Annotated in this window: 104 protein-coding genes and 5 tRNA genes (1 of these 109 running past the window's edge); 22 read left to right on the top strand and 87 right to left on the bottom strand. The window is 47.7% G+C overall.

Annotated features, from left to right (window positions below; all coding sequences use genetic code 11):
- Positions 1–191: 191 nt before the first annotated feature.
- From HMPREF9442_RS09890 to HMPREF9442_RS09900, 3 genes are all read right to left on the bottom strand, one after another.
- Positions 192–5,624 (bottom strand): alginate lyase family protein, encoded by a 5,433-nt coding sequence (locus HMPREF9442_RS09890; RefSeq protein WP_008628131.1) that lies wholly within the window; start codon positions 5,622–5,624, stop codon positions 192–194.
- 95 nt (positions 5,625–5,719) lie between these two features.
- Positions 5,720–5,899: a hypothetical protein gene (locus HMPREF9442_RS09895; protein WP_008628132.1), complete on the bottom strand. Its 180-nt coding sequence runs from the start codon at positions 5,897–5,899 to the stop codon at positions 5,720–5,722.
- A 30-nt stretch (positions 5,900–5,929) separates the two neighbouring features.
- Complete coding sequence (locus tag HMPREF9442_RS09900) at positions 5,930–8,845, bottom strand: LamG-like jellyroll fold domain-containing protein (RefSeq protein ID WP_008628133.1); 2,916 nt, start codon at positions 8,843–8,845, stop codon at positions 5,930–5,932.
- A gap of 296 nt (positions 8,846–9,141) precedes the next feature.
- Between HMPREF9442_RS09900 and HMPREF9442_RS09905 the strand changes: the two genes are divergently transcribed.
- Together HMPREF9442_RS09905 and HMPREF9442_RS09910 are read left to right on the top strand one after the other, a co-directional pair.
- Positions 9,142–9,666, top strand: coding sequence for a septal ring lytic transglycosylase RlpA family protein (locus HMPREF9442_RS09905; protein ID WP_008628136.1), 525 nt, complete (start codon positions 9,142–9,144; stop codon positions 9,664–9,666).
- Between the two features lie 21 nt (positions 9,667–9,687).
- Complete coding sequence (locus HMPREF9442_RS09910) at positions 9,688–10,974, top strand: O-acetylhomoserine aminocarboxypropyltransferase/cysteine synthase family protein (protein WP_008628137.1); 1,287 nt, start codon at positions 9,688–9,690, stop codon at positions 10,972–10,974.
- 127 nt (positions 10,975–11,101) lie between these two features.
- Here HMPREF9442_RS09910 and HMPREF9442_RS09915 read toward each other — a convergent pair whose 3' ends face one another.
- From HMPREF9442_RS09915 to HMPREF9442_RS10115, 42 genes are all read right to left on the bottom strand, one after another.
- The gene (locus HMPREF9442_RS09915; RefSeq protein ID WP_008628138.1) at positions 11,102–12,748 is read right to left on the bottom strand and encodes a TlpA family protein disulfide reductase; all 1,647 of its coding nucleotides are present in this window, start codon (positions 12,746–12,748) and stop codon (positions 11,102–11,104) included.
- A gap of 70 nt (positions 12,749–12,818) precedes the next feature.
- Positions 12,819–13,514, bottom strand: a complete 696-nt coding sequence (locus HMPREF9442_RS09920; RefSeq protein ID WP_147639907.1) for a hypothetical protein — start codon at positions 13,512–13,514, stop codon at positions 12,819–12,821.
- Between the two features lie 27 nt (positions 13,515–13,541).
- On the bottom strand, positions 13,542–15,506 hold the full coding sequence (locus HMPREF9442_RS09925) for a TlpA family protein disulfide reductase (protein WP_253271088.1): 1,965 nt from the start codon (positions 15,504–15,506) through the stop codon (positions 13,542–13,544).
- A gap of 38 nt (positions 15,507–15,544) precedes the next feature.
- A complete protein-coding gene (locus HMPREF9442_RS09930) occupies positions 15,545–18,796 on the bottom strand; it encodes a DUF6055 domain-containing protein (RefSeq protein ID WP_008628141.1) in 3,252 nt (1,083 codons plus the stop codon).
- A 368-nt stretch (positions 18,797–19,164) separates the two neighbouring features.
- Positions 19,165–19,659, bottom strand: a complete 495-nt coding sequence (gene rplQ / locus HMPREF9442_RS09935) for a 50S ribosomal protein L17 (RefSeq protein ID WP_040602938.1) — start codon at positions 19,657–19,659, stop codon at positions 19,165–19,167.
- A gap of 6 nt (positions 19,660–19,665) precedes the next feature.
- Positions 19,666–20,658 carry a DNA-directed RNA polymerase subunit alpha gene (locus HMPREF9442_RS09940; RefSeq protein WP_008628144.1) on the bottom strand — a complete coding sequence of 331 codons (993 nt, stop codon included), beginning with the start codon at positions 20,656–20,658 and terminating at the stop codon, positions 19,666–19,668.
- 11 nt (positions 20,659–20,669) lie between these two features.
- Positions 20,670–21,275 carry a 30S ribosomal protein S4 gene (gene rpsD, locus HMPREF9442_RS09945; RefSeq protein ID WP_008623094.1) on the bottom strand — a complete coding sequence of 202 codons (606 nt, stop codon included), beginning with the start codon at positions 21,273–21,275 and terminating at the stop codon, positions 20,670–20,672.
- Between the two features lie 123 nt (positions 21,276–21,398).
- Positions 21,399–21,788 (bottom strand): 30S ribosomal protein S11, encoded by a 390-nt coding sequence (rpsK, locus tag HMPREF9442_RS09950; RefSeq protein ID WP_008623097.1) that lies wholly within the window; start codon positions 21,786–21,788, stop codon positions 21,399–21,401.
- A 9-nt stretch (positions 21,789–21,797) separates the two neighbouring features.
- Positions 21,798–22,178 (bottom strand): 30S ribosomal protein S13, encoded by a 381-nt coding sequence (gene rpsM / locus HMPREF9442_RS09955; protein ID WP_008628145.1) that lies wholly within the window; start codon positions 22,176–22,178, stop codon positions 21,798–21,800.
- A 32-nt stretch (positions 22,179–22,210) separates the two neighbouring features.
- Positions 22,211–22,327 (bottom strand): type B 50S ribosomal protein L36, encoded by a 117-nt coding sequence (ykgO, locus tag HMPREF9442_RS15865; protein ID WP_008623101.1) that lies wholly within the window; start codon positions 22,325–22,327, stop codon positions 22,211–22,213.
- Between the two features lie 12 nt (positions 22,328–22,339).
- Positions 22,340–22,558: a translation initiation factor IF-1 gene (gene infA, locus HMPREF9442_RS09960; RefSeq protein WP_008623102.1), complete on the bottom strand. Its 219-nt coding sequence runs from the start codon at positions 22,556–22,558 to the stop codon at positions 22,340–22,342.
- Positions 22,559–22,560: 2 nt separating this feature from the next.
- On the bottom strand, positions 22,561–23,355 hold the full coding sequence (map, locus tag HMPREF9442_RS09965; RefSeq protein WP_008628147.1) for a type I methionyl aminopeptidase: 795 nt from the start codon (positions 23,353–23,355) through the stop codon (positions 22,561–22,563).
- Between the two features lie 12 nt (positions 23,356–23,367).
- The gene (gene secY / locus HMPREF9442_RS09970; protein ID WP_008623106.1) at positions 23,368–24,711 is read right to left on the bottom strand and encodes a preprotein translocase subunit SecY; all 1,344 of its coding nucleotides are present in this window, start codon (positions 24,709–24,711) and stop codon (positions 23,368–23,370) included.
- 4 nt (positions 24,712–24,715) lie between these two features.
- On the bottom strand, positions 24,716–25,162 hold the full coding sequence (gene rplO / locus HMPREF9442_RS09975) for a 50S ribosomal protein L15 (RefSeq protein ID WP_008628149.1): 447 nt from the start codon (positions 25,160–25,162) through the stop codon (positions 24,716–24,718).
- A gap of 25 nt (positions 25,163–25,187) precedes the next feature.
- A complete protein-coding gene (rpmD, locus tag HMPREF9442_RS09980; protein WP_008623109.1) occupies positions 25,188–25,364 on the bottom strand; it encodes a 50S ribosomal protein L30 in 177 nt (58 codons plus the stop codon).
- Positions 25,365–25,374: 10 nt separating this feature from the next.
- Entirely contained in the window at positions 25,375–25,887 is a 513-nt protein-coding gene (gene rpsE / locus HMPREF9442_RS09985) for a 30S ribosomal protein S5 (RefSeq protein WP_008628151.1), read from the bottom strand.
- A gap of 6 nt (positions 25,888–25,893) precedes the next feature.
- Positions 25,894–26,235, bottom strand: coding sequence for a 50S ribosomal protein L18 (gene rplR / locus HMPREF9442_RS09990; protein WP_008628152.1), 342 nt, complete (start codon positions 26,233–26,235; stop codon positions 25,894–25,896).
- An 18-nt stretch (positions 26,236–26,253) separates the two neighbouring features.
- On the bottom strand, positions 26,254–26,826 hold the full coding sequence (gene rplF / locus HMPREF9442_RS09995; protein WP_008628153.1) for a 50S ribosomal protein L6: 573 nt from the start codon (positions 26,824–26,826) through the stop codon (positions 26,254–26,256).
- 14 nt (positions 26,827–26,840) lie between these two features.
- On the bottom strand, positions 26,841–27,236 hold the full coding sequence (rpsH, locus tag HMPREF9442_RS10000) for a 30S ribosomal protein S8 (protein WP_008628155.1): 396 nt from the start codon (positions 27,234–27,236) through the stop codon (positions 26,841–26,843).
- A 52-nt stretch (positions 27,237–27,288) separates the two neighbouring features.
- Complete coding sequence (gene rpsN / locus HMPREF9442_RS10005; protein WP_008623118.1) at positions 27,289–27,588, bottom strand: 30S ribosomal protein S14; 300 nt, start codon at positions 27,586–27,588, stop codon at positions 27,289–27,291.
- A gap of 6 nt (positions 27,589–27,594) precedes the next feature.
- Positions 27,595–28,152, bottom strand: coding sequence for a 50S ribosomal protein L5 (gene rplE, locus HMPREF9442_RS10010; RefSeq protein ID WP_008628156.1), 558 nt, complete (start codon positions 28,150–28,152; stop codon positions 27,595–27,597).
- Positions 28,152–28,472, bottom strand: a complete 321-nt coding sequence (gene rplX / locus HMPREF9442_RS10015) for a 50S ribosomal protein L24 (protein ID WP_008623121.1) — start codon at positions 28,470–28,472, stop codon at positions 28,152–28,154. The genes rplE and rplX overlap by 1 nt, the downstream gene beginning before the upstream one ends.
- A gap of 17 nt (positions 28,473–28,489) precedes the next feature.
- Positions 28,490–28,855 (bottom strand): 50S ribosomal protein L14, encoded by a 366-nt coding sequence (rplN, locus tag HMPREF9442_RS10020; RefSeq protein WP_008628164.1) that lies wholly within the window; start codon positions 28,853–28,855, stop codon positions 28,490–28,492.
- Between the two features lie 2 nt (positions 28,856–28,857).
- Positions 28,858–29,115, bottom strand: a complete 258-nt coding sequence (gene rpsQ / locus HMPREF9442_RS10025; protein WP_008628166.1) for a 30S ribosomal protein S17 — start codon at positions 29,113–29,115, stop codon at positions 28,858–28,860.
- Positions 29,116–29,128: 13 nt separating this feature from the next.
- Positions 29,129–29,323, bottom strand: coding sequence for a 50S ribosomal protein L29 (gene rpmC / locus HMPREF9442_RS10030; protein WP_008623124.1), 195 nt, complete (start codon positions 29,321–29,323; stop codon positions 29,129–29,131).
- Between the two features lie 2 nt (positions 29,324–29,325).
- On the bottom strand, positions 29,326–29,751 hold the full coding sequence (gene rplP / locus HMPREF9442_RS10035; protein WP_008623125.1) for a 50S ribosomal protein L16: 426 nt from the start codon (positions 29,749–29,751) through the stop codon (positions 29,326–29,328).
- An 18-nt stretch (positions 29,752–29,769) separates the two neighbouring features.
- Complete coding sequence (gene rpsC, locus HMPREF9442_RS10040; RefSeq protein WP_008623126.1) at positions 29,770–30,492, bottom strand: 30S ribosomal protein S3; 723 nt, start codon at positions 30,490–30,492, stop codon at positions 29,770–29,772.
- Between the two features lie 11 nt (positions 30,493–30,503).
- Positions 30,504–30,902 carry a 50S ribosomal protein L22 gene (gene rplV, locus HMPREF9442_RS10045; protein WP_008623129.1) on the bottom strand — a complete coding sequence of 133 codons (399 nt, stop codon included), beginning with the start codon at positions 30,900–30,902 and terminating at the stop codon, positions 30,504–30,506.
- Between the two features lie 38 nt (positions 30,903–30,940).
- On the bottom strand, positions 30,941–31,210 hold the full coding sequence (rpsS, locus tag HMPREF9442_RS10050; protein WP_008623131.1) for a 30S ribosomal protein S19: 270 nt from the start codon (positions 31,208–31,210) through the stop codon (positions 30,941–30,943).
- 20 nt (positions 31,211–31,230) lie between these two features.
- Positions 31,231–32,058, bottom strand: coding sequence for a 50S ribosomal protein L2 (gene rplB / locus HMPREF9442_RS10055; RefSeq protein ID WP_008628169.1), 828 nt, complete (start codon positions 32,056–32,058; stop codon positions 31,231–31,233).
- A gap of 7 nt (positions 32,059–32,065) precedes the next feature.
- On the bottom strand, positions 32,066–32,356 hold the full coding sequence (gene rplW, locus HMPREF9442_RS10060; RefSeq protein ID WP_008623135.1) for a 50S ribosomal protein L23: 291 nt from the start codon (positions 32,354–32,356) through the stop codon (positions 32,066–32,068).
- A gap of 16 nt (positions 32,357–32,372) precedes the next feature.
- On the bottom strand, positions 32,373–33,002 hold the full coding sequence (gene rplD, locus HMPREF9442_RS10065) for a 50S ribosomal protein L4 (RefSeq protein WP_008628171.1): 630 nt from the start codon (positions 33,000–33,002) through the stop codon (positions 32,373–32,375).
- Positions 33,002–33,619, bottom strand: coding sequence for a 50S ribosomal protein L3 (rplC, locus tag HMPREF9442_RS10070; protein ID WP_008623143.1), 618 nt, complete (start codon positions 33,617–33,619; stop codon positions 33,002–33,004). The genes rplD and rplC overlap by 1 nt, the downstream gene beginning before the upstream one ends.
- A gap of 21 nt (positions 33,620–33,640) precedes the next feature.
- The gene (gene rpsJ / locus HMPREF9442_RS10075; protein ID WP_008623145.1) at positions 33,641–33,946 is read right to left on the bottom strand and encodes a 30S ribosomal protein S10; all 306 of its coding nucleotides are present in this window, start codon (positions 33,944–33,946) and stop codon (positions 33,641–33,643) included.
- A 94-nt stretch (positions 33,947–34,040) separates the two neighbouring features.
- A complete protein-coding gene (gene fusA, locus HMPREF9442_RS10080; RefSeq protein ID WP_008628174.1) occupies positions 34,041–36,158 on the bottom strand; it encodes an elongation factor G in 2,118 nt (705 codons plus the stop codon).
- Between the two features lie 21 nt (positions 36,159–36,179).
- Positions 36,180–36,656 carry a 30S ribosomal protein S7 gene (gene rpsG / locus HMPREF9442_RS10085; protein WP_008628176.1) on the bottom strand — a complete coding sequence of 159 codons (477 nt, stop codon included), beginning with the start codon at positions 36,654–36,656 and terminating at the stop codon, positions 36,180–36,182.
- 126 nt (positions 36,657–36,782) lie between these two features.
- Positions 36,783–37,166 (bottom strand): 30S ribosomal protein S12, encoded by a 384-nt coding sequence (gene rpsL, locus HMPREF9442_RS10090; protein WP_008628177.1) that lies wholly within the window; start codon positions 37,164–37,166, stop codon positions 36,783–36,785.
- Between the two features lie 231 nt (positions 37,167–37,397).
- Positions 37,398–37,721: a DUF3467 domain-containing protein gene (locus HMPREF9442_RS10095; RefSeq protein WP_008623152.1), complete on the bottom strand. Its 324-nt coding sequence runs from the start codon at positions 37,719–37,721 to the stop codon at positions 37,398–37,400.
- A 239-nt stretch (positions 37,722–37,960) separates the two neighbouring features.
- Positions 37,961–38,422, bottom strand: a complete 462-nt coding sequence (locus HMPREF9442_RS10100; RefSeq protein ID WP_008628178.1) for a DUF1573 domain-containing protein — start codon at positions 38,420–38,422, stop codon at positions 37,961–37,963.
- The gene (locus HMPREF9442_RS10105; protein ID WP_008628179.1) at positions 38,419–39,564 is read right to left on the bottom strand and encodes a hypothetical protein; all 1,146 of its coding nucleotides are present in this window, start codon (positions 39,562–39,564) and stop codon (positions 38,419–38,421) included. Before HMPREF9442_RS10105 ends, HMPREF9442_RS10100 begins: the two co-directional genes overlap by 4 nt.
- A 71-nt stretch (positions 39,565–39,635) precedes the next feature.
- Positions 39,636–39,944, bottom strand: a complete 309-nt coding sequence (locus tag HMPREF9442_RS10110) for a hypothetical protein (protein WP_040602940.1) — start codon at positions 39,942–39,944, stop codon at positions 39,636–39,638.
- Between the two features lie 178 nt (positions 39,945–40,122).
- Complete coding sequence (locus HMPREF9442_RS10115) at positions 40,123–42,087, bottom strand: hypothetical protein (protein WP_040602960.1); 1,965 nt, start codon at positions 42,085–42,087, stop codon at positions 40,123–40,125.
- A 388-nt stretch (positions 42,088–42,475) separates the two neighbouring features.
- Between HMPREF9442_RS10115 and HMPREF9442_RS10120 the strand changes: the two genes are divergently transcribed.
- From HMPREF9442_RS10120 to HMPREF9442_RS10140, 5 genes are all read left to right on the top strand, one after another.
- The gene (locus HMPREF9442_RS10120) at positions 42,476–43,384 is read left to right on the top strand and encodes an SPASM domain-containing protein (RefSeq protein WP_008628184.1); all 909 of its coding nucleotides are present in this window, start codon (positions 42,476–42,478) and stop codon (positions 43,382–43,384) included.
- Positions 43,385–43,390: 6 nt separating this feature from the next.
- The gene (locus HMPREF9442_RS10125; protein ID WP_008628186.1) at positions 43,391–44,233 is read left to right on the top strand and encodes a hypothetical protein; all 843 of its coding nucleotides are present in this window, start codon (positions 43,391–43,393) and stop codon (positions 44,231–44,233) included.
- Positions 44,217–44,720, top strand: coding sequence for a PH domain-containing protein (locus HMPREF9442_RS10130; protein WP_008628188.1), 504 nt, complete (start codon positions 44,217–44,219; stop codon positions 44,718–44,720). The genes HMPREF9442_RS10125 and HMPREF9442_RS10130 overlap by 17 nt, the downstream gene beginning before the upstream one ends.
- Positions 44,721–45,885: 1,165 nt before the next feature.
- Positions 45,886–46,416, top strand: coding sequence for a CDC27 family protein (locus HMPREF9442_RS16250; protein WP_147639908.1), 531 nt, complete (start codon positions 45,886–45,888; stop codon positions 46,414–46,416).
- Positions 46,417–46,549: 133 nt separating this feature from the next.
- Positions 46,550–46,870, top strand: a complete 321-nt coding sequence (locus tag HMPREF9442_RS10140; protein WP_008628192.1) for a hypothetical protein — start codon at positions 46,550–46,552, stop codon at positions 46,868–46,870.
- Between the two features lie 153 nt (positions 46,871–47,023).
- Here HMPREF9442_RS10140 and HMPREF9442_RS10145 read toward each other — a convergent pair whose 3' ends face one another.
- The 19 genes from HMPREF9442_RS10145 to HMPREF9442_RS10235 all read right to left on the bottom strand — a co-directional run bounded on the left by HMPREF9442_RS10145 (position 47,024) and on the right by HMPREF9442_RS10235 (position 65,444).
- Complete coding sequence (locus tag HMPREF9442_RS10145) at positions 47,024–49,648, bottom strand: hypothetical protein (RefSeq protein ID WP_147639909.1); 2,625 nt, start codon at positions 49,646–49,648, stop codon at positions 47,024–47,026.
- Positions 49,649–49,867: 219 nt separating this feature from the next.
- Positions 49,868–54,145: a DNA-directed RNA polymerase subunit beta' gene (rpoC, locus tag HMPREF9442_RS10150; protein WP_008628197.1), complete on the bottom strand. Its 4,278-nt coding sequence runs from the start codon at positions 54,143–54,145 to the stop codon at positions 49,868–49,870.
- A 29-nt stretch (positions 54,146–54,174) separates the two neighbouring features.
- Positions 54,175–57,990: a DNA-directed RNA polymerase subunit beta gene (gene rpoB, locus HMPREF9442_RS10155; RefSeq protein ID WP_008623168.1), complete on the bottom strand. Its 3,816-nt coding sequence runs from the start codon at positions 57,988–57,990 to the stop codon at positions 54,175–54,177.
- A gap of 107 nt (positions 57,991–58,097) precedes the next feature.
- Positions 58,098–58,475, bottom strand: coding sequence for a 50S ribosomal protein L7/L12 (rplL, locus tag HMPREF9442_RS10160; RefSeq protein ID WP_008623169.1), 378 nt, complete (start codon positions 58,473–58,475; stop codon positions 58,098–58,100).
- Between the two features lie 38 nt (positions 58,476–58,513).
- Entirely contained in the window at positions 58,514–59,032 is a 519-nt protein-coding gene (rplJ, locus tag HMPREF9442_RS10165) for a 50S ribosomal protein L10 (protein WP_008628198.1), read from the bottom strand.
- 14 nt (positions 59,033–59,046) lie between these two features.
- Positions 59,047–59,745: a 50S ribosomal protein L1 gene (gene rplA, locus HMPREF9442_RS10170; protein ID WP_008628199.1), complete on the bottom strand. Its 699-nt coding sequence runs from the start codon at positions 59,743–59,745 to the stop codon at positions 59,047–59,049.
- 21 nt (positions 59,746–59,766) lie between these two features.
- A complete protein-coding gene (gene rplK, locus HMPREF9442_RS10175; protein WP_008628200.1) occupies positions 59,767–60,204 on the bottom strand; it encodes a 50S ribosomal protein L11 in 438 nt (145 codons plus the stop codon).
- 55 nt (positions 60,205–60,259) lie between these two features.
- Positions 60,260–60,805, bottom strand: a complete 546-nt coding sequence (gene nusG, locus HMPREF9442_RS10180; protein WP_008628201.1) for a transcription termination/antitermination protein NusG — start codon at positions 60,803–60,805, stop codon at positions 60,260–60,262.
- Between the two features lie 8 nt (positions 60,806–60,813).
- Positions 60,814–61,005: a preprotein translocase subunit SecE gene (gene secE, locus HMPREF9442_RS10185; RefSeq protein WP_008623176.1), complete on the bottom strand. Its 192-nt coding sequence runs from the start codon at positions 61,003–61,005 to the stop codon at positions 60,814–60,816.
- A 15-nt stretch (positions 61,006–61,020) separates the two neighbouring features.
- Positions 61,021–61,093 (bottom strand) — tRNA-Trp (locus HMPREF9442_RS10190).
- A 41-nt stretch (positions 61,094–61,134) separates the two neighbouring features.
- Positions 61,135–62,316 (bottom strand): elongation factor Tu, encoded by a 1,182-nt coding sequence (tuf, locus tag HMPREF9442_RS10195; RefSeq protein ID WP_008628203.1) that lies wholly within the window; start codon positions 62,314–62,316, stop codon positions 61,135–61,137.
- 47 nt (positions 62,317–62,363) lie between these two features.
- Positions 62,364–62,435, bottom strand: a tRNA-Thr gene (locus HMPREF9442_RS10200).
- A gap of 10 nt (positions 62,436–62,445) precedes the next feature.
- Positions 62,446–62,518: transfer RNA gene (locus HMPREF9442_RS10205), tRNA-Gly, on the bottom strand.
- 40 nt (positions 62,519–62,558) lie between these two features.
- Positions 62,559–62,641, bottom strand: a tRNA-Tyr gene (locus HMPREF9442_RS10210).
- A gap of 21 nt (positions 62,642–62,662) precedes the next feature.
- Positions 62,663–62,736, bottom strand: a tRNA-Thr gene (locus HMPREF9442_RS10215).
- Between the two features lie 89 nt (positions 62,737–62,825).
- A complete protein-coding gene (gene hpf, locus HMPREF9442_RS10220; RefSeq protein WP_008628206.1) occupies positions 62,826–63,125 on the bottom strand; it encodes a ribosome hibernation-promoting factor, HPF/YfiA family in 300 nt (99 codons plus the stop codon).
- 12 nt (positions 63,126–63,137) lie between these two features.
- Positions 63,138–64,019: a tyrosine recombinase XerC gene (locus tag HMPREF9442_RS10225; protein WP_008628207.1), complete on the bottom strand. Its 882-nt coding sequence runs from the start codon at positions 64,017–64,019 to the stop codon at positions 63,138–63,140.
- Between the two features lie 66 nt (positions 64,020–64,085).
- Complete coding sequence (gene rpsU / locus HMPREF9442_RS10230; protein ID WP_008628208.1) at positions 64,086–64,277, bottom strand: 30S ribosomal protein S21; 192 nt, start codon at positions 64,275–64,277, stop codon at positions 64,086–64,088.
- Positions 64,278–64,451: 174 nt separating this feature from the next.
- Complete coding sequence (locus HMPREF9442_RS10235; RefSeq protein ID WP_008628210.1) at positions 64,452–65,444, bottom strand: malate dehydrogenase; 993 nt, start codon at positions 65,442–65,444, stop codon at positions 64,452–64,454.
- Positions 65,445–65,574: 130 nt separating this feature from the next.
- Between HMPREF9442_RS10235 and HMPREF9442_RS10240 the strand changes: the two genes are divergently transcribed.
- The 5 genes from HMPREF9442_RS10240 (at position 65,575) to HMPREF9442_RS10260 (ending at position 71,684) form a co-directional block, all read left to right on the top strand.
- A complete protein-coding gene (locus tag HMPREF9442_RS10240) occupies positions 65,575–67,407 on the top strand; it encodes an aminopeptidase P family protein (protein ID WP_008628211.1) in 1,833 nt (610 codons plus the stop codon).
- Positions 67,408–67,410: 3 nt separating this feature from the next.
- The gene (locus HMPREF9442_RS10245) at positions 67,411–67,995 is read left to right on the top strand and encodes a gamma carbonic anhydrase family protein (RefSeq protein WP_040602944.1); all 585 of its coding nucleotides are present in this window, start codon (positions 67,411–67,413) and stop codon (positions 67,993–67,995) included.
- 19 nt (positions 67,996–68,014) lie between these two features.
- Complete coding sequence (locus tag HMPREF9442_RS10250; RefSeq protein ID WP_008628213.1) at positions 68,015–68,524, top strand: PH domain-containing protein; 510 nt, start codon at positions 68,015–68,017, stop codon at positions 68,522–68,524.
- A gap of 301 nt (positions 68,525–68,825) precedes the next feature.
- On the top strand, positions 68,826–71,471 hold the full coding sequence (locus HMPREF9442_RS10255) for a hypothetical protein (RefSeq protein WP_040602961.1): 2,646 nt from the start codon (positions 68,826–68,828) through the stop codon (positions 71,469–71,471).
- Positions 71,472–71,498: 27 nt separating this feature from the next.
- Positions 71,499–71,684, top strand: coding sequence for a hypothetical protein (locus HMPREF9442_RS10260; protein WP_008628217.1), 186 nt, complete (start codon positions 71,499–71,501; stop codon positions 71,682–71,684).
- Positions 71,685–71,764: 80 nt separating this feature from the next.
- Here HMPREF9442_RS10260 and HMPREF9442_RS10265 read toward each other — a convergent pair whose 3' ends face one another.
- The 3 genes from HMPREF9442_RS10265 to gltX all read right to left on the bottom strand — a co-directional run bounded on the left by HMPREF9442_RS10265 (position 71,765) and on the right by gltX (position 75,063).
- Complete coding sequence (locus HMPREF9442_RS10265; RefSeq protein ID WP_040602945.1) at positions 71,765–71,974, bottom strand: hypothetical protein; 210 nt, start codon at positions 71,972–71,974, stop codon at positions 71,765–71,767.
- Between the two features lie 354 nt (positions 71,975–72,328).
- Positions 72,329–73,549 (bottom strand): 3-deoxy-D-manno-octulosonic acid transferase, encoded by a 1,221-nt coding sequence (locus HMPREF9442_RS10270; RefSeq protein WP_008628222.1) that lies wholly within the window; start codon positions 73,547–73,549, stop codon positions 72,329–72,331.
- Positions 73,546–75,063: a glutamate--tRNA ligase gene (gltX, locus tag HMPREF9442_RS10275; protein WP_008628223.1), complete on the bottom strand. Its 1,518-nt coding sequence runs from the start codon at positions 75,061–75,063 to the stop codon at positions 73,546–73,548. Before gltX ends, HMPREF9442_RS10270 begins: the two co-directional genes overlap by 4 nt.
- A 97-nt stretch (positions 75,064–75,160) precedes the next feature.
- Here gltX and HMPREF9442_RS10280 point away from each other — a divergent pair, with 97 nt between their 5' ends.
- The gene (locus tag HMPREF9442_RS10280) at positions 75,161–77,224 is read left to right on the top strand and encodes an HD family phosphohydrolase (protein WP_008628224.1); all 2,064 of its coding nucleotides are present in this window, start codon (positions 75,161–75,163) and stop codon (positions 77,222–77,224) included.
- A 10-nt stretch (positions 77,225–77,234) separates the two neighbouring features.
- Here the strand turns inward: HMPREF9442_RS10280 and priA are convergent, their stop codons facing one another.
- The 10 genes from priA to HMPREF9442_RS16775 form a co-directional block, all read right to left on the bottom strand.
- A complete protein-coding gene (gene priA / locus HMPREF9442_RS10285; protein ID WP_008628225.1) occupies positions 77,235–79,712 on the bottom strand; it encodes a replication restart helicase PriA in 2,478 nt (825 codons plus the stop codon).
- Between the two features lie 114 nt (positions 79,713–79,826).
- Positions 79,827–80,465 carry a porin family protein gene (locus HMPREF9442_RS10290; RefSeq protein WP_008628228.1) on the bottom strand — a complete coding sequence of 213 codons (639 nt, stop codon included), beginning with the start codon at positions 80,463–80,465 and terminating at the stop codon, positions 79,827–79,829.
- Between the two features lie 90 nt (positions 80,466–80,555).
- Positions 80,556–81,623, bottom strand: coding sequence for a type IX secretion system ring subunit PorN/GldN (gene porN, locus HMPREF9442_RS10295; RefSeq protein ID WP_443688312.1), 1,068 nt, complete (start codon positions 81,621–81,623; stop codon positions 80,556–80,558).
- A 43-nt stretch (positions 81,624–81,666) separates the two neighbouring features.
- Positions 81,667–83,229, bottom strand: coding sequence for a type IX secretion system motor protein PorM/GldM (gene porM / locus HMPREF9442_RS10300; protein WP_008628232.1), 1,563 nt, complete (start codon positions 83,227–83,229; stop codon positions 81,667–81,669).
- Positions 83,230–83,255: 26 nt separating this feature from the next.
- Positions 83,256–84,191 (bottom strand): type IX secretion system motor protein PorL/GldL, encoded by a 936-nt coding sequence (porL, locus tag HMPREF9442_RS10305; protein ID WP_008628234.1) that lies wholly within the window; start codon positions 84,189–84,191, stop codon positions 83,256–83,258.
- Positions 84,192–84,212: 21 nt separating this feature from the next.
- On the bottom strand, positions 84,213–85,649 hold the full coding sequence (gene porK, locus HMPREF9442_RS10310) for a T9SS ring complex lipoprotein PorK/GldK (protein WP_008628235.1): 1,437 nt from the start codon (positions 85,647–85,649) through the stop codon (positions 84,213–84,215).
- Between the two features lie 2 nt (positions 85,650–85,651).
- On the bottom strand, positions 85,652–86,602 hold the full coding sequence (locus tag HMPREF9442_RS10315) for a PorP/SprF family type IX secretion system membrane protein (RefSeq protein WP_008628237.1): 951 nt from the start codon (positions 86,600–86,602) through the stop codon (positions 85,652–85,654).
- 164 nt (positions 86,603–86,766) lie between these two features.
- Positions 86,767–86,988, bottom strand: a complete 222-nt coding sequence (locus tag HMPREF9442_RS10320) for a DUF2795 domain-containing protein (protein WP_008623219.1) — start codon at positions 86,986–86,988, stop codon at positions 86,767–86,769.
- Positions 86,989–87,057: 69 nt separating this feature from the next.
- Complete coding sequence (locus HMPREF9442_RS10325; RefSeq protein WP_008628239.1) at positions 87,058–87,615, bottom strand: cob(I)yrinic acid a,c-diamide adenosyltransferase; 558 nt, start codon at positions 87,613–87,615, stop codon at positions 87,058–87,060.
- Positions 87,616–87,627: 12 nt separating this feature from the next.
- Positions 87,628–88,233: a hypothetical protein gene (locus tag HMPREF9442_RS16775; RefSeq protein ID WP_232038393.1), complete on the bottom strand. Its 606-nt coding sequence runs from the start codon at positions 88,231–88,233 to the stop codon at positions 87,628–87,630.
- 612 nt (positions 88,234–88,845) lie between these two features.
- Between HMPREF9442_RS16775 and HMPREF9442_RS15885 the strand changes: the two genes are divergently transcribed.
- Both HMPREF9442_RS15885 and HMPREF9442_RS10345 read left to right on the top strand, forming a co-directional pair.
- Positions 88,846–90,852, top strand: a complete 2,007-nt coding sequence (locus HMPREF9442_RS15885) for a DUF4954 family protein (RefSeq protein WP_040602947.1) — start codon at positions 88,846–88,848, stop codon at positions 90,850–90,852.
- Positions 90,853–90,864: 12 nt separating this feature from the next.
- Complete coding sequence (locus HMPREF9442_RS10345; protein ID WP_253271090.1) at positions 90,865–91,950, top strand: DUF6057 family protein; 1,086 nt, start codon at positions 90,865–90,867, stop codon at positions 91,948–91,950.
- A gap of 30 nt (positions 91,951–91,980) precedes the next feature.
- On the opposite strand, the gene HMPREF9442_RS10350 is transcribed toward HMPREF9442_RS10345, so the two are convergent.
- Positions 91,981–94,488, bottom strand: a complete 2,508-nt coding sequence (locus tag HMPREF9442_RS10350) for a glycoside hydrolase family 2 TIM barrel-domain containing protein (RefSeq protein ID WP_008628258.1) — start codon at positions 94,486–94,488, stop codon at positions 91,981–91,983.
- A gap of 30 nt (positions 94,489–94,518) precedes the next feature.
- On the bottom strand, positions 94,519–95,904 hold the full coding sequence (gene glmM, locus HMPREF9442_RS10355; RefSeq protein ID WP_008628260.1) for a phosphoglucosamine mutase: 1,386 nt from the start codon (positions 95,902–95,904) through the stop codon (positions 94,519–94,521).
- A gap of 117 nt (positions 95,905–96,021) precedes the next feature.
- Here glmM and HMPREF9442_RS10360 point away from each other — a divergent pair, with 117 nt between their 5' ends.
- The 4 genes from HMPREF9442_RS10360 (at position 96,022) to HMPREF9442_RS10375 (ending at position 102,380) form a co-directional block, all read left to right on the top strand.
- On the top strand, positions 96,022–98,964 hold the full coding sequence (locus tag HMPREF9442_RS10360) for a hypothetical protein (protein WP_008628262.1): 2,943 nt from the start codon (positions 96,022–96,024) through the stop codon (positions 98,962–98,964).
- Between the two features lie 31 nt (positions 98,965–98,995).
- Positions 98,996–100,363, top strand: a complete 1,368-nt coding sequence (gene nhaA / locus HMPREF9442_RS10365; protein WP_008628265.1) for a Na+/H+ antiporter NhaA — start codon at positions 98,996–98,998, stop codon at positions 100,361–100,363.
- Between the two features lie 141 nt (positions 100,364–100,504).
- Positions 100,505–101,023, top strand: coding sequence for an RNA polymerase sigma factor (locus HMPREF9442_RS10370; RefSeq protein WP_008628267.1), 519 nt, complete (start codon positions 100,505–100,507; stop codon positions 101,021–101,023).
- Positions 101,024–101,051: 28 nt separating this feature from the next.
- The gene (locus tag HMPREF9442_RS10375) at positions 101,052–102,380 is read left to right on the top strand and encodes an anti-sigma factor family protein (protein ID WP_008628269.1); all 1,329 of its coding nucleotides are present in this window, start codon (positions 101,052–101,054) and stop codon (positions 102,378–102,380) included.
- An 84-nt stretch (positions 102,381–102,464) separates the two neighbouring features.
- Here the strand turns inward: HMPREF9442_RS10375 and metG are convergent, their stop codons facing one another.
- From metG to HMPREF9442_RS15890, 3 genes are all read right to left on the bottom strand, one after another.
- The gene (gene metG / locus HMPREF9442_RS10380) at positions 102,465–104,504 is read right to left on the bottom strand and encodes a methionine--tRNA ligase (RefSeq protein ID WP_008628271.1); all 2,040 of its coding nucleotides are present in this window, start codon (positions 104,502–104,504) and stop codon (positions 102,465–102,467) included.
- 181 nt (positions 104,505–104,685) lie between these two features.
- Positions 104,686–105,660, bottom strand: coding sequence for an AraC family transcriptional regulator (locus HMPREF9442_RS10385; protein WP_253271091.1), 975 nt, complete (start codon positions 105,658–105,660; stop codon positions 104,686–104,688).
- Positions 105,657–106,529, bottom strand: coding sequence for a BF3164 family lipoprotein (locus tag HMPREF9442_RS15890; RefSeq protein WP_253271092.1), 873 nt, complete (start codon positions 106,527–106,529; stop codon positions 105,657–105,659). Before HMPREF9442_RS15890 ends, HMPREF9442_RS10385 begins: the two co-directional genes overlap by 4 nt.
- Here HMPREF9442_RS15890 and HMPREF9442_RS16255 point away from each other — a divergent pair.
- Positions 106,476–106,637: a hypothetical protein gene (locus HMPREF9442_RS16255; RefSeq protein WP_157183535.1), complete on the top strand. Its 162-nt coding sequence runs from the start codon at positions 106,476–106,478 to the stop codon at positions 106,635–106,637. The genes HMPREF9442_RS15890 and HMPREF9442_RS16255 overlap by 54 nt on opposite strands.
- A gap of 85 nt (positions 106,638–106,722) precedes the next feature.
- On the opposite strand, the gene HMPREF9442_RS10400 is transcribed toward HMPREF9442_RS16255, so the two are convergent.
- From HMPREF9442_RS10400 to xerD, 5 genes are all read right to left on the bottom strand, one after another.
- Positions 106,723–108,579 carry an alpha-L-fucosidase gene (locus HMPREF9442_RS10400; protein ID WP_253271093.1) on the bottom strand — a complete coding sequence of 619 codons (1,857 nt, stop codon included), beginning with the start codon at positions 108,577–108,579 and terminating at the stop codon, positions 106,723–106,725.
- A gap of 119 nt (positions 108,580–108,698) precedes the next feature.
- Positions 108,699–110,237: a YifB family Mg chelatase-like AAA ATPase gene (locus HMPREF9442_RS10405; RefSeq protein WP_008628281.1), complete on the bottom strand. Its 1,539-nt coding sequence runs from the start codon at positions 110,235–110,237 to the stop codon at positions 108,699–108,701.
- Positions 110,238–110,247: 10 nt separating this feature from the next.
- Positions 110,248–111,261 (bottom strand): TlpA disulfide reductase family protein, encoded by a 1,014-nt coding sequence (locus tag HMPREF9442_RS10410; protein WP_008628283.1) that lies wholly within the window; start codon positions 111,259–111,261, stop codon positions 110,248–110,250.
- A 15-nt stretch (positions 111,262–111,276) separates the two neighbouring features.
- Positions 111,277–112,962 (bottom strand): tetratricopeptide repeat protein, encoded by a 1,686-nt coding sequence (locus HMPREF9442_RS10415; RefSeq protein ID WP_008628285.1) that lies wholly within the window; start codon positions 112,960–112,962, stop codon positions 111,277–111,279.
- 126 nt (positions 112,963–113,088) lie between these two features.
- Positions 113,089–114,042, bottom strand: coding sequence for a site-specific tyrosine recombinase XerD (xerD, locus tag HMPREF9442_RS10420; RefSeq protein WP_008628286.1), 954 nt, complete (start codon positions 114,040–114,042; stop codon positions 113,089–113,091).
- Between the two features lie 49 nt (positions 114,043–114,091).
- Between xerD and aroQ the strand changes: the two genes are divergently transcribed.
- Both aroQ and pyk read left to right on the top strand, forming a co-directional pair.
- The gene (aroQ, locus tag HMPREF9442_RS10425) at positions 114,092–114,523 is read left to right on the top strand and encodes a type II 3-dehydroquinate dehydratase (RefSeq protein WP_008628288.1); all 432 of its coding nucleotides are present in this window, start codon (positions 114,092–114,094) and stop codon (positions 114,521–114,523) included.
- 38 nt (positions 114,524–114,561) lie between these two features.
- Positions 114,562–115,343: the 5' portion of a pyruvate kinase gene (gene pyk / locus HMPREF9442_RS10430; RefSeq protein ID WP_008628293.1), read on the top strand. It continues 679 nt past the right edge of the window; only the first 782 of its 1,461 coding nucleotides appear in the window; its start codon is at positions 114,562–114,564; its stop codon lies off the right edge, out of view.

Below are 115,343 nucleotides of genomic sequence, written 5' to 3' on the forward strand. Positions count from 1 at the left end.
GAACGCGAACAGCACGTTTATATCCCGTATGTGATCATAAATAAAGAGCCATGTACCCTCGAAACCGAGTTTGACATGACTCTTCTACATATTCAGTTATAACATATAACCTTCTCCGGTTTTCATTTCAGTTTGGACATAATCGATTCTTATTCAAATCAAGAAAGAGTCCCCCAAAAAACGAAAAACTTTCACTTCACACACTTCTTCCCGTCCACGACATACACTCCGGAAGGCAACCCCTGCAAGGCAGCATTCCGCTTCACCGCTGACCTGATAAGTTTTCCGTCTGTAGTGTAGACATTGACCTTTGCATCCTCATCTGCTCCTTTCACCAACCGTACCCCCGTCTGTTCACCATCTATATAAAGATTCAAACGCTTCGGGAAAACTCCCTCTAACTCCAAATAGCCTCGGAAAGCTTTAATTTCCGTTCCCGTTTCGGCTTTTGAAAATACGTTCGGTTCATAAGCATATACATTATCTCCGTAGGACGCCACCTTTTGGAAAGTTCCCTGCAAACAAACCGTAACAGCTCCATCTGAAACAACTGCTGCACCAGACGAAACGGCATCTGCATCTATTGTCACTTTCTCATAAGTTTGCACAGAGACCGTCTGAGCCACCTTTACCAGATAAGGTACTCCCGCTACCATGTCGCGCACATTCCCAAAATTCAAGTTACAATCCTCTCCGGCCAGTTCCACGCTTTCCAACGCTTTCACCTCTTCAAAATACTTTCGAACCTGAGCCGAAGACAAATCAAACGGCAAGCAAACCATATTCCACAGCCCCGACAACAAGTTCTGCCGTACTGTCACCGTGCCATACGTCCCGTCCCGCACGTCAAAACGACTATCGTCCTCACTCAACTCCGATACGTCACTGCCATAATACATCAACTTCACATCTGCCAAACCAACCCAATTTGCCGTATTGCCGGCACCGCCCACCAGACCTATTTCAGCCGTACGAGAAGAAACCGCACCTTCCACTGAGAAATAATCCAGCACCGCAGATGTCACGTCAGTCTGCTGCCCGTTCAAATACAGAGCCACATTCATGCCTGCCACATCGGCACTGCTCAATTCCACCTTTCGGAATGCCGCAGCCGTCAATTCATAGTTTCCATTCGGGAGCGAACCCACCGTCTGGTAAATGGGGCGTTTCCCATCCTTCAGTTCATTGCCCGGACCAATCCAGTTTTCATAGAACACACCACCTCCGTATTCCCCATTCTGTGCAGTATTGACCAAGGAACGGAAGTTCACCGTCCCGTCGTTCAACCAGCCGCCGTCCGCATCGCAAGCGGCATTATTCACCTTGAACGTCATGTCAAAAGCAATGCCGTTCAGCGGTTCCGCATCTATCACGTACCTCTGGCGTGCGGACTCTAAATTCTCGCACGCTTTCTGCACAGCCGACACATCTACGGCTTTCTCAGCCTCCGTTGCGGCAGACGCAATGTTGTTCTTGAAAATCGTAAGCGAAGAACTCAATTTAGGGACAGAATTCCCGGCAATCTCCTCTGCCACCATTTTCCGGTTCCGATATACTTCATAATCCACCATGACACTGCGGGCATTCTCTATTTCCTTCATCAAGCCAGACAACGCCCGCCCCAGAGAATCCACTGTAATGGAAGACACGTCTACTGCCACAGCCTCATCCAACAACGTTTCTACAGCTTGCGGCAAAAGTTCGCGGTCGAGTGAGCGAGCCACATCCACCTGTGCCTCCCACGTCTGTCGCAAGTCATCATCTCCTACGCCCAGATACTCCAATACGAAATCATTCATCACACACCACATTCCGGCATTATCGCATACTGCGCCCACGGTCAACTGTCCATCACCCACAAAAACATCTGTATAAATACGCGAAACGGTTGCATCGGCATTCAAGTCCTCTGCATTCTGCCCCAGATGCAATGCCGTATTCGCCCCATCGGCCCGCGTCTTATCCACACTATACACCGAAACCGGTAAACCACCGGTAGTCTTCACATACAACCGGAAGTGCTTATTGGATGTGCCCAAATCGCTTCGCGCCTGCATACTCACCCGGCAGTTTCCTAACGGAAGTCCTGTCAACAATTGATGACAATCAAAAGTGGTATGCCAGAACTCCATCACCCCCTGACTGAACTTAGGATAGTTCGCATCCGATACCGTAAGCGTCCACCCGGTCGTATTCCCAATGTCAAAACCAGCATTTTGTATCCGCGCCGTCAAATCGACCGGATGTGCAACAGACGCATTATCCAAACGGTATTGCTCCATCGCATCCAACAAGGTATGATAAGCCGCCATACGTTCACGTGCCTTACCGGACACCAATAATACACGCCCCTCATCGACCGCCTTTTTCAGAGCACCGCCCTTGTCTTCACCATACGTCAACGTATCTGAAGCCGCCACCGCTTCTTCAAGCAACATGTACGGACTTTGATACTCCAAAGCCACGTCGGCAAACGATACCCACTGACATGCATTATTCAAACCAGATTCCACTCCCACTGTCAAATCTTGGTCAAGTACATCCGTCGCCACTTCCGTCCCACGCAAAACCTTAACCGATGTCACCGGAGACCTGCCGTCATTGGCAAACAATTCTATTACCCCTCCGTCGGCTCCTTTCTGTGCAACCGCCTTGAAGATATAGCGCCCAACAGGCAACCCGGATGCAGACGCATAAATCAAACGCTGTCCGGCCAAGAAATTGCCCGTACAATAACGTTCTATCATGTTCTCTCCCGTAGCATCCCCACGCTGCGCATCCGACCCGTCTATGGCAAACACACGATAATTACCACCTTCAGCATCGGTCATCCAATGCGTACGGTTATCAAACATCACGTCGTTTCCCGAAGGTAACAGACACCCTCCGTCCGGCAAAACCGAACTGACATCCACGGCTTTGCCCACATGGGGTAAATAGACCTTCCAAGCCTTATCCAAATTCCCATAAGCCCTGAAAACCTCATCGGCCGAACCTGCTGCGGCAAAAAGCTCCAATGCTTCTTTCAATGAGGCATCGTCCACTCCCTCCGTCTCCACAAACTTCTTATACCTCTCGTACGCGTCCTTGTAGTCCTCATAATGCACCTGCAACAGGTGTATCTCTCCCAACACGCGTTGATAACGCACGGCCGTCTCTATCCCATCCGAAGCCGATTCTTTCAATCCGAGCAACTGCAGCCAAAGCGCAGGTGTCACCTCATCCTCCCGAATGGCATCCGCCTCTTTTCGCATAGCGGACAAATCAACTGACAAATCCGTCTCCCCAAGGTAAAGCAAACTAAAGTTATCCATGGCAAACCAATTCATACCATTCGCCGAATAAGCATAATTCTGATCGGTCATATTCTTGGCTCCGAAAGTCACCTTGCCCTCTTCGCCGACATAGAACTCTACCGTAAAACGTCCGGCCTCCCCATCCAGTGAAGCCACCGGCGTATTTACCCCGTCGGCATACAAATACACATCTTTTACATAATTACGGGCAGCCTCTCCGCTCTTGCCTTGTTGCGTGGCAATGACAGATGCCCCCAATTCATATTTACCCGGCTTCAAACCTTCAAGGGTCTGGAATATGTTAAAACGTTCCTGTCCCCAACAAGTCCGACCATCCTCCGAAGCCGTACGTTTACGTTCGATATAAGGTTGGCTTAACCCCGAAACTGACGACACACCCTTTTGAAAACCTTCCACGTCCACCGCCCACAGTTCAGGTTTCTCACAATCAGGGTCCGGCAAAGAATGAGTCAACTCATTCTCATTGGGAATAATATGGAAGGATTTCTCTATCACGACTCCCGACTGGTTGGTCAAACGGAATATCAACTCGTGCTCCTGGTCATCCTCTAAAGTATAGGTATAGGAACCTCCCGTGGCCAGCTGCCTGCCGTTCTCATCATACCATATTTCACTTTCTATGTAATTCCAGTTCGCATAAGAAGTGCTCACGGTCAGCGAACGCCCTTTTCCCATCAAGACTTCACTGCCTTCCACCACCTGACCGTTATATACGGCCGTTGAGGACAACGTTCCTTTAATCCCCTCACCGCGTACGGACACGGAAAACATTTGTGTACTCTTTATTCCATGGGTATTCGTGTACGTAAGACGATATATTCCGGAATGTTCAGCCGTGACTTGCCGTTGCTGTCCGGCCGCCCCGTCATCCCATGTCCATTTTCCCGTATTGCTCTCCCCCTCGGGTAAAGTAGCCGACAAGGTCAATACAGCCCCCGGTTCCACATCTCGGATTTCCGCATATTTTCGGGTTTCCGTCTTTCCGGCTATCACAGGAAAAAGAATTGTAGGCACTTGTTCCGCAGTAACCGGCCGGTCACTGTACATCAAGTCGCCGAACCCTGTATGGTCATACCCACCGCTGTTGTTCCCATACGAACCACCGCCACGCTCCATACCGATAATCCCTTTCATCGTCCGGCAAAAGTTCATCGGGATTCCCATCCGGTTCTCGTAATGATTGATGAACAACTGCCAAATAGGGCGCCATTGCCCGCGTCCGGTAGCATTCAATCCCCCCATCCACCAATTCTGTTTATAAGGCAGGTCGTCCGTGCCACTATTGTATGCTGCCACGTATTCTGCCGCACCGGCTACCATCGCCGCACCGGCCTGGCCTGGTATTAGCGTATTCGTCAAATTGCAAAAAGCATTGTCTCCCTGATTGTAAGCCGACTCAAAAGCGTACGACAACAAGCCCAACGCCGCCATGGCATGCCCTTGATCGCGCCCGCTCTCTTGCATTTGGTTCAAATAACCTAAGGGGGCACGCTCATCTTTATGGAACCAAGGTATCAGTCCCCAACCATAGCCACACAAACCCTGTCCGAACGCATCGGGATGAAGGGCCGTCACGCAAAGCGACTCATTGCCCGGACCTTCTTTCAACCAATACATACCGTAATTATATATGTCCGGTAAGTCGCATAATACCCCCAAAGAAACACAGAAAAGCGCATTTCCCAATCCCCAGTTACTATGGTAATGATACCAGTTTTGTTCGCGCTCTACCGTATCATGCCGACGTTCCAAAAAATCTTGTGCCGTAGTAAACCATACATCTATCATGTATTGCTTAAACAATTCAAAATCTTCTTCCGGCCATTTCTTATAATCGCGCATGATTTCGGCAGCATTGATAAACTGGTAACCGATAAATCCGGGAATCAACGAGACATTCGTATTGCCGGCAAGTCCTTTGTTATAGATACGGTAAGCATTCAATACGTCTATGGCCACGTCGCCATAGCCCTCATCTCCCGTAATCTTCCATAACAATGCACATTGATAAGCCCGCGCCGCATTACGGTAAGCATTCATATAATTCTCCTGACCGGATATTCCACGTGAAATATACTCGTTCACGCCCCAGTTATGTCCGTGGTCTCCATTTACGGGAGGAGCCGTACGCAAGGCTTCCAAAGCCTCCAAAGCATGCTCATCCCCTGAGGCCAAGCGAGCACGCACGGCCTCAAAGTCATCCTCCGAGTGTAGCAGGCCAGGGTGGCGGAAAGCTGCCTCTTGGGCATACAACGTGCCTGCCACGAGAGCTACACTAAATAAACACAATAATAATCTTCGTTTCATGACAATAAAACTTTTCTATCCATATATTTTCAGCAAAAAAGAATGCCGCCCTTTCCCAAAAAAGGATACGGCATCCCCTCTATTTCATAAAGGACTTACCAAATATCCCATCCTCCGTTTTTATTCGAATACGCCTCGATGATATCATGTTCAGAGGCGTTACCGCCATAACCGATATTCACGTCACCACCCGCATTCACACTGCAAGCCATCATATCCGAGACTTCCATCTTTACCATCTCCACACGGGGAGACACATACGTTTTCTTTTCCATTGTTTATTAGTTTTTATAAGTTCATACCTTTTATTTGATTACTTTCTTTCCGTCCACGATGTAGATGCCGCGTTCCAAACCACGGAGGGCTTCAGCCTTCTTCACACCGACCTTCACCTTCACGCCACTCAGAGTAAACACATCAACTATCTTTCCGCCATCTTCCGCCGTGTTACCCAACACTTCACCGACACGAGTCACCGATCCGTCTATTTCGATGAGCAAGCGGTTGACACCGGCAACCGGAGATTCCGACTCCACATTGATATAGGCGCGGAAGCCTTTCAGGCTTACCTTGTCTGCTTGGTCGGCCAAATAGAACATATCGTCATTGATAAAGTATGCCCCTTGCGGTACTGTGGTGGCACCGTAGTTTCCGGTCATCGAAACCAAATTCATCGGAAAAGCTTCCGGCTGTTTTGCACTGACCATCACCCCGTCTGCCTTGATTTCCGTCACAGTTCCTACCGGCTTCACCAAATAAGGCACACCGGCTTCCACGGCATCCACCTTGCCGAAATCCAACGTAATATCCTTTCCCGACGCTTGCATTCCACCTAACCGCCTTACCTCACCCAGTTTATTGGCCTCAACCTGTTCGGCAGTCAGGGCAAAAGGCACACAGAAAGTGTTCCACTTTCCGGCCACCAACTTGCGCTGAAGGGTCACATCAGCATACATGTCAGCTTTCACGTCATAAGCCTTGGACTCATCCAAAGCCAAAGCCTCGGCCTTGGGAGCCACTTTATAGAGTTTCATGTCGTTACAGCCTATCCAGTTGGCCAGATTACCCTCTTCCGTCTTCACGCCCAAACGCACTTCCTCTTCCGTACTCTGACAGAAAGAGACCTCACGATAAGCCAATGCTGTAGACTTCACCTCATCTCCTCGTTTCTCCCCAGCATATAAAGCCACCTTGGCTTCACCCGTACCCGGCACATTATTCACCGGCCCCGCAAAGGTAGCCAAACGCATGGTATAAAATCCTGAAGACAAGTTTACCGTTTGATATATAGCCCATAAGCCATCCGGTAATACGCCATCAGCATAACATTCAAAGAAAGCATCCCCACTCGTTTCACCGGCTTGAGCTGCATTATGTTGTGCACGAACTCCCCAACCTGCAACATTCGCATTATCACCGTTCCATCCTTCTACTGCGCTCCAACTTCCGAAACCTGAAACATCCGGATTCTTCAACATAAACGTCATGTCGAACTGTTGTTCACCCATAGGGGTAGCCGATTGTACAAAAACCCGACGAGCATTCTCCAAAGCATTATAAGCCTTTCTCAAATCCTCCTCCTTATCGCACGATGCTTTCCCTGCGTCCGTAATAGCGGTTGCAAATACACTCTTGATTTCATCCGAAGCCTCTGAGTTCTGTTCATACTCCTTACAAGTCTCAACCAATGCAGCAATAGGGCAATCCGTCATATAACAATGGCATACCTCATAAACCTGCTTCAAAGCCAGATATGCTTTTGCCCAACCGTCCACAGTCTGTTCCGGCTCTTTCGCCAAAGCCTCCGCCATACGTTCTTTAAATGTTTCTGGCAAACCGGACACATCCATAGCCTGAGCTTTTTCTTTCATATCATCGTACAACTCTTTCACTTCAATCATTCCGCTTCCGGTTTTTTCCAACCGGAAATTATCAAAGAACAAATAGCAATTTTTATAAGGAGAAAAAAGATTCACTCCGACTTTTAATTTTCCATCAAGAACCAAAACATTGTTAATATAAGTACGCCCAATCTCTTTGTCCTCATCCCAAATTCCAGCAACGTCCTCGTACTTTGCATTTCCATTGTCTGTCCATCCCATGACCTCACGCAATCCAACCTCTTTTCTTCCTGTTGCACCGTCGACATAGAAATTCACACGGCCACCAATTCCGGCTTGTCCTTGAACGGAAACATTATACACCCCATTAGGCAATTCTACTTCTTGCCAAAAATCCACTGCAGAACCATTAGCTTCCCAATATGGCATTCCCTTATCTATACGATTCGGTTCAGCATTCCTCTCCCATCCTTTCAACGCATCGTCAGTATCGCTGAAATCCGGATTTACCATTTTTGAAGTCAAATCTTCTATTTCAGATACCAAACTAGCTTTTTGGCTATCATAGATGTTTTCAACTTCTTCTGCCGTCAACGCCTTGTCATACAGCCCAAGCTTATCAGCCTTGCCCTCGAACGTTCCCGTAAACGTACCTTTTCCCACATAGAAATGAGTGAAATGGTTGGAAATGTTCTCCAATATGCCCGGATATAAAGTAGAAACGTCAGCACTCGAATTAGAAGGACCATATTCCACTTTCTTCCCATCCACATAGAACGTGCAGCCATCCTTTGTAAACACCATTGCAATCATGGCAAACCGACCCACAGGAATGGCATTGGACGAAGATCCACCAGGACCACCATTAAAGTCAATCCACGAACCATCAATCTTAGCTATGTTGTACACCATATAAGTATTGGCCTGGAAGCCTAACATTCCACTCGTATTTTGATCCTCATAACCGTCTGTTCCCAATCCAAATCCCCAAACGGAATTGTCTGCAGTTCCGGTACGATACACCCACAAAGAGATTGTGGCGCCGTTGTCAAGTGTCTTGTCTTTAAAAGGATTTGCGATTTGCACATACCCCATATTTCGATTATCTGAAGCCATAAAGTCCAAACATTGTTCCGTTTCGCTGACCATTGAAAATTCTGGCTTTGTCCCGTTGCCAAAGCTTTTCAGTTCATACCCCTCTGCCGTTTCCGACTGAAAATCATAAAAGGCCAAAGGGACGGGCAGTTCAGCATTTTCATCCATAGGCATAGCCCAAGAATTCTCAACTCTGTTGACATTCCGCACATCAGCCCATGTCATCTGCGCGGTACTAGCCATAGCACTCATCAGTGCCGCTGTGAAAAGCAAATTTTTGTTCATTTCTACATTTTTAATGAATTAAACTTAGGTTAATATCACTTTTTCATTTGTTTTTATACGGCTTACGAACATACACCACCAAGAAGCACAATGGAATCTTTGTTTTTAATTCTTTTAACCCTTATCGTCTAGTACATTAACATTCCACGCCATCTATCAATCGCAAAAAACCGTTCATAAAACACAATAAAACAAAGATTTGTTTGGAGAAATGGACAAAAAGCCTTATTTTGCAGAAATTTTCAGTCAGCCAACTTGTCGGGAAAAAGGGCTGACTCACGAAAACAAGGAAGCGTATGGCATTAAAAAAATTCTTTGCGTGCTGTTTTTGCTTAGTATGTGGAATAACAACTGTTCCGGCTCAAAAGCAACTGACCGGAAAAGCCAGTTATTATTCCGACAAGCTACATGGAAGAAAAATGAGCAACGGCGAAAGATACCACCGCGACAGCATGACCTGCGCACACAAGAAGTACCCTTTCGGTACCCTGCTGAAAGTACGTAACCCCCTAAATGGGAAAGAAGTGGTGGTGAGAGTAACCGACCGCGGCCCTTTCTCGAAACGTTATGTCATCGACCTGTCCAAGGCGGCAGCACGTGAGTTAGGATTCATCCGGAAAGGATTTTGCCAAGTGGAAATCACGCGGATACACCCCAACCGCATCCCGTTCAGGCCGGAAGATGCCGAAGAGATTCCGGAACTGCATTTGGAATACCAAGATATAGTGACCTACCCTGTACCGGCATGGCGACAGGAAATATTAGATGAAAAAAAGCCACAACCGACAAAAATCAAGAAACTTAAAATCGACAAGAAATAGAATTCAATTTGTAAACACAAAATGGAAAAGAAACTCAGAAAAGAGTCTGTTTGCGTACAGGCCGGATGGACACCCAAGAAAGGCGAACCGCGCGTTTTACCTATTTATCAAAGTACTACTTTTAAATATGACAACAGCGAACAGATGGCTCGTTTGTTCGACTTGGAAGACACGGGATATTTCTATACCCGGTTGCAAAACCCCACAAACGATGCCGTGGCTGCCAAGATTGCCGAACTGGAAGGAGGCGTAGGTGCCATGCTGACATCTTCAGGACAAGCGGCCAACTTCTATGCCGTATTCAACATCTGTCAGGCAGGCGACCATTTCGTCACTTCCAATACTATTTATGGAGGAACATACAACCTGTTCGGAGTCACCATGAAAAAGTTAGGCATCGAATGCACATTCGTCGACCCGGAATGGGACGATGAACGCATCGAAGCCGCCTTCCGTCCGAACACCAAATGTTTCTTCGGCGAAACCATCTCCAACCCGGGCGGCCACGTGTTCGACATAGAACGCTTTGCCCGCATGGCCCACAAACACGGTGTACCCTTGATTGTGGACAACACGTTTGCCACGCCCATCAACTGCCGCCCGTTTGAATGGGGGGCAGACATCGTGACCCATTCCACCACCAAATACATGGACGGGCACGCCACATCGGTAGGCGGTGCCATCGTGGACAGCGGGAACTTCGACTGGAATGCCCATGCCGACAAGTTCCCGGGACTCTGCCAACCGGACGAAAGTTACCACGGGCTGACTTATGCCAAGGCTTTCGGCAAGATGGCTTACATCACCAAAGCCACGGCGCAACTCATGCGTGACTTAGGTTCCATCCAAAGCCCCCAAAACGCATTCTTGCTCAACCTCGGACTGGAAACCCTGCACCTGCGCATGCCACAGCATTGCCGCAACGCGCAGGCCGTGGCCGAATACCTCGAAAAGAACGAACGGGTGGCTTGGGTGAACTACTGCGGACTGAAAAGTAACAAATATTATGAATTAGGGCAAAAGTATCTGCCGAACGGGTCGTGCGGTGTCATCGCATTCGGCCTGAAAGGCACGAAAGAAGATGCCATCCGGTTCATGGACAGCTTGAAGATGATTTGCATCGTGACGCATGTGGCCGATGCCCGCACTTGCGTACTGCATCCGGCCAGCCATACGCACCGCCAACTCTCCGACGAACAGTTGCGCGAAGCCGGAGTGGCACCCGACCTCATCCGCCTGTCAGTCGGCATCGAAAATGTAGAAGACATCATCGAAGACATCCAGCAGGCGTTGGACGCATCGAAATAAGTGCCGGTAAACGCAGGATATGGCGAAAGCCAAGGCTTAAAGGTTATCCCTACAAAAACAACCTCCCCCGGTAAACGCAGGCCAATACGTTTCCGGGGGAAAGCTGTTTTTTAAAAGATAAGGTTCCTCAATGCCCTGATTTACCACCCAACTTCTTCCGCAAGATTTCGCGCACCTCGTCGGCCGAAGCCCCGACAGCCAACAGGGTTCCGTCACTGTCGACAAGGAAAGTACCTCCGCCGGAGTTTCCTATACCGTGTAAAGACCATATATTATTGGCATCCTCCACCTCGGCATAACAAGCCCAAGGATAGCCGTCTTTCAGCACAGCCTGATCCATGTCGCTCCGGCACTTCTCGCGGGCTATGCCCACCACCGTGAAGCCCTTGTCCTTGAACTCCTCATAAACGGGTATCATGGATTTGGAATTCGCACGGCACGGGCCGCACCACGAAGCCCACAAGTCCACAAAGGCTATCTTGCCGCGTATCAGACTGGACATACGCAAAGGAAGGCCGTCTCTACCCGTAATTTCATAATCGGGATAAGGCTTTCCTTCGGCCAATGTCCGGGATTGGCGCAAAGTGTTCACGACGGCATGGTAAGGATGTCCCGGCAAATAACCGGCATAGACGGAATCATAAACCGCCCACAACGCTTGTTTCAGGCTGTCCGGATGTTCGAAATTGTCCAACTCGGAACGCAAGAAGGACAGGCCGGACACCGAGGGCTTGCGTGCCGCCTCGCGAAGCCGCCACGACTTCTCTTCTGCACGGCAGACGGCAAGGTAGTCCTCCAAAGCCATCATCCGGGGCGAATAAAGCCTGCGGGACTTTTCCAGACTGTCCAGTTGCTTATAAATCTTGTTTGCCTCTTCCTGCGTCTCTGCCGCCCTCAGGCGTTCATACAAGTCCTTGCCTGCCGGAGTATAACAATCATCCTCACTGTAAAGGGTATCCACTCGGGCATTGTACAGTGCATACTTGGGACTGAATATGCTATCGACCTGATGCTCCACATACAACATGATCCGGTTCTCCGTCCCGTCGGTCTCCACTTTCGGCCTTCCCTTATCTGGAAAAGTAATATGCAGGGTGGCATTCTCCCCCAAGAACTTTGCAGGATAGTAACCTCCATTCAACCAGTCGTGCCACAGATAAACTTCCCAAGCCTCCGCATGGTCTGTGTACAAATCATATTCAAACTTCCCGTTATGCACCGGAATAGAAATAAAAGGCTTTACCCTAGCATCCAACCCGTAGCGGTGCAACACGAGGCGGCTCGCCTCCGTCGGCTTCTCCACCATCCCCGTCAAGCGGCAATGCAACTTGCCTTCACGTTCCTCCTTTAGGTTCACGCCTTTGATGAATCCACCGCCTTTTCCTCTTTCCATGAAGTCGAACGAAGTATCACGGCCATCCAACGGTGGAAAGACCAGACGGAAACTCACATTACCGGAATCGGGCATATACACGTGCTGCCCCAACGCCACCCCCTCGCAACGCCGCAAGGGATAGTCTAGCCCCGTCACAGCACCGCGCAAATGCAGGACGGAATCCAACTGAATCCAAAACCCCTTGCGGTTATAAGCCTCCATATACAAGGTCGTAGTTTCCGGTGTGCACTCCACGCGGCTGATTTCCACCGTCTCCATGTTACGGTCGCCCACTATGGGGTTCTTCACATCGCAAACTTGCGCTTCCTGCGCCCTCAACAGCCCTCCGCCGCACAAGAGGACAATCGCCGACAATAGATAATTCAAATAATGTCTCATCGTTTTTCATTTATTAAAGTTTTCTTATCCCAAGTCCACGTTTCCGTATGGAAATAACGGCAATCCCTATTCAATAAAGCACATGCCGTTCAAGCCACCAATCATTATAGCTTGATAGAAACATGACCCCATGATGGAAGTAGCGGTAGGCAATGGTCATGGGTTCCACCATGTCGGGGTATTCCTTTTCCACTATGCCCCGCAAACGGTAGAAGTCGTCATTAAAGCTGTAGTCATTACCCGCTCCCCCGTCTTCTTCAAAATACAACTTCGACCAATAAAACTGCCAGAACCGCATGATGTCCCCTTTCAACTCACGAGACAATAGCCAAAGCATGATGAAAGGCATGTTTTCCTTTCCATGGGGAGTGTAATACCCACTTTCATGAGAAGAATCACCCATCACCCCATGTAATAGACTGCGCAAGTAATTGGGGCCATCGGCATCATAGTAAGCTCCCCGGACAACAGAAATGAGTTTGGCGCAATATGTGGTGTCGTTAATGGCAGTAAGTCCCCCAAATGCTTCTACATAGTCGTAGATGTTTTCTTCATTACGGTTGCCCACTTCATAATCCATGATGAGATATTCATTCCAATTTCTTGGAAAAGCCCAAAAGAATTCCTCCTGTGCCTTTTGTGTGGTGTCAGACTTCAGCCGGTTATAGGCTTTGTGCAATTCAGCCGTCCGGCAAGTATCCCACTGAGCCATACCGTGCAAGACAAAGCTATTGAACAAGATGAAAAATATTACATACCGTTTCATAGGCTTCATGGTTTAAAAGGTGTTACATCAGGGTTCCAACTGTCGTTTCAAGTCCTCTAAATGCAAACGGAACTGCGCTTCCGGCGCATAGCGCAAACCGCTCCGCACCACATTCCCCATGCGGTCGAGCGTCTCGTAATGCGGAATCCCCAAGAAATTGAACAACTCCATCAGACGGTTAAAGTCGTCGCGACTCACCTGTACCACGTCTTCCCTGGACAGGTGTTCGTCCACATACTTCCGGTAGTTCTCTTCCGGGCCTTCCCCTTCGGTGCTGATAAACAGGAAATCCACATCGGGATGGTTGCGCAAGGCCTCGCGCATCGGCTTGGAACGCTCGATGCCCGAACGGCAAGGCCCACAAAACATTCCCCAAAAATCTATCAGGACATATTTGCCCCGGTACTTCTCCGTGAGGCGGCGCAACAGTTTCCCGCCTTCCGTATCGGGCAGGGCGTAAGTAAGCGTGTTGCGGCGACGTGCCTGTTCGAGCAACCGCCCGGCCTGAACACGCAACACCTCACGGTTCATATATGCCAAGCGGTTTTGGTAAATGCTGTCGTACATGGACGGTGCTTCACTATAATTGCGTCCCAAATCGGAAGACAAGGCACGCAACACCATCAAACGTCCGAGTAGCGAAGGCTCGTCCGCCCCCAATATCGCAGTGTCCACGGCCATCATGACTGCATCCTCTTTGGCCACGCTGTCCGGTTCCATGGAACCAACCAATACAGCAGGGCTGCGCATGACTGAGGAAAACTCATAACGGTTCAGGAATATATCCAAGTCGCGAAGCACCAAAGCGGATACATCATCGCAAGGCATCTCGCGCAGGAAACGGTAGTTGGCCGGGTCACGGTACGGTGCCATTTTCGCCCGTATTTCTTCCCACTTCATTTTTTCATAGTCGATGGCAAAATTTTGGTTCATCTCGTAATCGAACACTGCCATACCATGCGCCAACCGCGTCTGGCACTCCGCCAAGTGACGTTCCCACGGCGTATAACCGAAACGCCAAGCCACGTAATCCACCGCCCGTAACCGCTCGCGCATCCGCCTCATGGCGTTTTCCGTGAAATCTTTAAAACCGAGCGAATCCGAAACAGCGGAAAACTCGTCGTACGGGTAAGCGCAAAGCTCCGAAACCCCGTGCTCCAAAGAACGCTTCCGCCCGAACGGGCCGGAAGGCGCAGAAGCGCAGGACACCGAACCATCCGCCCGCATAACCATCTCCGTGGTCTGTCCCGGCACGGCATAGAAGTTCAACCACTCGCGGAAATCCTTGCCTTCTATCAACAGTGCCCCCTCCACGGGATGCCAAGCCCAGAAACGAAACTCGAACGTGCCATCCTCACGGATATCCACCACAAGGGGAACGCGCTCGCCGGTGGTCGGCTCACAACGGTTATACAGCATGGTGGAATAGCCCTGACTGCGTGAATAGCCCTCGATGCGGCCACGGACACAAGCCGTATCCGCCGTGAAAAACTGCCGCTCCAATTCGGGTGTCATCACGAACGGCTTCCGCTTGCCGGGCACCTTGGGAGCTTTCCCCTCTTCGTGCACGCCGTAGATATTAAACGCCCCTTGCATATTCCCCTCGATAAAATCAAAGAAACGGTTTTTCCGGGGCATAGGCTCAAACACCACCTTGAATTCGCCCTCACCGCTTGGAGGAGTCACATAATGTTCCCCCAACACAATGCCCTCGCCCCGCAAGGCTTTATACTTCCGATTGTCATCCCCCAGAAGCCAGGAATCCTTGGACATTCGAATCCACCAACCCGGCTTGTACCGCTCGTGGAAACTGATAATCGTAGCAGTGTCGGCAAACTCCACCTTCGTAATACGGATAGTGGAAGTGGTACTGCCCACCCACGCCGGACGGGAGAACGTCCGCGCTTTCCGCGCTGTCGCCTTCGGGGAAGCGCAGCACAGCACGGCCAAAAGCAACCATGCCCATAACGTTGTCTTGTGTGTTGTTTTCATTTCGGTATTCATCGTTTAAGTATTTTCTTTTTACGTCTTTACCTTACCACGACTTTCTTCGTCACCAAGTTGCGCCCGTCGGCCGACAACACTTGGACGATATAGAAACCGGGAGACAAGGTGGTCTCTACCGCCGACACCCCACACGGGAAGTCCGCCACGCAGACACCGGAGAGCGCAGCGACGCGCACCTCTGCCGCCACGGGCGACGGCTCCACGCGCAACGTGCGTCCAGATACCGACACGACAGGTACGGACACGTCCATCTCCACTTCGCCTATCCCCGTCTCGTCCGGAAGGTTAGCCGACCCGTAACGGTTCGTATTGCCGAACTTTACCTGATAGGGCCACTGTTCGTCGTTCGCGTCGTTGTCGTCCCACACTTGCCGCCAATATTTCTTCGGGCCTCCGCTCACCACAAAGTAAAGCCGTTTGCAGTCCACCGGACAATCGAAGAATATCGTATCCTTCGGGTTACGGTACACAGACTTTCCCATGTCGCCATACACCCTGCTGCCATCTTTAAGCAACGCTACAAAACCGTAACGCCACTCCGCGTAGGTCGCATTCTTCACACGATAGCCCTCTTGGCGGTTCAGGCCTTCAAAACAAGCGGACACCCTCGTGCCGACCCTCCGGGGCAAATTCAGCCGGATGATGTTATGCCCCGTATTCTCAGGAGCCGCAGCGGGGCTGATGCGCCAATAATTGTCGGCCACCTTGAGCATGGCGGGCAAGGGACGGCCGTCCACTTTCGCGGCCCCGTACTCTTCCAAGGCCGGAATGTCCCAAGTGGCGAAACGGGCTGCACAGTCGTACATTTCGTCATTGAATTCGCTGTCCGTGATGCCCGTAAGACGCATATAAGCCTCGACGGCATCCTCCGGGTTCCGGCTTTGGTTCCAAAGCCGCCCCATGAAGTCCATCCCGTGCTTGTAACACCAGTAATCCTGTATGAAATAATTGTTGTAACGCGGCGATTCGTGCAGGATATGCTTGTGCACGTTTTGCAGGTAACCGTCGAACCATTCGTTGTTGAACTGGTCGGCCGGCATGATTTTATAGGCCTGCCATTGTGCGCACTGCTCCCAGAAAGCGCACCCGTTGCCGTTGCCCGGGGCATACATCCAACCGTTCTGGTTGCCGTTGTCGCAATGCACTTGGTATTGGAAACAGTGGCCTATCTCGTGGTAAAGCGTCTGCCAGTTGCGCGACGGGGCGGCCCAAGGCGTAAGGGTGAGCAAACCGATAAGGTCGTCCACGCCCGAACCGGAAGCTTCCCACGCAGATGGGTCATAACGCAAGCGGATGACCATCTTGTAAGTGTCGGTCTTCGACCTGCCCCGGCGGATGAACTTCAGCGAATCCGTGTAGAAATCGAAGGCGATTTCGGCATTCCTCAGCACCTCGTCTATGTCTATCGTATGGTTGCCGCATGTGAACACGGAAGGATTCTCACCGTATCCTTTTTCCCAGAACAGGATCCAATTCTTCGACTGACGCGTACGCCCGATATAATAAGCATTGTCCGGGTCGTTGACATCTCCCATCAACCACTGGGCCGTATAGACTTTCTTGTCTACCGTCTGCGTGACATCCTGCAAAGCCTGTGCGGCCGATCGGATTTGCTCCTCGGTCTGTTCCGTATTCTCCCAAACCTCCTGTGCGGCTTGGATGGCCGTCTCCATCTTTCCCCGCTTTTCCTCGTCTTCTTCATACCAGTTCTTCACTTGTCCGGCATAGCGGAGCGCGTCGGCCAAAACATCATAGACGGCCGCCGAGGCCTCGATAGCCGTCACGGCTTCGTCCAAGGCGACTTTCGCTTCTGCCATGGCTTTTTCATCCGGATTCTCCGCCGCCGAGGCTTTTTCGGCTGCTTCTATGGCTGCTTCCACCGCCTGGCGGACCGCAGACTGGATATGTTTCGCCTGCAATTCCTTACGGACATCATCGGCATAACGCGACAAATAAGCCGCATAATCTTCCGGGGTGTTCCCGCCGAGATAATACAGGCGGACGTTGTCGAGACAAATCCAGTTGCCCGTAGCGTTTTCGGCTTTAAACCCGATGGTAACTTGTCCGTCCACCACCGTAAAGTAGAGGTCTTTGTGAGCCTTCATCGTATCCACTGGCATATCATAAATCCCGGCATACAAGGTAACGCCCGTCTGCTTCTCTCCGGCATTCACCGTGCTGTTCGTGCCTTTCTGCTGGATATTGCCCACGGCAGCACGCAGGCAGTACTTCCCATCGGGGATGCCTTCCAACGTCTGCCGGATACCCACATCCGGCACTTTGGACCCGATGTTCACCCAACGCTCCAAATAAGTAGTACCGGATTTGCCCGGAAAACTCGTGTTGGTCTGCGCGAGCATCCCATCGTTTTCCCAACCGGTCGTACCGTCCTCAAAATTGGGATTCACGATGCGCGAAGTCATGGTCAGCGGATGTTCCGGCGATGCGTTTTTATATTGGTAAGTCTGCGTGGCCTCCGTCAACCGTTGTGTCGAGGCCAAGATATCCGTAACTGCGGCATGCTCGTCTTCATAGACCGTCTGCGCTTCGTCTATCGCAGCTTTCAATTCTTCGGCATACACACCCGAGCCGTCACCGTAAGCCGCCCGCGCCGCCGAAAGGGCTGTTTCCAAGCCGCCCTTATCCATCTCATCGCAGAGCAAATTCACGTAATCCACCAAAATCTTGGCATGGTTGGCCGACCCTACCCCCTCGTTGGCCGCAAAACCGATGCGTATCTTTCCGGTGGTTTGTGCCGTAAGCGTAAAAATGAGCTCGTCCGTTTTCCACGACTGCACGGGGAAATTTTTCACGTCGGAAACCGTAGCGGTTCCGTTATCCGGCAGCCAGGCCAACAGGCTGTTTCCGGCACCGGACGTACCCACGTTATAATAAGCCGAAGACAAACGGTAAGTTCCTTTAGGAAGGGTCACACTTTGGGAATACACAAGCCGCATGCCCCAACCCGTCGTCAATCCAAGCGCACCGCCTTCCGAGCCTTCGTAGCCTGAAGCCGGCAGCGCGAAACTGTTGTTGAACGTCACCTCCGGATTATAAGCAAACGTACCGGCCACGGTATAAGTGGCCGTGGTTTCGTTCGTCCAACCGTAAACTTCGTTTATGACATCCCCGGAAACATTGCCCGTTTGCCGGGCATCGTAATTGAAATTCGTATCAAAACCGTGGTTTTCCAAGAAGTAAGCGGATATATCCACTTGTGCCCAACCGTGCAGACTCGACGCAAGACACAAACACATGAATAAGTTTCTTTTCATATTATTAGGTATAATGTTTAGTGCCGTAAAGGTACATATTTTAAGCTAATAGCACAAAATCTCAAAAGAAAAAGTTATATCTTAAACGACTCTCAGGCAAATGAAAAATCGTTCTCAGGCAATTGATTTTTCGTTCGCCTGAGAATGATTTTCCGTTCTCAGGTAAATGATTTCAGATACGTAAGAAGCTGATAAACAAAAATATAAAGAAATACAAATTCTTTACAACAACATATTTCCTCTTACGTCCTTTCCTATCTGCAAGAAAACCGGAGGACAAAAATATTCCTCTCGTACAAATTAAAAGAGCAGACATGGAAAAAGCCGCCCGGAATTCCGGACGGCTTTTTCTCTTATAGCAAATCAAATTATTCGGCGCTTGCAGGTGTTTCTGTCGCAGTTTCTGCTGCCGGAGCTTCGGCCGCAGTAACCTCTTCAGCCTTGACTGCAGACTTCTTGGAACGACGCGTACGAGTCTTCTTCGTAGCTTGCTTAGCCATGTTCTCATCATAGTCCACCAATTCGATGAAACACATCGCTGCGTTGTCACCCTGACGGAAACCGGTCTTGATGATACGGGTATAACCACCCGGACGGTCAGCCACCTTCACAGAGATTTCCTTGAACAACTCTGTTACGGCATACTTGTTCTGCAAATAGCTGAAAACGACACGACGAGAATTAGTAGTATCGTCCTTAGACTTTGTAATCAACGGCTCCACGTATTTCTTCAAAGCCTTGGCCTTTGCAAGAGTCGTAGTGATTCTTTTGTGCATGATCAGAGAGATGGCCATATTGGCTAACATCGCTTGTCTGTGGGATGCAGTACGACTCAAATGATTGAATTTTTTATTATGTCTCATTGTTTATTAATCTTTATCTAATTTATACTTAGAAATATCAGTTCCAAACGACAGATTCAGACTCTCTAGCAAATCATCAAGCTCAGTGAGCGATTTCTTACCGAAGTTTCTGAACTTCAACAAGTCGGTCTTGTTAAACTGTACCAAGTCGCCCAACGTTTCCACATCTGCGGCTTTCAGACAGTTCAAGGCACGGACAGAGAGATCCATGTCTACCAACTTGGTCTTCAGAAGTTGACGCATGTGCAACACCTCTTCATCGAACTCTTCATTACCCTCACCATCGGAATTCTCCAATGTAATCTTCTCGTCAGAGAACAACATGAAGTGATAAATCAGGATTTTTGCAGCCTCTTTCAGGGCGTCCTTCGGGTGAATGGAACCATCAGTAGAAATTTCAAGAACGAGTTTCTCGTAGTCAGTCTTCTGCTCTACACGATAGTTTTCAACAGCGTACTTAACATTTCTAATCGGAGTGTAAATTGAATCGATTGGAATCACATTCACATCAGTACAGAAGATACGGTTCTCATCAGCAGGAACGTATCCCCGACCTTTGTTAATGGACAACTCAATCTGCATCGTTGCTTTGGCATCTAAATGGCAAATAACTAATTCAGGGTTTAACACTTCAAATCCAGTCAGATACTTGTTAATATCTCCGGCTTTGAATTCTGTCGTATTCTCTACCGTGATACTCACTTTCTCATTCTCGAATTCTTCTACTATCTTCTTGAACCGTATTTGCTTGAGGTTCAAGATAATGTTGGTAACATCTTCTTTTACTCCGGGAACTGAAGCAAACTCGTGCTCTACCCCCGCAATACGCATGGTATTGATAGCATATCCCTCAAGGGATGAAAGAAGAATACGGCGCAAAGCATTACCAACAGTAATACCGAAACCGGGTTCCAACGGACGAAATTCGAACTTGCCGTATTTGTCATCCGCCTCCAACATTAATACTTTATCAGGTTTTTGAAATGCTAATATCGCCATTATCTTAATTATTATTTAGAGTACAACTCAACAATCAACTGCTCCTTAATGTTCTCTGGAATGTCTGCACGTTCCGGTTTGTGGAGTAACTTGCCGGACTTAGTATTCTCATCCCACTCTATCCAAGGATATTTGCTGTGGTTGAAACCAGCCAAAGCGTTGGCAATAACTTCCAAAGACTTAGATTTCTCGCGAACACCAATAATCTGACCAGGCTTAACAGCGTATGAAGGGATATTCACAACTTCACCGTCGACGATGATGTGCTTATGTCCCACCAACTGACGGGCAGCCGCACGGGTAGGAGCTATCCCCAAACGATAAACGACATTGTCCAAACGACACTCTAAATTCTGCAAAAGAATCTCACCGGTAATACCGCTCGTACGGGCAGCCTTCTCAAACATATTACGGAACTGTTTCTCTAAAACACCGTAAGTATATTTAGCCTTCTGCTTTTCAGCTAACATGACACCATACTCAGAAGTCTTCTTTCTTCTGTTGTTTCCATGTTGACCGGGAGGGAAGTTTCTTTTTGACAACACCTTGTCCGGTCCGAATATAGCTTCACCGAAACGACGAGCAATTCTTGATTTTGGTCCAGTATATCTAGCCATTTTAATTTCTAATTTTTAAAGGTTCTTGCAGGAATCCCAAGTCATTGCAGCCGCGACTACAGAAAGGAAATGAAGCCCTTGAAAATCATTGGAATCCCTACTGTTATTATGGGTTATCTCTTATTAAACTCTTCTTCTCTTAGGAGGACGACAACCGTTGTGTGGCAATGGAGTAACATCAATAATCTCCGTCACTTCAATGCCTGCGCCATGTATGGTACGAATAGCAGACTCACGTCCGTTACCTGGCCCCTTCACATAAGCCTTTACCTTTCTCAAGCCAAGATCGAATGCAACTTTCGCACAATCCTGGGCAGCCATCTGAGCTGCATAGGGAGTGTTCTTCTTCGAACCGCGGAATCCCATCTTACCGGCAGAGGACCATGAAATCACCTGACCCTCGCTGTTTGCTAAAGACACAATGATATTGTTGAATGAGCTATGGACGTGCAACTGTCCCATAGCATCAACTTTCACATTTCTTTTCTTAGCTGCGACTGTTTTTTTTGCCATATCTAATTATTATTTAGTAGCTTTTTTCTTGTTTGCAACTGTCTTCTTCTTACCCTTACGCGTACGAGCATTGTTCTTCGTGCTCTGACCACGAACCGGCAAACCTAAACGGTGGCGAACACCACGATAACAACCAATATCCATCAGTCGCTTGATGTTCAACTGAATTTCAGCACGAAGATCACCTTCTACTTTGTATTCAGCACCAATCACGGCACGTATATTACTAGCCTGCTCGTCAGTCCAGTCTTTTACCTTAATGTCTTTGTCGACACCAGCCTTTGCAAGGATTTTTGCTGAACTACTACGACCTATACCATAAATATAAGTCAAAGCAATTTCACCTCTCTTATTCTGAGGCAAATCTACACCTACAATTCTTATTGCCATATACTTATTTTATTTCTTTTTGCTATAAAATATTAACCCTGACGCATTTTAAACTTAGGGTTTTTTTTGTTAATAACATACAAACGTCCTTTACGACGTACAATCTTGCACTCCGGAGTACGTTTTTTTAAAGATGCTCTTGTTTTCATATTTTTGCTTTTTTATTTATATCTAAATACAATGCGACCTTTAGAAAGATCATAAGGACTCATCTCCACCCGAACCTTATCACCGGGCAGGATTTTTATATAATGCATTCTCATTTTCCCGGAAATATGAGCCGTAATCTCATGCCCATTCTCCAACTCTACTCTAAACATTGCGTTAGAAAGAGCTTCTATAATCACACCATCTTGCTCAATTGCTGACTGTTTCGCCATACTTAATATAATTTTCCTTCTATTCTTTCTATTCCTTCAAACGAAGATAAAATATCAGCCTTCCCATGATGAATGGCTATCGTATGCTCGAAATGTGCCGCACACCTGCCATCACAAGTTTTGATTGTCCAACGGTCTGGCATCATCCCTATTTTGGGAGATCCTAAAGTAATCATGGGCTCGATAGCAATGCACAAACCATTCTTGATTAACGCGCCATTACCTCTTCTGCCGTAATTGGGAACTGCCGGTTCTTCATGCATCTCTTTCCCGATACCATGCCCGACAAACTCTCTGACCACTCCATAGCCATTGGATTCACAATGATTTTGCACGGCATAACCGATATCACCGATTCTCTTTCCGGCCAAAGCTGCCTCGATTCCCAAATAAAGAGATTCTTTCGTTACTTTCAGAAGTCTCTTGACTTCTTCGGAAACTTCCCCCACACAAAAGGTATAACAAGAATCACCATTATATCCGTCCAACAAAGTACCACAATCGACAGAAACAATGTCCCCCTCTTCAAGTGGCCTGTCATTCGGGATACCATGCACCACCTCATCATTGACAGATGTACAAATTGATGCCGGAAACGGACCTCCATAAGGGTTGGGAAAGCCCTTAAAGGTAGGCAACGCTCCATGATCCCTAATGAACTCTTCTGCCAAGGCATCCAACTGTTTTGTTGTTACCCCTGGGCAAATATTCTTGGCAATCTCGGTCAACGTGTCAGCCACTAACAGGTTAGCAGCCCGCATCAACTCTATTTCATCCTCTGTCTTAAGAAATATCATATCAGATAAAACTTAATAAGCAGACATACCTGAACGACCGTGGATTCGACCCGAACTCAACAAGCCATCATAGTGTCTCATCAACAAATGGCTTTCTATCTGCTGCAAAGTATCCAAAACCACACCTACCAAAATAAGCAGGGAGGTCCCTCCGAAAAACTGCGCAAATTCCGCCTTCACATTCAACAATCCGGCAAACGCGGGCATACAAGCTATGATTGCCAAAGCCAACGAACCCGGCAAAGTAATACGTGACATAATCTGGTCTATGTATTCGGCCGTAGCCTTACCCGGCTTAATACCAGGAATAAAACCATTATTACGCTTCATATCCTCCGCCATCTGCGTAGGATTCAACGTGATGGCAGTATAGAAATATGTAAATGCAATGATTAGCAAAGCAAAAATCACATTATACAATACACTCGTATGGTCTACCATCATTTGCATAAAAGGAGTAGCCTGGTCGACAGACGTGAAACCTATCAGCGTAATAGGGATGAACATCAAAGCCTGGGCAAAGATAATAGGCATCACATTCGCTGCAAAAAGCTTCAAAGGAATGTACTGACGGGCACCACCGAATTGTTGGCCACCTACTACACGTTTAGCATATTGAACTGGAATCTTTCTTGTACCTTGCACCAACAATATTGCAGCGCAAACAACAAATAGAAGTATCACAACCTCTACGATAAACATCAAAAGCCCTCCACCACTCAAATTATTCAAACGTGCAACAAATTCCTGACCAAATGCCTCCGGCAGACGAGCAATAATACCAATCATGATGATTAATGACACGCCATTGCCGATTCCCTTGTCTGTAATACGCTCACCCAACCAAAGAATAAACATACTACCAGCTGCCAGAATAATAGTCGAAGTGATCATGAAAGTAGTCCAACTGATAGCAGGACTCAATGCTCCGGCAGACTGCATCTTCAGGTTTGTCAAATATGCAGGAGCTTGCACTAACAGAATAAGTATGGTCAAATAACGCGTGTACTGGTTCATCTTACGCCGGCCGCTCTCACCTTCACGCTGCATCTTCTGAAAAGCAGGAACCGCAATGCCTAACAACTGTATCACAATGGACGCAGAAATATAAGGCATGATTCCCAACGCAAAAATAGATGCGTTAGAAAATGCACCTCCAGAGAACATATTCAGCAAAGACATCAATCCAGCCTCCGTCTGCGTACGCAACGCCGTCAGTTGAGATGGGTCGATTCCCGGCAGGACCACAAACGACCCCAAACGATAGATTGCAATAAACAGAATGGTGATGAGGATCCTTTGTCTAAGATCCTCAATCATCCATATGTTCTTAAAGGTTTCTATTAACTTCTTCATCGAATCAAAGTTTTGTAGCGTTACCACCGGCAGCCTTAATAGCTGCTTCTGCACTCTTAGAGAATGCGTTCGCTTCTACATCAACTTTAGAAGTAAGCTGACCATTACCTAAAATCTTAACCAACTGCTTGGCAGAAGCCAAACCGGCAGCTACGATATCAGCCAAAGTGATTCTCTCCAAATTCTTGGCAGTAGCCAAAGCTTGGATAGCATCAAGGTTTACAGCCTTATACTCCACTCTATTGATGTTCTTGAAACCGAATTTCGGCAAGCGACGCTGCAAAGGCATCTGACCACCTTCGAAACCGATCTTCTTCTTATAACCAGATCTAGCCTTCGCACCCTTGTGACCGCGGGTTGAAGTACCGCCTAAACCGGAACCGGCACCACGTCCTACTCTTTTTCGAGTCTTAACCGAACCACAAGCTGGTTTTAAAGTATTTAATTTCATTTCGTATCAGTTTAATAGTAAATAATTAATCCACGACGATTACCAAATGGTGCAATTTCTGAACCATACCGCGAGTTGAGGGAGTATCTTCTACTTCAACTACCTGATTGATTTTTCTCAATCCCAAAGTATCAAGTGTTCTTTTCTGGTCTTTCGGAGCACCAATTCTACTTTTGATTTGCTTCACTTTTATAGTTGCCATAAAAACCTCCTTATCCTCTAAATACTTTATCCAAATTCACACCACGGTTCTGTGCAACCATCTTGGCATCACGCATTTCAGCCAATGCCAAAATAGTAGCTTTCACCAAATTGTGAGGATTAGACGACCCTTTAGACTTAGCCAGACAGTCCGTTATACCCACGCTATCACACACTGCACGCATGGCACCGCCTGCAACCACACCCGTTCCGGTCGATGCTGGCTTGATGAATACCTCAGCACCACCGAACTTTGCTTCTTGTTCGTGAGGCACAGTACCATTCAAAACGGGAACTTTCACCAAGTTCTTCTTGGCCGCTTCCACGCCTTTGGCAATAGCCGCTGTTACTTCTCCAGCCTTACCAAGTCCCCAACCAATGATACCATTACCATTACCAACTACAACAATGGCAGCGAAAGTAAACGTTCTACCACCCTTAGTTACCTTGGTAACACGATTGATAGCAACCAATCTGTCCTTTAATTCGATATCACTGCTTATCTTTACTCTATTAATTGCCATAATCCTTTAAAATTTAAGTCCACCGTTACGTGCAGCGTCTGCAACTTCTTTCACTCTACCGTGATACAAGTAACCGTTACGATCGAAAACAACAGTAGTAATACCTGCTTCCAAAGCTTTTTTAGCAATCAACTTCCCTACTTTTGCAGCTTGTTCCTTCTTCGGCATCGTTTCCATACCTAAAGAAGAAGCCGCTACTAAAGTAGTTCCGGTCGTATCGTTAATGATCTGAACATAGATTTGCTTGTTACTTCTAAACACTGACATACGCGGACGTTCAGTAGTACCTGAAATCTTATTGCGTACTCTATATTTGATTTTGATTCGTCTTTCTAATTTCGTTATCATAATCTTACTGTTTTAAAATTACTTAGCACCAGCTGACTTACCAGATTTCCTACGAATCTGCTCGCCAACGAACAAAACACCTTTTCCTTTATATGGTTCAGGCTTACGGAAAGAACGAATTTTAGCACAAACTTGTCCCAACAATTGCTTGTCGCAAGACTCCAATATGATAAGAGGATTCTGATTTCTCTCAGATTTTGTCTCTACTTTAATTTCTTTCGGCAACTGAAGGAAGATGTTGTGCGTGTACCCCAACGCAAACTCAATCAAGTTGCCCTGATTGCTAGCACGGAAACCCACACCCACAAGTTCCAACTTCTTCACATAACCTTCTGAAACACCTACAACCATATTATGAACCAAAGAACGATATAGACCGTGGAAGGCTTGCTTCTGCTTCATTTCCACAGAATCATTCTGTTCATCAATAGTAAAAACGATCTCAGAATCAACAATCTCAACTTTGATTGAAGGATGTACAGCCTGACTCATCTCTCCTTTCGGTCCCTTTACGGAAACCACATTATCATCATTCACAGATACTGTAACGCCTGCAGGAATGCTAATCGGTAATTTTCCTATTCTAGACATATTATATCCTCCAATTAATATACATAACAAAGCACCTCACCACCTATCTTCAGGTCAGAAGCTTCCTTATCAGTCATTACACCTTTAGATGTAGATATGATAGCAATACCCAATCCGTTAATTACTCTCGGCATATCTTTATAACCCGTATACTTACGCATACCCGGTGTGGATATACGGATCAACTTCTTAATCGCGTTGACCTTGTTCACTGAATCATACTTCAGTGCTACCTTGATTGTACCTTGAGGACCATCTTCAACGAACTTATAGTTCAAGATATAGCCCTTCTCAAAAAGGATCTTGGTGATTTCCTTTTTCAAATTCGACGCAGGAACCTCAACCACTCTGTGTTTAGCTTGAATGGCATTTCTCAAACGCGTCAAATAATCTGCTATTGGATCAGTCATTTTATATAAGAATTAATTAATCGGGACTCTCCCGACAATATTAAATAATAAATTACCAACTTGACTTTTTTACACCCGGAATCAAACCACTTGAAGCCATTTCACGGAATTGGATACGTGATATTCCGAATTGACGCATATAACCTTTCGGACGTCCCGTCAGCTTGCAACGGTTGTGCAAACGAATAGGATTTGCATTTTTCGGAATCCGCTGCAACTTCTGAGCAGCCTCAAAAGCTTCAACGGGGTCTCCTGTATTCACGATTTTCTTCAAAGCGGCACGCTTCTCGGCATACTTAGCTACCATCTTGGCTCTCTTAACTTCACGAGCCTTCATTGATTCTTTTGCCATATTGTATTAATCGTTTTTAGCATTTTTAAAAGGCAAACCAAACTCTTTGAGCAAGGCATAACCTTCTTCATCAGTCTTAGCAGTAGTTACGAACGTAATGTTCATACCAAGAATTCTATCTATCGAATCGATATTGATTTCCGGGAAGATAATTTGTTCCTGAACACCCAAAGTATAGTTTCCACGACCGTCAAACTTAGTTTCGATACCTTTGAAGTCACGGATACGAGGCAAAGCCACACGAATCAACTTCTCCAAGAACTCATACATTCTTTCACGACGCAATGTCACCATCACACCGATAGGCATCTTTTTACGCAATTTGAAGTTTGCAACGTCTTTCTTTGAAACAGTAGCCACTGCTTTCTGGCCCGTGATTGCCGAAATTTCATTAATAGCCACATCAATGATTTTCTTATCTGCAGTAGCCATACCCAATCCCTGATTGATCACAATCTTCTTGAGCACCGGAATCTGCATAGTAGAAGTATAATTGAACTGTTTCATCAAAGCAGGAGCAATACGCTCTGCATATTCTTTTTTAAGGCTCGCAGTATTTCCCATTACTTAATCTCCTCTCCTGATTTTTTAGCATAACGAACCAACTTGCCGTCAGCATTTAATTTTCTACCAATACGTGTCGGTTTGCCAGTCTTCGGGTCCACAACGTTCAAGTTTGAAATATGAATAGGAGCCTCTTGCTTTACGATGCCTCCCTGAGGATTCTTTGCGCTCGGCTTCTGGCTCTTAGAAACCATATTCAGACCTTCAACGATGGCACGGCGTTTATCCACAAACACCTTCAACACCTTACCAGTCCGACCCTTGTCTTCACCGGCATTCACGTAAACTGTATCGCCTTTTTTAATATGTAACTTACTCATTACTTTATTTCTTAAAATTAAAGTACTTCAGGTGCCAAAGAAACGACTTTCATGTTTGCAGCACGCAACTCACGGGCAACCGGGCCGAAAATACGACTTCCTCTCAATTCACCGGCGTTATTCAAAAGAACGCAAGCGTTATCATCAAAACGGATGTATGAACCGTCAACACGACGGATTTCCTTTTTAGTACGTACAATCAAAGCCTTTGATACTGCACCTTTTTTAATATCACTTGACGGGATGACGCTCTTGACAGAGACAACAATCACATCACCTACAGAAGCATAACGTCTTCTCGTTCCGCCTAAAACGCGGATACAAAGAGCTTCACGAGCACCGCTATTATCTGCAACAACTAATCTAGATTCTGCTTGTATCATAATTACTTAGCTCTTTCTACGATTTCTACAACTCTCCAAGTCTTCGTCTTGCTCAAAGGACGAGTCTCCATAATCAACACTGTATCACCTACGTGACAATCATTTTTCTCGTCATGAGCATGGTATTTTTTCGTCTTGGAAACGAACTTACCATAAATCGGGTGTTTCTCTTTAAACTTAGCAGCCACAACAATGGTCTTATCCATTTTGTCGCTGATTACAACACCTGTTCTTGTCTTTCTTAAATTTCTAGCTTCCATGTGTGGACCATTATTATTTGTTAAGTTCTCTCTGACGCAATACGGTCTTCATACGGGCAATATTACGACGTGCAGCCTTAATCTGTGCAGGATTCTCCAACGGAGAGACAGAATGGTTTAACAGCATCTGAGTATAATTCGCCTCTTCCGTCTGAATACGCTCAGCCAATTCATTGGTCGCTAATTCTCTAATTTCTGCAATCTTCATAATCAAGCGTTTTTATCGTAATCACGTCTAACAATAAACTTAGTTGTAACTGGAAGTTTCTGCGCAGCAAGACGCAAAGCCTCCTTTGCAATCTCATAAGAGACGCCTTCCACCTCAAAAATAATACGTCCCGGAGTAATAGGGAATACATATCCCACAGGATCTCCCTTACCTTTACCCATACGTACATCAGCCGGCTTCTTCGTTACAGGCTTATCTGGGAATATACGAATCCAAATCTGACCTTCACGCTGCATGTAACGGGTCACAGCAATACGGGCAGCCTCTATCTGACGACCGGTAATCCAATGCGTTTCGAGAGACTTAATACCGAACGTTCCGAAAGCCAATTGGTTACCGCGCTGAGCATTACCTTTGCAACGGCCCTTCTGCGGTCTTCTATATTTTGTTCTTTTCGGTTGTAACATAATTCCTAAAATTCAAATTTAACGATTAATGTTCTTCTTCTTACGGAAGTTCTTGCCACCGTTGCCACCACGGCTATTCTCTTTCGTCTGAGCAAAATTCGGAGCCAAATCACGTTTGCCATATACCTCACCGCGGCAAATCCATACCTTAATGCCCAACAAACCGACTTTCGTCAAGGCTTCAGCCTGGCAATAATCTATATCCGCACGGAAAGTGTGCAACGGAGTACGTCCCTCCTTATACATCTCAGAACGCGCCATTTCAGCACCATTCAAACGGCCTGATATCAAGATTTTGATACCTTCAGCGCCACTTCTCATCGTATTGGCAATAGCCATTTTGATAGCACGACGATAAGCAATCTTACCTTCTACCTGACGGGCGATGTTATTAGCCACAATCACGGCGTCAAGCTCAGGCTTCTTTATCTCGAAGATATTGATTTGGATATCCTTATCTGTAATCTTCTTCAATTCTTCCTTCAACTTATCAACTTCCTGTCCACCTTTACCAATGATCAATCCCGGACGTGCAGTGCAAACTGTAATCGTCACGAGTTTCAGCGTACGTTCAATAACGATTCTAGATACGCTAGCCTGAGCCAAACGAGCGTTCAAGTACTTACGAATCTTGCTGTCCTCCAACAAAGAATCACCAAAGTCCTTGCCACCGTACCAGTTAGAATCCCAACCTCTAATAATACCTAATCGGTTGCTTATCGGATTTACTTTCTGTCCCATACTACTTTTAATTAATCATTAGTTTTAGTGCCTACGAACAAAGTCACGTGATTTGAACGTTTGCGAATTCTATAACCTCTACCTTGTGGAGCCGGTCTCATTCTCTTTAACGTAGCGCCACCGTCAACATAAATCTTTGTCACGAACAATTCACCGTCTTCGGCCTTACGTTCGTTCTTTTGTTCCCAGTTTGCAATAGCAGAGCGCAATAACTTCTCTACATCGGCAGAAGCAGCTTTTGAAGAGAACTTCAAAGTACCAAGTGCTCTGTTCACCTCCATGCCGCGAATCATATCCACCACATATCTCATCTTGCGCGGAGAGGAAGGCACATTCTGCAACTTAGCAAAATACTGGGTTTTAAGGGCTTCTTTTCTTTTTTCAGCCGCAATTTTCTTTCTTGCTCCCATTTATATAATTACTTTATTATTTCAAATAATCAACCTGCTTACTTCTTCTTGTTACCAGCATGGCCACCGAACTTACGCGTAGGGGCAAACTCACCCAACTTGTGTCCAACCATATTCTCAGTAACGTAAACAGGAATAAACTTATTTCCGTTGTGAACTGCAATTGTATGACCTACAAAATCAGGAGATATCATTGAAGCTCTGGCCCAAGTCTTTACCACGCTCTTCTTACCGCTCTCATTCATTGCGAGAACTTTCTTTTCGAGCTTTACTTCGATGTATGGACCTTTTTTTAATGAACGACTCATAATTTACTCAGATTTACTTGTTACTTCTTATTACATCTTTCGATAATATACTTGTTGGACTGCTTTTTCGGAGCTCTTGTCTTCAAGCCCTTAGCATACAATCCCTTGCGTGAACGTGGGTGTCCTCCGGACTGACGGCCTTCACCACCACCCATCGGATGGTCATGCGGGTTCATAACCACACCACGGTTATGAGGACGACGACCCAACCAACGAGAACGCCCGGCTTTACCAGAACTTTCCAACGCATGATCTGAGTTACCTACGCTACCGACAGTAGCCTTACAAGCACTAAGAATCTGACGAGTCTCGCCTGAAGGCAACTTGATTACACAATAACGTCCCTCACGAGAGGTCAACTGTGCAAAATTACCGGCAGAGCGAACGAGCAAAGCACCTTGACCGGGACGCAATTCAATATTGTGAATTACGGTACCGACAGGGATGTACTCCAAAGGAAGTGCATTACCAATCTCAGGCGCTGCATCCTTTCCAGACATCAACGTGCTGCCCACCTGCAAGCCGTTAGGAGCAATAATATAACGTTTTTCACCATCTGCGTAAAACAACAAAGCAATACGAGCCGAACGGTTCGGATCGTATTCAATCGTCTTCACTACAGCTGGAACACCGTCTTTCTCTCTCTTGAAATCAATCAAACGGAACTTTCTCTTGTGACCGCCGCCCAAATAGCGCATTGTCATCTTACCGACATTGTTACGACCACCTGTTGAACGTTTGCCATATACAAGAGACTTTTCTGGTACCGATGCAGTAATCTCTTCAAAAGTACCAATAATCTTGTGTCTCTGCCCCGGTGTTGTGGGCTTAAATTTACGTACTGCCATCTTTTATTTAAATATTGCTGTAAAAATCAATAGTTTCGCCTTCCTTCAAAGTCACAATAGCCTTTTTGTAAGCATTTGTACGACCCTGAATAAGACCAGACTTGGTGTAACGGCTCTTGGATTTACCTGCATATCTGCAAGTATTCACCGCTACTACAGTAACATTGTACAAAGCTTCGACTTCTTTCCTAATTTCCAATTTATTAGCCTCAGGACGAACAATGAAGCCGAATTTATTCTGCTTCTCTGTAATTGCGGTCATCTTCTCAGTGACCAACGGTTTAATAATATATCCCATAATGGTTCTCTATTCCTTATTTGGTTAAGATTTCATCGACAACTTTAAGCGAGTTTTCAGTCACAACCATAACGTCCGCGTTCAATACCTTATAAGTATTCAGCGCAGCCGCAGTCATAACATTAACACGTTCGATGTTACGAGCTGACAAATATACGTTTTTATTTGCACCCGGTAAAACGAACAAGGCTTTCTTGCCACCAACTTTAAGATTATTTATAATTTCTATAAATTGCTTAGTCTTCGGAACTTCCATAGTAAAGTCCTCAACCACCACAATTGCATTCTCTTTCGCCTTGTAAGACAGAGCCGACTTACGAGCCAAAACCTTAACCTTCTTATTCAATTTGAAACCGTAATCACGAGGCTTAGGACCGAATACACGACCACCACCTACCAATACGGGAGAGTTGATATCACCGCGACGGGCACCGCCACCACCTTTTTGGCGACCCAACTTACGGGTAGAACCGCTCACTTCACTTCTTTCCTTTGACTTAGCCGTACCCTGACGTTGGTTAGCCAAATATTGCTTTACGTCAAGGTAAATCACATGGTCATTAGGCTCGATATTGAAGATAGAATCATTCAGAAGAACTTTTCTTCCGGTATCTTCACCCTTGATATTTAATACACTAACTTCCATTATTTTTCAATTATTACGATTGAACCTTTGTAACCGGGCACTGAACCTTTAATAAGAAGCAGATTGTGTTCCGGAATTACTTTTAACACTTGCAAATTTTGTGCAGTTACACGCTCGTTTCCCATCTGACCGCCCATACGCAAGCCTTTGAATACTTTAGCGGGATAAGAACAAGCTCCGATAGAACCGGGCTTACGGGCACGGTTGTGCTGACCATGAGTAGTCTGACCTACACCACCGAAACCGTGACGTTTAACTACACCTTGGAAGCCTTTACCTTTTGAAGTTCCGATTACATCTACATAAACGGTCCCTTCAAACATGTCTACCGTAACGGTGTCACCTAAATTCAACTCTTGTTCGAAACCTGTGAACTCGGCCAAGTGTCTCTTGGGAGTAGTACCTGCTTTCTTGAAGTGTCCCATAAGAGGAGCCGTCGTATTCTTCTCCTTAGCTTCCTGGAAGCCGAGTTGAACAGCAGCATAACCGTCTTTTTCTACACTCTTAATCTGAGTTACTACACAAGGACCAGCTTCGATAACAGTGCATGGAACATTCTTACCATCGGCACTGAATACGGATGTCATTCCGATTTTCTTTCCTAATAATCCTGGCATTTCAGTTAATTTTTAATAGTACTAAACTTTAATTTCTACTTCTACACCGCTTGGCAATTCAAGCTTCATCAATGCATCCACAGTCTTAGCAGTAGAACTGTAGATATCAATCAATCTCTTGTAAGAAGACAACTCGAACTGCTCACGAGATTTCTTGTTTACGAAAGTTGAACGGTTCACCGTAAAAATACGCTTGTGCGTAGGGAGAGGTATCGGACCGCTCACAATCGCACCTGTCACTTTCACTGTCTTCACAATCTTCTCAGCCGACTTGTCTACCAAGTTGTGGTCGTAAGATTTCAGTTTAATTCTGATTTTCTGACTCATTGTTTTATTAATTTAATGATTAATGAAAAGGAAAGAAGGTATACCGATTAAGAGTCATTCGCTAACCGGCACCTTCTATCCAGTTTATTGTTTTTTATACCAAATCGGTACGTCCTTTGATTTCCTCAAGTACAACCTTGGCGATAGAACTTGACACAGGAGCATGATGGTCATACGTCATGGAAGACGTAGCTCTACCAGAAGTAATCGTACGCAAAGCCGTCACGTAACCGAACATTTCTGCCAATGGCACCATTGCCTTCACTATACGGGCACCGCTACGGCTGGTATCCATACCTTCAACCTGCCCGCGACGCTTGTTCAAGTCACCAATCACATCACCCATATTTTCTTCCGGAGTCACAACTTCCAATTTCATGATAGGCTCCATCAATACGGGCTTAGCTTGAGCACAAGCGTTCCTGTAAGCCTGTAATGCACAGATTTCGAATGACAACTGGTCTGAGTCTACCGGATGGAACGAGCCGTCAAGCAACTCTACCTTCAAGCTGTCCATCGGGAACCCACCCAAAATACCGTTCTTCATTGCACTCTCGAAACCTTTCTGCACAGAAGGAATGAATTCTTTGGGAATATTACCGCCAGTCACCTTATTTTCGAACTGCAAGCCGCCCTCTTTGAAGTCTTCGTCTACCGGACCTACATTTACAATAATATCTGCAAACTTACCGCGACCACCAGACTGCTTCTTGTAAACCTCACGCAAGTTGACTGTCTTGGTAATTGCTTCCTTGTAATTCACCTGAGGTTTACCTTGGTTACATTCCACCTTAAACTCACGTTTCAAACGGTCGATAATAATATCCAAGTGCAACTCACCCATACCAGAAATTACCGTCTGCCCCGTCTGTTCATCTGTCTTCACTGTGAATGTAGGATCCTCTTCGGCCAACTTTGCCAAACCATTAGACAACTTGTCCAAGTCTTTCTGCGTTTTCGGCTCTACCGCAATACCGATAACCGGATCTGGGAAATCCATAGACTCCAATACGATAGGAGCACCCTCATCACACAATGTATCACCCGTACGGATATCCTTGAAACCGACACCCGCACCGATATCTCCGGCACCAATCACATCAACTGGATTCTGATGATTTGAATGCATCTGGAACAAACGTGAAACACGCTCTTTCTTACCGGAACGAGAGTTATAAATATACGAACCTGCCTCAACCTTACCCGAATAAACACGGATAAATGTCAAACGACCCACATACGGATCGGTAGCAATCTTAAATGCCAAGGCCGAAGTCTTTTCGTCTTCCGACGGCTTACGATCCTCTTCAGCACCTGTATCCGGATTTGTTCCTACAACGTTCGGTGTATCCAACGGAGAAGGCAAGAAAGCACAAACATAATCCAACAACGTCTGTACGCCCTTATTCTTGAACGAAGAACCGCAAAGCATAGGAGTCACTTCCATTGCCACAGTTGCAGCACGCAAAGCCCGGAGGATTTCCTCCTCAGTAATAGTGGAAGGATCGTCGAAGTATTTGCTCATCAAATCATCGTCGAACTCAGCCACCTTCTCCAACATCTTATCTCTCCATTCTTCTGCTTCAGCCTGCAAGTCCGCAGGAATTTCCTCAACAGAATAATCCGCTCCCATTGTCTCGTCATGCCACAAGATAGCCTTCATCTTAATCAAATCGACTACCCCTTTGAAGTTTTCCTCTGCACCGATAGGAATTACAACCGGACAAGGGTTTGCACCCAAGACATCCTTCATCTGACGTACAACCTCAAAGAAGTCAGCACCAGAACGGTCCATCTTGTTGACATACCCCATACGCGGCACATTATACTTATCAGCCTGACGCCATACCGTTTCAGACTGCGGTTCAACACCACCTACGGCACAGTACGCAGCCACGGCACCATCCAACACACGCAACGAACGTTCTACCTCTGCAGTAAAATCCACGTGTCCCGGAGTATCAATCAAGTTAATTTTATATGTTTGGCCATTCCAATTCCAACGAGTTGTAGTAGCTGCTGAAGTAATAGTGATACCACGTTCCTGCTCCTGAGCCATCCAGTCCATCGTAGCGGCACCGTCGTGAACCTCACCAATCTTATGCGTAAGACCGGTGTAGAAAAGGATACGCTCCGAAGTCGTTGTCTTACCGGCATCAATATGGGCCATGATACCGATATTACGGGTCAAATGTAAATCTTGCTTTGCCATTGTTAGCTACTTTAATAAAAATTAGAATCTAAAGTGTGCGAATGCACGATTAGCCTCGGCCATACGGTGCATATCTTCCTTGCGCTTGAAAGCACCACCCTGTTCATTGTAAGCATCCATGATTTCTGCGGCCAATTTGTCCGCCATGGTTTTTCCACCACGCTTACGGGCAAAAAGAATCAAGTTCTTCATTGAGATAGACTCCTTACGTTCAGGACGGACTTCCGTCGGCACTTGGAATGTAGCACCACCCACACGACGAGACTTCACTTCCACTTGCGGAGTCACCTTATCCAAAGCGGCCTTCCAAATTTCCAATGCACTTTTTTCCTCATTGGCCATTTTAGCCTTTACTGTTTCAAGTGCCGCATAAAAAATCTCATACGAAAGATTTTTCTTGCCGTCATACATCAAATGGTTTACAAACTTAGAAACTTTAACATCGTTAAAGACAGGATCCGGAAGGATCACACGTTTTTTTGGTTTTGCTTTTCTCATTTCAAAAAGTTTTTTTCAGTTTGGCTGTACTTCGATAATCTTCAACCCTCCCTCCGGAGCATTTACTCAACCTTTAGCTCAACAAACCAAAACTAATAAATAATAGATTCGTTACAATCAAATGATTTACTTCTTACCTGCTTTAGGACGCTTTGCACCATACTTGGAACGACGCTGCGTGCGGTTAGCCACACCGGCTGTATCCAAAGTACCACGTACGATGTGGTAACGAACACCCGGAAGGTCTTTCACACGACCGCCACGTACCAATACGATAGAGTGTTCCTGCAAATTATGACCTTCACCCGGAATGTAAGAGTTCACTTCCTTCATGTTAGTCAAACGCACACGAGCGACCTTACGCATCGCTGAATTAGGTTTCTTCGGTGTGGTAGTGTACACACGGACGCAAACGCCACGACGCTGAGGACAGTTGTCCAACGCCGGTGATTTGCTCTTTTCTACCAACACTGTTCTACCTTTTCTTACCAATTGTTGAATAGTAGGCATTGTTCTTGTTTTTTAAATTATATATATTGTTATTTATATGATGCAAATTCGTAAAAGTCCACATTAAGGGCTTTCAGGCCGCAAAGTTACGAATTTTATTCCAATACACAATGTGTTTTCCTCTAATTTAAAGGTTTACCCACGTACAAAGCCTCCTACGGCATAGTATTTTAACTTATTTTTCACCGAAAAAGTGTTTTTTACGGATTCAAGGCAAAAAAAGAAGGAGGACTAAGCCTCCCCCTTATTGATTTTGAACGGAGCCACCGTACGAGGTCCGCCCTGATGCATATCTATTTCTCCGAAGTTATGTTCGTACTTATTAATATTGTCCTGCAAGGCATAAAGCAGACGCTTGGCATGCTCCGGAGCCATGACGATACGGGATTTCACATTCGCCTTTGGCAATCCCGGCATCATGCACACGAAGTCTATAATCACCTCGGATGTGGAGTGTGCAATCATGGCCAAGTTTGCGTATGTTCCCTGAGCTACTTCCGGACTGATCTCTATTTGCAGCATACCTTCCTGCTGCGGTTTTTCTTCATTACTCATAATCGTTAGAATTTATATTTCATATACCTATTATATATAGGTACAAATATAGGCATTTTCTCCCGTAACGGCAACATGCGGCCTAAAAAAAGCTGCATCAGCCCTCACATATCAATTCTAAAAGAATGGGATACTACAAATTCATCCAACTTACGATTCAATTGCTTATTTTAAAACCAACTACCTATTTAGCAATTCACGGTTTCCTATATTTCCAATAACGATTATTGCAATCCGGCCTATTCCAAGACATCAACCACAAAACTTAGCTTGTACAATGCCGTAGAAGTATTGGCTTTCACTACCGCACTCATAAAATTTATTCCAGCCTTACCCGTAGTATCAAACTTCAACATGATTTGTAAAGAATCTCCCGGAAATGTAATACTATCACTTACCTCATACCCAGTACAACTACAATCCGGATTCACGTACTCTATAAACAACGGATTATTACCCGTATTATATAAGACATACCGAGCCGTTACTTTCTCACCGGTTCTTACAGCATTTAATTTGACAACTTTATTTTTAATTCGGACTTCAGTCAACGGAAGCTGTTTCCAAAAAATATCCTCTGCCACTCGACTTTCCAAATTTGTAACCACATCATTTTTTTTAGATATTAAATTCCAAAAGAAAAAAAAGCTCCAAACCACTGCTATCAACCCTACGCAAACCCATACATATTTCCTGCTCATAACTTAAAACGATATAAGTACATGATTTCCCGTTCTTCGTTTGGCATGACGTATGAATAATAATAAGGAGAAACATACCCACAGACTTTAAGCCCTTTAGGCACATTCACATCTCCTATCAACACTCCGTCTTTATAAATTTGAAGACCATCAACTGGCTGGGCACCGCCTTTTTGATAAGAGCGGAACAGCAATCCTGTTTCATCCACATACTCTAACCAGTTGTAATAACCCTTGGTTTGACGCTCGTTCCTCCAATACTTACCCGATTCTTTAGGTGTCTTAATATACCTATAATTCAAATCCATATCTTTGCCCGCATAGCCAAAACACTTTTTCTGCCCATAATCGCAATCATATTGGTAAATGAGGGTATCAGCCTCATAAGTCACATAAAAATCCCCATTCTTGGCGATGTCATAATTCACAGAGGAAAAGATTGCCTTGTTTAGGCTATTCTTTTGGTAACTATCCGGATAACCGACAGCCAACAAACGACCGAACTCCTGTTCATCAAGTTTCACTTCCAAGATATTGGCATTTTCTTCCAAATGTTGTTTGGTATTATTCACATAACAACACATAGGATAAGACATACGCACATTAAAATACACATTGTTTTTATAGCTCCTGCACACAATATCATTGTACAAATGGGTGTACTCCGAAGGTGTTTTATAAAGCTTATCCTTATTTAAACTGCCGTCTCCACTATTCTCATAAATGACCCGGAAAAAATCCTTCATTTGAATATCTTTGTCATATATATGATGCCCTCCACTGTAATCCAACAAAAAGAGGTCTCCATTATCCATAAAGGCATGTGTGGCGATATGACCTATCGAAGTTTCGCTTTTGGCATGTCCCCGCCCTAATTTCTTTTCCTTAAAGCTCCCATCTAAATTAAACCGGTACAACATCCCAAAATACTTATCCAAAACAGAAATCACACTATCCCGCAAACTTGTTTCTATCACATAAGAGGTAACCACAGAATCCAATCGGATAGTATCTATCTCCAAATTTGCCACAGCCATATCGGCTCTTGAATCCACCGGGAGTGTGAAATTACCTTTCTTATTCTTCATACAACCGGCCAACATGCAAGCAGCCACAACCCATAAAATTATTTGCTTTTTCATTCCTTACCTTATAATATGAACTCAATGAGATGTAAGCAGACACCTCATTGAGTTAAAATTAGCATTGATTATTATCTCACCGAATCATTTTCTTCAGTTTGCTTTGAACAATTTGTATTGTATTTAGAACAATCCACACCTGCACCGCCGCCACAAATAGAACTTTTATTATTAGCAGCACAACTTTGATCCATATCATCAGAACAACGACAAGTCACATGTACGGAACTCTCACCACCCTCATTTATTGCCAACGCTTCCACATCTGACAGATAGAAATTCTCCCAATCCGGACTCTTCATGTCATCGTAAACGGCATAACCCACATAACCCGTTGAAGCAACCAACAGACCCACTAAAAGAAATTTCATTTTTTTCATATTCTTCTATTATTAAATTACCGGAAGAAACCATTTTATCGTTTACTTCCTTACTAAATTGAAAACTTGCCTCAAAGATAGAGACAAAAGCGACAAGTCGCTTTCTCCTATTTTACATATATTACATCAAATGTAACATTCACGTAAAATACGCATTTTTTTGCTATTCTTTCTCACTTTACCACAATTTCTGCCGCCCGTCCACCATCTCAAAGATACGGTCGTCGCTACCGCGCGTATGGTCGCGAAGGTAAAGCAACGCGCCCCGAGGCACTTTGTAAACCAAAGAATCAGACTCCGCCGTCTGTTCGCCCAACGACTCCCAACCGGCCGCCGTGGCATAGAACAGCTCATAACGGTCGCCTGTGCGGATAAAGTTGTCACGGTTGCGCGGCATATAGACCAACTTGCCAATATGCATGGGACGGCCGAAATCCATTCCCACCCATCCGCCGGACGGTTCACGGTAATCCATCGAAGTGTAAGGGTCACCGTCGAACACGTTGCCGAACTGGTTCACGATACGGCCTTCCGCCACGCCCGGAGGGCTGACAATACGCCCGCACAAGGCCGCCGTGTCTGCAGCAGAAACGTAGAAGGCCAACTCGGATACATTACAATGGCGCGTAGGCGGCCCGTAGTAGCGGACGTAACGGCGGGCCTCCCCTTTATCCGGCAAACATACCACATTCCTCAAACGAGGCGGACGCCCTTTAATGGCAAACAAGGTATCAGGGCAGCGGAAATCCGGATGGTCCGATGCCTCGAACACACCGCCCACCATGTGGGCCTGGAAATCCTCCTTGAACTTTTGCAGCAACACGGCTTTTTGCCGTTCCTCCCCGGCACGGAAGAAGCGCACCGCCCCGGTATACTTCTCCAAAAGGAACGGCACGCCGAGCGACACCAAATGCCCTTTGCGGCAAACCACCAGGCGGAACACCACATCGCCCTGCACATTGTCGATGCGCACCGTATCGCCCTCGAAACGCCCATACCCCACGGGCACCCACGTCCCACGCGTGGCAAGGCAAAGGTAGACCGTCTCGCCCGCGTGCGGGACAAGGGCGAGGCTGTCTGCCGGAATGCGCAGGAAGCGGTTGATTTTCCCGGCATAGGCTGCCGTCACGTCTTGCATCAACGGTTCGCGGAACACCGGCGGGACATCCGTCGTGTCACGCCCGCAGGCATCGCGCATCGCCCTGTTCAGGCTGAACGTCTCCCGGTAAACTTTCCCTTTCGGGTCCCAATACGTCTCGGCTTTCGCAAACTGTTTCGAGCTTTGGCCGATGGAGGCAAAATAAGTGGAATCTTCACCGTCCACCACGAAATTCCAATAATGCGCCACATTCTTGTCGCCTCGCATCAGCATCTTGTCGCATCCGCCGGGGATGCCTAAGGCACGGAATACATACGTCACCAAGTCCGTCAGTTCACGGCAGTTGCCCGAACGCCACTCCACGAGGTCTGGCCCCACCGTGATGCCCGAGGGGAACAAGCCCGTAAAATAAACCGTCCCCACAGACAAGGAATCCATCAAGGCCTGCGCCACGGCCAACACATCCGTGCTGTCTGCCGAGGCACGGATGCTGTCCAACATCGGGTTGTAGCGGTCATAGACCTCCTGCCGCCAGTCGGAAAGCGTCTCCGTCCCCACCCGGTAGGGCAGGATGAATTCCAAGAAGTCGGCAAAGTCCACGTGCCGCCCCCATGGTTGTCCGTGCCATACCTCGAAAGCCTGGTCGATGTTACGGATAAGGTAATCGGATTTAATGACATGTATGTCGTAAACCTTGTATAATGAGTCGGGACAAAATGCACCATCAACTTCAAGCAAAGAATCACGTACAAACTCAGGGCCGCGCCAAGCGCACGGCGGGAACCGCTCGAAATATCGGCGGTACTTCTCCAACTCCTTTCCCGCATAAGCATAATGGCAGGGCATATTCTCTATCAAGAACTGCGCGGCAAGGGATTTCAGGCTGTCACCACGGTAGTGATCCAACACTTGTTCCAACTCTGAACGGTTCTCGCCCGCTGCTTCCAATGCTTCTTCAAGCCGGGATTTTCCCGGATGGCAAGCCAGGAACACCGCCACGCATATCCCGGTCCACACTGCCATCCACATCTTTAGACTATTCATATTCCTTTGGGTCTTAACAAACAACATACGATACCCCAAAATTACGAATTTCTTCCAAACCATACTTTCGCGTATGTTACATATATTTTCATGTATGAAACATCCAAGCCTATTTGACAAGCTCTATTTGTAAGATTATGACATAACGCTCAACTTTCTTAATAAAATAGAAAAACATGCATATCTTGCACCATAAATCAAATAACGTTAAAAATAATCATGATAACAATACCTTGCCAAACTTTTCAATATATTTGCAAAAATAAAAAAATAAATTATGTTGTTTAAACCTATAGAGCCAACAACATTATCGTTATTGACAACCATGCATTGCACCGCGCAATGCAAAAACTGTTGTTTCCAATGTAGCCCCCATAAGAAGGAGAGAATGGGTTTGAATCACATTTACCAATACATCGACAAGATACTTAGCTACTACCCTTCAATCAAAACCATTGTATTCAGCGGTGGAGAATGCACATCAATTAAAGGCGATTTGCTTAAAGGTATCATTTACGCAAATAAAAAAGGACTAACGACACGTATTGTCACTAATGCATATTGGGCAACAAGCTATGAAAAAGCCTATTCGTTTTTGGTAAAACTTAAAGAACACGGATTAAACGAAATAAATTACAGCACAGGTGATGACCATCAAGAATGGATTCCTTATGAAAACATCATCAATGCATGTTTAGCATCACGAGACCTTGGCTTTAACACATTAGTCAATGTCGAAGCGCACTTAAACTCAAGTTTTAATAGAACTATATTCATCAAAGACAAAAGGATTTCAAAATACATAGGAAATAATATGTCAGACTCAACTTGTATTAAAATTATGCAGGGAGTTTGGATGCCTGTCACAGATGAAGCAAAAGAAGAGAGAAAACATCAAAAAAAAGAAGTCCCCCCACATTATAACACCTGCAATTCAATTTTTCATACTATTGCCATAACTCCTAATGGAGATATTTACTGCTGTTGTGGGTTAACTTGCCTGCAAAATCAGACCCTGAAAGTAGGTAATATCCAATATAGCACGAAAGCCTCTATCGAATCCAACCAATTTGAGGACTTGCTTAAAATTTGGATTCATACAGAAGGTCCCATAAAAATATTAGAGTTTTTATACAGAAATACACCCATAAAAAGAAATGAAATAGATTATTCCATGCATATCTGCGAAGTCTGCACGATGCTTTTCAACAGCCCTCATTTTATAGCAGATATAAAAAAACATATAAACCAAATACTACCCAATATTATGTTAAAATACAATTTATCCATAAAATAAAAAGTCATGAAAAAAAAGATATTCAAAAATTCAGTTCTCGGAATTTCTGTTTTAACAGGTGCCACAGGATGCAATAGCGATTCAGGCATGGAAACTAAAGATATAGGGAATGATTTCATCTTAAATGGAAACACTAATACGAACGTAAAGACCAAGGCCATAGCAGTTCCTCTATCAATGGACAACAAACAATATATAAATGCTGTAAAACAATTAGCTAATGACGTTTTCTGTTATCCTGAGTTAGCAAAAGATTTTATAAAATCTCCGCAAACATATTTCTCACGCTATGGATATGAAGGAGAAATTTTATTAGATGATGGAATTATAAAATTAATAATGGCATACGCGAATGATGACATAAGACAGGCTATTCAAAATAATGATTTAAAACTAATGGTCAGATTATGCTCTAAGAATCACTTGTTCGATGATGCCATATCTAAAATTGGATTCAAAAACAAAATAGCAGAGAGTTTAACAAAAGGGAGAGGATTTAATACAGAAATCCAACCCTACTCTTGGTTTTGGTTTGCAGAATGGGTCTTCATGGCACTAGTATATTGGCAACTTAATACAATGGCTGCAACATACACATATACACAAATGGATACAGAGAGTATAGTGGCTGTAAGAACAGACAACACATCCTTATTTAATATAAGGACCTTATGGAACATTGTCAATGAAGACAAGAAAGTTAAATATTTCGCTTCAGAAGAAATTGAACAAATAATAAATGAAGTTATTGAGCCACTAAAGGAAATCAGACCAGAATTATTCAACCAATTTTCTGAAGAAGAAATTAGAAATCAAATAAGAGGTGCTTTCTATGGAACAATATTATAAATGTACTCCGAGTGCGTATGTTTTTTTAACGACTGTTGTTGTGTCATCAATACTGATAATGACATATATATCAGTAGCTACCGCTACTGTATGGGAAAAAAGAAGTTATGAAAATAGTATGGTAATAGTACTCTTGTCTTTATCATATATTATATATTTCTTAACTTTTGCCTTTTCTCCCATTTTCATAAAACTAAAAAACAACTATATACATATACAAGGTTTCATGTTCCATAAAAAGATTTATTTAAATAACATTTTAAAAATAAATCGGATTCATGACCTACCAAAAGGCGTAAGAAGATTTGGAAGTAATGGAGTATGGGGCTATATTGGTATTTTAGATGCAGACAAGAAATACTATACATTATTTAATAATAAAAAAAAGATGATAATAGTTGAATGTTCAAAGAATCAGAAATACGTATTAAGTTGCAATAAGCCTGACGAGTTTATTAATGCAATAATGGTGCGTCTAAAACAATAAAATTATCTAAATAACACATTCATAAATGTACAATGTACATTTTCTATATCGTTATAGAACTTTCATTCATTATTTGAAAAGGGGAACATTATGCTTATTTTTGCTATGTATGTTCATACCAACGTTCTATTTTGACATATACTTAAATAGTTATCTATTTTTTTGCATTGCATCTTCTATTGTCGTATTATCCTCCATATTTCTCACAATTACGGGGCATTACAAATTTACATTACTGGAAATAGGGATTCTTATTGTAATTATTATAGAATTTCTCAGACTTATTATCCAACAAGAAATTCTAATCTACTACCAAGCTTTACTCAAAATGGTCATATTATTATGTTGGATGGTTAATTTACGCAACCTGATTAGGAACGATTATTCTTTCGCCCAAAAAAGCTTATTCTACATTTTATTAATTTGGTTAATGATACAATTCGTATGCTTTATCCATATACAAGACCTTCTACCCATAAGATTTTACAACAGTGTCATATTTTCCACCTATATATCACTTATAATCTGCTTCTTGTCCCTTAACCTTCCCTTAAAAGACGGAAAAGTCTTAAAAAAAACAAGTTTTATTATATTCACCATTTTACTAGCCGCTACAGCCATATACTTTTCTTCAAGGGCATCTTTTATTATTTTGATAACTTTAATTCTATATAAAATAAGAATCAGGTTTCCAATACTTCTAATTATCACCATAATATGCACTATATGCCTAGCCTTTACGCTAAAAACAGATTCTAGTCTTGGCAGAATACTTATTTGGAGAAGCTCTTTTAATATATTCACTGACAACCCTGGTCTTGGAATTGGGGTTGGAAAATTTCCTAATATCTATATGGATTATCAGCAAATGTTTTTAAACTCAATAAAAGTTTCCGACAAAATGAGCTTTTTAGCAGGAAATACCTCCTATGCATATAATGACTTCTTAGAGTTCCTATGTAAATTCGGATTGCTCCCATCCTTCATAGTTTTATTCACGGCTCTTATTACTTATAAAAAAGTATATATTGATTCAAATAGTTATTTTATGATATTTCTATTTTTTATTTCTTCTTGCATTAGTTATTTTGCCCAAATCTTATACTGCCAACTGCTCATAATAACTTTCATCTCTACAATACGACATAATTGTATAAACCTAAGTATGATAAAAAGGAAATATATTTTCAATGGTATTTTCATAATGATACTAACAGCTAGCACCTTTCTATTCTTTGCTAAACATAATGAATACAAAACGTTCATATACAAGGAAAAGGAATCATATTCTTCCATCCCGATTTTACATGACAATCCACAATACCTAATCAGGCGTGCTACTTATCTTTTTGCAAATAAAGAACACAATAATGTTATAAAAACTCTCGATACATTCTCGTATTATATCAAGAGTGACGAATCAGAATTGCTATATGCAAAAGCATTAATACCATTAAGACAATATCAAGAAGCAGAAGAACATCTTAAAAAATCCATTAAAATGTACCCCTCCAAATTTAAGGCCAGATACGAATTAATGATATTATATAAAAACCACTTAAAAAATCATGAAAAAGGTTTGGCCGTAGCACGGGAAATCGTAAAACTGCCAGAAAAAATTCCCACAGGTTTATCACTCTATATAAAAAGATACGCAAAAAATTATATCAATGAGTCGGAAAACGGCTTTATATAACTAATCATAAGAAATCGAACGTCTTATAACAAAACGAAAGCAAAAAGTCAATTCCATCATATCTTAAGTAAGTAAGAAAGAAACTATATGACAAACGTAAAAAGTCCAACAGCAACCAACCAAAAAGATTTTTATGAATAAATATCCAAAAAAACGCCAAACAAATGGATATTTCGCGCATATATGCAAATCAATCACAGCCAAACGAAAAATCATTCGGCTGAAAGCGAAAAATCGTTCGGCGCAGAATGAGGAAAAGCAGTGCGGGAAAAAGCCCAAAAACGTCCCCAAAGCAGGAAAAGAAGCCCTGAAAATGGTCCGAAAAGAGCCAGAACGGACGTTTCGGCATACATTTGGCAACTATCAAAAAGCTCCAGGAAACGCTATCGCGCTTTACCGGAACGGCACGCCATGCGCCCCACCTGACCGAGCTTCCGGCAAAAAGGCAGCCTAAGCCCTCATTCCCTTACAAACAGGAAACCGCAAAACCGATGAGAATCGTCTATTTTCCTCCACGCCCCCACTCGTCCCCAAATGAACGATTCTCAAAGGGGAGAAACTTACTTTTTGACATTCTGCCGTTTCCCTCCCTTGATGGTTCCTCCCCTCATTCATTGAAAATGCTCCGCCCGTCCGGTGTGACACCCTCAGCGGATATCCGGATTTCACGGCAAGACGAATTGTTGTAAAACTCGATAATAGCCTCGCCATTCTCGTCCATCCGCACGTCCGGGTTCCAATACAGCGTACGGCGGAAGTCCTCCGCCGGGGGCATCAGGGAATAATCCGGCATCTCGAACGTGGAAGGCACGTTGTAACCTTGGAAGTATGTGCGGCGAACGCCTTTCTCCATCCTACGACGAGGAGAGAAATGCGTGTAGACGAATACGGTAACCACATCCTCTGCATAAGGGGGATAATGGTAAGCTACCGACGCATTGGGATTCTCCGTAATATACACGGACTTCGCTTCATCCAAGAAAAAAGGGAACAAAGCTATGGTCTCTTTCGTTCGTTCGCTTATAGGAACCTCTATAGCCATCTCCCCTCCTCCTTTTGCATATTCGTTATCCAAGATCCACACGATTGGACGCCCCTTGTAACGTCCCCATTCCACATGTTCCTTCCCAAAGGTAGGACTTTTCTCCACATCCCCTGCCTCCACTGCGGCTTCTTCAAGCGGATTTGAATCCATTTCACCGAATGCCCCTGTATAAAACGGAGTATGGCTTAAATCCACAAACTCACTCCGCTCCATGAACCAATCACAAAACAACGGGATTTCTTTCCCTTCATCCAAATACCGTTCCGTTTCCTCATCGCAGTCATAATACACGTCGGCCCAATACTGCCCGCGCTTCTCCGTAGCCCAGGCCGCACGGGCACCGTCCGTGAAACGGCGCTTGGCCTTCACGTCCACCTCGGGAAGCTTGTGAAGCCGTTCCGAAAGGGAAAGAAGGGGCAACGTGTCGAACTCCATCGTGTCCGGCAGTAAGGGCAAGTCCGACGGAAGGACCGGAAGGGCACGGCACTCATAAGGGGACAAGCGGCGGGCCGGAGGACCGAAACGACGGTCAACCGTCAAGAGGTAACGGCTCTTAAGCTTCTTCACACCGGCCTTGAGCTGAAGGTTCCACTCCCCCCATACGTCCGGAAGCGAAAAGGCATAACGACCCGCGCTATCTGTCAACATCTCACCGTCCGTGTAACTTCCACCGGAATACACGTAGACTTTAATCGGAATGCTATCCACCGGCAAGGACTTCTTAACCGAACGCAAATGTCCCGTGATATACAACATGTCTTCCACCGGACGCCACTCCCCCGGACTGCGCGGGCGATACCCGGACAGTTCTTCCCAGTCGTAACGCCGCCAACCCTGGACCAGCATCAACAGGTCAGACGCACGGCGGTGCACCGAATCGTCCGACTCGAAATAATAACCCACATTGTCGATGTAACCCTTCACTTCGGAAGACAGCAGCAGCCATGACTTCACCGAAGGGCCGCGCCCGTTGAACACCGTGCCGCCGTCCATCGCAGAAAAGGAGAAGACAGAGCCGGGGACGGAACGCAGGCGGAGGCGGACCTTGCCGCAGGGCGTGAGGCGGGACGTCTCTGACATGATGCCGATCGTGTCGGAGGCCGAAGGCTTCGGAAAAAGGAAAAACAAGCGCTCGCACAGGATGCGGCCGCTGCCGTCGAACACCGTCAGCTGGTTCACGCCCTCGGGGAGGCTGTCCCGAAGGTACGACTTATGGTAACCCGAGCCCACACGGAACGTGTCGCAAGTCCATACACGGCCGTAGTTCATCAGCATGTAGCCCAACAGGCGGTCGCGGTACGACGCCGTGCCACGGACGCTGAAGCGCAAAGAATCGTCAAAACAAGGGGGGAGCTCCAACACGCAACCCTCTGAGGATGGCGCCGGCAAGGGAAATTCCTTAATACGGCCACGGGTGTCACGCAGGCGGAAACGGAGCCCGTCGCAGGATGACGGGACTGTGAACACGCCACGACCCGTGCTGTCCGAGGAGCCACGGCACACCACACGCCCCGAGCCGTCTAGCAGCTCACCCTCGGCCTGCACATGACGCCCACTGCCGTCGGATACCTGAAAGGCCACGCGGCTGCGCAAGCCCGACACCAGACGGCCGCCCTCCGGATAAAAGGACACGTTCAGGCGCGAACGCTGCAACGTGTCCGCCTCACGGAAATCAGGCAAGCGGCGGCGGTAACTGCGCTCGTCCATCACCGGTTCATAAGCTCCCGGGGTGGGAGGGGTGCGGAACACCGGGAACACGCGGGAGAAACACGCCGCGCCCCCCCAGTTCGACATGTAACGGGTGAAGGCGCGGACCTCATAGAAGCCCGCGCCGTAAAGGGAATCCAACGATAGGTCACCGTGCGCATGGCCCCGCCCGTCTATCTTCAGCTTCCGCCGCTGTACCACGTCGCCACTCGGGTTCAGCAGCTCGACGTAGAGCACGCGGCTACGGACGCCGGGACAGTGCCCGTCTGCACGGACCACATAGGCCGTGAACCACATCTTCTCGCCCATGAAGTAACCCGTGTTGTCGAAATGGAGGTAGACCTTCTCCTGGACCATACGACGTGTCGCGGACACCACACGGGTCATGCATCCTAAAAGGCTGTCCAATGCAGACGGAGCGCATACCGTTTGGGCCAAGGTTTGGCAACACCACCCGAAAAGGAAAGATAATGTAATCAAGGATTTCAAGTTATCCCATTTTCTAATAAGTCCTATCATAAAAAAGCCTCACAAGAATTATACATATTTATTTCACTATAAAGGTGGATAAAATAAACCGACCAAACAATAGGAATATATAAAATGTAACACCAAACAAACGATTCGTTACACTACAAAAAAAACCGCCCCGGAATATATCCGGAAGCGGTCTTGTCAACACTCCTTTACAAGATTTATCTACTTGTCAAAATCAAGTATGGACTTACGATTGGCCATCAGGCGATCGTATTCCTCCTGACAACCTACGACAATCTTACCGAACTCACGAAGCCCCGTACCCGCCGGTATCAGATGACCGCAAATCACGTTCTCCTTCATACCTTCGAGTTTATCGGTCTTTCCATTGATGGCCGCGTCATTCAGCACCTTCGTCGTTTCCTGGAAGGAAGCTGCCGACATGAAGCTCGAAGTCTGCAGTGCCGCACGGGTAATACCTTGCAGAATCTGGATTGAAGTGGCCGGCATGGCGTCACGTACCTGCACTAACTTCAAATCCTTACGTTTCAACGTAGAATTCTCGTCACGCAACTTACGGGCCGTCACAATCATACCTTTCTGCATCGTTTCCGAGTCACCGGCATCCACCACGACTTTCTTGCCCCAAATGCGGTCGTTCTCTTCTGCGAAATCGAGTTTGTCCACAATCTGCTGTTCCAAGAACCGCGTGTCGCCCGGTTCGTCAATCTGCACTTTGCGCATCATCTGGCGGACAATCACCTCAAAGTGCTTATCGTTAATCTTCACACCCTGCAGACGGTACACGTCCTGTATCTCGTTCACGATATACTCCTGCACCGCCGTTGGACCTTTAATGGCCAAAATGTCGGCAGGCGTAGTGGCACCGTCAGACAACGGAGTACCAGCACGTACATAGTCGTTCTCTTGTACCAGAATCTGTTTGGACAACGGCACGAGATACTTCTTCACTTCACCCAACTTGGAAGTGACGATAATCTCACGGTTACCGCGTTTCAGTTTACCCATCGTGATTTCACCGTCGATTTCCGAAACCACTGCGGGATTGGACGGATTACGCGCTTCGAACAACTCCGTCACACGCGGAAGACCTCCCGTGATGTCGCCGGCTTTACCTACGGCACGCGGAATCTTCACCAATACGTCTCCGGCTTTGACAATCTGATTGTCCTCAATAGCCAAGTGTCCGCCGATGGGGAAGTTATACGTACGAATCAGCTCTCCGTTCTCGTCCAAGATATGAGCCGAGGGAACCTTCGTCCTGTCTTTTGACTCTATGATAATCATCTCGCGCAGACCCGTCGTCTCGTCGGCTTCCACACGATAAGTCACACCTTCTATCACGTCTTCAAACTGAATCTTACCCGGAGTTTCCGTCACGATAACCGCGTTAAACGGATCCCACTTGGCTATCAGCTTGCCTTTCTCTACTTTATCTCCTTCGTTCACATACAAAGTAGAACCGTAAGGCACATTTTGCGTGAAGAGGACAATATCGGTATTCACGTCGACGAAGCGGACCTCGGCCAAACGTCCTACCACCATCTTGGCTGCATTTCCGGTCTCATCGGTAATGTCTACCGTACGCAACTCTTCAAACTCTACCTTCGAATCGTACTTCGCGACGATAGACGCATTGGCTGCCGCATTCGAAGCCACACCACCGGCATGGAACGTACGCAACGTCAACTGTGTACCCGGCTCACCGATGGACTGGGCGGCAATCACACCGACCGCCTCGCCTTTCTGTACCATCCGGCTCGTAGCCAAGTTGCGGCCATAGCACTTCATGCAGACTCCCTTACGGCTCTCGCAAGTCAATACGGAACGGATTTCCACGCTCTCAATCGGAGAGTCTTCGATTTCCTGTGCCTTGTCTTCCGTGATTTCCTCCCCGGCGGAAACAATCAACTTACCCGTCGTAGGATTGATAATATCATGCACGGACACACGTCCGAGGATACGTTCGTAAAGTGAAGAAATGACTTCATCGCCGTTCTTCAAAGCCGTACATACCAGACCGCGCAACGTACCGCAATCCTCTTCCGTGATAATCACATCGTGGGATACGTCCACAAGACGACGCGTCAAGTAACCGGCATCGGCTGTCTTCAAGGCCGTATCGGCCAGACCCTTACGGGCACCGTGGGGAGAAATGAAGTACTCCAACACACTCATGCCTTCCTTGAAGTTGGAAAGAATCGGGTTTTCGATAATCTGGGCGCCTTCGGCTCCGGCTTTCTGGGGCTTGGCCATCAAACCACGCATACCGGAAAGCTGGCTGATCTGTCCGGCAGAACCACGGGCTCCGGAATCCAACATCATATATACGGCATTGAAACCCTGATCGGCTTCTTTCATGGTCTTCATCAAGACCTTGGAAAGGTCGTTATTGACGTGTGTCCAAGTATCGATGACCTGGTTATAACGTTCGTTGTCCGTAATGAAACCCATACCATAATCATTGGCAATACGTTCCACTTCTTCGTTTCCGCGACGAACCAGTTCCTCTTTTTCTTCCGGAATGATAATATCCCCCAAGTTGAAAGACAAACCGCCCACGTATGCCATGCGATAACCCAGATTCTTGATACCGTCCAGGAATTCGCAGGCACGAGCCACACCTACCGTCTTGATCACGTCGGTAATGATGCCGCGCAAGGTCTTTTTGGAAATGATGTCATTGAAATATCCGACTTCTTCCGGTATAATCTCGTTGACAATCACACGACCTACAGACGTTTCCACCATCTTCTTTTCCAACTCGCCATTCGCATTCAGGTCTTTTACCACAACTTTAATAGGCGCATGAATGTCCACACGCTTCTCATTGTAAGCAATGATAGCCTCTTCGGGACCATAGAATGTCAAACCTTCGCCCTTAGAACCGGGACGGAGCTTGGTAATATAGTAGAGGCCCAACACCATATCCTGAGAAGGCACCGTAATCGGCGCACCGTTTGCCGGATTCAGAATATTGTGAGACTGCAACATCAGAATCTGCGCTTCCAGAATCGCTTCGTTGCTCAAAGGCAAATGCACGGCCATCTGGTCACCGTCGAAATCGGCATTGAACGCCGTACATGCCAACGGGTGCAACTGGATAGCCTTACCTTCTATCATCTTGGGTTGGAAAGCCTGGATACCCAAGCGGTGCAATGTCGGGGCACGGTTCAACAACACTGGATGACCTTTCATTACGTATTCCAAAATATCCCAAATCACGGGTTCCTTGCGGTCTACAATCTTCTTGGCAGACTTCACGGTCTTCACGATACCGCGTTCTATGAGCTTACGGATGATGAACGGCTTATAAAGTTCTGCGGCCATCAATTTAGGCAGACCGCATTCTCCCATCTTCAACTCCGGTCCTACAACGATTACCGAACGGGCTGAATAGTCCACACGCTTACCCAACAGGTTCTGACGGAAACGGCCTTGCTTACCTTTCAACGAATCGGAAAGGGACTTCAAAGGACGGTTGGCATCCGTCTTTACCGCACTGGATTTGCGGGAGTTGTCGAACAAGCTGTCCACGGCCTCTTGCAACATACGTTTCTCATTACGCAAAATCACCTCGGGAGCTTTGATTTCAATCAGTCGCTTCAGACGGTTGTTACGGATAATGACACGGCGATACAAGTCGTTCAAGTCGGAAGTGGCGAAACGGCCGCCATCCAACGGAACCAACGGACGCAGTTCGGGCGGAATCACCGGAAGGATTTTCATAATCATCCATTCGGGCTTATTGCGTCCCCGACTGGCACGGAATGACTCAACCACCTGCAATCGCTTCAGAGCTTCGGTCTTACGCTGCTGGGCCGTATCGGCATTGGCACTGTCACGCAATTCGTATGACAATTTATCCAAATCCAAACGGATTAAAAGGTCATAAATGGCCTCTGCTCCCATCTTGGCTATGAACTTATTAGGATCCGAATCATCCAAATACTGGTTCTCTTTGGGAAGTTTCTCCAAATAATCCAAATATTCATCTTCGGTCAGCAAATCGTTTGCTGCGATTCCTTCTTCGGCCAACACACCCGGTTGGATGACAATATAACGTTCGTAGTAAATGACTGCATCCAACTTCTTTGTCGGTATTCCCAACAAATAACCGATTTTGTTAGGTAACGAACGAAAATACCATATATGAGCTACAGGTACCACCAACGCAATGTGTCCTGAACGTTCGCGACGTACCTTCTTTTCTGTTACTTCCACGCCACAACGGTCGCAAACAATACCTTTATAACGAATCCGTTTGTACTTTCCGCAATGGCATTCATAATCCTTCGTCGGACCGAAAATACGCTCGCAGAACAAACCGTCACGTTCGGGTTTATAGGTACGATAGTTAATGGTTTCGGGTTTCAAAACCTCACCATACGAATTTTCCAGGATTTCTTCGGGCGAAGCCAATCCGATGGTAATCTTCGTAAAGTTACTCTTTATTTTAGATTCTTTTCTAAAAGCCATATTCTGTTATTAATAAAAGAGTTCAACTGTTATTCAAGCGTAATGCTCAACCCCAAGCCTCTCAACTCGTGGAGCAACACATTCAGTGATTCCGGGATACCCGGAGTCGGCATCGGCTCGCCCTTGACAATCGCTTCGTATGCTTTCGAACGGCCTACCACATCGTCCGACTTGATAGTCAAGATTTCCTGTAGCACATGAGATGCACCGAACGCCTCGATGGCCCAGACTTCCATTTCTCCGAAACGCTGACCACCGAACTGTGCCTTACCACCGAGCGGCTGTTGGGTAATCAATGAATACGGACCGATGGAACGGGCGTGCATCTTGTCTTCTACCATGTGGCCTAACTTCAACATATAAGCAATACCGACAGTGGCCAACTGGTCGAACTTCTCACCAGTCTCGCCATCATACAACTGCGTAGAGCAATAGCGCGGCAAACCGGCCTTATCCGTCCATTCACACAAGTCATCCAACGTAGCACCATCGAAAATCGGAGTCGCAAACTTCACTCCAAGTTCTTTTCCGGCAGCCCCTAAAACAGTCTCGAAAATCTGACCGATGTTCATACGAGAAGGCACACCCAACGGATTCAAAACGATATCGACCGGCGTTCCGTCGGCCAAGAACGGCATGTCTTCCTGACGTACGATTTTTGATACGATACCCTTGTTTCCGTGACGTCCGGCCATCTTGTCGCCGACACCGATCTTACGTTTCTTGGCGATATAAACCTTAGCCATCTGAATGATACCTGAAGGCAACTCATCGCCAATCGTAATCGCAAACTTCTTACGTTTCAGTTCGGCATCAAGCAACTTGTATTTCTTCAGGAAGTTTATAATCAGTTGAGATATCAATCCGTTCAGATGCTCGTCGTCCGTCCAGCCACTTAACTGTATCGTCGTAAAATCGAGTCCTTCCAAAGCGGAAGCCGCAAACTTACGTCCCGAAGCAATCACATCGCTACCCATATAATCTTTCACGCCTTGTGAAACCTTGTCTTTCGTCAGTTCCAACAATTTGTCTATCAAGATGGCCTTCAGATCTTCAACCTTACTGTTGAATTCCTCATCTATTTTCGGAAGAATCAGTTTGTCCGCAGCCTTGGCAGCACGTGTCTTGATGGCACGGGAGAACAACTTCTTATCTATCACCACACCATTCAATGACGGAGAAGCTTTCAAAGAAGCATCCTTCACATCACCGGCTTTATCACCGAAAATGGCACGCAGCAGCTTCTCTTCGGGCGAAGGATCGCTCTCACCCTTCGGAGTAATCTTACCAATCATAATATCACCCGGCTGAATGCGGGCACCGACGCGGACAATACCATTTTCATCCAAATCTTTAGTAGCTTCTTCGCTTACATTCGGAATGTCGGCCGTCAACTCTTCCACTCCACGTTTCGTTTCACGCACTTCCAACGAGAATTCTTCCACATGGATAGAAGTCAAAATATCTTCGCGTACCACGCGTTCGTTCAGCACAATGGCATCTTCATAGTTATAGCCTTTCCATGGCATGTAAGCCACCAAAAGGTTCTTACCCAACGCCAGTTCTCCTTGTTGGGTAGAATAACCTTCCGTCAAGATGTCTCCGGCTTTTACGCGTTGACCTTTATCGCAGATAGGACGCAGGTCTATCGTCATATTCTGGTTTGTACGACGGAACTTCGGAATACGGTATTCTTTCAACGCTGGCTCGAAACTTACGAACTCTTCTTCTTCCGTACGGTCGTACAAAATACGAATGGTCGTAGCGTCCACATACTCTATCACACCATCACCCTCGGCTGTAATCATCGTACGGGAATCCTCACATACCTGCTTTTCTATACCGGTACCTACAATCGGAGATTCGCTACGCAACAAAGGCACCGCCTGGCGCATCATGTTTGAACCCATCAACGCACGGTGCGCATCGTCATGCTCCAAGAACGGAATCAAAGATGCGGCAATAGAAGCAATCTGCTGCGGAGCCACGTCCATCAGATTCACATCAGAAGGGGGAACAACTGGATAATCGTCATCCTGACGACACTTTACTTTCTTACGGATAAACGTACCGTCATCATTCAACGGCGCATTACCCTGTCCGATAATCTTGCCTTCTTCCTCTTCTGCTGTCAAATATTCAATACCGGTTTCCAATGATAAATCAACCACTCCGTCTTGCACCTTACGGTAGGGGGTTTCGATGAAACCGAGGTCGTTAATCTTGGCATATACACACAAAGAAGAAATCAAACCGATGTTCGGTCCTTCAGGAGATTCGATAGGACACAGGCGGCCATAGTGTGTATAGTGTACGTCACGCACCTCAAAACCGGCACGTTCACGAGACAAACCGCCAGGACCGAGGGCAGACAAACGACGTTTGTGCGTTACCTCTGCCAAAGGGTTGGTCTGGTCCATGAATTGCGAAAGGGCATTGGTCCCGAAGAAAGAATTAATCACGGAAGAAATGGTCTTCGCATTAATCAGGTCCGTCGGAGTAAAGACTTCGTTATCACGTACATTCATACGTTCCCGAATCGTACGACTCATGCGAGCCAAACCAATAGCAAACTGATTGCTTAATTGTTCGCCCACAGTCCTTACACGACGATTGCTCAAATGGTCAATGTCATCCACAAGTGCCTTCGAGTTTATCAACTCTATCAAATACTTGATAATCTCGATAATATCTTCTTTCGTCAATACGCGGACGTCCATATCCGTAGAAAGATTCAGTTTTCTATTGATACGGTATCGTCCCACTTCGCCCAAATCATAACGTTTCTCTGAAAAGAACAAGTTATTGATAACTTCACGTGCACTGGCATCATCTGCGGGGTCGGCATTACGCAACTGACGGTAAATGTATAATACAGCCTCCTTCTCAGAATTACTCGGGTCTTTCTGAAGTGTATTGAAAATGATAGAATAATCAGACGTATTTATCTCTTCCTTATGCAACAACACACTTTGGACACCGCTATCCAAAATGATACAAATATTGTCTTCGTCCAATATAGCCTCACGGTCTAAGATGACTTCATTACGCTCTATTGAAACCACCTCACCGGTATCTTCATCCACGAAATCTTCAATCCAACTCTTCAGTACGCGCGCAGCTAACTTCTTACCTATGTATTTCTTTAAATTGGTTTTCGTCGCTTTGACTTCTTCTGCCAAGTTGAATATCTCCAAAATATCCTTGTCGTCCTCGAAACCTATGGCACGCAACAAAGTCGTAACAGGCAATTTCTTCTTGCGGTCGATATACGCATACATGACATTATTAATGTCTGTAGCAAATTCAATCCATGAACCTTTGAATGGAATGATTCGTGCCGAATACAGTTGCGTCCCATTCGCGTGAATACTTGAACCGAAGAAAACACCTGGAGAACGATGTAACTGAGAAACTACAACTCGTTCAGCACCGTTAATAATAAAAGTTCCATTATCGGTCATATAGGGAATAGGACCTAAGAACACATCCTGAATAACCGTATCAAAGTCTTCGTGGTCCGGATCGGTACAGTACAACTTCAATTTGGCCTTGAGCGGCACACTATAGGTAAGTCCCCGCTCTAAACACTCTTCTATAGTATAGCGCGGCGGATCAATATAATAATCAAGGAACTCCAAAACGAAGTTATTACGCGTATCGGCAATTGGAAAATTCTCTGAGAAGACTTTATACAAGCCGTCGTTTTTACGTTTCTCAGGAGGAGTATCCAACTGCAGGAAGTCCTTAAACGACTTCAATTGCACATCAAGAAAATCCGGATAAGGCATCGGACTCTTAACTGTTGCAAAGTTAACTCTCTGATTTACAAGATTAGAAGACATCTATATTATTATTAGTTGAACTTGTTGATAGTTTTAGACACAAAAAGGTAAAGAACCCTCTACCAGAGGATTCTTTACCGACAAACCTGCTAATACAGGCTTTTTAATTACTTCAACTCGATTTCAGCACCAGCTTCTTCGAGAGTCTTCTTCAAAGCTTCAGCATCAGCTTTCGGCATTCCTTCCTTCAGCACGCTAGGAGCACCGTCAACCATTTCTTTTGCTTCTTTCAAGCCAAGGCCACAAGCTTCTTTCACAGCCTTAACTACCTGCAACTTAGCTGCACCTGCACTCTTCAATACAACATCGAAAGAATCCTTTGCAGCAGCAGCTTCAGCACCGCCAGCAGCAGGACCAGCAGCAACAGCAACAGCTGCAGCAGCAGGTTCAATTCCATACTCATCCTTCAGGATAGTTGCCAATTCATTAACTTCCTTAACTGTCAAATTTACCAATTCTTCAGCAATAGCTTTCAAATCTGCCATTTTTATTCTATTTTTTATTTGTTTGATACTAATTTAAATTATTCGGGTCTTTCACCGAGAGTCTTGAGAACTCCATGAATAGTGTTTCCACCTGATTGAAGAGCAGAAAGTACATTCTTCGCCGGTGATTGCAACAAAGCCACAATCTCGGCAATAACTTCATCCTTACTCTTGATAGCCGTGAGAGCTTCGAGTTGGTCTGCACCCACATAGAAACCTTCTTCAGCATAAGCCGCTTTCAATGCAGGCATTCCATCCTTAGCAAAATCTTTCAACAACTTTGCTGGAGCATTTGCCGTATTTGCAAACAACACAGCAGTCGTGCCCTTTAAGCAATCGTACAAAGGAGTATAATCTGCTTCAGCCGCTTCCAAAGCTTTGTGAAGTAATGTATTCTTCACAACTACCATTTTAATTTCAGACTGAAAACATTTTCTTCTCATCGCACTGGTCGTTGCGGCATTTAACCCCGTCACATCAACCAGATAGAAATGAGCATACTCATTCAAGACTTCGCCAAGTTGGGCTATAATATTACCTTTATCTTCCTTTCTCATGATTCAATTACTTTTTAAATTTCCTCAACAGCCTTCGGGTCAATCTTGATACCGCGGCTCATCGTACTTGAAAGATAAATACTCTTAATATAGGTACCCTTAGCGGCTGCAGGTTTCAACTTATTGATAGTTGAAATAAACTCTTTTGCATTCTGTGCAATTTGCTCAGCAGTAAAAGAAACCTTACCTATAGAAGTGTGTACAATACCAGATTTATCTACTTTAAAGTCTATCTTACCTTGTTTCACTTCTTTTACAGCCTTGGCCACATCCATAGTTACAGTACCACTCTTCGGGTTAGGCATCAATCCGCGAGGACCGAGTACACGACCGAGGGCACCGATTTTTCCCATTATTGAAGGCATAGTGATAATGACATCCACGTCAGTCCAACCGCCCTTTATCTTCTCGATATATTCATCAAGACCTACATAGTCAGCGCCTGCTTCCTTAGCAGCAGCTTCAGCATCTGGAGTACACAAGCAAAGAACCCGCGTAACTTTACCCGTACCATTTGGCAGAGACACAACACCTCTCACCATCTGATTGGCTTTACGGGGATCCACACCTAAACGTACATCAATGTCCACGGAAGCATCAAACTTGGTTGTCGTGATATCCTTAACCAACTGAGAAGCTTCTTTCAAAGAGTATGCTTTCCCTGCTTCAATCTTGTCAGCGACCAACTTCTGGTTTTTTGTCAGTTTACTCATTTTAATTGAAGATTTTAATTATTAACCCGGGAAGTCTCCTTTTACAGTGATACCCATACTTCTTGCTGTTCCTGCAACCAATTTCATCGCAGCTTCTATTGTAAAGCAATTCAAATCAGGCATTTTATCCTGAGCAATCGTACGCACTTGCTCCCAAGAGATTTCAGCAATCTTTTTACGGTTCGGTTCAGCAGAACCACCTTTTAACTTCGCAATCTCCATCAACTGTACTGCTACGGGAGGAGTCTTGACGATAAAGTCATATGACTTATCAGTATAATAGGTGATTACCACCGGGAGCACCTTACCGGCTTTCTCCTGCGTTCTGGCGTTGAATGCTTTACAGAAATCCATGATATTGATACCCTTGGAACCCAAAGCAGGACCTACTGGGGGTGATGGATTTGCAGCGCCTCCTTTAATCTGTAATTTGATTAATCCAGCAACTTCTTTAGCCATTTTTTTGTTATTTATTGAATTTGATATTCAAGAACAATACGCGTAACAAAACGCATCATTCTTTCTCCACTTGCATAAAACCTAATTCCAACGGCGTCTTACGGCCGAAAATCTTAACCATTACTTTCAGCTTCTTCTTTTCGTTATTCACTTCTTCGATTACGGCAGAAAAGCCACTAAAAGGTCCTTCTGTTACCTTAACCGTTTCCCCTTCAGCATAAGGTATCAACACTTCTTCAGGTACATCTTGCATTTCGTCAACAGCACCTAAAAGACGATTAACCTCAGATTGACGCAACGGAGTAGGGTTACTATTAGATTCACCCAAAAAGCCCAATACGTTCGGCGTATTACGCAACAATACAGGTATCTCACCCACTAAAGCCGCCTCTACCAACACATAACCCGGTAAATGATTACGTTCCTTAACGATACGTTTACCATTACGAACCTGAACTACTTTTTCTGTCGGTATCAACACCTGAGAGACGAATTTTCCAAAGTCACCTTTTTTAATTTCGGCATCAATGTACTCCTTCACCTTGCTTTCCTTTCCACTCACGGCACGCATAACGTACCATTTCATTTCAGTATCAGCCATCTCTCTACTTAATTAGGATAAATAACTTCCATTGCGCTCTGGAATACGAAGTCCATAGCAAAAACAACCAGTGCAATGAGTAGGGAAGCAGATAATACTACGACTGCACTGTTAGTAAGTTCTGAACGAGTCGGCCAAGTTGTTTTATGGACAAGCTCATCATAAGATTCCTTACAATATTTAAAGATCTTCTTAAACATACTCTTTATTATTAGCACGGGAGGAGAGGCTCGAACTCCCGACACCCGGTTTTGGAGACCGGTGCTCTACCAACTGAGCTACTCCCGTAAATGGCTCTCTCTTAGGGGAGAGCCTATGATGACCTTAAATTAGTCAAAAACTTCAGTAATCTGACCAGAACCTACCGTACGTCCACCTTCACGGATAGCGAAACGCAAACCTACGTTCAAGGCTACCGGATAAATCAAGTTTACTGTAATTTCCACGTTATCACCCGGCATTACCATTTCTGTACCTTCTGGCAAGTGAATTTCACCTGTACAGTCCATAGTACGCAGATAGAATTGAGGACGGTATTTGTTTCCGAACGGAGTATGGCGTCCACCTTCTTCTTTCTTCAAAACGTAGATAGAAGCCTTGAAACCAGAGTGAGGAGTAATAGACCCCGGATGAGTAATTACCATACCACGCTTGATTTCTGTTTTATCGATACCACGAAGCAACAAACCAACGTTATCACCAGCTTCACCTTCGTCCAACAACTTACGGAACATTTCTACACCGGTAATCACAGACTTCTTGTCTTCGCCCAAACCGAGAATCTGAACTTCATCACCTACTTTCACAACACCAGTCTCGATACGACCAGTTGCTACAGTACCACGACCAGTAATAGAGAATACGTCCTCAACCGGCATCAAGAAAGGCTTTTCAACGTCACGAACAGGCTCCTGGATCCAAGTATCACAAGCGTCCATAAGTTCCATTACCTTATCTTCCCATTCAGGTACACCATTCAATGCACCCAAAGCAGAACCACGGATAATCGGAGTATCTTCTTCGAAGTCATAAGCTGCCAACAGTTCACGCATCTCCATCTCAACGAGTTCCAACATTTCTTCGTCATCAACCATATCGCACTTGTTCAAGAATACGACCAAACGCGGAACGTTTACCTGACGAGCCAACAAGATGTGCTCACGAGTCTGAGGCATCGGACCATCAGTTGCAGCAACCACGATGATTGCACCATCCATCTGCGCAGCACCAGTTACCATGTTCTTTACATAGTCGGCATGTCCCGGGCAGTCAACGTGTGCATAGTGACGGTTTGCAGTTTCATACTCAACGTGTGATGTATTGATAGTAATACCACGCTCTTTTTCTTCGGGAGCGTTATCAATCTGATCAAACGATTTTACTTCTGACAAACCCTTCTTTGCCAATACTGTAGTAATAGCAGCAGTCAAAGTAGTCTTTCCGTGGTCTACGTGACCGATAGTACCAATGTTTACATGAGGTTTGGTACGCTCAAACTTCTCTTTAGCCATAGCTTTTTCCTTTTTATTTAATTAATGAATAATCTAATGCTCATCTGAGCTGTTACCGAGACTTGAACTCGGGACCTCTTCCTTACCAAGGAAGTGCTCTACCGCTGAGCTATAACAGCAAAAAATCAGAGCGGAAAACGGGACTCAAACCCGCGACCCCCAGCTTGGAAGGCTAGTGCTCTATCGACTGAGCTATTTCCGCAGCTTCATTATTTGACCTTTTACAAGTTCCTCAATGAGTGTGGGCAAAGATGGATTCGAACCACCGAAGGCGTAAGCCAGCAGATTTACAGTCTGCCCCATTTGGCCACTCTGGTATTTGCCCTTCTTATAATAGTTTTGCTTGAGCCTCTTGTCGGATTCGAACCAACGACCCCGAGATTACAAATCACGTGCTCTGGCCAACTGAGCTAAAGAGGCGTTTGCAGCCTACATATCTAACGACATGCCTTAAACGGCTGCAAAGTTAAGTCTATTTTTTGAAATCACAAATAAAAATCTCTTTTTTTTTAATGACTTCTTTGTTTTTCCTTATATTTGGATATTTGGCGTACCAACGCATCCAAACAAACATCTACTGCTTCTTCAAATGTGTCGCAAACTTTCTCCGCAAAAAACTCTCCTGTCGAGGCCAAAACCTTGATGGATGCCTCTTTATTCATGGAGGTCTCGGGCTTTACGACCTTTAATGACACCTCTACCTTTCTTATTTCTTCGCTAAATTTTCCGAACTTTGCTACTTTCTTCTCGATAAACTCTTGGAGTTTCTCTGTGGCATCAAAATGAATTGCCTGAATTTTTACTTCCATAGTCTTGTCTTTTTAAGCTCTTGGATGAGCCTGGTTATACATTTCTTTTAACTCCTCAAAAGTTGTGTGCGTGTAAATCTCCGTAGTAGAAATACTCTCATGCCCCAACAACTCTTTTAAAGATTCTAAATCTGCATGATGGTTCAACATCGAGGTTGCAAAAGTATGCCGTAACACGTGCGGACTCCTTTTCTTCTGTGTAGTCACCATTCCTAAATAATGCCGCACAAGATTCCGCACCTTTACATTTGTAAGCCGCTCGCCCTTCTCGTCCACGAACATCGCACCCCCATCTTCCAGACCTAAAGATGATTTCTCATCCAGATATGCCGTGAGTAATGCTTCCAATTCGTCACCGAACGGAACGATTCTCTGTTTATTTCGTTTTCCCGTGACTCTTATCACGCCACCCCACATATCCACGTCCTGATTATTCAGGCTCGTCAACTCAGAAAGGCGAATACCCGTCACATAAAACGTGTTCACTATCAACTTATCTCTTTTGCCTAAGAAATCATTACCGAAAAAATCACCGTCTAAAAGACGGTTCATCTCACTTTCTTTCAAGAACACCGGCAATGGCTTCTTTTTCTTGGGACCTTGTATATTTCGCACAGGATCTACTTTTATCCAATCCCGCCTCAACAAATACCGATAAAACGTACGCAAGGCACTCAATCTACGGTTAACCGTAGTAGCCGTACGGCCTGCCTCCATCATCGAGACCATCCAGTCTCTCACGACATCTCCGTCCATCGTTTCCCAAGACAATGTGGAGTCCACCTTTTTATAATACGATTCAAACGCATTCAAATCGTCGCGGTATTCTTCGACTGTCCTCAACGAATAATTCCGTTCAAGCGTCAAATATTCCAAAAAAGCTTCTGTCCACATACCTCGTTGCTTTTACGACAACGAATATAGGAAATAAAAATGAAAGTTCAAAGAAAAACAGCTAAATTATTCTTCTACACGTTGCATTTTCTGAACGTAAATCGCACGTTCCTTAGCGAGCCTCTTGACCACCGAAGGTTTGTCAAACTGTTGTCTGCGTCTCAATTCCTTCACGACACCAGTCTTTTCAAATTTTCTTTTGAATTTCTTCAGCGCTCTCTCGATGTTCTCGCCTTCTTTTACAGGTACTACAATCATGTTTTTTGTTTTTAATAATAATGTATGAATACTATTTTTGCAAAATGCGGTGCAAAATTAAACAATGTTTTTTGAATCGGCAAAGAAAACACGTTTTTTCTATGACACAAACCTTAAAAAAGGTGCATATCCCATCGAGACATGCACCTTCTAAACCTTATTGACATCAACAGGTTACAGATTCGGATTGATTTTGCTCCACTCTGAAATAGCAGGAACAATATTCAATGTCACGAGTTCGTCGCGCATCTTGCAAAGGTGTGCGTAGCTGGCATCCAATTTGGCAATTTCCTCGGCCGTACCTTCAGGCATCGTATAATGACAACCGTTTGCGTCCAAAGTTGTATTCATAGCCATCATGATATGGTCATACTTGTCAGTCTTTACGTATGTACCGGCCGGCCAACGGAATTTTTCACCGCCCATAGCCGCACGAATCATTTCCACAGAAAGGTAAGAAGGACTCTGGAAAGAAGAACGTCCCCGAAGTTCGATAATCTTAGCTCCACCCTTGGTCACGTCCACTTTCATGGTTTCCCATTCTTCTGCCGTAAACGCATCTGTTCCGATCAAGTCGTTCAAAGGCTTGCCGTCAACCTTCACGGCCGAACCGAACACAGCCATCTGCTCGCCGTGACCGCCGTATGTAGCACAACCCGTCACCTTGCTTTGCAACACGCCGAACTTCTTGGCCAACGCGCTCTGCAAACGAGTTGAATCCAAACCGGCCAAAGTCGTCACCTGTGAAGGCTTCAAGCCTGAATACAGCAATGTCACCAAACCGGTCAAGTCTGCCGGGTTGAAGATGATGACCACATGCTTCACGTCCGGGCAGTAAGTCTTGATGTCCTTGCCGAGCTGTTCTGCGATTTCACAGTTGCCTTTGAGCAAATCCTCGCGGGTCATACCCTGCTTACGAGGAGCACCACCTGAAGAAATGATATACTTGGCATCTTTGAAAGCCTCAGCCACATTGGTCGTAGCCGTGATGTTCACATTGTCGAAACCGCTCTGGCGCATTTCTTCTGCCACGCCTTCGGGAGAGAACACGTCATACAGGCAAAGGTTTGAAGTCAAACCCATCATCAGGGCAGTCTGTGCCATGTTCGAACCGATCATACCGGCTGCACCGACAATCACCAATTTGTCATTCGTCAAAAATTCCATACTCTGTTTTTTATATATGATACAATTAGAAGTTCTTTATTACGCACACAAAATTAAAGAAAAAGGTTCAGACTTACTAATTAAAAAGCGGAATATTTTTTTTCTTAAACAAGAATAATATATTTTTGTAATGCACAAATGGCAAAACTGTATCATGAATAAAAACATCAATAAAAGAGTAGCCGAATTAAGGCTCCATTTAGAGGAAAACGGGTTGGCAGCCTACATTTTCCCTAGCACGGACCCACACCATAGCGAATACCCCCCCGAGTACTGGAAGACACGGGAATGGATTTCCGGCTTCAACGGTTCTGCCGGGACGGCTGTCGTCACATCGGACGATGCCGCACTGTGGACCGACTCCCGCTACTTTATCGCAGCGGAAGAACAACTGAAGGACACTCCGTTCCGCTTGATGAAAGAACGTTTGGAGGGCACACCGTCCGTCACGCAATGGTTGGCGGAGGTTCTTCCACCGGGAAGTGCCGTGGGCATGGACGCATGGACCAACTCCGCAGACGAAATCCGCACCATCAGGGAAGAGCTCACCCATTGCGGACTGCACCTTGAAATAGCAGACCAACCGGCTGACACGCTGTGGAAGAACCGTCCGGCTCTACCCGATTCACCGGTCAGAATACAACCGCCCGCCTTCGCAGGCCGTAGCATAACCGAAAAACTCGCACTCATCCGCGAGGCCATGGCCGGGCGACAAGCCGACGGACTGATTCTGTCCGCCCTTGACGAAATAGCCTGGACGTTGAACCTGCGCGGCACGGACGTGCATTGTACGCCCGTATTCGTAGCTTACACATGGATTACCCCCTCCCGCTGTACCTTATATATAAATAAGGTGAAAGTCACGGAAGAGGTTTCTACTCATCTGGAGGAATGCGGTGTGGAAACACGGAACTATACCGACATCCTGCCCGATTTGTCACGTTTTGACGGCAAGCGGATATGGACAGACTGCCAAACCACAAACTACGCCCTCTGCCGCAGCCTGCCCGAAACATGCTCCGTAGTAGACGCAGCATCCCCCGTGAGCTTGCTCAAAGCCGTAAAACATCCGGCAGAGGTGGAAGGCTACCGCCGCGCCATGCTACGCGACGGCGTGGCCATGGTGAAATTCCTCAAATGGCTCACACCGGCGGTGCAGGCCGGAGGACAAACGGAACTTGGCATCAGCCGTAAACTGGAGGAACTGCGCAGTGAACAGGACTTGTTCTGCGGAAACAGCTTCGACACCATCGCCGGATATGCCGCCCACGGAGCCATCGTGCACTACGAGCCTACTCCGGAAACCGATTTGGAACTTCTACCGCAAGGCCTGTTGCTGCTCGACTCGGGCGCACAATACGAAGACGGCACGACGGACATCACCCGCACCATCGCCCTCGGACCGGTGAACGAGGAGGAACGCCACGACTATACCTTGGTCTTGAAAGGACACATCCGGCTAGCCCGTGCCAAGTTCCCGCAAGGTTGCAGTGGCACGCAACTCGACGCTTGCGCCCGCTATGCCATGTGGCAGGAGGGCATTAATTATCTTCACGGCACGGGGCATGGCGTAGGTTCCTGCCTGTGCGTGCACGAAGGTCCTCATCAAATCCGCATGAACTATATGCCGTCCCCGCTCCTCCCCTACATGACCGTAACCAACGAACCGGGCATCTACAAGGAAGGGCGGCATGGCATACGCATCGAAAACACGCAAATCATCTTGCCCTATCGGGAAACCGAGTTCGGCACATTCCTCCAGTTCGACCCGCTCACCCTCTGTCCCATCGACATGGAACCGATAGACTGGTCCTTGCTCGACACGGAGGAAATCGAATGGCTCAACCGTTACCACAGCCGGGTGTACGACCAACTGGCTCCGTTGCTCGACCACGAGCACCGCACATGGCTTCGCGAGGTGACCTGGCCATACGAACACACAAAAACAACTCATAAATCATAAAATATGGCATTGATTAAGAAACTCAACGACTTGACTCCCAAGTTCGGCAAGCACTGCTACTTCTCCGAAGGGGCAGCCATCATCGGCGACGTCACCATGGGCGACGACTGTACCGTATGGTTTAACGCCGTCCTGCGCGGTGACGTACATTTCATCAAAATCGGCAACCGCGTGAACATCCAAGACGGCTCTTGCCTGCATACGCTTTACGGCAAAGCCCCCATCGTCATCGGTGACGACGTGACCGTAGGACATAATGTCACGCTGCACGGTTGCGAAGTGAAAAGCGGCGCCCTCATCGGTATGGGGTCCACCATTCTGGACCACGCTGTCGTCGGCCACGGTGCCATCGTGGCCGCCGGTGCCTTGGTCCTGAAGAATACGGTCATCGGCGACGGCGAGCTGTGGGGAGGCGTACCGGCCAGATTCATCAAGAAGGTAGACCCCGAACAAGCCAAGGAGCTCAACGTGGGCTATGCACAACACTACGTCATGTACTCCGACTGGTACCGCCGTTCGGATGCCCATCCCGAACACACGCATTACTGCACCACATCGGAAGAGTATGACGAAGCTACCCGACGGTAATACGTCAACATGTGAAATCATGAGAAAATTCCAATCCTCTTATTCTATCGGACTGCTATGCACCACCAGGTTCATGTCTTTCATCTTGCTGGCAGCCGCCGCTACGGCCATCTGCCGGCTGATGAAAGGACAAACCGGCATAGGACTTGCAGTAGCTCTGTACGCCTGTATCTGTCTTGTCATCGTAGCATTCATATATTCCTATTTTAACCAAATCAAACAGGTAGAAGTGACAGCAGACAAGGTTGTCATCAGAAAGGTATATGGTGCCATAACCATCCCCCGAAAAGAAATCCTATATGCTCGCCACAGAAAAACGCTCACCCGTGCCATCAAAAGTTGGGGCGTTTATGGGCTGTTCGGACTCTCCGGAGAGTTTTGGGAAGATAAGACAGGACAGTTCACCGTAGTAGTCAAAGACACCCAATCACTGATTGAAATTAAAACATCAAACAAATGTTACGTCGTCAGTTGCGACCGCTATGAAGAGGTGTTGAAACTGTTGGAACAAACCGGATACCAACTTTAGACTGAAACATAAGGTTATGTCCCAACACGGAACTGTACCCCAAAAGTTTTTGTCTAACTTTTGGGGTACAGTTCCGTGTTGGTGCCCACTTTTTTTGTTTACCCTTGGCTCTACGTTCCTTACATCCTATTTTTGCATTTTCGGCACTCCCAAAGCACATTTTCCCCGGTTTTCATTTGAAAATGAAACCATTGTTACATTCCGTGCAACCAGAAGCGCATTCAATATCCGACAAACAGAATAATTTTGCCATCGGTTAATCACACATCATAACCTTATGTATAAACAAAAATTTTTAGGCATGAAAAAACAAGTACTTTTTGCAATGCTTCTCATGGCGGCATGCTGCGAAAAAGCAAGTCCGAGAAACGTCACCGTAGACTTTCCTGTCTCTCTAAACGAAAACGGGGAACTTTCCGAAGGGACAATTTCAGAAGACAGGTTCGACAACGACAACATTGAAGGATGGGACATTGAAGGAAAATGTAAAACATCCAACGGGGTTGTGGAATTCTATGAGAACGCATTCGATTTCCATCAGACACGGACTGGGCTATCGAACGGATGGTATCAAATCACAGTCAATGCTTTCGGGCGAGACAGAAATTCGGATGGCGGAACGGCCCACCGAGACCGGAACGAAAGCCTGTTATGGGAAATCTATGGAAATGATTACGCACTTCCGGTCAAAAGCCTATATGAAGAAACAGGAAGCACCGGAAGCGACAACGGGCAATATCCGTTCACCACAGCTGAAGCCAACCAAAACTTCGAGAATGGCCGATATGGCAACACGGTCAACGTATTGGTGACTGACGGAACGTTGGATTTCGGAATAAGAGGGAAAGAAGGCGGTCTGGGCCGATGGTGCTGTTTCGACAATTTCAAACTGACATATATAGGTAATGACTTGTCAGCTCTCTATCAGGCTATGGCAGAAGAAGCTTTAAAAAATGCTGGAAAAATAAGCCAACCCTACAAAGACAAAGTGAAAAAAACAATGGACGAGACAAGCCCTTCCGACGAAACGGAAGTCCCAAAGGCCATAAGCACGCTCAACCAAACTATGCTCGAATACATTGACATGCACAACGCGTTGGCAGAAGCCCATTCCAAAGAAACCTTTGAAAAGGGTAAACTGCTTTTGTCCATTTCCAAGTCTACCGACGAAGCCCGTACGGATTTGGAATCATCCTTGTCCACCGGCCAGGAAAACCTTGAGCAAGCAATAAGCCCGGACGAGGCACGCATGGCACAGCTGCAAATGGAAGAAAGCATACAAGGATTCCTTCACGCTTCGCTCCCACGGAATGTGAAAACAGACGTGACAGCCATACTGAAAGACGCCGAATGCCAAAACGATGCAGCCCGATATTGGAACCGGAGCGGAAAGGCTGACGGATACGTGGAAGACATCCCGGCCTTCAAAAATGACCTTTACGACGGGAAAGGTATATCATACTGGAACTCCGGACCCGAGGACAACCGCATGCTCGTCTGGCAAGAAACGCAACCCATCCGCCCGGGAAAATACCGTTTCACGGCTTATGCAGCCGGAGGCACATGGAGCGGCGGGAACGTCAATTCGGGCAACAACGGGGGCTTATACCTCTTCATCAACGACCAAAGCGTGGAAATTACCACGGAGACCTTCGGAGTTTACTCCGTGGAAGCAGAAATTCCATCGAATGAAACGAATATAACAGTCGGGCTCAAGGCAGGCGACCACAACACCGTGACATGGGCTATCTTGGCCCAAACCCATTTGGAATATTTAGGGACATCGGACATCACGTCTACTTTCCTCAAAGACGCAGCCTGCCAAGACGGTACGAACAGATATTGGGAACGCAGCGGCAGTGCTTCCGGATACATCGAAAATATCCCTGCCTTCCACAGCGCAGCATACAACGGAGCCGGTGTCTCCTACTGGACAGGGGCCCCGGAAACCGGCAAGAACCTGATTTGGCAGAAAACACAAGCCGTCCTTCCCGGAAAATACAGGTTCTCTGCTTTCGCAGCAGGATGCGTGTGGGGGAACAAAAACCAGAATTTGGGATACGACGGAGAGCTTTACTTGTTCATCAACGGCCAAAAAACGGCACTCACATCAAGTACTTTCAACCGTTATACCGTGGAAATCGAAATATCCTCAGAAGGAACAGAATTGACCGTCGGCCTCCAAGCCGGAGAGAAGAACACTGCCACTTGGGCAATTATTGCCCAGACCCGACTGGAATACTTAGGTAATGAAGCCATCCTGAAAGAGACCGACACGCAATACGGCATAGCAAAAGACACTTATGCCAACGTCGTGTTAGAACGTTCCTTAGTTTCCGGAAAATGGAACACGTTCTGCGTACCTTTCGACATGACTGCCGGGCAAGTCGCCGAAAACGGACTGGGCGAAGTGAGACGACTGGTTGAAGCCACACAACAAGACGGCAACATCGTCCTCCGGTTTGACAAGGCAGAAACGATAGAGGCAGGCCAACCTTACCTCGTACGCCCCACCGGAAACGTGACCGAAATCAAAGCCGACGAAGTATACCTCCACGCCGGACAACCGAACAGCTCTACAGTGGACGGCGTCTCGATGACCGGAAACTATGCGGCCACCACGATTCCACAAGGGGCTTACTTCATCAACGACGACAAGTTCTATTTGGCCGACACGGATAAGGTGAATCTGAAAGGCTTCCGCGCATATATCAACGCGGACCAGACTACGGCCATGGCAGGCGTCAACCGCCTGCTCATCGACATCGACGGCAAGGTGACCAACATAGAAGAAATAACGTCCGACGGTACAAAAGACAGTAAAGAACTTGTAGACGTGTATACCATAAACGGCATAAAAATAAAAAACGACATGAAAAGAGCCGATGCCCTCGAAGGGTTGGAACACGGTATCTACATCATAGACGGAGAAAAAATAATCAAATAAAAAAACGTATAATAAACAAACAAAACAATGGAAAAGAAAATATATGAAATGCCCCACGTGAAAGCTGTGAAAATGGAATCAAACGGTATGATGGCTTGTAGCGGAATAAATGGCACCGGTGACGGTGTAGACCTCGATTTCGGAGGCAAAGCGTCCGATAGCGGTATCAGCGATGCTTATTCCAACCGAAACAACGGTTGGGAACTCTGGTAATCCGCTTCTTTAAGCACAATCCCCCCAAAAGGCTGCCCTACGCACCCGTGTAGCGGCAGCCTTCTTCTTTTACTATATTTTTACAGTGCAATCTTCAAAACGGCTCCAAAATCGAATATTCGCGCCCATCCCGGATGCCGGAAGAAAATACGCCATCCACGCGAACCGACGGGAATACAAAAGGAAAGCTTGTAACCGCCTTCCGGTGACATCCATCCCCTCAGCCTCCGCAGAACCGGGCGACGGCACTTCAGCCGTGACACAAAAAACAAAGAAATAAAGCGCATCATGCTCTTTCGTTTTTGCATGCAAAGTTCATTCAAATAGCGAAAAACGGAGGCTAAAATCCGGCTTCAAACCCTCAAAAACACAGTTTGGAACACTTTGATTTTTCAATCTCAGGAGAACGTTTTTTCGTTTGGCTTAGATTGATTTTCCGTTCTGCGCCAAACAATCGGGAAATTTCCTCGGAAAAACGGGGAAAAATCCCCTAAAATGCCCCCGAAATACCGCATCTTCCCCCACCTTTCCCGGATTTGAGCATACAGATAAGAGCTGTTTTACTGGTTTTCAGCCTATCAAAACACAAAAAAAAGCGGACAAACATCCGCTTTTTCCGACTTATATCTTATATAACTGGCCTTTCAGAACTTCACACTATCGAAAATCAGATCCGACGCTCCGGCATTCCGCTCGATATACTGTCCGGCAATTCGTCCCCGCTCCGCCAAGAACTTCCCGTCGGAAAGCAGACGGTCCATCGTCCGCGTGAACGTGTCCGCATCCGTCACCTCCAAACAACCGCCCTCGCGCAACAAATCCTGCGCCTCACGGAACTTGCGGTTGTTCGGGCCGATAAGCACGGGCACGCCATATACCGCTGCCTCGGGCACGTTATGGATGCCCACGCCGAAACCGCCGCCCACGTAGGCCATCTCGCCGTAACGATAGATAGACGAAAGCAAACCGTAACCGTCGATAATCAAGCAATCGGCACGGGCGGCACTTTCTTCCGTGACACGGGAATAACGCGCAAACGGACGGCGCAACTTTCCCTCTATCTCCTTCAAATGGTCTTCACTGACCACATGGGGCGCCAACACCAGTTTCATTTCCGGATGAGCGTTGAAGTAAGGAATAATCAAATCCTCATCCGGTGCCCATGAGCTTCCGGCCACCAACACCTTGGCATCTTGCTTGAAAGCTTTCACCAACGACAAATCCTTGGCCTGCCGGCAAATGTCCAACACACGGTCGAAACGCGTGTCTCCGGCCACGGTGACGTTCGTGATGCCCTTGCGTGCTAACAATTCGCGCGAAGCTTCGTTTTGCACGAAGAAATGGGTCACACAACGCAACACATCGCTGTAACTGCGCCCGTACCAACGGAAAAACACTTGGTTCTCACGGAAAATACTGCTCACGCTGTACACCGGAATCTGACGACGGCGGCAAGCATGCAGGTAATTGTTCCAAAACTCATATTTGATGAAGAACGCCATACGCGGACGGGCCAACCGCAAAAAGCTGCGCACATTGCCCGGCGTGTCGAACGGAAGATAACACACCACGTCCGCCCCTTCGTAATCCTTGCGCACCTCATACCCCGAAGGAGAAAAGAAAGTAAGCAAAATCTTATATTCCGGATGCTCACGGCGCAACCGTTCCATCAGGGGGCGTCCCTGCTCAAATTCACCCAACGAGGCCGCATGGAACCAGACATACATTTCTTCCCTGCGGATTCTTTTCCGTAAAATACGGAATGTGTTCCATTGCCCCTTCACCATCAGCCGGGCCTTCTTATGGAAAGGCGAGACCAACACGATGGCCAAGGCATACAGATAAAGCGCAACCGAATATATCATTTCAGGACATCTATGGCTTTGCGCATTCTACGTAATGTTTCCTCTTTCCCGAGGAAAGCTGAAAGCTCATACATGTCGGGGCCCTTCCCTGTGCCCACCAAGGCCACGCGCCAAGGGTTCCACGGTTTCTTGCCAGTCTCTTCTGCCCAACGGTCTACGGCCGCTTTCTGTCCCTCTACCGAGAAATCATCCAGGCCTTCCAGCAATGCGGTCAGTTCGACCATGTCGGCCGCCGCCGTTTCCGTCCAGTTCTTCCGCACGAACTTGTCTTCGCGGCTGTAAGTTTCCGGGGCAATGAAGAAAAAGTCGCAAAGGGGCCACAGTTCTTTGATGAAATTGATTTTCTTCATCTTCATCATGCCCACCACGGCTTCCACGCGTTCCATAGGTGCTTCTATCCCGTTCTCGCGCAGTATCTTGTCGAAAGCGGGAGCCAATTCCTTGTTGTCCTTCATCAGGATATACTCGCGGTTGAACCACAAGCCCTTCACGTAATCGAACTTGGCACCGGCCTTGCTGCATTTGGTGATGTCGAAAAGCTTCACCAACTCGTCCAACGACATGATTTCCTGGTCGGTTCCCGGGTTCCAGCCCAACAAGGCCAGGAAATTGATGACTGCTTCGGGCAGGTAGCCGCTCTCACGATAGCCAGAGGACACCTCGCCCGTCTTGGGGTCGTGCCATTCGAGAGGGAAAACCGGAAAACCGAGACGGTCGCCGTCGCGTTTGCTCAATTTCCCCTTCCCGTCGGGCTTGAGCAACAGAGGCAAATGGGCGAACTTCGGCATCGTGTCCGCCCACCCGAACGCACGGTAAAGCAGGACGTGCAGCGGGGCAGAGGGCAACCATTCTTCACCGCGAATCACGTGGGTCACCTCCATCAGATGGTCGTCTACGATGTTGGCCAGATGGTAGGTCGGCAATTCGTCGGCACTCTTGTAAAGCACCTTATCGTCGAGAATGGAAGAGTTGATGACCACATCGCCGCGAATCATGTCGTCCACATGGATGTCCTCGCCCGGCTCTATCTTGAACCGGACGACGTACTGCCGGCCTTCGGCCAACAGACGTTCCACCTCATCCGCAGGCAGCGACAATGAGTTACGCATCATGCCGCGCGTAGAGGCGTCATACTGGAAATTCTGGATTTCCTGACGCTTGGCCTCCAGTTCTTCCGGCGTATCGAAAGCGATATAAGCCTTACCGGCATCCAACAACTCCTGCACGTATTTCTTGTAAATGTCCCGGCGTTCCGACTGGCGGTAAGGACCATGCTCCCCACCGAAGCTTACCCCTTCGTCGAAAGGAATGCCGAGCCAACGGAAAGATTCCAAAATGTATTCTTCCGCTCCCGGGACAAACCGGTTGGAGTCTGTATCCTCGATACGGAAAATGAACTCACCGCCATGCTGGCGCGCAAAAAGATAATTGTATAAAGCCGTACGTACACCGCCTATATGCAAGGCTCCCGTGGGACTGGGAGCGAAACGAACCCTTACTTTTCTCTGTGTCATAACAACATTTGTGAATATTGTGCAAAAATACTACTTTTTATTTAAACGCCCCGTATTTTTTTCGTATTTTCGCCCTATATAAAATACGGAAAAAGAGATGAACAGACATAACCAACAGAACAGCCTTACCCCGAAGGCTTTGATTTATAGAATCGTCATCACGGTCACGGCCTTGTTTGTCGTGTGCCTGTACATGCCGCGTGACGAACGTTCGACCTACAAGTTCGACGTGGGCAAACCATGGCGTTACAGCCAACTCATCGCAACCTACGACTTCCCGATATACAAAAGTGCGGAAACCATACAAGCGGAACAGGACAGCATATTGCAGTATTACGAGCCTTATTTCGCCATCGACGAGACCGTTGGGAAAGCACAGGTAGAAAAGTTCAAGGCCACCATAAACGGACGGAAACCGGCCACCATACCGGCCAATTACCTGACGTACGTAGTGAACAAGTTGGAATACATTTACGCCCAAGGAGTCATGAGCACGGAGGATTTCGACCAGATGCACAGGGACGAAGTGGCCTCTATCCGCATATTCGCACAGAATGTGGCCAAGGAACAACAGATGCCCAAAATCTTCTCACACAAAACGGCATACGAATACCTCATCGATTTGGGAGAAGACAGCCTGCAATATGACCGCAGGATATTGCGGAAGTGCAATCTGAGCGACTATATCGTCCCCAACCTGACTTACGACAAGACAAAGTCCGAAGAATCCCGGAAAGATTTGCTCGCCTCCCTCTCTTATTCGTCCGGCATGGTCATGAGCGGGCAAAAAATCATAGGACAAGGCGACATCGTGGACAAGGCAACATACGACATCCTCACTTCTTTGGAAAAAGAATACAACCGGCGAAACACCTCCAAGATGCAATCACACACGGTGCTGCTTGGCCAACTGCTCTATGTGGCACTCATCATCGCCTGCCTCTCATTGTACTTCAACCAGTTCCGCCGCGACTATCTGGCCAACACGCGCCACATCTTGTTCATAGCCTCCATGCCGGTAATCTACCCCCTGCTCACTTCATTCCTCATCAAGCATAACCTGTTCAATGTCTACATCATCCCGTTCGCCATGGCTCCTATTTTCATCCGGGTGTTCATGGATTCCCGGACGGCTTTTGTGACTCACGTGGCCACGGTGCTCATCAGTGCCATATCCCTGAAATACCCCTACGAATTCATTGCCACGCAGCTTGTAGCAGGCATGGTAGCCATTTACAGCCTTCGGGAACTCTCACAACGTTCACAACTTATCCGTTCGGCATTTTATGTCACATTGGCATCCATAGCTTTTTACATGAGCATGGAACTCATTCATGAAAAAGACTTCGCACGCCTGGAATATGGCATGTATATCTATATTATCATCAACGGTATCCTCTTGTTATTTGCCTACCCGTTGCTGTTCTTGTTCGAAAAGGTCTTCGGCTTCACCTCTAACGTGACTCTCGTCGAACTGTCCAACACCAACAACGAACTGCTGAAACGGCTCTCGGAAGTGGCTCCGGGCACATTCCAACACTCCATGCAAGTGGCGAACCTGGCTACGGAAGTGGCGAATAAAATCGGAGCCAAGGCACTGTTGGTCAGAACTGGAGCCTTATACCACGACATCGGAAAGATGAACAGTCCTGCCTACTTTACGGAAAACCAGAATAACTTCAATCCTCACGACCGCATCAGTTACGAACAAAGCGCGGCGATTGTTATCAGCCATGTCAAGGACGGACTCAAACTGGCCGACAAATATAACCTGCCGCAAGTCATAAAGGATTTCATCTCGACGCACCACGGTAAAGGCAAGACCAAATACTTCCTGATTTCATACAAGAACCAGCATCCGGACCAAACGGTAGACGAATCCATTTTCACTTACCCCGGCCCGAACCCGTTCACGTTGGAACAGGCCATCTTGATGATGGCGGACTCTGTGGAAGCCGCATCAAGGAGCCTGAACGAATACACGGAAGAGAGTATCAGCGCGTTGGTGGATAAAATCGTGGACTGCCAAGTGCAGGAAGGATTCTTCAAAGACTGCCCCATCACGTTCCACGACATTACCGTGGCCAAAGATGTGTTCAGAGAAAAACTGAAAACCATTTATCACACGCGTATCAGCTATCCGGAACTGAAAAAGAAATAAAAGCCCGGACTTACACGGGGTCTACGTCATAATAGATTTGGGCACTGCGGTAATCGGAATGTGCCATCAGGCTTTGGCGGAGATAAAGCAACTGTTCCCGAACCTTGGACAGAGAAGCTCCGGGTTCTATTTTCACTACGATTTTACGGATATAGAGCAATTGGATTCGTGCCACGGGCGGTGCGTCAGGTCCTAAAATACGGGAACCGAAGACCTGACGCAGACGGCTCCCCATTTCAGCAGCCAGATGGTCGAGCACGTCTGCCCGCTTATGTTTCATATAGACATAAATCAAACGGCAAAAAGGAGGATATACAAACATCTGACGCTCTTCCATCTGCCCGACGTACAACCCGAAATAGTCATGTCCCGTCACTTGACGGATGAGGGGCAAATCCGGACTTTTGGTCTGCAGGATGACACGTCCCTGCCTGCTGCGGCGCCCGGCGCGCCCGGCCACTTGTGCCATCAACTGGAAGGCGCGCTCGAAGCTCCGGAAGTCCGGGATGTTAAACATGGTGTCGGCATTTAATATGCCGACTACGCTGACCCGCTCGAAATCCAATCCTTTGGTCACCATCTGTGTCCCCACAAGCACATCGGTCTTTCCGCTTTGGAAATCCTCCAAGATTCCTTCGTATGACGAACGCGTACGGGTCGTATCCAAGTCCATCCGGGCCACGGCGGCTTCCGGAAAGACTTGACGTACGGCATCTTCCACCTTTTCCGTACCGAGCCCTCTCTGCACCAGTTCCGTACCTTCACAGGCCGGACAGCGCACCGGCACGTTACACGTGTAGCCGCAATAGTGGCAAGTCATTTGGTTCAGTCCCTTATGGTACGTCAGGCTGACATCGCAGTTTTTGCACTTGGGCACCCAACCGCACGTGTGGCATTCTATCATCGGAGCGTAACCTCGCCGGTTCTGGAACAATATGACCTGTTCCTTGTTTTCCAACGCCCGACGCATCTCTTCCAACAAACGCGGTGAGAACGGACCGACCATGCGCCTTTTGCGCTGCAGCTCTTTAATATCCACCACCTCGACTTCCGGCAAACGCACCTGCCCGAAACGTTCGGTCAACTCCACCAATCCGTATTTGCCCATGCGGACGTTATAATAAGTCTCCAACGCCGGAGTTGCCGTACCGAGCAATGTACGGGCACCGTACATCCGGGCTAACATGATTGCAGCATTCCGGGCATGGTAACGCGGTGCAGGGTCCTGCTGCTTATAAGATTGCTCATGCTCTTCGTCCACAATGACCAACCCCAAATGACGGAAAGGCAAGAAGACGGACGAACGAACGCCTACAATAATATCGTAAGGCTGTCCGGACAACTGTTTTTGCCAAATCTCGACACGTTCGGCATCGGGAAACTTGGAATGGTACACGCCCATACGGTTGCCGAACACACGGTATAGCCTGTCCGTCAACTGGGTGGTCAGCACAATCTCCGGCACCAAGTAAAGCACCTGTTTCCCTTCGGCTATCATCTGACGAATCAAATGAATGTAGACCTCGGTCTTTCCGCTCGATGTCACCCCGTGAAGCAAGCATACCGGATGACGGTCAAAAGCTTCTTCCAACTCTCTGAACGCCTTTGCCTGTGCCTCACTCAAAGGAGAAACACCAAGCGTGTCGGCGACCTCCGTATGCGCCAAACGACCTATCTCGTATGGATAGGCCTCCAATACGCCTTTCTCCTCCAAGGCACGGCAAATCGCCAGACTGCCGTCGGCTGCTTCCATCAGTGCCTTCCGTCCCACCTCCGCCAACATCTTCGGGTTACGCAACCGGAAAGCCGTTCCGGCACCTGCCAGTTCTAAATACTTTAATAAAAGGGACTGCTGTTTGGGGGCTCTTCCTAAACCGTCAAGCAATTCATGAAGTTTCTTTTCGTCAAAATAGGTCTCCGACAAGCGCACATGAACTTCCGTGCGGGGCTTATAGCTCCGTTTGACTTCCTCTTTCATGGCAAGGACGCCCTTGTCCATCAAAGACCTTACCACCCGTAGCACCCGAAAATCCTCACATTCTTTTTGAAGTTGTGTCATGGTCGGCTCGGAACGCCCCGAAACCAAAGTAACGACCCGTTGTTCCCGTTCCGACAAAACGGAATTTCCCGCATATTCACTGTTTACCACCACCTTACTCTCGCTTTCCAGTTTCATACCGGACGGCAGGGCGGCCTTATACACATCCCCCACGGCACAAAGGTAATAGTCCGCCAACCATCTCCAAAAATCCAACTGCACAGGAAGTAAAACGGGAGCAGGATCAAGTGTCTCCCATACGGCTTTCACGGCATAACCTTGCGGTTGCCGCCCGTGAACTTCCACCACAATAGCCGTATAAAACTTTTTGGCTCCAAACGGTACGATAACACGGCAACCCGGCCGTACCGCCTCTTGCCACTCTTCGGGCAAAGCGTATGTATAAGTAGCCGACAAGGGAAGAGGAAGAATGACATCTACAAATTTCATACGAACGGATTTTAATGGACTACAAAAATACGACAAAAGGAGTAAACAGGCAAAAAGAAAGCCGCCCGCTCCATGCAGACAGCTTCCGTTTATTCCATTTTCTATCGGACTACATTAAAACAAGTAAGCCAAACGAACTTGCCATGTGTTGTTCTTTACGTCAAACTCTTCTATGACATCGCCCACACCGCCTAATTTTCCGGTCTCACCCATGGCGATATTGTAAGTCACACCTACTTGCAAATGACTAAGCAACGTCACACCGGCTCCCACATTCCAACTGAATGTAGAGCGTTCCAAACTTCCTATACTTTCACCAGCATACTTTAAATTACGACTCCCCAGATACCAGTTGTATTGCGGACCTGTAGCCAAATAAACGCCGACCAGGCTGCTAAAGCCAAAATTATACCTTAAATTAATGGGGATCTCCACGTAAGGCATGGATTTGTTAGGCGTACTCCCGTTGACATCCTCCCCGTCTACTTCACCCGAAAAGTCCATCTTCATGTACTTCTGGGAGTAGAGAAGGGAAGCGTCTATCCCCAATCCAATAACTGGCATGGTCATCTGCACCTTCGGTCCGACAAACCATCCCGTACGGTTGGAGGCATCAAACAAACCGCCATCCCCCTTTATACTTGCCTTACTCAAGTTCACACCGCCTTCAAGTCCCCACTTGAACTGCGCATTGGCAGGTGCCGCCCATAATAACGCCACCATGCACATCAATACTGCACTTAATTTCTTCATAGAAGTTTGCTTTTTATTTCTTATCGGAAAACAAAGATAGCAACTGTTTGCCGTACTATCAACTTTTTCCGGAAATATATCTCTTTTTTATTATCTGCGTTGCCTGCGTACAGTCACCCTTGGAGTTGAAGAACCGGAGTTACCGGAACTGCCCCTACGCGTCTTGGAAACCTTAGTCTTTTCGGCTTTCGCTTTTTTCGGTTCATCCGAAGACGATGAAGCACGACGCGAGTTACGCGTAGCCCGGGAAGCTTTCCCCTTTTTCGTTTCCACAGCCTCCTTGGCCGCCGTCGTATCCACAGCCACCGAGTCGTCATGCCCCCAAACATGTTTTTCAAAATCGGAAAGTTGTTTCTCTATCCGCTTCTGTTCGTTAGCCATGGCACTATCCGTCTTGCAATAGTTAGCCAACACCTTCCCTTGCATATTGTTTGTCTTATAAATCTTTCCGTCATACAGGTTCATGGAGAAATAATCTGCCGCCGTCATGTTCGTCACGTTGTTGTAATTGCTTGCCATCATCGCGTGACGGGCCAAATACGTACTGATATCATCATATTTGAGCCAGAACAAAGGATATGGGGTAGCCTCTCCGCCAAAATCATCTCCCCGCATGAGCACCGGGCACAAAGCCGTGACTTTCGTACGGAATGTCGAAGTCCTTTGGTCGAAATAAGAACTCTCCTTTATATAATAACGGGAAACTTCAGCCGAGGGAATATCGCTGGCATTCACACGAGGCCGCCCGTTCTGCTCCTCGTAATATATATGATAACGTTCCAACAATTCTTTCACGTCCACCTTATCACGCGAAGTAAAAGACTCGTTGCCGTCCAGTTTATATTGGTATGCCGTAATCTTTCCCGTCAGCAACAAGTCGAACAGATACGTAAACAAGTTTATATGGCCTGCAGAAGGCTCCACCGGATAATATAGAGGGGCATTCTTGTCCAACGTCAGATCCAACTGACGATACACATCGCGACGCCACACCACATCCTCAGGCACTTCCACCGCCACGGGGAACTGTAAACTGGCACGGTCCACGGTCTTCTCGGCCTTGTCTGCATCATTGGGTTTCACCCTGCGGCGAGCCGGCTGCGCCTCCGCCTGCATGTACAGGGCAACTCCTAACAAAACAAAAAACAGACGTTTCATCCTTATCTTATTTTTACTCATAGTCTTCATTTCCATCCATTCATTAGTTGACAATCACTTCCATAGAGCCATCGAGCGTCCGCTCAGCCCCGTCGGGTCCTACGGCTCTTATACGGGAAATATAAAACCGTTTCCCACGTCCCAACGAACGGAACATCGTACGTTGTTGCTCGGTGAAAGACGCACTGTTCGACACCGCCGGTACGGCATTGCCCATATTGTCAAAAAACACCGTCTCGAACCCTTGCACCCGGAATTCAATATTCAAAAGCCCGTCATCAATAGCTGCGCCGATGCCTTTCGTCCCCATCAACACTTGTTTGGACAAGCGCCCGCCACGGAAACGGTTATTTCCGCCTTCCGCCGCATACTCTATATAAGCCGACGGGTCGGGCAACTTACGCACACGAAAGGCAAACTGTCCCATCTTCTGCATGCGTCCCTCCATATTGGCATTGACCGTAATCACGGCATCCTTGCCTACTTCTGCCGGTCGGGCCATATATTTGCCCGCCCCTGTGGGCTGCAACACTCCTCCGCTCATGGAAGCCACCACCTTATTGGCCGGAACCCCGGGAATAGACACGCTCATGGGGTTCTCATATCCGGCATACAACACATTCATCAAGTCTGCCGACACCGTAGCCGAAGGAGCCACCACGGTGTAAGGCTGAGAGAAGTCCCTGCGCACCATCTGGCCACGTCCGTCCATCATCTCAATATAACCTTTCAGCGTATAATCGCCCGTACTGCTGCAAACCGTCTCATACAGTCCGCCCGGCGAAGTGATTTGCCGTCCGCCGACATATACCGTCGGACGTTGGGTCGTATCCACAGCTGCCATGATAATCTGGGCACTGAACTTTCCACCTTGTACCACCGTACGCGAAGCCGGTATCACAAACGCATTCAACTCGTTCACACGCAAGTCTTTCATGTCTATATTGGCCACCAAGGCATGAAGCACCTCTCCTTCGGCATACCGCACATCACTTTGCAATTTGGAGAGCAAAGTGACTGCCGCAGCCACCGGCGTATTCTCAAACATATACTCTTGCCAATTCTTCCCCAAAGTACCGGCCTTGTCCGGCACTTCCGTACTCAGGTTGTCCGCAATGATTTTCTTTTGTGCCTCGTCTGTCAACATGCCGACGATGCTTTCACGGAAATTGTTGATGGCCGCGAACAACCTCTGTCCTTCTCCTCTGCGCGGTGCCAACATCACATGGGAAGCCGCCTCCAGGTCCTCCTTGTTCTGCACGTTTTTCACGTCACCGTCTGCCCCGTCAGCCTGTTTCACGATACTGACTTTCAGGACTTCCGCATAATTATATAAGGAGTCTGAGATTTTCTTCACATATTGTGCCTTGTCGAACCATTCCTTCACTTTGGCCGGATTGGCCTCCATCTGTCCCTGCAAATCCCTATAAAGAGCTTCGTTGGACGCAGAAGCATTCGCCGTAGTCCGCAGAAGGCTGTCTTCCACCAATGAAAAACCGTTCAACACATCGGAAGACACATTCAGGGCCAACATGGCCATCAACACCACATACATGAGGTTGATCATCTTCTGGCGCGGAGACATTCTATTTTGCTGGGATGCCATTTCGTATTCCTTTCTGATTAATCCGTTTATTCTGTTATCGAACCGCCCGGCGTATGTTTCATGTTCACCGTCAAGGCCTGAATCATACGGTTGTAAATACCGTTCAATTCTTCTATCTGACGCGCCATCTTGCGGGTCTGTTCGTTGATTTGGTCTATCGTGCCCACCTGCGTGCTGATACTCTTCAACTGCATCTCGTATATCGTGTTGATACCCGTCAGCGTACGATTCAGATTATCCATCTCCTTGGCATCACGCGTCATGTGTTCAGCCTGTTCGGACACGCGCGCCAAGGTTTCGGTCAACGTCTTCAGCTCTTCCACATAGTTTTCAGCCGCCTCCTTCATTTCGGGAGTAGAAGCGTTACGGGCATCTTCAAGCACTTTGGCAAAAAGTTCTGCATTGGAAGCATTCACCATATCGGCCAAAGCCTTTATATCCAATGCCTGTTGCCCCACGCTGTCCTGCATGCCTTGTGTTCCGCCGCCTGCTGCGCCAGAAACTTCCGGATTTACAGCAGCCGTTGCTCCGGAAAGAGGAGTGCCTCCATTTCCTCCGACTACGACCGGCCCTCCCACAACTATGGGTTGGGATACCCCTCCACCGGACACAACCGGTTGGGCCACTCCACCTTGCGCAACCTCAGGAAGGTTCTCGGCTTCCTTTCCGCCAACAGCCTCTTCATCCCAATCCCCTTCATCCGAAGCCAGACTCATCCGGTCTTCATCGCGCTTCAGTTCTGCCGGACGGTCGAAACCGGAGATGAAAAACACCAAAACCTCCGTACCCATACCGATGAACAACATCGCATTAGCCCCGGGGATATGAGTCAGTTTGAACAAAGCTCCAAGAATAACCACGGCTGCTCCCCAACTGTACGCATAATTCAGGAATGTCTGTCCAGGTACCGACTCAATCCAATCCTGAATACGGATTATTATGTTTTTTCTATTCTTAGCCATATTTTTACCTCTTTAATCTTTCTATTTACGTTTATTAGTTGTCCCCGACACGGAACGTACACAACGGAAACCGATGTACGAACGAGGTTGGTTTTGATATTCATATGAACGCCATACGGAACGTATCATGGATTCCGGATCTTTCCAAGAACCACCCCTCACCGACTTCTTCTTCAGGCGATAAGGATCTTCTTTCGCGGCATTGTATTTCAGCTCGGGGTTCATGTCGCTCATGCCGTCCACGCCCGATTCGGTATACACCGTACTCGTCCATTCCGCCACGTTTCCCGCCATGTCGAACAAACCGTTGGAATTGGCCGAATAAGAACCACCTTTAGACGTTATCAAGCTCCCGTCATCCGTATAATCCCCACGGTCGGGCTTGAAGTTGGCAAAATAACAATCTTTCTCGCTTTTCACCCCTTTCGTCTCCCACGGGAACAAAGCACCTTCGGGACCGCGTGCGGCAAATTCCCATTCCACCTCTGTCGGCAAACGGTAAGGCTGTATCTGACGGGCTGCCGCCCCCAAACCGCGTTTCAGAAACTCCGTACGCCAATCGCAGAAGGCATTGGCCTGTTCCCAAGTCACTCCCACCACGGGATAATCATTATAAGCCGGGTTAGAGAAGTACTGCAACATGTAACGTTCGTTTTCCGCATTGGAAAAGTCGTTCACCCAACACGTCGTATCCGGATAAATGTTCACGATATAAGTATTCAGGAAATCATGTAACCCCGAAAGCGGACGGGTAACGGTTTCACGCACGATGCGCCCTTCGTCGTTGATGTAAGCCGTGTCTTTGGATATCATGACCACTTCGTCCGCATCCACTGCATGATCGGTATTCAGGTTGCGTTCCTCCGGATTCAGGCGGTGCTTGCGCAAAGCAGCAGCAGTATAGTCGAACACTTCATAACGGTAATTCATCTGACGTGCATCCAACATCCGCTCCCCCGTGACCGGATTTGTCACGTACACGCTTTCAATAGCCCGCAACTCATCTTCATTGGGCTTTTTCCAAGGTATCGGTTTCTTCCAATTTAAATAAGGCGTAACGGGATTCCCGTATTTATCCTCTTCTATCTTGTAAGTTTCGTCACCTGCGTATGCGGGGTCGGCCAGACGTTCACGGATAATAGAGTCGCGCACCCAAAAAACGAACTGGCGGTATTTGGCATTCGACACTTCATTGGCATCCATCCAGAAGCCGTCGACCGAGATTTCCCGGGTAGGAAGGGTCATCCCCCACAACGAATCGGTTTCTTCCGTACCGATTTTCAATGAACCTTTCTTCACGAAAACCATCCCGTAAGGAGTCGGTTCACTGTAGGCCGTTCCCCCGACACCGGTCACTTCTCCACCCGTAGCGGTGGACGCCGAACGGGGTCCCAGACAAGAACTGAACGCCAGACCTGCCATCATTCCCCATATCAACCCACAACACTTCATATTCATTATTATAATATTCTTACGCTTTTATGTTTATTCTTTCCTTTCTTAAACAGATTCAACTCCGTCTTATAGCCGATGATGATTTCATGACTACCATTCAATGCCCCGATACCGGCCGTGTACATTTCGTACGCATAACCGAGATTGATGCCGTGGAAGTCCCCGCCGAAGAGAAAACTGACCGAATTCGTCGGGCTATACGACACTCCGCCGTACAACTCATGCTTGCTGCCATGATAAGCGATGCGCCCCGTCATGTCCGCACGGAAACCTACGGCATCGGAACGCAGCATGGCGGTCGTATGTATGGTATATAACGGACTTTTAAGCCGTATATTGTACCCGCCCGTCAAATAATAAGAAGGAGAGACCTTAAATTCGTTCACTTTTTCCTCTCCCAAGGTGATGGTCGGCGAAGTACAATGCATCATGGCAAAACCGGCGTACCATGACTTACGGGCATACTGGATGCCGAAATTCATATCGAAACCGGCCCCGTTGGCCTCAGCTGTAGGAAAAGCGGGGTCTCCGGACTCTCCCAAATCCAACCCTCCCCCATCGAACGTCTCACTGAGCATGGACAAATGGATACCCCCACTCAGCCGACCTCCCCATAAAGGTTGGTGGTAAGCATATTGCAGAAAAAACTTCTGGTGTTTGAACAGGCCTATCTGGTCGTTGGTGAACCCCACTCCGGCACCGTGCTTCGCGCTGATGAAGAACAACGGCAAATCCACGTAGGCATACATTACGGCAGGGGCGTTTTCAAAGCCGGCCATCTGCATGCTGTACGCCCCTTGGAAGTTCAGCACGGGAGCCTGGCCCGTCGCTGCGGGATTATAAAAAGGTGCCATGGCCCAATAGTTGACAAAAGACGGGTCGTACTGAGCCGTGGCCCACTGGGGCAACAAGCTCAATACCAAAATAAGCCCTATCAGTTTTCCCTTTGTCTTCACCGTTTCTACAACTGTTATACTTTAAGGAAACAGAATCTTTTTCTTTTTATTGTCCGGCACCGCACGAAAATCGCGGTTTCAGGTAAAACAATGGAGCGGATGCACACGTACACCCGCTCCAGTAATCACTTCAGGCCTTTCCGTCTTTCCCCTACCGACACACATCAATACTCGTCCTCGTTGAAAAGAAAATCCTCTTTCGTAGGATAATCAGGCCACACATCTTCTATCGTCTCATATATTTCGCCTTCATCCTCTATCTCTTGCAGGTTCTCGATCACTTCCAACGGGGCGCCAGAACGCATCGCATAATCAATCAGTTCATCCTTGGTGGCAGGCCATGGCGCATCTTCTAACTTTGAAGCCAATTCCAGTGTCCAATACATAGTCCTTAATATTTATAACAACTTCGTTTTTCTATTTTGTGCGCAAAAATAATAATATTTTCGATACCATCAACGTTTCTTCCACACAATTTCATCTTTCCCCTCTATAAATAGCATTTTACGGGACAACACAAACAAATAATCGGACAAGCGGTTAACATACGCACAAACCTCCGGCATCACCGGCGCACTTCCGGACAGTTCCAAAATACGCCGTTCCGCCCTGCGGCACACGGTGCGGCAAACATGGCATACGGCCGCCCCCCTGGATCCACCGGGAAGCACGAAACCACGCCAACCGGGAAGTCCGTCTTCCGCCTCATCTATGGCTTGCTCCAGGCGCGCCACGTCTTCTCCCGTTACCACCTCCCGGCCAAACTTTTCCGCACGTGAGGGCTCCGTAGCCAGATAGGCCCCTATCGTGAACAAGTCACATTGGATACCTGTCAGGAACTTGCGGTCTTCCTCACCTTCCAAATAAGTAATCAACTCGCCTATGTGGGCATTCAACTCGTCCACAGTCCCGTACGCTTCCACGCGGACATCCGTCTTCGGCACCCGCACGCCCCCGCTCAAGCTGGTCATTCCCCCATCGCCCGTACGGGTATATACTTTACTTTTCTTCATTCTTCCGTATATTTAAAAATTCACGATATAATCTTGCCGTTGCTTGGAACGGTCATAAAACACAAGACCATAGTCGTAAAGATCGAAAGTCACTACGATTTCCGGCAAACGTTTCACGTCGTTCCACGCCCGCAAAGCAGCTTTTGATGCCCGTATGCCGAAAAGGAGGCACACCGAACACCTTGTCAACGGACGCGAAACCACAGCCGTCCAATGCCGGGGAGCAATCCCCCTACCCACGACCATCAGTTCCTTCTGCCGCACGAAACCTCCGTTCTCCTGCACCCTCACTTTCCAAAACGCATCCCGGCATACCGCAGCCGAACGGCATCCCTCTGCCAAGTAAGCCGTTTCCGCCTCTTCCAAATGCCCGTATATCCGGATTAACGACGGATGCACATAGTTGGACAGGCGAAAAAGGAACTTGCGGCATTTCAACCGGTGAAAGCCCCCAAAGAGGCAAAACACGGGATAGCGTTTCTTCAACTCCCGATAGGCGTAATATTCCCCACGCTCATACACCACATACGTCAGGAAGTCGAACGCAAAGGGAGAGTGCACCCCGTATCCGCGACGATGCCTGAACCTTTTCAACCAAATCCATTGTCTACAAAGCATTCTTGTACCATATATTTGTTCTTGCCCGACAAAGTTAGCACAAAAAAGCACTCCGTATTGATATAAATCAAGAAAAAGCCATTTTTTCGATATTAAAAGCCGGATATTTTGCCGGAAAGCCAAAACTCCCTACCTTTGCATCGTGTTTTTCATAGTATTAGATTTAAGGTTAACAAAGGTTGGGTCAGAGCGCTGACCCTTTTTTTATGCCCTACGGTGAGGCATTGAAAAACCAAGACACCGAAGCCCCGTATCTCCACTTTCTCTCCATATTGCACAACCACCTCACTCACAACAAAATAGAAATCCACATAGAACGGCAAAAAAATCTGCGCCAAACGATTTTTCATTCTCCTGAGATTGATTTTTCATTTGGCGCAGAACGAAAAAACATTCTCCGTAAGGTAAATCCGCACACTCTTTGAAGTCGGATTTCATTTGACAAAGCCTTGTTTCCAAAGCCTGGCACGCCCACCCATAGCATAAAGTCCGTGGCCATCCCCATCCAGAGAAACTTGCAAAAAAATAAGGCAAACCTCACTGACTTTCAAAAAAAAAACGTTTCTTTATACCTCCAAACAGGAACTCGAATAAACCAACATAGAAAAAGACATGGAACTACAGACGCATACCGACACAGCATACCGGCAACTGCTCCCCGCCGAAATCCGACAATTGGAACAGCAAGGCTGCACGGCCGAGGACTGGCAACTCATTGAAGTCCACCCGAATATCGACCTCCACCATCTGGCGTACGTGCATTTTTCCGGCTCCAACCGTATCGGGAATTTCCAAAAGACCGTCACGCTGCCGGGCGGAATCACGCTCCATACGGGTATCCGCCATGCCACGCTGCACTGTACCACCGTGGGCGACGACTGCCTGATAGCCCACGTCCACGGGTATATCGCCCATTACGACATCGCCCCGGAGTGCATCGTCCTCCATACGGACACCATTGCCATGACCGGCCCGTCCTCTTTCGGCAACGGTACGGAACTCCATGTCTTGAGCGAAAGCGGAGGACGGGACATCCTCATCCATGACCGCCTGTCGGCACAGGAAGCGTACATGCAGGCCATGTACCGCCACGATGCCTTGTTGACGCAAAACCTCCGCCGGTTGGTTTCGGACTACGCCGCACGGCAAACCGGCAACCGTGGCAAGATAGGCGAAAGCACACGGATACTCCGCTGCGGACTGATCCGCAACGTGAAAATCGGGCCTTGCAGCTGTCTGGAAGGTGCCGTCCGGTTGGAAAACGGCACGGTATGCAGCCATCCGGACGCCCCTACCTTTGTAGGCGATTTGGTCATCGCCCGCGATTTCATCCTGCAAAACGGTTGCCACGTCACTGATGGCGCGATGCTCAGCCGTTGCTACGTGGGACAAGCCTCCGCCATCGGGCACGGCTTCTCTGCCACAGACTCCTACTTCGCTTGCAACAGCCAAGCCGAGCACGGCGAGTCATGCGCCATACTGGCTGGCCCCTATACGGTGACACATCACAAGTCCACGCTGTTGATAGGCGGCATGTTCTCGTTCATGAATGCAGGTTCAGGCACCAACCAAAGCAACCACGCCTATAAACTTGGCCCCCGCCACCACGGCGTTTTGGAACGAGGCTGCAAGACGGCTTCGGGATGCCACATCTCGTGGCCTGCACATATCGGAGCATTTTCGTTGGTCATGGGGCATTGCCCCCCCGGGACGGACAGTCACGAATGGCCCTTCTCCTACCTCGTGGAACAAGGGAACGCTTATTACGTACTCCCCGGCATCACCCTGCGCGGGGTGGGCACGCTGCGCGACATCGGGAAATGGCCTGCACGCGACAGGCGTTCCCCACGTGTGCCCCAAACCGACACGGTCTCCTTCGACGCCTTTTCCCCTTATACGATGGAACGGGTATGGCAGGCCATACACACCTTGGAAGGACTGACCGGACGTTTCGGGGAAGATGCAAAGGAAATCACATGGAACGGCTTGCGGCTCAAAGAGAAATCAGTGAAGCAAGGCATAGAATGGTACAGGCTAGCCTTAGACCGTTACTTGGGCGAACAACTGATCCGGCAATTAGAGACGCATGAGGGCATGCCTTCGGACGGGCTATGCGAACTCCTGCGCCCCCGTGCAGCATGCAGCGACCGTTGGGGAGACATCGGCGGCATGCTGGCACCCATAAGCGAAATCAATGACATAATAAGAACCATCACCACCGGACAACTCGACCGCATAGAAAAATTGGGGGAACGGTTCCGGCTTATCCACGACCGATATGACGATTTCGCCTGGGCTTGGACGTGGAACCTATTGCACGAGATATACCCCGATGCCTACGGCAAGGACTTCATCCCGTCGCTCTGCCTGCCCATCATCCGGAAATGGGAAACCGCCGCCACGGCACTCAACCGGCAAATCATAGCCGATGCCACGAAGGACATCTCGACGGGTTCTCTTGCCGGTTTCGGTATCGACAGCGACGAGGAAACCGCCGTGGACGACGCGGTGGCCGTCCGGGGCTCCGTACAACAATGCGGTATCATCCAAGAGTTGGAGAAACAACAAACGGAAATCCAAAACAAGGCCGGATACTGGCTGCATAAATTAACCCTTTAACCCCATCCCCCCATGAACAACCAACAAAAAAATTCACCGGAAAACCGCACCTCCCGTGTAATGACGGAATGGCCGGACTCCCTGAAAGCATTCTTTTTCGCCTTTTGGGCGTTTTTCGGCATTTATTACGGCGATGTGCTTTATATCGCCCAACAGCACAGTTTCTTTACCACCGATTTAGAGGCTCTGCGGCCTGTATGGGAGAAGCCTTACGGTTCATTGTGGATCATCGGGCGCGCCTTGCTCCAAGCTTTCCACTCGCCCTTTTGGGGCGGCACCCTCCTGTCGGGCATGCTTACCCTCATCTCTTGGCTGTCCGGTTATGTCTTCAGGTTGCGCGGCCGGTTCGGATACCTGAAATACATCCCGGCATTCGTTTTTATTTATGTGGTCGTCTACCACGGTTTCGACATTTACTATCAGGCGGAAACGGGCAAACTGCTCGGCATTCCCTTCTGCATCCTCCTCATTCTGGCCTGCCAAGCCGTCTTCGTTCGTTCTTTCAGCCGGAAAAAACTCTCGGGGTTGTTCACCCCGCCGGCTTACAACCGTCCGCTCGACGAATGGAAAGCCATGGGATTCATCCTCATTTTGGGAGCCGGAGCCGTGGGCATGAACGAATGGTACCGCCCCTACGTGCGCCCTACTGCCAGGATGCAGCGCGAACTGGAACGGCAGGACTGGAAGGGCATGCAAGCCACGGCTTCCCGCTCCGACCTGACCTACGGCACGGTGGCGGCTTACTACGCCATTTCGCGGATGGAAGACGAAAACGATGTGCCCAAGGTGCCCATAGACATGTTACCGCCGACAAGCCGCCCCATTTACCTGCATAACCGCGACGGTAACCTCGAAAACGTCCGGAATTACTTTTTGATGGATTACTGCATCGCTTCGGAACAATACCCCATCGCTTACGAACTGGGCAAGGCGGACTTGAAGACCGAAGGCCCGTCTCCGCTCCTGCTCAAACAGATGGTCCGGATTTGTCTGGCCTTGCATAAAAAAGAAGAAGCACGTTCTCACCTGAACGTGCTCCGTACGCTTCCTTTCGAGAAGGATTTCATCGAGACCTATGCCCCGGAGACGCAGGAATAGGAAAAAGGGATTCCCTCCTCCCCTCCGGGCTTATTCCGTCCGCTTGACTGGCAAGACCAGTTCGGCAGACTTCAGTCCTTCGGCTTCCGCTTTCAGGCGGAGGGTTCCGGCTTGTCCTTTTTCCGCCACGATCGCGGTCATCTGTCCGTTGAACACAGGCATTTGCGGCCGGCCGAACGGTTCAAGACACACGGGGTTGCCGTTGGCTCCGGCCTTGTAATACCCCGCTCCACGAACAGAAAACTTCACCGTATGCTGTGCGTCGGGACAGAGGTTGCCCTCACGGTCCACCACGCTGACCGTGACAAAAGCCAAATCTTCATCCCGTAAATCCGCATCCAACGTGTCCTTGTCGGCCTTTAATACGATGCGGTAAGGCTTACCTGCCGTGCGGACGACCTGCTCTGCGCGCTTCCGTCCGCTTTCGTCGTAGGCCACAGCCCTCACCTCGCCCGGCTCGTAACGCGTGTCCATCCACATCAGCCGGTAACGTTTCTGGCGGGCCAAAGCACGGCGCGCCTCATCGTTTTCCGTCTCGTCGAGCCTGACGGTGGGGGCTTTCGTACGTTTCCCTTGGCTCTTGCCATTGATGAAAAGCTCCACCGTGGGGTAATTGGTGTACACGAATACCGGGGTCACCTCGCCTTCACGCCCCGGCCAAGTCCAGTGCGGAAGGATGTGCAAGGTTTCTACCGCCTTGTTCCATACGCTGCGGTAAAGGTAATAACGATCCTTGGGCAGGTAAGCCAAGTCGATGATGCCGAACAGCGAAGAGTGGCTGGGCCAATCGTCATAATACGGTGTCGGTTCGCCCAAGTAGTCGAAGCCCGTCCACACGAACTCGCCCATATCGTAGGGCAAATCCTCGGAAAGGATGAAATTATCCTCCGGCAGGTCGCTCCAACTGCAGTGTTCCACATCGTAAGAAGAAGACTGGTGGTCGTCGTATTTCGCCCCGGCCTTGCGTTCCACAGGGAACTTATACACGCCTCGTGAGCTTACCGTAGAAGCCGTTTCCGACCCTAGCACCACTTGCTGCGGCAATGCCTTATAAGCCTTCTGGTAAAGATGGGAACGATAATTGAAGCCCGGGATGTCCATGATAGCCGCCACGTGGCTCTTGATGGCGGCATCCACACGGTCCATGCCTTGCGTGCAGGGCCGCGTGGGATCTTCGCGGTGCACGATGTCCTGCATCATCCGGCAAAGCTTCGCTCCCTGCACCGAACCTTGGTCGGGCACTTCGTTGCCGATACACCACATCACGACCGACGGGTCGTTGCGGTAATGACGCACCACGTTCACCAAGTCGCGTTCCACCCACTCGTCGTAGTACTTGTTGTAACCGTTAGCCATTTTCTTGGCTTTCCACTCATCGAAAGTCTCCACCATCAACAGCATCCCCATCTCGTTGCAGGCTTGTACCAGTTCCGGTGACGGCATGTTGTGCGACGTGCGGTAAGCATTGCTGCCCATGTCCTTCAGCATCTTCAGCCGGTAACGGATGGCCTGCATATTCACCGCCGTGCCCAACGGCCCCAAATCGTGATGATTGCACGTGCCATGGAAAACCAACCTTTTCCCGTTCAACAGGAAGCCTTTTTCGGGGACGACTTCAATCGTACGGATGCCGAACGTGGTTTGGTGAGTGTCGCTCAAACGTCCCTGATAATACACTTCCGTGTCTGCCCGGTAGAGGTTCGGATGTCCGCAATCCCATAACAGGGGACGGTCCACCACAAAATCCTGTTCGAGCACCCCTTCGTCATACCTCGACAAAGCGGTTTCGCGCTCCGCCACTTTTTGTCCTCCGGGAGCACGCAGGACGGTTTTCAGGCGGATGTCCTTGCAGTCCGTGCCGTCGGGATATTCCAGTTCCGTACGCACCTTCACTTTCGCAAAATCCTCACGCACTGCCGGCGTAGTGACAGTCGTGCCCCATGTACGTACCCCGACTTTGCCCGACACGACCAGATGCACGTTCCGGTACAACCCGGCTCCCGGATACCAGCGAGAGCTTTCGGGTTCATTCTCCAAGCGCACCGCCAACACATTGTCTTTTGCATTCACGGCATCCGTCACGTCGAAATAAAAGGAATTATAGCCATACGGCCAATTCCCCACCTTCTTTCCGTTGACATAGACTTGCGCGTGGCTCATCGCCCCGTCGAACATCAGCACCACGCGTTTGTCTGTCCCAAAACCGGGTACATCGAAATACAGCCTGTACCAACCTACGCCGACGAAAGGCAGTCCTCCCGTACGTCCGGACTGGTTTTGCGCCTCTTTCTGTCCGTCCTGCTCGATGGCCATGAACTGGCGGTCGTTATTCGCATCGAACGGCCCGCTTATCGCCCAATCGTGGGGCACGGACACGCGTTTCCACTTTCCGTCGTCTACCTGCACTCCGCCGAACGACTCATTGTCCGCACGGATGAACCGCCATCCGTCCCGCAACAGCACCGTTTCCCGTTCTCCACCGGCCCGCCCCCCCAGACAGAAGAGCAAGCCCCACACATACAATAACAGTTTTTTCATATATCCTCAGGTTAATGATGAACAGGTCCGTCAAACCAGCGAATACACCACGTCCATGACTTTCCGCCCGATTTCCTCCGCCTCAGCCTGCGTGGCTGCCTCGGAATACACACGGATAATCGGCTCTGTGTTGCTTTTACGCAAATGCACCCATTTGTCGGGGAAATCAATCTTCACTCCGTCAATGTCGTTCACCTCCTCGTCCTTATACATGTCTTTTACTTTCTCCAGAATGGCATCCACATCCGTCTCCGGCGTCAGGTCGATACGGTTCTTGGCCATGAAGTATGACGGATAAGTGGCACGCAGTTCGGACATTTTCTTTCCCGTCCGGGCCAGATAGGTCAACACGAGGGCGATGCCGACCAATGCGTCGCGCCCGTAATGCGCCTCCGGATAAATCACCCCGCCGTTGCCTTCCCCGCCAATCACGGCACGGGTCTCTTTCATCTTGGCCACCACGTTCACCTCGCCAACCGCAGCCGCGCTGTATTCCCCTCCGTACATACGGGTCACATCGCGCAAGGCACGGGTGGAACTCAAATTAGACACCGTGTTTCCCGGCGTGTGCTGCAGAATATAGTCTGCCACCGTCACCAAGGTGTATTCCTCGCCGTACATCGTCCCGTCCTCGCAGAACATGGCCAGACGGTCTACGTCCGGGTCTACCACGAATGCCAGATCGTGACCGCCTTTTTGCATCAAAGCCTTGATGTCGCCCAAGTTCTTTTCCAAAGGTTCGGGATTATGGCCGAAGTCCCCCGTCGGTTCCGTAAACAGCCCTGTGACCTGCTCCACTCCTAATTGTTCCAACAACCGGGGCAGGATGATGCCGCCCACGGAGTTGACCGTGTCTATGGCCACGCGGAAATGCGCCTTACGAATCGCCTCCACGTCCACGAGTTTCAGGCTCTTCACCAAGTCGATGTGCTTCTGGTCATACGTATATTCTTCCCGGTAATGCCCCAGATGATCCACGTCGGCATATTCAAACGCTTCTTCCTCGGCCAGGCGCAACACTTCGTTGCCCTCCTCCTTGTTCAGGAACTCGCCTTTCTCGTTGAGGAGTTTCAGGGCATTCCACATTCGCGGATTGTGAGAGGCCGTGATGATGATGCCGCCGCAGGCTCCTTCCATCGTTACAGCCAGTTCGGTGGTCGGCGTGGAAGCCAGTCCGATGTTGACTACATCGAACCCCATGCCCATCAGTGTGCCGCACACCACATTCTTGACCATCTCGCCGGAAATGCGTGCATCCCGTCCCACCACGATAGTATTGCTCTTCACCGTAGTCGTCCGGCGAATCCATGCGGCGTATGCAGATGTAAACTTCACAATGTCCAACGGATTCAGCGTGTCGCCCACGTGGCCACCGATAGTTCCGCGTATGCCTGAAATAGATTTAATAAGTGTCATAATAAGAGTCTTTATGTGTATAATTGAGTTTCATAATAATTTTACTTGGGGCAAAGATAGATATAAAAACAATAAACGGCGGACATCACCTAAGAAATTCTTGGTAGAAATTTATTGATGGGAGATTTTATTACTATCTTTGTACTTATCAAACCTAAACGAAATGTCATGAAACGTAACATTGCACTCGGTATTGCATTTTGCTCTTCTCTCTTCGTATGGGGGCAAGGGGAAAACGCAGCGCAAACCTCTGCCACCCCGGAGGCCTTAAGCCAGAAAGTAGAAAAATTCGGTACGGCCATTCCCCAAGAAAAAGTCTTTCTCCACATCGACAACACCTGCTATTTCGTAGGCGACACGATATGGTATAAAGCCTACGTCACGCGCTCAGACCGGCAGACTTTGACCGACCTCAGTAAGATATTATATGTAGAACTGCTCACTCCCGACGGTTACTTGGTAGAACGGCAACAGGTGGAAATGCCGGACGGAACGGGGCACGGGGCTTTCACGCTCACCGACTCCCTATATGCCGGATATTATGAATTAAGGGCATATACCCGTTGGATGCTGAACTTCGGGCAATATGAACACCCACATTCCAAGTGGACGGAACTGATGTTCTACTTTAAATCAATGGCCAAGGATTTTTTCCGGGACTATGATAAGATTTATTCGCGCGTATTCCCGGTGTTCGACCATCCAAAAACTCCCGGAGATTACACCAAGGACATGACGCTCAGACCGATGCGAAGATATTTCAAATCCGAAAAAGGTAAACCGAAACTCGACCTCCGCTTCTATCCCGAAGGAGGAGACATCGTGGAAGGCACTACCGGAAGAGTAGCGTTCGAAGCCAACACGGAAGAAGGAAAACATATCGACATCGAGCTATCCGTACAGGATAAGAACGGGAAGGAAATCGCCCGAGCCAAAAGCATGAACCGGGGACGCGGCATATTCACTTTACCGGACATACCGGCCGGAGAGAAATATAAAGCCGTATTCCGATACGAAGGATATGATTACATGTATGCATTGCCCGAACCGGCCAAGGAGGGCTGCGCCATGGCTGTCGTACAAAAGGGGGAGGTCGTCAACGCCTCCATCCAATCCTCCGGCCTCCAGAACCCGAAACCGGCCATGGGCCTTCAAATCATGCACAACGGTGTATCGAAAGCCTATTATGACATCAAGCTTGACGACAGCGGAAAAGCTACCGTCGAAATTCCGTCCGACCAACTCCCTACGGGAGTAAACCAGTTTACGCTGTTCGACGGGAAAGGACGTGTGTACGCCGACCGCCTGATATTCGTTAACCACCACGAATATGACACACCGCAATTAACCGTCGACGGAGTAAAAGCACAATACGAACCTTTCGAGCCCATCTCCCTGCAACTCCAACTGACGAATCCTACCACCGGCACGCCCAATGTGTCGTTGGCAATACGCGATCACGCCACGGACGAACTGACATACGACAACGGCAACATCCTTACGGAAATGCTGTTGGGAAGCGAATTGAAAGGTTTCGTCGAGAACCCGGATTACTATTTCGAAGCGGACGACAGTATCCGACGTCAGGCACTCGACCTCCTCATGATGGTACAGGGATGGCGACGTTATTCATGGAAAACCATGTCAGGTATCGAACCTATGGCTCTTCAACACATGCCGGAACAGCTCCAAACCATTTCCGGTTGTGTGAACCGGATAGAAGATTTCCGATTGGCCTACGGGACGTATGTCAAAGAAGAAAACTGGTTGCCCGAAACCGGAACCATGCGCGCCCCTGACACCTCCGTGGAACGGGACGGCACAATAGAAGACATCATGGAAGCCGCCGACAACCAGAACCAAGAAAACAAAGGACTTGAATCCGGCAACACCTCGAACCACAATCCTATGACCCAAATGTTTCAGGACAACCAACGTGACCCGTTCACCACAGGTTCCATCATGAGCAACCTGAAAGAAGAAGTCAACGTATGGCCCACATTCATCCAAGGCAACCAGACCATGGACCTGATGCAAACAACGGAGAATGGAATGTTTTACATGAAGACTCCGTTATTATATGACAAATACATCCTGTTCCTCCCGGCTGCGGACAAAGACAAAGGAGAAGACTACATCAAGGAAAAAAGGAAGAAGGACTTCACCAACGAGGAGGCCTACCCGGATTATTTTGTCAAGTTGAACCGATTCAATCCCTTATTCCCGAAACCGTACAGCTATTACCACGACGCACCGCGCTATGACGCAGACGAACGGTTCGAAAGCCAAGGTGGACAAACATCTTTCACAGACCGCCAACTTGCCACGATAACGGTACGAACCAAACGGGGCGGGTTGCGCAAGCTCGACCTTAGCAAGCCGGCCTTGGTAGTAGACGCTTACGACGCGTTCAACCTCACGGCAGACTATGGCATGAGCACCGGCACACACAACTGGGTCACCTTCCCGCAGCAAGTCGCCCTGACTTATATCGGTGACATGGGCATGGACAGGGACTATTTCCTGCAAGTCCGGTACGACGGCAAACCGATAAACCTGAAGCATACCCGCAAGAACGTTGCCCCACAGCGCATGCTCAACGGCACGCAGATTGAGATTCCTCCTGTCATCACGGCCGGAGAAGGTAAAATGGAGGCTTACAGGCACCTCCGGAACTTAGACAAGCTTTATATTTACACTGATTATGCCCCCCGCGAACAAGGCAGTCCGAAATACCAAGGGGACAACCAACCGGATGTCATCATCGACTACCGCCTATTCCCCAACGACGGCTACCAACCCACATACCGTGACCGACGTTATGTGTTGGACGGATATGCCGTATGCGAAGACTTCTATAGCCCCGATTACAGCCAAAAGCCCTTGCCGGACACAAAAGACTATCGCCGTACCTTGTACTGGATGCCCAATGTGAAATTCGACTCGGAAGGAAAGGCTACCGTCAATTTGTATAACAACAGCAAACCTACGGTACTCAGTATCCAAGCCGAGGGTATTACGACTACGGGAACGCCCATCGTATGGAATAGCAAAAATTAAAACCAACACTTACCCCCAATCCCTAAAAGCCATGAGGAATTATACTTTTCTTAGCATGTTCAGGAAATACGTGAACTCCAGCCTGATTCTGATTATCGTTACAATTTTGGCCCTGGTCGTGGCCAATTCCGGTTGGGGAGATGCCTACCGTGCCTTGTGGGACAAACCAGTCAGTTTCTCCATCGGAAACTTCAACCTGTTCAGCCACGGGAAGGAATGCCTCACCTTGTTGGAATTCATCAACGATTTCTTAATGGCACTGTTCTTCTTTTCCGTGGGACTGGAAATCAAACGGGAAATTCTCGTAGGCGAACTTTCCACGATGAAGAAAGCCCTGCTCCCCATCATCGGAGCCTGCGGCGGAATGGCTATTCCCGTGTTGATTTTCGTCCTCACCTGCCCCGACGACCCGCTTATGCTACGGGGTAGCGCAATTCCTATGGCTACTGACATTGCGTTCTCATTGGGGGTACTCTCCATGTTCGGCAAACGGGTTCCCATCGGCCTGAAGATATTTCTGGCCACCTTGGCCGTAGCCGATGACTTGGGCGGCATTTTGGTCATTGCCATTTTTTATTCTACCGAATTGCATTTCCAATACTTGGCCTACGCCGCTCTCCTGCTTGTGATTTTGGCCTTCGGCAACCATCGTCATGTCATGTCCAAAATGTTCTACATCGTCATCGGGACATTCGTTTGGTACTCCCTACTGAATTCCGGTATCCATGCCACCATAGCCGGAGTAATCGTGGCCTTCTTCGTCCCGGCACGCCCCGGAGTTTCTGCCCTTCACTTCGTCAAACACCTGCGAAACAAAATCAACCGTTTCCCCATAGACCAGGCAACCACCAATCATAAGGGGACTACTATCCTGTCCAACGAACAAATCATATTGCTTAAAAATATAGAACACGCCTCGGACCGTACGATTAGCCCTTTACAGGATTTGGAAGACGCTTTGCAGAACCCCATCAATTATTTCGTAATTCCGGTCTTCGCCTTCGCCAATGCAGGAGTGAACTTAGAAGGCATCAGCATGGACAGCCTGCTCAACGGAGTAGGTCTGGCAGTCTTTTTAGGATTGGCCATCGGGAAATTCGTAGGCGTATTCTCGTTCTCTTGGCTGACAGTCAAGTTGGGATTCGTCCAATTACCCCAGGGCTGCAACTGGAAAAACTTTTTCAGCGTCTGCATGTTGACGGGCATCGGGTTCACCGTCTCCATGTTCATTGCCGACCTTTCCTACTATAATATAGGTATGGAAGGCAGTACACTCCTCAATGATGCGAAACTGGGCATTCTTTGCGGATCCATCGTAGCCGGTGTTGCGGGTTGGCTGCTGTTGGCAGCCAATCTTCCCCGACAAGACCTCGAAGAGGACAAAAAGAACCTGCCTTAAACAGCAGACCTATTTTTCCGTGTAAAAACTGCCTTTTTCTTTTTTATTAGGTAATATCTAAAAAAGAAGGCAGTTTTTACGTCTTTTATCTCCCTATTGCGTCATTATTACAGATTGCAGTCTAAAAAACATGAATGAAATATGAAACAAACCCTAAACAACCATCCGGAAAAGAAACCGCATCGGGAAATAGCCGCATTGATGGAGAGCGAAAGACCTCATTTGCTGAGATACGCCTGTTACCGGTTAGGAAACGCAGACGATGCCGAAGATGCCGTACAAGACATTTTCCTGCAACTGCATACTAAAAAACAAGATGCAGGTGGTCATCCCCTGGCAAACTTGCGCAGTTACCTCTATCGAAGCCTTTCCAATTTCTGCACCGACCGGTTGCGCCGACGGCAAACACGGCAATTCGTGCCGATAGAGCAAGCCACACACGTCAGTGAAGAAAAAGCCGAAAACTTCGAACAAGAGTTCCAACTTATCTCGACCCTGCTAGCAGGAATCCCGGAGGAACAAGCCGAAGTCATCCGGCTCCGTATCCACGGCAATAACAGTTTCTCGGACATTGCCGCCATCCTGGACATACCGGTCACAACCGCCAAATCCAGATTCCAGTACGGAATAGAAAAAATCAGAAAAGGAATCAAATCCTAAAGTAGAAAAACCCAAAAAACAAAACATCATGAAATGCGAAGATTTTAAGAAATATATGGCCGACTTATGTGACAAACAAATCGATCCGGCCATTGCAGAAGCTTGTAGACAACACATGAAGGAATGCGCTTCGTGCCGTGCTTATTACGAAGACTTCATGCAAACGGTAGACTTACTTACGCCCAAGCATTCACCGGAGTTTGGAAAACAAAAACCGGTTATCACGTTACAGCCCTCACAACCACAAGGTGCCCCCCAACAAAAACTGATACGCAGAATCCTGCAGGTAGCGGCCGCCATAGCCATATTCTTAGCCGGTGTGGGCACAGGGCTAAGCAACCTGTTCTCCACACAAGCGGAGGCCGTCACTGCCATCCCTTTGGTTTTCGAGCAATCCATCCAAAAATCACGAGACGCGGAAAGCTTCTCCATGTCTATCTACGCCCGTACCACTCCGAAAGAGAACTTCGCCTACATCAATCCGGAATCCGGATTCACGCATATCAGTATCAAATCCATGCGGCAAGAAGCCAAGACATTCTGGAGGATTGAAAAAGAAGGCGGACGCACCATCATGTCGGACGGCGAGAAGCAGTACATGTGGGACACGAACGGTTCAGGGGTATACGGCACACCCGATGCCAACTTTGCCGAAGGATTCGCCACGCTGCTCCACCCCGAAACTCTGTTAGAGCGACAAAAAAGGGCATTACTGGATGACAAAGGTGCCCGGATGGAAACGACCGAAACAGACTCCACCATCACCATAGTCACCCATACCCAGATATACGGTTCCGACATAGCGACTTTGATGGAAGGGGAAGAAACAAGCTACCGGTGTACCACCGAGAACGTGTTCTCAAAAGAAGACAAGATGCTGAAGAGCATACAAATATGGTGGGAACGCAATGGACAAAAGACGCTTGTGCTGAAAAGTGAACGCATTGACTATAATCTTCACCTCACACCGACCCAACTCATACAACGCCCCGACACGACACAAGTGACCTGGCTACCGGCCCACGCACCGGAAATCCAAGCCCCGGTACGCCTGAAAAAGCTAAAGAACGAGACTGCCCCGGAAGCCGCACAAAGAGTCCTGAAAGCACTCACCTGTGGAAAGCCCCAAATGGCAGGAGAAGCACTTTACTATTACACGGCCTCACTTCCCACACTCAGCGAAGACTTGAAAGGCTGCAAGGCTTCAGATTTCAGCGAAGCCAAAGAGAAGAAAGGCTACAACGGAGTCATCGTGTTCTATAAGCTGACCCACCCCGACGGCAGTTCTGCAATCCGCCACATAGCCTTGCGCCGCGACAATCCGCAAGGAATCTGGATGGTAGACGGAGGACTGTAAACCCCAAAAAGGAGAGGAACACCCTATCGGTTCCTCTCCTTTTATCATATACAGGACACAAATACCATTGCCCCTGCCATCTTGTCAACAAACCTCTGAACCGGGCTTCACCTCACGGTCTACGGTAATGACACTCAGCGACTCGTCATAATTCAGTGCCGAAAGTATCATGCCTTGGCTTTCGATGCCTTTCAGTTTACGGGGAGCAAGGTTGGCAATGAAGCAAACCTGCTTGCCCACCAGTTCCTCGGGCTTGTAGAATTTGGAGATACCGCTTACGATTGTGCGGTTTTCCAACCCGTCGGCAATCTTGAAGCACAACAGTTTGTCCGCTTTGGGCACTTTGGTGCATTCCAATACCGTTCCCACACGGATATCCAACTTCTGGAAATCCTCGAATGCGATATTCTCGCGGACAGGCTTGGCCTTGTAATTGGCTTCCTCATTGGCTTTTTTCGTATCCAGCAGCTTCTGCACTTGTGCTTCGATTACATCGTCTTCTATTTTCTCGAACAACAGTTCCGGCTTGGCCAACCGGTGGCCTGCCTGCAAGAGGTCCGTACGCCCCAACTGGTTCCACTCAAAGCTTTCCATGTTCAACATCTTGCGGAGCTTCTCGCTGCTAAAGGGCAGGAACGGCTCAAAAGCAATGGCCAAATTGGCCGTGAGCTGCAAAGAGATGTAGATGACGGTCTTCACCCGCTCCGGATCGGTCTTCACCACCTTCCAAGGCTCGCTGTCGGCGATATATTTGTTACCGATGCGTGCCAAGTTCATCGCTTCCTTCTGCGCGTCGCGGAACTTGAACGCATCGAGCAATTCTTCCACCTTCGCTTTCACGTCCTTGAACTCATCCAACGTCTGGCGGTCATACTCCGTCAACTCGCCGCAGGCGGGCACCACACCATCGTAATACTTCTGCGTAAGCTGCAAGGCACGGTTCACGAAATTACCATAGACTGCCACCAATTCGTTATTATTGCGGGCCTGAAAATCCTTCCACGTGAAATCGTTGTCTTTCGTTTCCGGAGCATTGGCCGTCAGCACATAGCGCAATACGTCCTGCTTGCCCGGAAAATCGCGCAAGTACTCATGCAACCACACCGCCCAATTCCGTGACGTGGAAATCTTGTCGCCCTCCAAGTTAAGGAACTCGTTGCTCGGCACGTTGTCCGGCAGGATATAGCTTCCCTCGGCCTTCAGCATAGCCGGGAACACGATACAATGGAACACGATATTGTCCTTCCCGATGAAGTGCACCAGACGGGTTTCAGGGTCTTTCCACCATTTCTCCCACGAATCGGGCAGCAATTCCTTCGTATTGCTGATATAGCCGATGGGCGCATCGAACCACACATAAAGCACCTTGCCCTCGGCACCTTCCACCGGCACGGGGATGCCCCAGTCCAAGTCACGGCTCACGGCACGGGGCTGCAAACCCATGTCGAGCCAACTCTTGCACTGCCCGTACACGTTGTTACGCCACTCCTTGTGGTCTTCCAGAATCCACTGGCGCAACCATGCCTCGTGCTTGTCCAACGGCAGATACCAATGCTTCGTCTCACGCATCACCGGTTTCGAACCGCTGATGGCACTCTTGGGGTTGATCAAGTCGGTGGGGGACAGCGACGTGCCGCACTTCTCGCACTGGTCGCCGTATGCTCCTTCTGCATGGCAATGGGGGCATTCGCCCGTGATGTAACGGTCGGCCAGGAAAGTATGTGCCTCCTCATCGTAATACTGCATAGAAGTTTTCTCCACGAACTCGCCCTTGTCGTACAAGGTACGGAAAAACTCCGAAGCCGTCTCACAATGCACTTCGGACGTCGTGCGCCCGTACACATCGAACGAAATGCCGAATTCCTCGAAGGAGTCCTTGATGATTTTATGATAACGGTCTACCACGTCCTGCGGCGTGATGCCCTCCTTCTTGGCCCGGATGGTGATGGGCACGCCATGCTCGTCAGAACCACCGATGAAAAGCACGTCCTCCTTCTTCAGACGAAGGTAACGCACGTAAATGTCCGCCGGGACATACACCCCTGCCAAATGACCGATATGCACCGGACCGTTGGCGTATGGCAAAGCCGACGTGACGGTTGTTCTCTTGAATTTCTTTTCCATTTTCTATATTTTTAGCAATTATATCCTACATTGTCGGGTATTAGATAAACCACTCACGCTCGGCAGAAGCAAGCGAGCTTGCCCCCTGCTTTCGCTTAATCGTGGTTTTCATGGCACAAAGTTACGGAATTATTCCTATTTTCAGATCAAACCGTCCCGACAAGTGCCACATGTCGGACATTTAATAACAACAATCCAACAACTTGCTCCGGTAATCCTTCGGCTTGCAACCCGCAATCTTGGCAAACAGACGGGTAAACTGTGCCGGACTGTAAATGCCGACCCTTTCCGCGACTTGTGTTATCGTCATATTGGTGGTCAGCAACAAGGTTTGCGCCCGTTTGATACGCCGGTTCTGCATGTAAAGACAGGGGGACGTGCCCATCACCTGTTTGAATACTTTAGAGAAATGCCCCGCCGTCAGACAAGCCCTGTCTGCCAACTCGGTCAAAGGGATATGCCGGTCCAAATGGCTGTGGATATAGTTCACAATTTCGTCGAACTTGCCACCGGCTGCCGCTCCCAAGCAATATCCCAGGCACTCGTCCGTAACAAAACGGGAAAACAACTGCATCAGGATGCCACAACTCTCCATCTCCTTTCGGGCATGGGAGAGGCTGGTTGCCCCATCGTACACTGCCCGGTTATAGACCTTGGGGTCTACATTGACAAGTTCCATACACGGATTCAACTGCAGGAACCGTCGCATCAAAGCCAAATCATAAGGCTCTGCCTGTACCTGCAAAGCCATCTTGTCGGGACGAGGCACCCCGTTCCCTACCCAATCATCAAAGAAACAGATATAGTAATGGTTCATCCCTCCCGCGCATTCATAACTATGGCAAGCATATTTCGGAATGAGGAACAACTGCCCGGAGCGCAACTCATACCACACATCATCCACGCACACGCGAGCCGCCCCGCTCTCCACATAATACAAACGATAGAAAGGGCTGATGACATGCTTGAAATTCCACCAAGGCCCCACTTGCTTCACGCCCGCAAAAACCGGCAACAACGAAATATCCCGTAACGACAAAGCTCCCATATCCGACGCACACAACGTTGATTCATACAAACATCGAAAATAACGCTTTTCCGGATAAAAATCAAGAAAAAAAGAAAAAGAATGACGGGTATGCCCGTCATTCTTCATATCCTTGTCTGTATAAGTTTTATTTCCCCGTCCTTATTTTCCACAAAAGCCCAAAGCCGCCCTTTATCGACCGTCATACAATTTATATAAACAATATCCGACGGAAAACAATATCTATGCACACATTCCCCACCAAAATCAAATTTCAAGATTTCATTGTACCGCTCTTCCGGCCCGGCTAACACGGCATAAAAACAATCATTTGCCACATGCAGGGCATTAAATCCGACTACTGTTTCCGGACATACGACGACACAAGTCGGAACGGCTCCCTGAGCAATAGAATATTTCGGAGTATAGAAGCCTTTCACCAACTTATGGCTTATTTTTTCCCCACTCAAAGACAATATCTCAAAGGCCGCCCCTATCCCGGTGGTTATGACGATATGTTTTTCATCCGGAGATACACCAAAAGATGCCAAATTACCCCAAACAGACCTGTTGTTCTCTTCTTTCTCGTCCAAAACCGGAAAATCCGAATACGTGGCAAGCACCTTTGATTTATTAAAGATTTGAACCCGATTCTCTGGATGGTTACCAAATCCAAGGAAACGGTTGTCAGACAAAGCCAAGACCTGATAGAAGCGATGCTCCACAGGTCGCCCGCTTTCTACTTCTTCCATTCTTATCACATCTTGGACAGGATTGCCTCCACCCAGTGCCTCTTTTACGGAAAAGCAAACAGTATATTGCGTATTATAATCGTACACGCAACAAGTCTCCTTATCTTTAGACAAGGACAATCCTTGCGGCAAGATAAATTCACCTCTTGCACGTCTCCACTCGCCGAAACTTTTAACCACACCCCCTTTCGTATGAATAAAATGGCAAAGCTTATCGCTTCTGTTATCGTCAAATACGAGCAGCAACGAATCATCTATGATGAAAAGGGAAGTCGGATTGGAAAAAAGGTATTCATGCGCACCGAATCTATTTCCAACGTATCCGACACTATAGAACTGACAGGCAGAGCATGAAACTCTACCTTTTTACCGTCTTCTTTTTTACATGCAAACAACCACAATGTTGCAAGCACAACAAAAACAACTTTCTTCATACCTACTAATTCATGTGACATGAATACGAACCTGACAGCGAACCATCCGACTTACCGCTTGCCGGGATTCCGGCCACATCCTCATACACAAACTCTATTCGCTTTGCCTTGCCGAAACGACCGCTCACGACTTCTCTCTGCCCTACGAAACGATAACCGTCTTGCGACAAGTCTTCGGCCTTGATGGTAAAACGTTTCCCTTTCTTCCCGTATAAATAATGAGTGGGATAAGCCACATAGCCTTTTGTGGTTACATAATCTATGCGCACAGCCCTCTCTTCCTTGCCACGGTTCAAACGGGCATCGCCACGGGCAATGCCCAACGCACGCGCCCCCTCATACAACGCTTCCACGTCGTAGTCTTTCAACAATCCGTCCTTGCCGGGAGCCAGGTTGACCACCAAGGTATTGCCCTGTTCCACCATGTGTTCGTATGCCGCCTTGATTTTATCGGCAGACATGACACTCTCCGCATTATTCTTTTCAGACCAAAACCAACTGTTGTTCATACAGACCGTGGCTTCGAAAGGCAAATAATAGTCCTGTCCCTCACGACGGTAGACTTTCGGGTCAGCATCCGCACCGCGCCGAGTAAACATCGGGTCGTGCAAACGAAAGTCGGAAGGGAAATAATAGATTTCTTCTCCGCCTTGGTATTGGTCCGGGGTACGTCCACAACGAATACAAGTGTTGACTGCCATCTGACAGGAAGGCTGCAAACGCTTCACCTTGTCATACATCCGGCCGAATTCCCATGCCTTATTGCTCTTCACCCACGCCCCGTCTATCCAGAATTCCGAAATCTCGCCGTAACGCCCGTCCATCAGTTCGGTGATTTGCGCCAAAGCGAAATCATTATATTCCTGCGCCAACTGTACACGGTCTAACCCCGTGGAGGCCTGTGTATGGTTCGCATCCCAGTTCCGGTCCCAAGCAGAATAATACAGCCCCAACTTGATTCCATACTTGCGGCAAGCATCCGCTACTTCTTTTACGATGTCCCGACGGTCGCCTTTCCGGCCCGTATGATTGATGTTATACGTACCGACTTCCGTATTCCACAACGCAAAACCGTCATGATGCTTCGTAACCAACACAATGAAATTCATACCGCCTTCGTATGCCACCTTGACCCAAGCCTCGGGATTAAGCGTAGACAAATCCGGATGGTAGGCCGAGGCCGGAGATGAACCATCGCTCCATTCCTGCCCCAAAAAGGTATTCATACCGTAATGGATAAACATTCCGTACTTCAAATGTGCCTTACGCTGTTGGTACACATTGGCCTCACGGGAAGGCAGTTGACGAATCCAACCGAGAGCATCCTCCCTCCACGCCGTCGGTTCGGGCGTAGCCACAGCTTGCGGGTCGTCATAGATACCGATTTCATCTACGTTGATGCCCTCCGGACTACACTCCAAAAAAGAGACCTGTACATAACGTGCTGTCATCTCTTCACCAACCAACACTGTCCGTGCATCACTCGGTCTGCGGTTCAGCCAACGTTTCCATCCTATTCCGTCATTGGACACTGAAATGACAATCTCCTCTATGCGTCCTTTGTAACCTTCTGTCTCATAAACATCAATGCAGTTGAACGTCCTTTCCCCTTTCAAGTCCAAGGTAAGCCATACCGTCCCAGACAGTCCGGCTGATGCCCAACGCGTATCCCAATTGCCATCCGTCACATACTTGGCCTCATATCCGGCACCATAGCAAGAGCCGGAAAATGCTTCCGCCCCCAAAGCCAAATTCACGGCTTTACCGCTTCCTTGCGGCAAAGCAGCGGCAACCTTTGCCGGGACAACACCTACCATTCCAACACACAACAAACTCCATAAACCATGTGTCCATGCTTTCATACTTACCATTCTCTTCTTTAATTATAGGTTAAAACAAACTAAAGCAAAGATACAAAGAGAGAGCATTAAGAAGTTTCCCCAAAAAAGGGAATGTTTTGCCTATTTCGGTGAAATGCAAGCTACTCTCCCCATCCGGCCCGGTCCAAATTCCGGTAACCGATGGCTTCAGCTATATGGGGAAGCCCGACAGTTTCCTTCCCGTCCAAATCCGCAATTGTACGAGCCACACGCAAAATACGGTCATAAGCACGGGCTGAGAGCTGAAGCCGCGACATAGCCGCCCGCAACATCTCCACCCCCTGTTCATCAGGAGCTGCATATTCCCGTAACAGACGAGAGGTCATCTGCGCATTACAATGTACTCCCTTGCTATCGGCATAACGCTGTTCCTGAATACGGCGGGCACGAACCACCCGCTCCCGAATCACGGCACTGCATTCTCCGGGAGCTGTCCGCGAAAGTTCTTCAAACGACAAAGGAGTAATCTCTATCTGCAAGTCTATGCGATCCAACAACGGCCCAGATATTTTATGCAGGTAACGGTGAATCTGTCCCGGTGTGCAGACACAAGCCTTCGTGGGATGATTGTAATAACCGCACGGACACGGATTCATGGAAGCCACGAACATAAACGAACAAGGATAAGTGACACTATACTTGGCACGGGATATGTTGATTTGCCGGTCCTCGAGCGGCTGACGCAACACTTCGAGCACCGAACGGGAAAACTCCGGCAACTCATCACAAAACAGCACCCCGTTATGCGCCAGACTCACTTCGCCGGGTTGGGGATTCGCCCCTCCTCCCACCAAGGCAATCTGCGAAATCGTATGATGAGGAGAACGGAACGGACGCCGGGCGATGAGCGAACTTTCACGCTCCAGTTTTCCGGCCACCGAATGTATCTGGGTGGTTTCCAAACTTTCAGCCAATGACAAAGGAGGCAAGATAGAAGGCAAACGCTTTGCCATCATGGATTTCCCACTTCCGGGAGGACCTATCATGATGACATTATGACCACCTGCCGCAGCCACCTCTAATGCCCGTTTCACATGCTCTTGGCCTTTCACATCTGCAAAGTCGAAATCAAACTCAGTCTGTTGGGCATAAAATTCAGCCCGTGTATCTACTTCAGTAGGCAAAAGACCTCCCTCATCATTCAAGAAACGCACCACCTCACTGATATGACGCGCCCCATACACCTTAAGTTGGTTGACCACTGCGGCTTCCCGGACATTCTGCTCTGGAACAATCAAATGCTCAAACCCCATCTCCCGGGCCTTGATGGCTATCAGCAAAGCCCCTTTCACCGGTTGCAAGCTACCATCAAGGCTCAACTCACCAAGCATCATGGTGCGGGATAACTTTTCGAGTTTCACCTTTTCGTCCGTCGCCAAGATTCCGATGGCCAAGGGCAAGTCATATCCCGCTCCCTCCTTACGGATATCCGCAGGAGCCATATTGACCACGAACTGTTTCGAGGGGAAACGGAATCCACTGTTTTCTACTGCCGCCACAATGCGCTCGTGGCTCTCTTTTACCGCATTGTCCGGCAAACCAACCAAAAAGAACTTAATCCCCCTTGAGGCATTCACCTCAATGGTTACGGGTATGGCAGAAAGCCCCCGGACCGATGCACCATAAACCTTTACTAACATAACGGCCCGTTTATCGCGATTCAAAAAGTTTCTTGATTTCCGGCTCTATGTCCTTCTCATAAGAAGCTCCGGCAGCAAGCACTTTACCGTCTGCCCCTACCAATATAAAGAAAGGTATGGAACGGATGCCGAACAGTTTGACCAACGGACTATTCCACGCCTGAAAGTCACAATAGCTTGTCCACGACACACTGTCCATACGTTCAATTCCCTTTCGGGCCGCATCGTTAACATCCAACGAAATACTGACGGCCTCTATCTTCCCGGAATTTCCTTTCAACATCCGCCTGATACGGAAAGTTTCAGCCCGGCTACGGCTTTCCCACGAAGCCCAAAAATTGACCAAAAGCGGTTTCCCACGATAATCGGAAGCCTGTACCTTCCTGCCGTCTTTCAAAGTAAAAACAAAATCGGGCAAAGAGCTTCCCTTTTTCAAAAGTCGCCCCCTGTTTTCTATATCAGACTGCCAACTTAAAAGCAGTAGGTTGTCGGGCTGTGCCTCGCACAATGCACGATAGTTTTTTTTTACCTCATCTTGCGATACATCATTAGCAAGCAAAAAATACTCCTTGAATAAAAAAACACTTACGGGCGATGAAGGCGAATGCGTCATAAAAGCCACAGCAGCTTCCCTTATCCCAACAAGCCCCTTATCTTTATTCTCCAAACGAAAAGCCGTCAGTTCTTCATTCGGCTTACTCCCCTTCACCTCCACGCTTTTCAAGTTACGGGCATCCCCCTTAAGCGTAATTACGTCGCCCGAGGTACCGAAAATAACCTGTTCGGACAAGTTGGGGTATAAAAGATAATAAATGGCATGGTTTCTCAAGTCCGTTTCATAGTCGAACTGTCCATCTTCAATCTTGATGGTATCGAATCCTGAGGTTCCTCCATCATTGCTATATATATAGAATTCACCCTGCCGCAGGTGTTCGAATTCTCCTTTCAGCCGAAACCGGCCTTCAGATCCTCCACAACTGAGCAGGGTGAATGCTACTAATGTATAGAGAATAAATCTCTTCATCTAAAAAGTCATCGATTACAAACTTTCAACAGCTGATTTGTATTCTGCAAATTCAAGATCCTTGACTGCGCGGCTCTTCAAAGAAGAATCCTTGCTGACAGCATCCTTCAAATTCGTGTTTACACCAGCTGCGTCATTTGTGCGGGCAGCAACGATAGCCAACAGATATGAAGTATAAGCATCCTTATTAGCTACACCGTTCAATGTAGACTTGGCAGCAGCATAATCCTTATTCAGAATCTGAGCCAAAGCAGCTGTATTTGACTTCACGCCGTTCGCAGCACTGGCAGCCTGTTGGTAAGATCCCTTAGCAATATTCAATGCAGCATTGGCTTCGTTGAAACCTTCAGCACCGGAAGCCTTGCCCATATACGTTTCGGCATCCTTCACATTACCTTTGCTTAAAGCAATCAACGCCAAGTTAGCGTTCACTTCACCGGCATCGCCCTTCAAAGACTTGGCCTTGTTGAAATAGTTTTCAGCTGCACTCAAATCTCCTTTCTGGTATGCCAACATACCGAGGTTGTTGTATGCACGGTAATCGTTGGGATAAAGTTGTGAAGTCTTTTGGTACCAAGCTTCCTTATTGGATACAGAAGCCAAGTTTGCACCATAAAGCAATTCTTCCACGCTTAACTTCGAGGCATCGCTACCGAATTGTGCCACAATCTGCTCGTCGCTACGACCGATGATTTCATAATTCATCGTCAAACGTGCACGACGCAATTCAGGAAGAATCGTCTCGGCCAATTCCTTGAATACGGCAGACATGTTCTTAATCTGCGCTTCACGTTCCTCGGGATCCTTATACATAGAAAGTACACGCAAGATAACTTCCTTATCCTGGATATTGCTCTGTGAAACCAATTCCTGGAAACCATCCCAGTCCTCAGCAGTATACTTCGTATCCACTTCGGCAGTCACCTCATTGGCTTTCATTTTCTTTTGGAGGAACTTTTCAGAATTGTCCTGACGCTGTTCAGCCAAACGGGTGTTCAAATCAAGGGCTCCATCGGGAGAAGCATAAGCCGAAATCTCGATATTGTTCAATGCACGCGTTTCTTTGGCGTCATTGATTTCTTTCATCATTGCGATGAATTCTTTCATGTTTTCAGAATTCAATTCAGAATCGCGCAACTTGGCTTGCTGAATCAAGAACTTAATGTTAGCTTCCTGCTTTTCTTTGATAATGCGCTGATAAGCATCTGCAGCCAAAGACGGTTTCACAGAAGCCAAGGTATTCTGCAACAACTGAGATGTGGCAATAACCCCGTAACCCACTTTCACTTCAGGAACAGACACCGTCTTCTTGCCTACCTTCGCATCGAACTGCAGGTAAAGATCGGACTGCTGCATAGCCGGAACAAAGTCAAATATAGACTTCATCGTATAAGTGCCGCCTGCCTTGTAAGCGATAGTCTGGTCGTTACCTTGTACTTTTTCGCCTTGGAACGTAGCACTCTGTCCTTTAGCCTCGCCGCCTTCGTACTTCAATACCGGAGTCACCGTTACCACGGCTTTCTTCTTCATATACTTCTCGGGGAATTTACCGTCGATAGTGGCAGGCACCTGACCGGCAATCGCCTCCAACGGAGTCGGAGTCACCGTAAAGTTGTCGGCAGAAAGTTCGCCTAACTTCTTGCATGACGAAAGAGCCGCAACGGCAGCCAACGACATGACTAAATAATAATTTTTACGCATACTAACACTGTTTTAATTAATAGTTCCGGCTGCAAAGATACAAATCTTTAATAGACCGTGTTATTTTTAACTTTAAAATATTGCAAAAAAAATGCGTATTATACCATATTCAACCCACTTCCGCCTTTATTTTGAAGAATCGTCACGAATATTCCGCGGATGATGTTCCATGATTTCCCGCCGCAAACGGCTTCTGTCGATATGGGTATAAATTTCTGTCGTGGAAATGCTCTCATGCCCCAACATAGCCTGTATGACCCTCAAGTTCGCGCCCCCCTCCAACAAATGGGTAGCAAAAGAATGGCGGAAAGTATGGGGACTTATCGTCTTCTGGATTCCGGCTGCAACTGCCAGTTCTTTGACCCAATAAAAAATAGTAATCCGCGACAAGGCAGTCCCCCTCCTCAAACTCAAAAACACAAAATCCTCATGTCCAGGCTTGATACGGATAAGATTCCTGCAAAGGAACCAATTCTCCAATTCGTGTACGGCACGGCCGGAAATGGGAACCAAACGTTCCTTCTCCCCTTTGCCCTTCACCCTGATGAAGCCCTCTTCCAAAAACAAATCGGAAATCCGAAGCCCGCATAACTCACTTACCCGCAAGCCACAACTGTAAAGCATCTCCAGAATGGCACGGTTCCGTTGTCCCTCCGGTTGACTCAAATCAATGCCCTCGATCATAGCATCTATTTCTGCCACGGTCAGGACCTCCGGTAAACGTCGCCCTATTTTCGGAGATTCAAGCAGTTCCGTCGGATCCTGCTCGATTTCTTTCTCCACATACAGGAAACGGTAGAATGAACGGATTCCGGACAAGATACGCGCCATAGAACGGGGGCTGATTCCCACGTCTGCCAATTCTGCCATAAACTGATGCAAATCATCCAGAGAGACAGCCCTGAAATCCAGTTCCTCATCTGAAAAAAAGTCCAAAAGCTTCCTTAAATCTTCGGTATAAGCATCCAACGTATTTTCTGAAAGCCCTCTTTCCAACTTCAAATACTGGTAATATCTTCGTAGCAGCACTTTCGAGACATCCCCACCTCTATTATAAGACGTTTTTTCGCTGTATTCCATTCTTTTTTTGTATTTTTGCGGCACGTTTTCTACAAAATTATAGAAAAAGATGAGAATACAAATCATAAACGGGCCAAATATCAACTTGTTGGGTAAACGAGAACCTAGCATATACGGCGCAGAATCCTTTGAAAGTTATTTAGAGAAGCTGCGCATGGCCTATCCCGATTTGACCATTGATTACTATCAAAGCAACATCGAGGGGAAGATGATCGATAAAATCCACGAAGTTGGATTTGAAGACACAGGCATCATCCTGAATGCCGGTGCCTACACGCATACGTCCATTGCCCTGCAAGATGCCATCAGGGCTATTTCCGCCCCGGTTGTCGAAGTGCACATCAGCAATGTGCACAAACGGGAAGAGTTCCGCCACATATCCATGATTTCATGTGCTTGCTTAGGTGTTATTTGCGGTTTTGGCCTTGACTCTTACAGACTGGCGGTCGAAGCACTGCTACGCGCAGGAAAGGCACAATAAAAAAGTATAGGTATTAAATTTTAAAAGGTATAAAGATTATGATGTTGAAAAAGACGAAGATCGTCGCTTCCATATCAGACTTGCGCTGCGATGTGGATTTTATTCGCGACCTTTTCAATGCCGGTATGAACGTGGTACGCATGAATACAGCCCACGCTAGCCGGGAAGGTTTCGAGAAACTGATTTCCAACGTTCGTGAGGTATCCAACCGCATCGGCATATTAATGGATACCAAAGGGCCGGAAGTGAGAACTACGAAGAATGCAGAAGAAACTACTGAATATAAGACCGGCGACAAAGTTAAAATCATAGGAAACCCGGACAAGGAAACCGTGCGCGGATGCATTTATGTCACCTATCCGCACTTCGTAAACGACTTATCCGTAGGTGCCAAGATATTGATAGACGATGGAGACCTTGAACTGAAAGTAACGGATAAGGATGAAGAAGCTTTGTATTGCGAAGTATGCAACGATGCGACACTGGCCAGTCGCAAAAGCGTGAACGTGCCGGGTGTACGCATCAATCTGCCATCCCTCACAGAAAAAGACCGTAACAACATCCTTTATGCCATCGAAAAAGACATAGATTTCATCGCCCATTCTTTCGTCCGCAACAAGCAGGACGTTTTGGACATCCGCGAAATTCTGAACGCATACGGCAGCGACATCAAAATTATCGCAAAAATCGAGAATCAGGAAGGCGTGGATAACATCGATGAAATTCTGGAAGAGGCAGACGGCATCATGGTTGCCCGGGGAGATTTGGGCATCGAAGTACCTCAGGAACGCATCCCAGGCATACAGCGTATCTTGATTAA

The organism is Paraprevotella xylaniphila YIT 11841 (assembly GCF_000205165.1).
Taxonomy (GTDB): Bacteria; Bacteroidota; Bacteroidia; order Bacteroidales; family Bacteroidaceae; genus Paraprevotella; species Paraprevotella xylaniphila.

Coding starts and splice junctions, on each gene's coding strand:
- HMPREF9442_RS09890 (WP_008628131.1), bottom strand. CDS start 5,624: ATGAAACGAAGATTATTATTGTGTTTATTTAGTGTAGCTCTCGTGGCA.
- HMPREF9442_RS09895 (WP_008628132.1), bottom strand. CDS start 5,899: ATGGAAAAGAAAACGTATGTGTCTCCCCGTGTGGAGATGGTAAAGATG.
- HMPREF9442_RS09900 (WP_008628133.1), bottom strand. CDS start 8,845: ATGAACAAAAATTTGCTTTTCACAGCGGCACTGATGAGTGCTATGGCT.
- HMPREF9442_RS09905 (WP_008628136.1), top strand. CDS start 9,142: ATGGCATTAAAAAAATTCTTTGCGTGCTGTTTTTGCTTAGTATGTGGA.
- HMPREF9442_RS09910 (WP_008628137.1), top strand. CDS start 9,688: ATGGAAAAGAAACTCAGAAAAGAGTCTGTTTGCGTACAGGCCGGATGG.
- HMPREF9442_RS09915 (WP_008628138.1), bottom strand. CDS start 12,748: ATGAGACATTATTTGAATTATCTATTGTCGGCGATTGTCCTCTTGTGC.
- HMPREF9442_RS09920 (WP_147639907.1), bottom strand. CDS start 13,514: ATGAAACGGTATGTAATATTTTTCATCTTGTTCAATAGCTTTGTCTTG.
- HMPREF9442_RS09925 (WP_253271088.1), bottom strand. CDS start 15,506: ATGAAAACAACACACAAGACAACGTTATGGGCATGGTTGCTTTTGGCC.
- HMPREF9442_RS09930 (WP_008628141.1), bottom strand. CDS start 18,796: ATGAAAAGAAACTTATTCATGTGTTTGTGTCTTGCGTCGAGTCTGCAC.
- rplQ (WP_040602938.1), bottom strand. CDS start 19,659: ATGAGACATAATAAAAAATTCAATCATTTGAGTCGTACTGCATCCCAC.
- HMPREF9442_RS09940 (WP_008628144.1), bottom strand. CDS start 20,658: ATGGCGATATTAGCATTTCAAAAACCTGATAAAGTATTAATGTTGGAG.
- rpsD (WP_008623094.1), bottom strand. CDS start 21,275: ATGGCTAGATATACTGGACCAAAATCAAGAATTGCTCGTCGTTTCGGT.
- rpsK (WP_008623097.1), bottom strand. CDS start 21,788: ATGGCAAAAAAAACAGTCGCAGCTAAGAAAAGAAATGTGAAAGTTGAT.
- rpsM (WP_008628145.1), bottom strand. CDS start 22,178: ATGGCAATAAGAATTGTAGGTGTAGATTTGCCTCAGAATAAGAGAGGT.
- ykgO (WP_008623101.1), bottom strand. CDS start 22,327: ATGAAAACAAGAGCATCTTTAAAAAAACGTACTCCGGAGTGCAAGATT.
- infA (WP_008623102.1), bottom strand. CDS start 22,558: ATGGCGAAACAGTCAGCAATTGAGCAAGATGGTGTGATTATAGAAGCT.
- map (WP_008628147.1), bottom strand. CDS start 23,355: ATGATATTTCTTAAGACAGAGGATGAAATAGAGTTGATGCGGGCTGCT.
- secY (WP_008623106.1), bottom strand. CDS start 24,711: ATGAAGAAGTTAATAGAAACCTTTAAGAACATATGGATGATTGAGGAT.
- rplO (WP_008628149.1), bottom strand. CDS start 25,162: ATGAAATTAAATACTTTAAAACCAGCTTGTGGTTCGGTTAAGACTCGA.
- rpmD (WP_008623109.1), bottom strand. CDS start 25,364: ATGGCAACTATAAAAGTGAAGCAAATCAAAAGTAGAATTGGTGCTCCG.
- rpsE (WP_008628151.1), bottom strand. CDS start 25,887: ATGGCAATTAATAGAGTAAAGATAAGCAGTGATATCGAATTAAAGGAC.
- rplR (WP_008628152.1), bottom strand. CDS start 26,235: ATGATAACGAAATTAGAAAGACGAATCAAAATCAAATATAGAGTACGC.
- rplF (WP_008628153.1), bottom strand. CDS start 26,826: ATGTCTAGAATAGGAAAATTACCGATTAGCATTCCTGCAGGCGTTACA.
- rpsH (WP_008628155.1), bottom strand. CDS start 27,236: ATGACTGATCCAATAGCAGATTATTTGACGCGTTTGAGAAATGCCATT.
- rpsN (WP_008623118.1), bottom strand. CDS start 27,588: ATGGCAAAAGAATCAATGAAGGCTCGTGAAGTTAAGAGAGCCAAGATG.
- rplE (WP_008628156.1), bottom strand. CDS start 28,152: ATGGGAAATACTGCGAGCCTTAAAAAAGAATATGCAGAGCGTATTGCT.
- rplX (WP_008623121.1), bottom strand. CDS start 28,472: ATGAGTAAGTTACATATTAAAAAAGGCGATACAGTTTACGTGAATGCC.
- rplN (WP_008628164.1), bottom strand. CDS start 28,855: ATGATACAAGCAGAATCTAGATTAGTTGTTGCAGATAATAGCGGTGCT.
- rpsQ (WP_008628166.1), bottom strand. CDS start 29,115: ATGGAAGCTAGAAATTTAAGAAAGACAAGAACAGGTGTTGTAATCAGC.
- rpmC (WP_008623124.1), bottom strand. CDS start 29,323: ATGAAGATTGCAGAAATTAGAGAATTAGCGACCAATGAATTGGCTGAG.
- rplP (WP_008623125.1), bottom strand. CDS start 29,751: ATGTTACAACCGAAAAGAACAAAATATAGAAGACCGCAGAAGGGCCGT.
- rpsC (WP_008623126.1), bottom strand. CDS start 30,492: ATGGGACAGAAAGTAAATCCGATAAGCAACCGATTAGGTATTATTAGA.
- rplV (WP_008623129.1), bottom strand. CDS start 30,902: ATGGGAGCAAGAAAGAAAATTGCGGCTGAAAAAAGAAAAGAAGCCCTT.
- rpsS (WP_008623131.1), bottom strand. CDS start 31,210: ATGAGTCGTTCATTAAAAAAAGGTCCATACATCGAAGTAAAGCTCGAA.
- rplB (WP_008628169.1), bottom strand. CDS start 32,058: ATGGCAGTACGTAAATTTAAGCCCACAACACCGGGGCAGAGACACAAG.
- rplW (WP_008623135.1), bottom strand. CDS start 32,356: ATGGGATATATTATTAAACCGTTGGTCACTGAGAAGATGACCGCAATT.
- rplD (WP_008628171.1), bottom strand. CDS start 33,002: ATGGAAGTTAGTGTATTAAATATCAAGGGTGAAGATACCGGAAGAAAA.
- rplC (WP_008623143.1), bottom strand. CDS start 33,619: ATGCCAGGATTATTAGGAAAGAAAATCGGAATGACATCCGTATTCAGT.
- rpsJ (WP_008623145.1), bottom strand. CDS start 33,946: ATGAGTCAGAAAATCAGAATTAAACTGAAATCTTACGACCACAACTTG.
- fusA (WP_008628174.1), bottom strand. CDS start 36,158: ATGGCAAAGCAAGATTTACATTTGACCCGTAATATCGGTATCATGGCC.
- rpsG (WP_008628176.1), bottom strand. CDS start 36,656: ATGAGAAAAGCAAAACCAAAAAAACGTGTGATCCTTCCGGATCCTGTC.
- rpsL (WP_008628177.1), bottom strand. CDS start 37,166: ATGCCTACTATTCAACAATTGGTAAGAAAAGGTAGAACAGTGTTGGTA.
- HMPREF9442_RS10095 (WP_008623152.1), bottom strand. CDS start 37,721: ATGAGTAATGAAGAAAAACCGCAGCAGGAAGGTATGCTGCAAATAGAG.
- HMPREF9442_RS10100 (WP_008628178.1), bottom strand. CDS start 38,422: ATGAGCAGGAAATATGTATGGGTTTGCGTAGGGTTGATAGCAGTGGTT.
- HMPREF9442_RS10105 (WP_008628179.1), bottom strand. CDS start 39,564: ATGAAAAAGCAAATAATTTTATGGGTTGTGGCTGCTTGCATGTTGGCC.
- HMPREF9442_RS10110 (WP_040602940.1), bottom strand. CDS start 39,944: ATGAAAAAAATGAAATTTCTTTTAGTGGGTCTGTTGGTTGCTTCAACG.
- HMPREF9442_RS10115 (WP_040602960.1), bottom strand. CDS start 42,087: ATGAATAGTCTAAAGATGTGGATGGCAGTGTGGACCGGGATATGCGTG.
- HMPREF9442_RS10120 (WP_008628184.1), top strand. CDS start 42,476: ATGGGTTTGAATCACATTTACCAATACATCGACAAGATACTTAGCTAC.
- HMPREF9442_RS10125 (WP_008628186.1), top strand. CDS start 43,391: ATGAAAAAAAAGATATTCAAAAATTCAGTTCTCGGAATTTCTGTTTTA.
- HMPREF9442_RS10130 (WP_008628188.1), top strand. CDS start 44,217: ATGGAACAATATTATAAATGTACTCCGAGTGCGTATGTTTTTTTAACG.
- HMPREF9442_RS16250 (WP_147639908.1), top strand. CDS start 45,886: ATGATAAAAAGGAAATATATTTTCAATGGTATTTTCATAATGATACTA.
- HMPREF9442_RS10140 (WP_008628192.1), top strand. CDS start 46,550: ATGAATAAATATCCAAAAAAACGCCAAACAAATGGATATTTCGCGCAT.
- rpoC (WP_008628197.1), bottom strand. CDS start 54,145: ATGGCTTTTAGAAAAGAATCTAAAATAAAGAGTAACTTTACGAAGATT.
- rpoB (WP_008623168.1), bottom strand. CDS start 57,990: ATGTCTTCTAATCTTGTAAATCAGAGAGTTAACTTTGCAACAGTTAAG.
- rplL (WP_008623169.1), bottom strand. CDS start 58,475: ATGGCAGATTTGAAAGCTATTGCTGAAGAATTGGTAAATTTGACAGTT.
- rplJ (WP_008628198.1), bottom strand. CDS start 59,032: ATGAGAAAGGAAGATAAAGGTAATATTATAGCCCAACTTGGCGAAGTC.
- rplA (WP_008628199.1), bottom strand. CDS start 59,745: ATGAGTAAACTGACAAAAAACCAGAAGTTGGTCGCTGACAAGATTGAA.
- rplK (WP_008628200.1), bottom strand. CDS start 60,204: ATGGCTAAAGAAGTTGCTGGATTAATCAAATTACAGATTAAAGGAGGC.
- nusG (WP_008628201.1), bottom strand. CDS start 60,805: ATGGCTGATACTGAAATGAAATGGTACGTTATGCGTGCCGTGAGTGGA.
- secE (WP_008623176.1), bottom strand. CDS start 61,005: ATGTTTAAGAAGATCTTTAAATATTGTAAGGAATCTTATGATGAGCTT.
- tuf (WP_008628203.1), bottom strand. CDS start 62,316: ATGGCTAAAGAGAAGTTTGAGCGTACCAAACCTCATGTAAACATTGGT.
- hpf (WP_008628206.1), bottom strand. CDS start 63,125: ATGGAAGTAAAAATTCAGGCAATTCATTTTGATGCCACAGAGAAACTC.
- HMPREF9442_RS10225 (WP_008628207.1), bottom strand. CDS start 64,019: ATGTGGACAGAAGCTTTTTTGGAATATTTGACGCTTGAACGGAATTAT.
- rpsU (WP_008628208.1), bottom strand. CDS start 64,277: ATGATTGTAGTACCTGTAAAAGAAGGCGAGAACATCGAGAGAGCGCTG.
- HMPREF9442_RS10235 (WP_008628210.1), bottom strand. CDS start 65,444: ATGGAATTTTTGACGAATGACAAATTGGTGATTGTCGGTGCAGCCGGT.
- HMPREF9442_RS10240 (WP_008628211.1), top strand. CDS start 65,575: ATGCACAAATGGCAAAACTGTATCATGAATAAAAACATCAATAAAAGA.
- HMPREF9442_RS10245 (WP_040602944.1), top strand. CDS start 67,411: ATGGCATTGATTAAGAAACTCAACGACTTGACTCCCAAGTTCGGCAAG.
- HMPREF9442_RS10250 (WP_008628213.1), top strand. CDS start 68,015: ATGAGAAAATTCCAATCCTCTTATTCTATCGGACTGCTATGCACCACC.
- HMPREF9442_RS10255 (WP_040602961.1), top strand. CDS start 68,826: ATGAAAAAACAAGTACTTTTTGCAATGCTTCTCATGGCGGCATGCTGC.
- HMPREF9442_RS10260 (WP_008628217.1), top strand. CDS start 71,499: ATGGAAAAGAAAATATATGAAATGCCCCACGTGAAAGCTGTGAAAATG.
- HMPREF9442_RS10265 (WP_040602945.1), bottom strand. CDS start 71,974: ATGATGCGCTTTATTTCTTTGTTTTTTGTGTCACGGCTGAAGTGCCGT.
- HMPREF9442_RS10270 (WP_008628222.1), bottom strand. CDS start 73,549: ATGATATATTCGGTTGCGCTTTATCTGTATGCCTTGGCCATCGTGTTG.
- gltX (WP_008628223.1), bottom strand. CDS start 75,063: ATGACACAGAGAAAAGTAAGGGTTCGTTTCGCTCCCAGTCCCACGGGA.
- HMPREF9442_RS10280 (WP_008628224.1), top strand. CDS start 75,161: ATGAACAGACATAACCAACAGAACAGCCTTACCCCGAAGGCTTTGATT.
- priA (WP_008628225.1), bottom strand. CDS start 79,712: ATGAAATTTGTAGATGTCATTCTTCCTCTTCCCTTGTCGGCTACTTAT.
- HMPREF9442_RS10290 (WP_008628228.1), bottom strand. CDS start 80,465: ATGAAGAAATTAAGTGCAGTATTGATGTGCATGGTGGCGTTATTATGG.
- porN (WP_443688312.1), bottom strand. CDS start 81,623: ATGAAACGTCTGTTTTTTGTTTTGTTAGGAGTTGCCCTGTACATGCAG.
- porM (WP_008628232.1), bottom strand. CDS start 83,229: ATGGCATCCCAGCAAAATAGAATGTCTCCGCGCCAGAAGATGATCAAC.
- porL (WP_008628234.1), bottom strand. CDS start 84,191: ATGGCTAAGAATAGAAAAAACATAATAATCCGTATTCAGGATTGGATT.
- porK (WP_008628235.1), bottom strand. CDS start 85,649: ATGAATATGAAGTGTTGTGGGTTGATATGGGGAATGATGGCAGGTCTG.
- HMPREF9442_RS10320 (WP_008623219.1), bottom strand. CDS start 86,988: ATGTATTGGACACTGGAATTGGCTTCAAAGTTAGAAGATGCGCCATGG.
- HMPREF9442_RS10325 (WP_008628239.1), bottom strand. CDS start 87,615: ATGAAGAAAAGTAAAGTATATACCCGTACGGGCGATGGGGGAATGACC.
- HMPREF9442_RS16775 (WP_232038393.1), bottom strand. CDS start 88,233: ATGCTTTGTAGACAATGGATTTGGTTGAAAAGGTTCAGGCATCGTCGC.
- HMPREF9442_RS15885 (WP_040602947.1), top strand. CDS start 88,846: ATGGAACTACAGACGCATACCGACACAGCATACCGGCAACTGCTCCCC.
- HMPREF9442_RS10345 (WP_253271090.1), top strand. CDS start 90,865: ATGAACAACCAACAAAAAAATTCACCGGAAAACCGCACCTCCCGTGTA.
- HMPREF9442_RS10350 (WP_008628258.1), bottom strand. CDS start 94,488: ATGAAAAAACTGTTATTGTATGTGTGGGGCTTGCTCTTCTGTCTGGGG.
- glmM (WP_008628260.1), bottom strand. CDS start 95,904: ATGACACTTATTAAATCTATTTCAGGCATACGCGGAACTATCGGTGGC.
- HMPREF9442_RS10360 (WP_008628262.1), top strand. CDS start 96,022: ATGGGAGATTTTATTACTATCTTTGTACTTATCAAACCTAAACGAAAT.
- nhaA (WP_008628265.1), top strand. CDS start 98,996: ATGAGGAATTATACTTTTCTTAGCATGTTCAGGAAATACGTGAACTCC.
- HMPREF9442_RS10370 (WP_008628267.1), top strand. CDS start 100,505: ATGAAACAAACCCTAAACAACCATCCGGAAAAGAAACCGCATCGGGAA.
- HMPREF9442_RS10375 (WP_008628269.1), top strand. CDS start 101,052: ATGAAATGCGAAGATTTTAAGAAATATATGGCCGACTTATGTGACAAA.
- metG (WP_008628271.1), bottom strand. CDS start 104,504: ATGGAAAAGAAATTCAAGAGAACAACCGTCACGTCGGCTTTGCCATAC.
- HMPREF9442_RS10385 (WP_253271091.1), bottom strand. CDS start 105,660: ATGAAGAATGACGGGCATACCCGTCATTCTTTTTCTTTTTTTCTTGAT.
- HMPREF9442_RS16255 (WP_157183535.1), top strand. CDS start 106,476: ATGAATAAAATGGCAAAGCTTATCGCTTCTGTTATCGTCAAATACGAG.
- HMPREF9442_RS10400 (WP_253271093.1), bottom strand. CDS start 108,579: ATGAAAGCATGGACACATGGTTTATGGAGTTTGTTGTGTGTTGGAATG.
- HMPREF9442_RS10405 (WP_008628281.1), bottom strand. CDS start 110,237: ATGTTAGTAAAGGTTTATGGTGCATCGGTCCGGGGGCTTTCTGCCATA.
- HMPREF9442_RS10410 (WP_008628283.1), bottom strand. CDS start 111,261: ATGAAGAGATTTATTCTCTATACATTAGTAGCATTCACCCTGCTCAGT.
- HMPREF9442_RS10415 (WP_008628285.1), bottom strand. CDS start 112,962: ATGCGTAAAAATTATTATTTAGTCATGTCGTTGGCTGCCGTTGCGGCT.
- xerD (WP_008628286.1), bottom strand. CDS start 114,042: ATGGAATACAGCGAAAAAACGTCTTATAATAGAGGTGGGGATGTCTCG.
- aroQ (WP_008628288.1), top strand. CDS start 114,092: ATGAGAATACAAATCATAAACGGGCCAAATATCAACTTGTTGGGTAAA.